The organism is Agrobacterium albertimagni AOL15, assembly GCF_000300855.1.
In the GTDB taxonomy this organism is placed as follows: Bacteria; Pseudomonadota; Alphaproteobacteria; order Rhizobiales; family Rhizobiaceae; genus Allorhizobium; species Allorhizobium albertimagni.
In genome coordinates this window covers 226071-323612 of the sequence record NZ_ALJF01000023.1, presented here as the reverse complement: position 1 = coordinate 323612, position 97542 = coordinate 226071, and the positions used below count along the sequence as shown (strand labels likewise).

General features: G+C 61.2%; 105 protein-coding genes, 3 tRNA genes and 1 pseudogene (1 of these 109 cut by a window edge). 67 read left to right on the top strand and 42 right to left on the bottom strand.

Annotated features, from left to right (window positions below; all coding sequences use genetic code 11):
• The 28 genes from QWE_RS23530 to rplQ form a co-directional block, all read left to right on the top strand.
• The coding region (locus tag QWE_RS23530) for an EF-Tu C-terminal domain-related protein (protein WP_006728689.1) at positions 1-378 on the top strand (378 nt) is incomplete at its 5' end.
• A gap of 377 nt (positions 379-755) precedes the next feature.
• Positions 756-1064: a 30S ribosomal protein S10 gene (rpsJ, locus tag QWE_RS23525; protein ID WP_006728688.1), complete on the top strand. Its 309-nt coding sequence runs from the start codon at positions 756-758 to the stop codon at positions 1062-1064.
• 173 nt (positions 1065-1237) lie between these two features.
• On the top strand, positions 1238-1876 hold the full coding sequence (rplC, locus tag QWE_RS23520) for a 50S ribosomal protein L3 (RefSeq protein ID WP_006728687.1): 639 nt from the start codon (positions 1238-1240) through the stop codon (positions 1874-1876).
• A gap of 13 nt (positions 1877-1889) precedes the next feature.
• Positions 1890-2510 (top strand): 50S ribosomal protein L4, encoded by a 621-nt coding sequence (gene rplD / locus QWE_RS23515; protein WP_006728686.1) that lies wholly within the window; start codon positions 1890-1892, stop codon positions 2508-2510.
• Positions 2507-2800, top strand: a complete 294-nt coding sequence (locus QWE_RS23510; protein ID WP_006728685.1) for a 50S ribosomal protein L23 — start codon at positions 2507-2509, stop codon at positions 2798-2800. The genes rplD and QWE_RS23510 overlap by 4 nt, the downstream gene beginning before the upstream one ends.
• A 17-nt stretch (positions 2801-2817) precedes the next feature.
• Positions 2818-3654, top strand: coding sequence for a 50S ribosomal protein L2 (gene rplB, locus QWE_RS23505; RefSeq protein ID WP_006728684.1), 837 nt, complete (start codon positions 2818-2820; stop codon positions 3652-3654).
• Between the two features lie 15 nt (positions 3655-3669).
• Positions 3670-3948 carry a 30S ribosomal protein S19 gene (rpsS, locus tag QWE_RS23500; RefSeq protein ID WP_006728683.1) on the top strand — a complete coding sequence of 93 codons (279 nt, stop codon included), beginning with the start codon at positions 3670-3672 and terminating at the stop codon, positions 3946-3948.
• Between the two features lie 2 nt (positions 3949-3950).
• Positions 3951-4340, top strand: a complete 390-nt coding sequence (gene rplV, locus QWE_RS23495; protein ID WP_006728682.1) for a 50S ribosomal protein L22 — start codon at positions 3951-3953, stop codon at positions 4338-4340.
• Positions 4340-5071: a 30S ribosomal protein S3 gene (rpsC, locus tag QWE_RS23490; protein WP_006728681.1), complete on the top strand. Its 732-nt coding sequence runs from the start codon at positions 4340-4342 to the stop codon at positions 5069-5071. Before rplV ends, rpsC begins: the two co-directional genes overlap by 1 nt.
• 39 nt (positions 5072-5110) lie before the next feature.
• The gene (gene rplP / locus QWE_RS23485) at positions 5111-5524 is read left to right on the top strand and encodes a 50S ribosomal protein L16 (RefSeq protein WP_006728680.1); all 414 of its coding nucleotides are present in this window, start codon (positions 5111-5113) and stop codon (positions 5522-5524) included.
• Positions 5525-5535: 11 nt separating this feature from the next.
• Positions 5536-5736, top strand: a complete 201-nt coding sequence (gene rpmC, locus QWE_RS23480; protein WP_006728679.1) for a 50S ribosomal protein L29 — start codon at positions 5536-5538, stop codon at positions 5734-5736.
• A gap of 12 nt (positions 5737-5748) precedes the next feature.
• Entirely contained in the window at positions 5749-5985 is a 237-nt protein-coding gene (gene rpsQ / locus QWE_RS23475) for a 30S ribosomal protein S17 (protein WP_006728678.1), read from the top strand.
• Between the two features lie 229 nt (positions 5986-6214).
• Positions 6215-6583 (top strand): 50S ribosomal protein L14, encoded by a 369-nt coding sequence (rplN, locus tag QWE_RS23470; protein ID WP_006728677.1) that lies wholly within the window; start codon positions 6215-6217, stop codon positions 6581-6583.
• 14 nt (positions 6584-6597) lie between these two features.
• Positions 6598-6906: a 50S ribosomal protein L24 gene (gene rplX / locus QWE_RS23465; protein WP_006728676.1), complete on the top strand. Its 309-nt coding sequence runs from the start codon at positions 6598-6600 to the stop codon at positions 6904-6906.
• Positions 6899-7456, top strand: a complete 558-nt coding sequence (rplE, locus tag QWE_RS23460) for a 50S ribosomal protein L5 (RefSeq protein ID WP_006728675.1) — start codon at positions 6899-6901, stop codon at positions 7454-7456. The genes rplX and rplE overlap by 8 nt, the downstream gene beginning before the upstream one ends.
• Positions 7457-7489: 33 nt before the next feature.
• A complete protein-coding gene (rpsN, locus tag QWE_RS23455; protein ID WP_006728674.1) occupies positions 7490-7795 on the top strand; it encodes a 30S ribosomal protein S14 in 306 nt (101 codons plus the stop codon).
• Between the two features lie 12 nt (positions 7796-7807).
• Positions 7808-8206, top strand: a complete 399-nt coding sequence (gene rpsH / locus QWE_RS23450; protein ID WP_006728673.1) for a 30S ribosomal protein S8 — start codon at positions 7808-7810, stop codon at positions 8204-8206.
• A gap of 43 nt (positions 8207-8249) precedes the next feature.
• Positions 8250-8783 (top strand): 50S ribosomal protein L6, encoded by a 534-nt coding sequence (rplF, locus tag QWE_RS23445; RefSeq protein WP_006728672.1) that lies wholly within the window; start codon positions 8250-8252, stop codon positions 8781-8783.
• Between the two features lie 12 nt (positions 8784-8795).
• Positions 8796-9158, top strand: coding sequence for a 50S ribosomal protein L18 (gene rplR / locus QWE_RS23440; protein WP_006728671.1), 363 nt, complete (start codon positions 8796-8798; stop codon positions 9156-9158).
• Between the two features lie 144 nt (positions 9159-9302).
• Complete coding sequence (rpsE, locus tag QWE_RS23435) at positions 9303-9872, top strand: 30S ribosomal protein S5 (protein ID WP_006728670.1); 570 nt, start codon at positions 9303-9305, stop codon at positions 9870-9872.
• A 14-nt stretch (positions 9873-9886) separates the two neighbouring features.
• A complete protein-coding gene (gene rpmD, locus QWE_RS23430) occupies positions 9887-10096 on the top strand; it encodes a 50S ribosomal protein L30 (RefSeq protein ID WP_006728669.1) in 210 nt (69 codons plus the stop codon).
• Positions 10097-10112: 16 nt separating this feature from the next.
• Positions 10113-10592: a 50S ribosomal protein L15 gene (gene rplO, locus QWE_RS23425; RefSeq protein ID WP_006728668.1), complete on the top strand. Its 480-nt coding sequence runs from the start codon at positions 10113-10115 to the stop codon at positions 10590-10592.
• 238 nt (positions 10593-10830) lie between these two features.
• Positions 10831-12171 carry a preprotein translocase subunit SecY gene (secY, locus tag QWE_RS23420; RefSeq protein WP_006728667.1) on the top strand — a complete coding sequence of 447 codons (1341 nt, stop codon included), beginning with the start codon at positions 10831-10833 and terminating at the stop codon, positions 12169-12171.
• Complete coding sequence (locus QWE_RS23415; RefSeq protein WP_006728666.1) at positions 12168-12818, top strand: adenylate kinase; 651 nt, start codon at positions 12168-12170, stop codon at positions 12816-12818. The genes secY and QWE_RS23415 overlap by 4 nt, the downstream gene beginning before the upstream one ends.
• 231 nt (positions 12819-13049) lie before the next feature.
• Complete coding sequence (rpsM, locus tag QWE_RS23410; RefSeq protein ID WP_006728664.1) at positions 13050-13418, top strand: 30S ribosomal protein S13; 369 nt, start codon at positions 13050-13052, stop codon at positions 13416-13418.
• Between the two features lie 129 nt (positions 13419-13547).
• Entirely contained in the window at positions 13548-13937 is a 390-nt protein-coding gene (gene rpsK / locus QWE_RS23405; RefSeq protein WP_006728663.1) for a 30S ribosomal protein S11, read from the top strand.
• A 97-nt stretch (positions 13938-14034) separates the two neighbouring features.
• Positions 14035-15045 carry a DNA-directed RNA polymerase subunit alpha gene (locus QWE_RS23400; protein WP_006728661.1) on the top strand — a complete coding sequence of 337 codons (1011 nt, stop codon included), beginning with the start codon at positions 14035-14037 and terminating at the stop codon, positions 15043-15045.
• A 115-nt stretch (positions 15046-15160) separates the two neighbouring features.
• The gene (gene rplQ, locus QWE_RS23395; RefSeq protein ID WP_006728660.1) at positions 15161-15583 is read left to right on the top strand and encodes a 50S ribosomal protein L17; all 423 of its coding nucleotides are present in this window, start codon (positions 15161-15163) and stop codon (positions 15581-15583) included.
• A gap of 82 nt (positions 15584-15665) precedes the next feature.
• Here rplQ and QWE_RS23390 read toward each other — a convergent pair whose 3' ends face one another.
• The 5 genes from QWE_RS23390 to QWE_RS23370 form a co-directional block, all read right to left on the bottom strand.
• On the bottom strand, positions 15666-16046 hold the full coding sequence (locus tag QWE_RS23390) for a hypothetical protein (RefSeq protein WP_040300893.1): 381 nt from the start codon (positions 16044-16046) through the stop codon (positions 15666-15668).
• Positions 16047-16121: 75 nt separating this feature from the next.
• A complete protein-coding gene (locus QWE_RS23385; RefSeq protein ID WP_006728658.1) occupies positions 16122-17435 on the bottom strand; it encodes an RNA polymerase sigma factor in 1314 nt (437 codons plus the stop codon).
• A 49-nt stretch (positions 17436-17484) separates the two neighbouring features.
• Positions 17485-17913 (bottom strand): VOC family protein, encoded by a 429-nt coding sequence (locus QWE_RS23380; protein WP_006728657.1) that lies wholly within the window; start codon positions 17911-17913, stop codon positions 17485-17487.
• A gap of 6 nt (positions 17914-17919) precedes the next feature.
• Positions 17920-18357 (bottom strand): YciI family protein, encoded by a 438-nt coding sequence (locus tag QWE_RS23375; protein WP_006728656.1) that lies wholly within the window; start codon positions 18355-18357, stop codon positions 17920-17922.
• Positions 18358-18469: 112 nt separating this feature from the next.
• A complete protein-coding gene (locus tag QWE_RS23370; protein ID WP_006728655.1) occupies positions 18470-19342 on the bottom strand; it encodes a DUF817 domain-containing protein in 873 nt (290 codons plus the stop codon).
• A 49-nt stretch (positions 19343-19391) separates the two neighbouring features.
• Between QWE_RS23370 and QWE_RS23365 the strand changes: the two genes are divergently transcribed.
• Positions 19392-19814: a ribosomal maturation YjgA family protein gene (locus tag QWE_RS23365; RefSeq protein WP_006728654.1), complete on the top strand. Its 423-nt coding sequence runs from the start codon at positions 19392-19394 to the stop codon at positions 19812-19814.
• Here the strand turns inward: QWE_RS23365 and msrQ are convergent.
• The 3 genes from msrQ to QWE_RS24530 all read right to left on the bottom strand — a co-directional run bounded on the left by msrQ (position 19811) and on the right by QWE_RS24530 (position 22169).
• Entirely contained in the window at positions 19811-20455 is a 645-nt protein-coding gene (gene msrQ / locus QWE_RS23360) for a protein-methionine-sulfoxide reductase heme-binding subunit MsrQ (protein WP_006728653.1), read from the bottom strand. The genes QWE_RS23365 and msrQ overlap by 4 nt on opposite strands.
• Positions 20455-21405, bottom strand: a complete 951-nt coding sequence (gene msrP / locus QWE_RS23355; RefSeq protein ID WP_006728652.1) for a protein-methionine-sulfoxide reductase catalytic subunit MsrP — start codon at positions 21403-21405, stop codon at positions 20455-20457. The genes msrQ and msrP overlap by 1 nt, the downstream gene beginning before the upstream one ends.
• 158 nt (positions 21406-21563) lie before the next feature.
• Entirely contained in the window at positions 21564-22169 is a 606-nt protein-coding gene (locus tag QWE_RS24530; protein ID WP_006728651.1) for a thermonuclease family protein, read from the bottom strand.
• Between the two features lie 229 nt (positions 22170-22398).
• Here QWE_RS24530 and ilvD point away from each other — a divergent pair, with 229 nt between their 5' ends.
• Positions 22399-24234: a dihydroxy-acid dehydratase gene (gene ilvD / locus QWE_RS23345; RefSeq protein ID WP_006728650.1), complete on the top strand. Its 1836-nt coding sequence runs from the start codon at positions 22399-22401 to the stop codon at positions 24232-24234.
• Between the two features lie 48 nt (positions 24235-24282).
• Here ilvD and QWE_RS23340 read toward each other — a convergent pair whose 3' ends face one another.
• Positions 24283-25248: a LysR family transcriptional regulator gene (locus QWE_RS23340; protein WP_006728649.1), complete on the bottom strand. Its 966-nt coding sequence runs from the start codon at positions 25246-25248 to the stop codon at positions 24283-24285.
• 75 nt (positions 25249-25323) lie between these two features.
• Here QWE_RS23340 and QWE_RS23335 point away from each other — a divergent pair, with 75 nt between their 5' ends.
• Positions 25324-25770, top strand: a complete 447-nt coding sequence (locus QWE_RS23335) for a DMT family transporter (protein ID WP_338058800.1) — start codon at positions 25324-25326, stop codon at positions 25768-25770.
• A complete protein-coding gene (locus QWE_RS23330) occupies positions 25767-26219 on the top strand; it encodes a DMT family transporter (protein WP_006728647.1) in 453 nt (150 codons plus the stop codon). Before QWE_RS23335 ends, QWE_RS23330 begins: the two co-directional genes overlap by 4 nt.
• A 60-nt stretch (positions 26220-26279) precedes the next feature.
• On the opposite strand, the gene QWE_RS23325 is transcribed toward QWE_RS23330, so the two are convergent.
• Together QWE_RS23325 and QWE_RS23320 are read right to left on the bottom strand one after the other, a co-directional pair.
• Positions 26280-27044 carry a class II aldolase/adducin family protein gene (locus tag QWE_RS23325; protein ID WP_006728646.1) on the bottom strand — a complete coding sequence of 255 codons (765 nt, stop codon included), beginning with the start codon at positions 27042-27044 and terminating at the stop codon, positions 26280-26282.
• A complete protein-coding gene (locus QWE_RS23320; protein ID WP_006728645.1) occupies positions 27041-28177 on the bottom strand; it encodes a TauD/TfdA family dioxygenase in 1137 nt (378 codons plus the stop codon). Before QWE_RS23320 ends, QWE_RS23325 begins: the two co-directional genes overlap by 4 nt.
• Positions 28178-28295: 118 nt before the next feature.
• Between QWE_RS23320 and QWE_RS23315 the strand changes: the two genes are divergently transcribed.
• Positions 28296-29204: a LysR substrate-binding domain-containing protein gene (locus QWE_RS23315; RefSeq protein ID WP_006728644.1), complete on the top strand. Its 909-nt coding sequence runs from the start codon at positions 28296-28298 to the stop codon at positions 29202-29204.
• 30 nt (positions 29205-29234) lie between these two features.
• On the opposite strand, the gene QWE_RS23310 is transcribed toward QWE_RS23315, so the two are convergent.
• On the bottom strand, positions 29235-30341 hold the full coding sequence (locus QWE_RS23310; RefSeq protein ID WP_100220972.1) for a cytochrome c3 family protein: 1107 nt from the start codon (positions 30339-30341) through the stop codon (positions 29235-29237).
• A 126-nt stretch (positions 30342-30467) separates the two neighbouring features.
• Between QWE_RS23310 and QWE_RS23305 the strand changes: the two genes are divergently transcribed.
• Positions 30468-31952: a ferredoxin reductase family protein gene (locus QWE_RS23305; RefSeq protein WP_006728642.1), complete on the top strand. Its 1485-nt coding sequence runs from the start codon at positions 30468-30470 to the stop codon at positions 31950-31952.
• A gap of 8 nt (positions 31953-31960) precedes the next feature.
• Here the strand turns inward: QWE_RS23305 and QWE_RS23300 are convergent, their stop codons facing one another.
• Positions 31961-32359, bottom strand: coding sequence for a lysozyme inhibitor LprI family protein (locus QWE_RS23300; RefSeq protein ID WP_006728641.1), 399 nt, complete (start codon positions 32357-32359; stop codon positions 31961-31963).
• A 143-nt stretch (positions 32360-32502) separates the two neighbouring features.
• On the opposite strand from QWE_RS23300, the gene QWE_RS23295 reads away from it, so the two are divergent.
• The 4 genes from QWE_RS23295 (at position 32503) to QWE_RS23280 (ending at position 37997) form a co-directional block, all read left to right on the top strand.
• Positions 32503-33588, top strand: a complete 1086-nt coding sequence (locus QWE_RS23295) for a serine hydrolase domain-containing protein (RefSeq protein ID WP_006728640.1) — start codon at positions 32503-32505, stop codon at positions 33586-33588.
• 106 nt (positions 33589-33694) lie between these two features.
• Complete coding sequence (locus tag QWE_RS23290; protein ID WP_006728639.1) at positions 33695-35101, top strand: DegQ family serine endoprotease; 1407 nt, start codon at positions 33695-33697, stop codon at positions 35099-35101.
• Positions 35098-36408, top strand: coding sequence for a replication-associated recombination protein A (locus tag QWE_RS23285; protein ID WP_006728638.1), 1311 nt, complete (start codon positions 35098-35100; stop codon positions 36406-36408). Before QWE_RS23290 ends, QWE_RS23285 begins: the two co-directional genes overlap by 4 nt.
• A gap of 83 nt (positions 36409-36491) precedes the next feature.
• Positions 36492-37997 carry a diguanylate cyclase domain-containing protein gene (locus tag QWE_RS23280; protein ID WP_006728637.1) on the top strand — a complete coding sequence of 502 codons (1506 nt, stop codon included), beginning with the start codon at positions 36492-36494 and terminating at the stop codon, positions 37995-37997.
• A 205-nt stretch (positions 37998-38202) separates the two neighbouring features.
• Here the strand turns inward: QWE_RS23280 and QWE_RS23275 are convergent, their stop codons facing one another.
• The 3 genes from QWE_RS23275 to QWE_RS23265 all read right to left on the bottom strand — a co-directional run bounded on the left by QWE_RS23275 (position 38203) and on the right by QWE_RS23265 (position 43829).
• On the bottom strand, positions 38203-38514 hold the full coding sequence (locus tag QWE_RS23275) for a DUF1883 domain-containing protein (RefSeq protein ID WP_006728636.1): 312 nt from the start codon (positions 38512-38514) through the stop codon (positions 38203-38205).
• Positions 38515-39103: 589 nt separating this feature from the next.
• The gene (locus QWE_RS25400; RefSeq protein ID WP_157790752.1) at positions 39104-39952 is read right to left on the bottom strand and encodes a hypothetical protein; all 849 of its coding nucleotides are present in this window, start codon (positions 39950-39952) and stop codon (positions 39104-39106) included.
• Positions 39953-40046: 94 nt separating this feature from the next.
• Positions 40047-43829, bottom strand: coding sequence for a vitamin B12-dependent ribonucleotide reductase (locus QWE_RS23265; RefSeq protein ID WP_006728634.1), 3783 nt, complete (start codon positions 43827-43829; stop codon positions 40047-40049).
• An 843-nt stretch (positions 43830-44672) separates the two neighbouring features.
• Here QWE_RS23265 and QWE_RS23255 point away from each other — a divergent pair.
• Positions 44673-46583, top strand: a complete 1911-nt coding sequence (locus QWE_RS23255; RefSeq protein WP_006728632.1) for a methyl-accepting chemotaxis protein — start codon at positions 44673-44675, stop codon at positions 46581-46583.
• Between the two features lie 164 nt (positions 46584-46747).
• The gene (locus tag QWE_RS23250; RefSeq protein ID WP_006728631.1) at positions 46748-47377 is read left to right on the top strand and encodes an NAD-dependent epimerase/dehydratase family protein; all 630 of its coding nucleotides are present in this window, start codon (positions 46748-46750) and stop codon (positions 47375-47377) included.
• A 35-nt stretch (positions 47378-47412) separates the two neighbouring features.
• Here QWE_RS23250 and QWE_RS23245 read toward each other — a convergent pair whose 3' ends face one another.
• Positions 47413-48240, bottom strand: coding sequence for a DUF1206 domain-containing protein (locus tag QWE_RS23245; protein WP_006728630.1), 828 nt, complete (start codon positions 48238-48240; stop codon positions 47413-47415).
• 145 nt (positions 48241-48385) lie between these two features.
• Here QWE_RS23245 and QWE_RS25395 point away from each other — a divergent pair, with 145 nt between their 5' ends.
• From QWE_RS25395 to QWE_RS23235, 3 genes are all read left to right on the top strand, one after another.
• Positions 48386-48556 (top strand): hypothetical protein, encoded by a 171-nt coding sequence (locus QWE_RS25395; protein WP_157790751.1) that lies wholly within the window; start codon positions 48386-48388, stop codon positions 48554-48556.
• A gap of 73 nt (positions 48557-48629) precedes the next feature.
• Entirely contained in the window at positions 48630-48992 is a 363-nt protein-coding gene (locus tag QWE_RS23240; protein WP_006728629.1) for an ArsR/SmtB family transcription factor, read from the top strand.
• Between the two features lie 2 nt (positions 48993-48994).
• Positions 48995-49528 carry an SRPBCC family protein gene (locus QWE_RS23235; protein WP_040300892.1) on the top strand — a complete coding sequence of 178 codons (534 nt, stop codon included), beginning with the start codon at positions 48995-48997 and terminating at the stop codon, positions 49526-49528.
• A gap of 81 nt (positions 49529-49609) precedes the next feature.
• Here the strand turns inward: QWE_RS23235 and QWE_RS23230 are convergent, their stop codons facing one another.
• The 5 genes from QWE_RS23230 to QWE_RS23210 all read right to left on the bottom strand — a co-directional run bounded on the left by QWE_RS23230 (position 49610) and on the right by QWE_RS23210 (position 54931).
• A complete protein-coding gene (locus tag QWE_RS23230; protein ID WP_006728627.1) occupies positions 49610-51307 on the bottom strand; it encodes a PQQ-dependent sugar dehydrogenase in 1698 nt (565 codons plus the stop codon).
• Positions 51304-51744 carry a DUF2231 domain-containing protein gene (locus QWE_RS23225; RefSeq protein ID WP_006728626.1) on the bottom strand — a complete coding sequence of 147 codons (441 nt, stop codon included), beginning with the start codon at positions 51742-51744 and terminating at the stop codon, positions 51304-51306. The genes QWE_RS23230 and QWE_RS23225 overlap by 4 nt, the downstream gene beginning before the upstream one ends.
• A gap of 715 nt (positions 51745-52459) precedes the next feature.
• Complete coding sequence (gene gpt, locus QWE_RS23220) at positions 52460-52957, bottom strand: xanthine phosphoribosyltransferase (protein WP_006728625.1); 498 nt, start codon at positions 52955-52957, stop codon at positions 52460-52462.
• Positions 52958-53180: 223 nt separating this feature from the next.
• On the bottom strand, positions 53181-54023 hold the full coding sequence (locus QWE_RS23215) for a universal stress protein (protein ID WP_006728624.1): 843 nt from the start codon (positions 54021-54023) through the stop codon (positions 53181-53183).
• A 122-nt stretch (positions 54024-54145) separates the two neighbouring features.
• Positions 54146-54931 carry a competence/damage-inducible protein A gene (locus QWE_RS23210; protein WP_006728623.1) on the bottom strand — a complete coding sequence of 262 codons (786 nt, stop codon included), beginning with the start codon at positions 54929-54931 and terminating at the stop codon, positions 54146-54148.
• Positions 54932-55117: 186 nt separating this feature from the next.
• Here QWE_RS23210 and wrbA point away from each other — a divergent pair, with 186 nt between their 5' ends.
• The 6 genes from wrbA to QWE_RS23180 all read left to right on the top strand — a co-directional run bounded on the left by wrbA (position 55118) and on the right by QWE_RS23180 (position 59287).
• On the top strand, positions 55118-55714 hold the full coding sequence (gene wrbA, locus QWE_RS23205; protein ID WP_006728622.1) for an NAD(P)H:quinone oxidoreductase: 597 nt from the start codon (positions 55118-55120) through the stop codon (positions 55712-55714).
• A 164-nt stretch (positions 55715-55878) separates the two neighbouring features.
• Positions 55879-56142 carry a PilZ domain-containing protein gene (locus QWE_RS23200; RefSeq protein WP_006728621.1) on the top strand — a complete coding sequence of 88 codons (264 nt, stop codon included), beginning with the start codon at positions 55879-55881 and terminating at the stop codon, positions 56140-56142.
• Positions 56143-56225: 83 nt separating this feature from the next.
• Positions 56226-56311: transfer RNA gene (locus tag QWE_RS23195), tRNA-Leu, on the top strand.
• Positions 56312-56505: 194 nt separating this feature from the next.
• Complete coding sequence (locus QWE_RS23190) at positions 56506-57540, top strand: ABC transporter substrate-binding protein (RefSeq protein ID WP_006728620.1); 1035 nt, start codon at positions 56506-56508, stop codon at positions 57538-57540.
• Positions 57541-57683: 143 nt separating this feature from the next.
• Entirely contained in the window at positions 57684-58472 is a 789-nt protein-coding gene (locus tag QWE_RS23185; protein ID WP_006728619.1) for an ABC transporter ATP-binding protein, read from the top strand.
• Positions 58469-59287, top strand: coding sequence for an ABC transporter permease (locus tag QWE_RS23180; RefSeq protein WP_006728618.1), 819 nt, complete (start codon positions 58469-58471; stop codon positions 59285-59287). Before QWE_RS23185 ends, QWE_RS23180 begins: the two co-directional genes overlap by 4 nt.
• Positions 59288-59317: 30 nt before the next feature.
• Here QWE_RS23180 and QWE_RS23175 read toward each other — a convergent pair whose 3' ends face one another.
• Together QWE_RS23175 and QWE_RS23170 are read right to left on the bottom strand one after the other, a co-directional pair.
• Positions 59318-59917 (bottom strand): hypothetical protein, encoded by a 600-nt coding sequence (locus QWE_RS23175; protein WP_006728617.1) that lies wholly within the window; start codon positions 59915-59917, stop codon positions 59318-59320.
• A 95-nt stretch (positions 59918-60012) separates the two neighbouring features.
• Entirely contained in the window at positions 60013-61467 is a 1455-nt protein-coding gene (locus QWE_RS23170) for a TrkH family potassium uptake protein (protein WP_006728616.1), read from the bottom strand.
• A gap of 132 nt (positions 61468-61599) precedes the next feature.
• On the opposite strand from QWE_RS23170, the gene ilvA reads away from it, so the two are divergent.
• Entirely contained in the window at positions 61600-62814 is a 1215-nt protein-coding gene (gene ilvA, locus QWE_RS23165; protein WP_420804579.1) for a threonine ammonia-lyase, read from the top strand.
• Here the strand turns inward: ilvA and QWE_RS23160 are convergent.
• A complete protein-coding gene (locus tag QWE_RS23160) occupies positions 62807-63796 on the bottom strand; it encodes an alpha/beta hydrolase (RefSeq protein ID WP_006728614.1) in 990 nt (329 codons plus the stop codon). The genes ilvA and QWE_RS23160 overlap by 8 nt on opposite strands.
• 112 nt (positions 63797-63908) lie before the next feature.
• Between QWE_RS23160 and QWE_RS23155 the strand changes: the two genes are divergently transcribed.
• Positions 63909-64229: an HlyU family transcriptional regulator gene (locus QWE_RS23155; RefSeq protein WP_006728613.1), complete on the top strand. Its 321-nt coding sequence runs from the start codon at positions 63909-63911 to the stop codon at positions 64227-64229.
• A 159-nt stretch (positions 64230-64388) separates the two neighbouring features.
• Positions 64389-67568, top strand: coding sequence for an ammonium transporter (amt, locus tag QWE_RS23150; protein ID WP_420804576.1), 3180 nt, complete (start codon positions 64389-64391; stop codon positions 67566-67568).
• A gap of 62 nt (positions 67569-67630) precedes the next feature.
• Here amt and QWE_RS23145 read toward each other — a convergent pair whose 3' ends face one another.
• Positions 67631-68242 (bottom strand): FMN-dependent NADH-azoreductase, encoded by a 612-nt coding sequence (locus QWE_RS23145; RefSeq protein ID WP_006728611.1) that lies wholly within the window; start codon positions 68240-68242, stop codon positions 67631-67633.
• 129 nt (positions 68243-68371) lie between these two features.
• Here QWE_RS23145 and QWE_RS23140 point away from each other — a divergent pair, with 129 nt between their 5' ends.
• Positions 68372-69313, top strand: a complete 942-nt coding sequence (locus tag QWE_RS23140; protein ID WP_006728610.1) for a LysR family transcriptional regulator — start codon at positions 68372-68374, stop codon at positions 69311-69313.
• 64 nt (positions 69314-69377) lie between these two features.
• On the opposite strand, the gene QWE_RS23135 is transcribed toward QWE_RS23140, so the two are convergent.
• The 4 genes from QWE_RS23135 to QWE_RS23120 form a co-directional block, all read right to left on the bottom strand.
• Positions 69378-71366, bottom strand: coding sequence for a bifunctional 2',3'-cyclic-nucleotide 2'-phosphodiesterase/3'-nucleotidase (locus QWE_RS23135; protein WP_006728609.1), 1989 nt, complete (start codon positions 71364-71366; stop codon positions 69378-69380).
• A gap of 104 nt (positions 71367-71470) precedes the next feature.
• A complete protein-coding gene (locus tag QWE_RS23130; RefSeq protein ID WP_006728608.1) occupies positions 71471-71809 on the bottom strand; it encodes a PilZ domain-containing protein in 339 nt (112 codons plus the stop codon).
• Between the two features lie 166 nt (positions 71810-71975).
• Positions 71976-72311 (bottom strand): PilZ domain-containing protein, encoded by a 336-nt coding sequence (locus QWE_RS23125; protein ID WP_006728607.1) that lies wholly within the window; start codon positions 72309-72311, stop codon positions 71976-71978.
• 95 nt (positions 72312-72406) lie between these two features.
• Entirely contained in the window at positions 72407-72868 is a 462-nt protein-coding gene (locus tag QWE_RS23120) for an Lrp/AsnC family transcriptional regulator (protein WP_006728606.1), read from the bottom strand.
• Positions 72869-73026: 158 nt separating this feature from the next.
• Between QWE_RS23120 and ald the strand changes: the two genes are divergently transcribed.
• Entirely contained in the window at positions 73027-74145 is a 1119-nt protein-coding gene (ald, locus tag QWE_RS23115) for an alanine dehydrogenase (RefSeq protein ID WP_006728605.1), read from the top strand.
• A gap of 109 nt (positions 74146-74254) precedes the next feature.
• Here the strand turns inward: ald and QWE_RS23110 are convergent, their stop codons facing one another.
• From QWE_RS23110 to QWE_RS23100, 3 genes are all read right to left on the bottom strand, one after another.
• On the bottom strand, positions 74255-75352 hold the full coding sequence (locus QWE_RS23110) for a catalase family protein (protein ID WP_006728604.1): 1098 nt from the start codon (positions 75350-75352) through the stop codon (positions 74255-74257).
• 126 nt (positions 75353-75478) lie between these two features.
• On the bottom strand, positions 75479-76030 hold the full coding sequence (locus QWE_RS23105; protein WP_006728603.1) for an OmpA family protein: 552 nt from the start codon (positions 76028-76030) through the stop codon (positions 75479-75481).
• Positions 76031-76105: 75 nt separating this feature from the next.
• A complete protein-coding gene (locus QWE_RS23100) occupies positions 76106-76600 on the bottom strand; it encodes a DUF1203 domain-containing protein (protein WP_040300914.1) in 495 nt (164 codons plus the stop codon).
• A 166-nt stretch (positions 76601-76766) separates the two neighbouring features.
• Here QWE_RS23100 and QWE_RS23095 point away from each other — a divergent pair, with 166 nt between their 5' ends.
• The gene (locus QWE_RS23095; protein ID WP_006728601.1) at positions 76767-77681 is read left to right on the top strand and encodes a DUF4344 domain-containing metallopeptidase; all 915 of its coding nucleotides are present in this window, start codon (positions 76767-76769) and stop codon (positions 77679-77681) included.
• 9 nt (positions 77682-77690) lie between these two features.
• On the opposite strand, the gene sseA is transcribed toward QWE_RS23095, so the two are convergent.
• The 7 genes from sseA to QWE_RS23060 all read right to left on the bottom strand — a co-directional run bounded on the left by sseA (position 77691) and on the right by QWE_RS23060 (position 83868).
• Positions 77691-79115, bottom strand: coding sequence for a 3-mercaptopyruvate sulfurtransferase (sseA, locus tag QWE_RS26000; RefSeq protein WP_006728600.1), 1425 nt, complete (start codon positions 79113-79115; stop codon positions 77691-77693).
• Between the two features lie 27 nt (positions 79116-79142).
• Complete coding sequence (locus tag QWE_RS23085; protein WP_006728599.1) at positions 79143-79874, bottom strand: alanyl-tRNA editing protein; 732 nt, start codon at positions 79872-79874, stop codon at positions 79143-79145.
• Positions 79875-79893: 19 nt separating this feature from the next.
• Entirely contained in the window at positions 79894-80931 is a 1038-nt protein-coding gene (locus tag QWE_RS23080) for a cysteine synthase A (RefSeq protein WP_006728598.1), read from the bottom strand.
• A gap of 257 nt (positions 80932-81188) precedes the next feature.
• Positions 81189-81593: a hypothetical protein gene (locus QWE_RS23075; RefSeq protein WP_006728597.1), complete on the bottom strand. Its 405-nt coding sequence runs from the start codon at positions 81591-81593 to the stop codon at positions 81189-81191.
• 235 nt (positions 81594-81828) lie between these two features.
• On the bottom strand, positions 81829-83274 hold the full coding sequence (locus tag QWE_RS23070; protein ID WP_040300913.1) for a cryptochrome/photolyase family protein: 1446 nt from the start codon (positions 83272-83274) through the stop codon (positions 81829-81831).
• A 105-nt stretch (positions 83275-83379) separates the two neighbouring features.
• Positions 83380-83607, bottom strand: a complete 228-nt coding sequence (locus tag QWE_RS23065) for a hypothetical protein (RefSeq protein WP_006728595.1) — start codon at positions 83605-83607, stop codon at positions 83380-83382.
• 186 nt (positions 83608-83793) lie between these two features.
• Positions 83794-83868 (bottom strand) — tRNA-Asn (locus QWE_RS23060).
• Positions 83869-84032: 164 nt separating this feature from the next.
• Here QWE_RS23060 and QWE_RS23055 point away from each other — a divergent pair.
• The 9 genes and pseudogenes from QWE_RS23055 (at position 84033) to exoR (ending at position 92673) form a co-directional block, all read left to right on the top strand.
• Complete coding sequence (locus QWE_RS23055) at positions 84033-84314, top strand: hypothetical protein (protein WP_006728594.1); 282 nt, start codon at positions 84033-84035, stop codon at positions 84312-84314.
• 154 nt (positions 84315-84468) lie between these two features.
• Positions 84469-84693 carry a hypothetical protein gene (locus QWE_RS23050; protein ID WP_157790750.1) on the top strand — a complete coding sequence of 75 codons (225 nt, stop codon included), beginning with the start codon at positions 84469-84471 and terminating at the stop codon, positions 84691-84693.
• A gap of 128 nt (positions 84694-84821) precedes the next feature.
• Positions 84822-84895: transfer RNA gene (locus tag QWE_RS23045), tRNA-Cys, on the top strand.
• Between the two features lie 211 nt (positions 84896-85106).
• Positions 85107-85775, top strand: coding sequence for a protein-L-isoaspartate O-methyltransferase family protein (locus QWE_RS23040; protein WP_040300912.1), 669 nt, complete (start codon positions 85107-85109; stop codon positions 85773-85775).
• A 196-nt stretch (positions 85776-85971) separates the two neighbouring features.
• Positions 85972-86940 (top strand): DUF2497 domain-containing protein, encoded by a 969-nt coding sequence (locus tag QWE_RS26080; RefSeq protein ID WP_040300891.1) that lies wholly within the window; start codon positions 85972-85974, stop codon positions 86938-86940.
• A gap of 114 nt (positions 86941-87054) precedes the next feature.
• Positions 87055-89985, top strand: a complete 2931-nt coding sequence (locus tag QWE_RS23030; protein WP_006728590.1) for a valine--tRNA ligase — start codon at positions 87055-87057, stop codon at positions 89983-89985.
• A gap of 434 nt (positions 89986-90419) precedes the next feature.
• Positions 90420-91335, top strand: a pseudogene (locus QWE_RS23025) (outer membrane protein transport protein).
• 232 nt (positions 91336-91567) lie between these two features.
• Positions 91568-91849, top strand: coding sequence for a hypothetical protein (locus QWE_RS25030; protein WP_085942958.1), 282 nt, complete (start codon positions 91568-91570; stop codon positions 91847-91849).
• 62 nt (positions 91850-91911) lie between these two features.
• Positions 91912-92673, top strand: coding sequence for an exopolysaccharide production regulator ExoR (gene exoR, locus QWE_RS23020; RefSeq protein WP_006728589.1), 762 nt, complete (start codon positions 91912-91914; stop codon positions 92671-92673).
• Between the two features lie 74 nt (positions 92674-92747).
• On the opposite strand, the gene xth is transcribed toward exoR, so the two are convergent.
• Together xth and erpA are read right to left on the bottom strand one after the other, a co-directional pair.
• Positions 92748-93533 (bottom strand): exodeoxyribonuclease III, encoded by a 786-nt coding sequence (xth, locus tag QWE_RS23015; protein WP_006728588.1) that lies wholly within the window; start codon positions 93531-93533, stop codon positions 92748-92750.
• Between the two features lie 5 nt (positions 93534-93538).
• Positions 93539-93871: an iron-sulfur cluster insertion protein ErpA gene (gene erpA, locus QWE_RS23010; protein WP_006728587.1), complete on the bottom strand. Its 333-nt coding sequence runs from the start codon at positions 93869-93871 to the stop codon at positions 93539-93541.
• A gap of 197 nt (positions 93872-94068) precedes the next feature.
• Between erpA and QWE_RS23005 the strand changes: the two genes are divergently transcribed.
• The 3 genes from QWE_RS23005 to QWE_RS22995 form a co-directional block, all read left to right on the top strand.
• The gene (locus QWE_RS23005; protein ID WP_006728586.1) at positions 94069-95286 is read left to right on the top strand and encodes a deoxyguanosinetriphosphate triphosphohydrolase; all 1218 of its coding nucleotides are present in this window, start codon (positions 94069-94071) and stop codon (positions 95284-95286) included.
• A 60-nt stretch (positions 95287-95346) separates the two neighbouring features.
• Positions 95347-97107: an arginine--tRNA ligase gene (argS, locus tag QWE_RS23000; protein ID WP_006728585.1), complete on the top strand. Its 1761-nt coding sequence runs from the start codon at positions 95347-95349 to the stop codon at positions 97105-97107.
• Positions 97108-97172: 65 nt separating this feature from the next.
• Positions 97173-97542, top strand: partial view of an SPOR domain-containing protein gene (locus tag QWE_RS22995; protein WP_006728584.1) — the 5' end (the start) only. Its footprint extends 2696 nt past the window's final position; only the first 370 of its 3066 coding nucleotides appear in the window; the start codon lies at positions 97173-97175; its stop codon lies beyond the right edge, outside the window.

Genomic DNA, 97542 nt, shown 5'->3' with positions numbered 1-97542 from the left:
CAGGCCGGCGACAACATCGGCGCACTTCTGCGTGGCGTGACCCGCGATGCGGTTGAGCGTGGCCAGATCCTGTGCAAGCCGGGCTCTGTCAAGCCGCACAAGAAGTTCATGGCAGAAGCCTACATCCTGACGAAGGAAGAAGGCGGCCGTCATACGCCGTTCTTCACCAACTATCGTCCGCAGTTCTACTTCCGCACCACGGACGTGACCGGCATCGTGTCGCTTCCGGAAGGCACGGAAATGGTTATGCCTGGTGATAACGTCACGGTTGAAGTCGAGCTGATCGTTCCGATCGCGATGGAAGAAAAGCTGCGCTTCGCAATCCGCGAAGGCGGCCGTACCGTCGGCGCCGGCATCGTCGCTTCGATCATCGAGTAATCGATTGAATTGGCGGCCCTGGGCCATTCGCCCGGGGCCGCTTTTCGTTTCCGTCTGTCGATTGGTGCAAGCCAGTCATGCAGACAGAGCGCATGTCGCCAATTCGTGCCGTCGGCCGGATTGACGAGAGGCCGTTTGCGGTGTATGTCGCCGGCCACGATCAGAATCGCACGGTGATTTGCACCGGCAGTTCTCAGCGCTGCAGATTTCAAGGCCTGGTGACGGGCTGAGTTCGGCAGGGCTCCTCATGAATGAAGAGAGTGACAGGCGCACCCCGCGGTGCGTCTGTGATTTTTGAAAATTAGGGGCCGGCCAGTCATGGTAATACACTGTCTCTGCGTATGCGGGACGCAAGAAAAGAAACAAGGACAAGTCGAATGAACGGCCAGAATATCCGCATCCGCCTCAAGGCGTTTGATCACCGGGTTCTCGATGCCTCTACGCGGGAGATCGTCTCGACCGCAAAGCGCACCGGTGCAAGCGTTCGCGGCCCGGTACCGCTCCCGACCCGCATTGAAAAATTTACCGTCAACCGTTCGCCTCACGTCGACAAGAAGAGCCGCGAACAGTTCGAAATGCGCACGCATAAGCGCCTCCTCGACATCGTAGACCCGACCCCGCAGACCGTGGACGCGCTGATGAAGCTCGACCTGGCTGCCGGCGTGGACGTCGAGATCAAGCTCTAAGAAGAAATTCCGGCGAGAGCCGTAATAACAAGGAAGGTACGTGGCAAGACCTGCCAACGACTTCTCGAAACGGGAAACCCGATGGTTCGGAAGGGCCTGAGTGGAATCCTTAAACAAAGAGGAAAGGCCTGGATCACTTTTTCCCGGCCGCGACTCTCAAGAGGAATGAACCAATGCGTTCAGGTGTGATTGCACAGAAAGTGGGAATGACCCGCGTCTATAACGACGCCGGCGAACATATCCCGGTAACAGTTCTGCGTCTGGATAACGTACAGGTCGTGGCTCAGCGCACGGCCGACAAGAACGGCTATGTCGCGCTTCAGCTCGGTGCCGGTACGTCGAAGGTCAAGAACACGTCGAAGGGCCTTCGTGGTCACTTCGCAGCAGCGAGCGTTGAGCCCAAGGCCAAGCTCGTTGAATTCCGCGTATCCGAAGACAACCTCATCGATGTCGGCGCTCAGCTGACCGCGAGCCATTTTGAAGCCGGCCAGCTGGTCGACGTCACGGGCACGACGATCGGTAAGGGTTTTGCCGGTGCCATGAAGCGTCACAACTTCGGTGGTCTTCGTGCGACCCACGGTGTTTCCGTTTCGCACCGCTCGCATGGTTCGACCGGTTCGAACCAGGATCCGGGCAAGGTCTGGAAGGGCAAGCGCATGGCTGGTCACATGGGCCAGACGCGCGTCACCACCCAGAACCTCGAAGTCGTTTCGACCGATGAAGATCGTGGTCTTATCCTTGTGAAGGGCGCTGTTCCCGGTTCCAAGGGTTCCTGGATCATCGTCCGCGACGCCGTCAAGTCGGCGAAGTAAGGGAGCCAAGAACATGGAATTCAACGTCAAGACCCTCGAGGGCAAGGACGCTGGCAAGGTTTCTCTGTCTGAAGAAATCTTCGGCCTTGAGCCCCGCGAAGACCTGATCGCTCGCATGATCCGCTACCAGCTCGCCAAGAAGCGCGCCGGCACGCACAAGATCAAGGGCCGTTCGGAAGTCTCCCGCACCGGCTCCAAGATGTACAAGCAGAAGGGCACCGGTCGTGCTCGTCACCATTCGGCCCGCGCTCCGCAGTTCCGCGGCGGTGGTAAGGCTCATGGTCCGGTTGTTCGCAGCCACGCCCATGATCTGCCGAAGAAGGTTCGTGCGCTCGCTCTGCGCCACGCTCTCTCTGCCAAGATGAAGTCGGAAGATGTGATCATCGTGGACAACCTGGTTGCGGCTGAAGCCAAGACCAAGCTGCTCGTCGGTAGCTTCGCCTCCCTCGGCCTCACCAACGCTCTCGTCATCGGCGGCGCCGAAATCGACAGCAACTTCAAGCTCGCCGCTTCGAACATCCCGAACATCGATGTTCTGCCGGTTCAGGGCATCAACGTTTATGACATCCTGCGCCGTGGCAAGCTCGTGCTGTCCAAGGCTGCTGTGGAAGCTCTGGAGGAGCGGTTCAAATGACGGATCTTCGCCACTACGACGTGATCGTATCTCCGTCGATCACGGAAAAGTCGACCATGGTGTCTGAGTTCAACCAGGTCGTCTTCAACGTCGCCAAGGGTGCAAGCAAGCCGGAAATCAAGGCTGCTGTCGAAGCCCTCTTCGGCGTCAAGGTCACCGCCGTCAATACGCTCGTCCGCAAGGGCAAGACCAAGCGTTTCCGCGGCTTCGCCGGCAAGCAGAAGGACGTCAAGAAAGCCGTCGTGACGCTCGCCGAAGGTCAGTCCATCGACGTGTCGACGGGCGTCTGAGGTAGGGAACAAGAACAATGGCATTGAAAAGCTACAATCCGACGACCCCCAGCCAGCGTCAGCTGGTCATCGTCGACCGCTCGGGCCTCTGGAAGGGCAAGCCGGTCAAGGCGCTGACGGAAGGTCTTTCGAAGAGCGGTGGCCGTAACAACTACGGTCGCATCACCGCTCGCTTCATCGGTGGTGGTCACAAGCGCACCTATCGTCTGGTTGACTTCAAGCGTCGCAAGTTCGACGTCGAAGGCACCGTCGAGCGTCTGGAATACGACCCGAACCGTTCGGCCTTTATCGCTCTCGTCACCTATACCGACGGCGAGCAGGCCTACATCCTTGCTCCGCAGCGCATTGCTGCCGGCGACAAGGTCATCGCATCGGAAAAGGCTGTCGACGTAAAGCCCGGCAACACCATGCCGCTGCAGTACATCCCGGTCGGTTCGATCGTCCACAACGTCGAGATGAAGCCTGGCAAGGGCGGTCAGATTGCACGTTCGGCTGGCACCTATGTCCAGCTCGTCGGCCGCGATGCCGGCATGGCAATCCTGCGCCTGAACTCGGGTGAGCAGCGTCTGGTCCCGGGCTCCTGCCTGGCCACCATCGGCGCCGTTTCCAACCCGGACCACGGCAACACCAACGACGGCAAGGCTGGTCGTACCCGTTGGCGCGGCAAGACCCCGCACAACCGCGGTGTCGTCATGAACCCGGTCGACCACCCGCACGGTGGTGGTGAAGGCCGCACATCCGGTGGTCGTCACCCGGTTTCCCCGTGGGGCAAGCCGACTAAGGGCAAGCGGACTCGCTCGAACAAGTCGACCGACAAGTTCATCATGCGTTCGCGCCACCTGAAGAAGAAGTAAGAGAGGTAGTCAGAAATGGCTCGTTCAGTATGGAAAGGCCCGTTCGTCGACGGCTATCTTCTCAAGAAGGCTGAGAAGGTTCGTGAGACTGGCCGCAGTGAAGTGATCAAGATGTGGAGCCGTCGCTCCACCATCCTGCCGCAGTTCGTCGGTCTTACCTTCGGCGTTTACAACGGCTCAAAGCATGTGCCCGTCTCTGTCAACGAAGACATGGTCGGCCACAAGTTTGGTGAATTCGCTCCCACCCGGACCTACTACGGTCACGGTGCGGACAAGAAGGCGAAGAGGAAGTAACGATGGGCAAGGCTAAAACCGAACGCCGGCTCAAGGACAACGAAGCGCAGGCAGTCGCCCGCACGATCCGCGTCAGCCCCCAGAAGCTCAACCTGGTTGCCGCGCTCATCCGCGGCAAGAAGGTCGAGCGCGCTCTCGCTGAGCTGGAATTCTCCCGCAAGCGTATCGCCGGAACCGTTCGCAAGACCCTCGAGTCTGCGATCGCCAACGCCGAGAACAACCATGACCTCGACGTCGACCAGCTGGTCGTCGCCGAAGCCTATGTTGGCAAGTCGATCACCATGAAGCGTTTCCACGCTCGTGGCCGCGGCCGCGCATCGCGCATCGAAAAGCCGTTCTCGCACCTCACCATCGTGGTGCGTGAAGTCGAAGCCAAAGGGGAGGCCGCATAATGGGTCAGAAAATCAATCCGATTGGCTTCCGCCTCGGGATCAATCGCACCTGGGATAGCCGTTGGTTCGCCGACAACGCCGAATACGGCAAGCTGCTCCACGAAGACCTGAAGATCCGCAAGTATCTGATGGACGAGCTGAAGCAGGCCGGCATCGCCAAGGTTGTCATCGAGCGTCCGCACAAGAAGTGCCGCGTCACGATCCACTCGGCTCGCCCGGGTCTGATCATCGGCAAGAAGGGTGCAGACATCGAGAAGCTTCGCAAGAAGATCTCGTCGATGACCAACTCGGAAACGCACCTCAACATCGTTGAAGTGCGCAAGCCGGAAATCGACGCAACGCTCGTTGCTCAGTCGATCACCCAGCAGCTCGAGCGTCGTATTGCATTCCGTCGCGCCATGAAGCGCGCCGTTCAGTCGGCCATGCGTCTCGGTGCCGAAGGCATCAAGATCACCTGCGCCGGCCGTCTCGGTGGCGCCGAAATCGCTCGTACCGAATGGTACCGCGAAGGTCGCGTTCCGCTCCACACCCTGCGTGCAGACATCGATTACGGTACGGCTGAAGCCGAAACCGCCTACGGCATCTGCGGCGTGAAGGTCTGGATCTTCAAGGGCGAAATCCTCGAGCACGATCCGATGGCATCGGAACGCCGTGCGATGGAGGGCGATGCCCAGGGTCCCGCAAGCCGTGAACGCGGTGATCGTGGCGACCGTCGCCGCGAGAACGCTTGATTGAACGCTGGCGAAAGATAAGCTCGGAGAAGTAAGAAAATGTTGCAGCCAAAGCGTACAAAGTACCGCAAGCAGTTCAAGGGCCGCATCAAGGGCGTCGCCAAGGGCGGTTTTGATCTGGCATTCGGTGAATTCGGCCTGAAGGCTCTGGAACCGAACCGCGTGAACGCTCGCGAAATTGAAGCAGCCCGTCGTGCGATCACCCGCTACATGAAGCGTGCTGGTCGCGTGTGGATCCGCGTATTCCCTGACGTTCCGGTCACGGCCAAGCCGACCGAAGTTCGTATGGGTAAGGGTAAGGGTTCGGTCGAATACTGGGCATGCAAGGTCAAGCCCGGCCGTATCATGTTCGAGATCGACGGCGTATCGGAAGAGATCGCGCGCGAGGCCCTTCGCCTCGGTTCCGCCAAGCTCTCTGTCACGACGCGCTTCGTACAGCGCATTGCAGAGTGAGGACCAAGTCGATGAAAGCCGTAGACGTACGCGCCATGAGCGCTGACCAGCTGAACGACGAGCTTGCAAAGCTGAAGAAGGAGCAGTTCAACCTGCGCTTCCAGAAGGCCACCGGCCAGCTCGAGAAGTCTTCCCGTATTCAGGAAGTCCGTCGTGACATCGCACGCGTGAAAACCATTGCCCGCCAGAAGGCGGCAGAAGCCAAGGCCTAAGGACCGAGAAATATGCCGAAACGCATTCTGCAGGGCGTAGTTGTCAGCGACAAGAACGACAAGACTGTCGTTGTTCGCGTTGAGCGTCGATTCGCCCACCCGCTGCTTCAGAAGACCGTTCGCCGGTCGAAGAAGTACAAGGCACATGACGAAGCCAACCAGTACAAGACCGGTGACGTCGTTTCCATCCAGGAATGTGCACCGATCTCCAAGGACAAGCGCTGGACGGTGATTGCCGCCCAGGCTTAATTTACGGACTTGCTGCGCAAGGGCTTGCACCTTGCGCAGAAATCTGTATGAAGCAGGCCACTGGCTGAGAACGCTCGGAATCGGGCGTTCTTTTGCTTTGAGCGCACGGAAGGTCCCGTATGGGAAACCACCCTGTATTTTCCTTCCCGCGCACACCAGAAATTTATCATAAGCCGGAATAGGGGGCCTTGGCCCAACCGTTCGGGTTACAACAAGAAGGCGACCTGACATGATTCAGATGCAGACTAACCTCGACGTGGCGGATAATTCCGGCGCACGTCGTGTCATGTGCATCAAGGTGCTGGGCGGCTCCAAGCGCAAGTATGCTTCCATCGGCGACATCATTGTCGTTTCGATCAAGGAAGCGATCCCGCGCGGCCGCGTGAAGAAGGGTGACGTGATGAAGGCGGTTGTGGTTCGCACTGCCAAGGACATCCGTCGCGCCGACGGCAGCGTCATTCGATTCGATAACAACGCAGCCGTTCTTATCGACAACAAGAAAGAGCCTATCGGCACCCGTATCTTCGGACCGGTTCCGCGCGAACTTCGCGCCAAGAACCACATGAAGATCATCTCGCTGGCTCCGGAAGTACTGTAAGGGAGCGACGAGCGATGCAAAAGATTCGTAAGGGCGACAAGGTCGTCGTACTCGCTGGCAAGGACAAGGGCCGTTCGGGCGAAGTCCTCCAGGTCATGCCGAAGGAAGACCGTGCGGTCGTCCGTGGCATCAACGTTGTCAAGCGCCACCAGCGCCAGACGCAGACCGCGGAAGCCGGCATCATCAGCAAGGAAGCTTCGATCCATCTGTCGAACATCGCGATCGTCGACAAGGACGGCAAGCCGACCCGCGTCGGTTTCCAGGTCGTCGACGGCAAGAAGGTTCGTGTGGCCAAGCGTTCGGGAGAAGTGATCGATGGCTGAGTCCAAGTACGAGCCGCGGCTCAAGGTTGAATACGTAAACCGCATCCGCAAGGCTATGCAGGAGCAGTTCTCCTTCGCCAACGAGATGCAGATCCCGAAGCTGGACAAGATCGTCATCAACATGGGCGTGGGTGAGGCAACTGCCGACTCCAAGAAGCCCAGTGTTGCTGCTGCTGACCTTGCTGCGATCGCCGGCCAGAAGCCGGTCATCACCAAGGCCCGCAACTCGATCGCTGGCTTTAAGGTTCGCGAGCACATGCCGATCGGCGCAAAGGTTACCCTGCGCGGCGCCCGCATGTATGAGTTCCTGGACCGCCTGGTCAACATCGCGCTTCCGCGCGTTCGCGACTTCCGCGGCCTGAACCCGAAGTCCTTTGACGGCCGTGGCAACTTCGCCATGGGCATCAAGGAGCACATTGTGTTCCCGGAGATCAACTACGATAAGGTTGATCAGATGTGGGGCATGGACATCATCGTTTGCACGACGGCGACCAACGACGACGAAGCTCGGGCTCTTCTGAAAGAGTTCAACTTCCCGTTCCGTCAGTAACCGTAACGACGAGCGTAGAAGAGGAACTTCAATATGGCGAAGACAAGCGCAGTTGAAAAGAACAAGCGCCGCCGCAAGACCGTCGCCAGCCAGGCTGCAAAGCGTGCAGGGCTGAAGGCGATCATCATGAACCAGTCTCTTTCGATTGAAGAGCGGTTCAAGGCCACCCTGAAGCTGGCAGAACTGCCGCGCGATGGCTCCAAGACCCGTATTCGCAACCGTTGCGAAGTCACCGGTCGTCCGCGTGCATTCTACCGCAAGCTTGGAATGTCGCGTATCGCGCTTCGTGAGCTTGGCAACACCGGCAAGGTGCCGGGCGTTGTAAAGTCGAGCTGGTAAGGAGACGCCAATATGACGATGACTGATCCGTTGGGCGATATGCTCACCCGTATCCGGAATGGTGCCGCTCGCCGCAAGAGCTCCGTCACCACCCCGGCCTCCAAGCTCCGTGCCCGCGTTCTCGACGTTCTGCAGGCCGAAGGCTACATCCGTGGCTACAGCCAGGTCGATTACGACAATGGCAAGTCCGAGATCACGATCGAACTGAAGTACTACGAAGGTTCTTCGGTCATTCGCGAAATCGGTCGCGTATCCAAGCCGGGCCGCCGAGTTTATGTCTCGGTTAAGTCCATCCCGCAGGTCGCGAACGGCCTCGGCATCACCATCCTTTCGACTCCGAAGGGTGTGATGGCCGATCACCAGGCTCGCGAACAGAACGTTGGTGGTGAGGTACTCTGCTCCGTCTTCTAAGACGGGCAGGGGATCTCCATAGCGAACAGACAGGATAAAAACTATGTCTCGTATCGGTAAGAAGCCCGTTCCGGTTCCGGCTGGTGTGACCGCCTCTGTCGAAGGCCAGAAGGTCTCCGTCAAGGGCCCGAAGGGTGAACTTTTCTTCGTCGCAAATGACGAAATCTCCGTGAAGCTCGAAGACAACGCCGTTGTCGTTCAGCCGAACAACGACTCCAAGGATGCTCGTTCGAAGTGGGGCATGTCCCGCACGATGATCGAAAACATCCTGAAGGGTGTTAAGGACGGTTACGAGCGCAAGCTCGAAATCAACGGCGTTGGTTACCGCGCGTCGCTGCAGGGCAAGAACCTGCAGCTGGCACTCGGCTTCAGCCATGATGTCGTCTATGAGCCGCCGGTTGGCATCTCGATTGCTGTTCCGAAGCCGACCGAAATCATCGTGTCCGGCATCAACAAGCAGCAGGTCGGCCAGGTTGCCGCCGAGATCCGCGAATATCGCGGTCCGGAGCCCTACAAGGGCAAGGGCGTCAAGTATGCCGAAGAGCGGATCGTCCGCAAAGAAGGCAAGAAGAAGTAAGGATCGCGCGAAATGGCAAGCAGAAAAGAAGCACTTGTTCGCCGTGCGAACCGCGTACGGCGTCAGATCAAGGCGGTGGCAAATGGCCGTCCGCGTCTGTCGGTACATCGCTCTTCGAAGAACATCTACGCTCAGATCATCGACGACGTCGCTGGCAAGACCCTCGCGGCTGCTTCGACTCTCGATGGTGGCCTGAAGGGCGAGCTCAAGACCGGCGCCGACATTGCAGCAGCAACTGCCGTTGGCAAACTGGTCGCCGAGCGTGCCGTCAAGGCTGGCGTCAAGGAAGTCGTCTTCGATCGTGGCGCCTTCATCTATCATGGCCGCATCAAGGCTCTCGCCGAAGCGGCTCGTGAAGGTGGTCTGACCTTCTAATCAAAGAATTTCCACCCGGACTTGCGTCCGGGTGGATTTCCGGCTTTAAGCCGGTCACACCGGATTCCACCTTGACCCGACAGGGCAGGGTGGAACTTTGCGTAATCTGCCGATTGCACCCGGAAAAGAAAAAGGAAAAGGACAATGGCACAAGAAAAGCGTGGTTCGCGGGATGACCGTCAGAACCGTGAAGAGCGCGATAGCGAGTTCGTCGACAAGCTGGTCGCGATCAACCGCGTCGCCAAGGTCGTCAAGGGCGGCCGTCGTTTCGGCTTCGCAGCCCTCGTCGTCGTCGGCGACCAGAAGGGCCGTGTAGGCTTCGGTCATGGCAAGGCACGTGAAGTGCCGGAAGCCATCCGCAAGGCCACCGAAGCTGCCAAGCGCGATCTGATCTTCGTTCCCCTGCGTGACGGCCGTACGCTGCATCACGACGTCAATGGCCGCCACGGCGCCGGCAAGGTTCTGCTGCGCTCCGCCAAGGCTGGTACCGGCATCATCGCCGGTGGTCCGATGCGCGCCGTTTTCGAAACGCTCGGCATGTCGGACGTCGTCGCCAAGTCGACCGGTTCCTCGAACCCCTACAACATGGTTCGCGCAACGTTCGACGCCCTGAAGGCTCAGGTGCATCCGAAGGATGTGGCAGCTCAGCGTGGCCTCAAGTACGCTACGCTCCAGGCTCGCCGCGCTGCCTCCGGCAACGCAGCTGAAGAATAAGAGGAGTCTGATCCATGGCCAAGGCTACGAAGAAGACTGAAGCAAAGACGATCACGGTCGAGCAGATCGGTTCGCCTATTCGCCGTCCGGCTGTCCAGCGCGCAACGCTGGTTGGTCTGGGCCTCAACAAGATGCACCGGGTCCGCACCCTGGAAGATACGCCTTCCGTTCGTGGCATGATCCGTGCTGTCCAGCATCTCGTTCGCGTCGTCGACGAGAAGTGAGACGGGGGAAGTCATCATGAAACTGAATGAAATTAAAGACAACGAAGGCGCCTCCAAGGAACGTATCCGCGTAGGTCGCGGTATCGGTTCCGGCAAGGGCAAGACCGGTGGTCGCGGCGTAAAGGGTCAGAAGGCTCGTTCCGGCGTTGCCATCAACGGCTTCGAAGGCGGTCAGATGCCCATCTACCGTCGCCTGCCGAAGCGTGGCTTCAACAACATCTTCGCATCGGAATACGTCACCGTTTCGCTCGGCCGTATCCAGACCGCGATCGATGGTGGCAAGCTCGACGCCAAGGCAACGGTTGACGCCGCTTCGCTCAAGGCAGCCGGCGTGATCCGTCGCGCCAAGGACGGCGTTCGCGTTCTGTCCGACGGCGAACTGAAGGCAAAGGTCACGATCGAAGTCGCCGGCGCCTCCAAGGCTGCTGTCGAGAAGATCGAAAAGGCCGGTGGTTCCATCAAGCTGCTCGAAGCAGCCAAGGAAGCCGCTGAATAAGTGACAGACAATCGCCCGGGGTGCTTCACACCGGGCGATTTTGCTCCCATATGTGAGCCTCACGATCCCAGGACGGAATGGACGACGTTTCGTCTTCCGGGTCATCTGGAAAACAAGGGTGTGAGGCATGCGGTTGTTCGCAACTTCTCCCGCGCCCTGTTTTCTGAAAAACAGTTTGAACGAATAGCCTCCGGTTTCGACGGATTACCGTCTCCGGTTTAGGTTTGCGGAGAATTCTATGGCTTCTGCAGCGGAACAACTGGCCTCGAACCTCAACTTCTCGACTTTCGCCAAGGCGGAAGATCTGAAGAAGCGTCTGTGGTTCACCCTGGCCGCATTGCTGGTTTATCGCCTCGGCACGCATATTCCGCTGCCCGGCCTCAACCCGGAGGCTTATGCCGCGGCCTTCCAGGGCCAGTCCGGTGGTATCCTCGGTCTTTTCAACATGTTTGCCGGTGGCGCTGTCGAGCGCATGGCGATCTTCGCGCTGGGCATCATGCCCTACATCTCCGCGTCGATCATCGTGCAGCTGATGACGTCGGTCGTGCCGACCCTCGAGCAGCTCAAGAAAGAGGGCGAGCAGGGCCGCAAGATCATCAACCAGTACACCCGCTACGGCACCGTGCTTCTCGGCACGCTTCAGGCCTACGGCATCGCCGTCGGCCTCGAATCGGGCCAGGGAATCGTCGCCGATCCGGGCTGGTTCTTCCGCATTTCGACCGTTCTGACGCTGCTCGGCGGCACCATGTTCCTGATGTGGCTCGGTGAGCAGATCACTTCGCGCGGCATCGGCAACGGTATCTCGCTGATCATCTTCGCCGGTATCGCCGCGGGCCTTCCGACCGCCGTCGCCCATACGCTGGAGCTCGGCCGCACAGGCGCGCTGTCCACCCTGATGATTCTCACCGTCATCGTCGTGGCGATTGCCGTCATTGCGCTGATCGTCTTCGTCGAGCGTGCCCAGCGCCGGCTTCTGATCCAGTATCCGAAGCGCCAGGTCGGCAATCGCATGTTCCAGGGTGACACCTCGCACCTGCCGCTGAAGCTGAACACCGCAGGCGTCATCCCGGCGATCTTCGCCTCGTCGCTCCTGCTCCTGCCGGCCACAGCCGCTGGCTTTGCAGGCAACAGCCAGCTCCCGGGCTGGGCGACCACGGTCATCGCAGCCCTGCAGCACGGCCATCCTGTCTATATGTTGCTCTACGGCGCGCTGATTGCCTTCTTCGCCTTCTTCTACACGGCCATCGTCTTCAATCCGAAGGATACGGCCGACAACCTGAAGAAGCACGGCGGCTTCATCCCCGGCATCCGCCCGGGTGAGCGCACTGCCGAGTACATCGACTACGTGCTGACCCGTGTCACGGTCGTCGGCGCTGCTTACCTCGTTTTCGTCTGCGTCCTGCCCGAAATCCTCATCGCACGCACCGGGATCCCATTAGCCCTTGGTGGTACTTCGCTTTTGATTGTTGTCAGCGTGACCCTTGATACTGTAGCACAGGTTCAGGGACATCTGATCGCCCAGCAATATGAGGGCCTGATCAAGAAGTCGAAGTTGCGTGGAGGAAAGAGGGGACGATGAGACTGATTCTGTTAGGACCGCCGGGCGCGGGGAAAGGAACCCAAGCCCAGCGGATCGTGGAGAAGCACGGTATTCCGCAGCTCTCCACCGGTGACATGCTCCGTGCCGCGGTATCCGCGGGCACGGAGGTCGGCAAGCGCGCCAAGGCCGTCATGGATGCTGGCAAGCTCGTCTCCGACGATATCGTCATCGCCATCGTCTCCGAGCGCATCGATGCGCCCGACTGTGCCAATGGCTTCATTCTCGATGGCTTTCCCCGGACGCTCGTTCAGGCGGATGCCACCGAGGCGATGCTCAAGGGCAAGAACCTCGATCTGTCGGCGGTCGTCGAGATCCGTGTCGACGACGAGATCCTCGCAGATCGAATCGCTGGCCGTTACACCTGTGCCAACTGTGGCGCCGGTTATCACGACGACAACCTGAAGCCGAAGGTGGAAGGCGTCTGCGACAAGTGTGGTTCGACCCATTTCAAGCGTCGTCCTGACGACAACCGTGATACGGTCCGCACTCGCTTGCAGGCCTATTACAAGGAAACATCGCCGCTGATCGGCTATTACCACGCCAAGGGTAAGCTGCATTCGGTCGACGGCATGGGTGAGATCGATGCCGTCACTGGCGAGATCGAGGCCATCCTGGCCAAGCTCTGACAGCGGTCAGTCTTAAGAATCTTCGCGGGGCCGGTTGCTTTTAGCCACCGATTCCGCTAAAGACCGCGCCAACTCGCGACATGACTGCGATCGGCGCGTTCTTCCAAAACGCTGGGAGACCGGGTTCGATCGTTTTGGTTTGTCGAGAACCCGAATTGTAATTGCGGCCCCTATGGGTCGTGTAACGAGACACCACTTGCCGGATGGCAACTGGAAGCAAGGAGAATAGGCGTGGCACGTATCGCTGGCGTCAACATCCCGACTGCGAAGCGCGTTGTTATCGCGCTGACCTACATTCACGGGATTGGACCGAAGTTCGCATCGGAAATCATGGAAAAGGTCGGTCTTCCGGCTGAAAAGCGCGTTCACCAGCTGACCGACGCTGAAGTCCTCCAGATCCGCGAAACCATCGACCGCGATTACCAGGTCGAAGGTGACCTGCGTCGCGACACCGCGATGAACATCAAGCGTCTGATGGACCTCGGCTGCTACCGTGGCCTGCGCCATCGTCGTGGTCTGCCGGTTCGCGGTCAGCGCACGCACACCAACGCCCGCACCCGCAAGGGTCCGGCGAAGGCGATCGCTGGTAAGAAGAAGTAATTTTTTCGAGGCAGTTGGCGATAGGCAGTGGGCAGTAGGGATACTACTGGCTACTGCCTAAATCCTATTGCCTCGATTGGTGTAGCCGCTGGCATTACGGCGGTGTTTAGATCAACTGAAAGGAAGACCATGGCCAAGGAAGCCACACGCGTCCGCCGTCGCGAACGCAAGAATATCTCGTCGGGCGTTGCTCACGTCAACTCGACCTTCAACAACACGATGATCACCATCACCGACGCACAGGGCAACGCAATTGCCTGGTCGTCTGCTGGTGCCAAGGGCTTCAAGGGTTCGCGTAAGTCGACCCCGTTCGCTGCTCAGATCGCTGCTGAAGACTGCGCCAAGAAGGCTCAGGAACACGGCATGAAGACGCTGGAAGTTGAAGTTTGCGGTCCGGGCTCCGGTCGTGAATCCGCTCTGCGCGCCCTCCAGGCTGCCGGCTTCATGATCACGTCCATCCGCGACGTGACCCCGATCCCGCACAATGGCTGCCGTCCGCGCAAGAAGCGTCGCGTCTAATCATTCTTCGTTTTGCCGGGCAGGCGGTTCGCCTTCCCGGTGCTTCTCATATTCGGCCGTCACGATTGAATGGTGATGGCGAACGGAAGGTAAAATCATGATTCAGAAGAATTGGCAGGAACTGATCAAGCCGAACAAGGTGGAATTTTCCTCCTCCGGCCGCACCAAGGCGACCCTCGTCGCCGAGCCGCTTGAGCGTGGCTTCGGCCTGACGCTCGGCAACGCTCTGCGTCGCGTTCTCCTGTCGTCGCTTCGTGGTGCAGCTGTCACGGCTGTCCAGATCGACGGCGTTCTGCACGAGTTCTCGTCTATCCCGGGCGTTCGCGAAGATGTCACCGACATCGTCCTGAACATCAAGGAAATCGCCATCAAGATGGACGGCGACGATGCCAAGCGCATGGTTGTCCGCAAGCAGGGTCCGGGCGTTGTAACCGCCGGTGACATCCAGACGGTCGGCGATATCGAGATCCTGAACCCCAACCACGTGATCTGCACCCTCGACGAGGGCGCCGAAATCCGCATGGAGTTCACGGTCAACAACGGCAAGGGCTATGTTCCTGCCGAGCGCAACCGCGCGGAAGATGCACCGATCGGTCTTATCCCGGTCGACAGCCTCTACTCGCCGGTCAAGAAGGTGTCCTACAAGGTGGAAAACACCCGCGAAGGACAGGTTCTCGACTATGACAAGCTGCTGATGACCATCGAAACCGATGGTTCGGTCACCGGTGAAGATGCAGTCGCTTTCGCGGCCCGCATTCTCCAGGACCAGCTCGGCGTCTTCGTCAACTTCGACGAGCCGCAGAAGGAAGCCGAAGAAGAAGCCGTCACCGAGCTTGCCTTCAACCCGGCGCTGCTCAAGAAGGTCGACGAGCTGGAGCTTTCGGTCCGCTCGGCAAACTGCCTGAAGAACGACAACATCGTTTACATCGGCGATCTGATCCAGAAGACCGAGGCAGAGATGCTGCGCACGCCGAACTTCGGCCGCAAGTCGCTGAACGAAATCAAGGAAGTTCTCGCTTCCATGGGCCTGCACCTCGGCATGGAAGTGCCGGCATGGCCGCCCGAGAACATCGAAGATCTCGCCAAGCGCTACGAAGACCAGTACTGAAAAAGATAAAGGCAGGGCCGTCTCTGCCTTTTCCAGTCAAACTGCGGGTGAATGCCCGTATGTGTCAGGAAACGGCAGCCTCTGAGACAGAGCCTGCACTCAAAGGAGAATAGCAATGCGCCACCAGAAAGCCGGCCGCAAGCTGAACCGTACCGCCAGCCACCGTAAGGCGATGTTCGCCAACATGGCTGCTTCGCTCATCACCCATGAGCAGATCGTCACGACGCTCCCGAAGGCGAAGGAAATTCGCCCGATCGTCGAGAAGCTGGTTACCCTCGGCAAGCGCGGCGACCTGCACGCTCGTCGTCAGGCCATCTCGCAGATCAAGGACGTTGATGCCGTCAAGAAGCTCTTCGACGCCATCGCAACGCGTTACGCCACCCGCAACGGCGGCTACCTGCGTATCATGAAGGCCGGTTTCCGCCAGGGCGACAACGCCGCCATGGCTGTCATCGAATTCGTCGAGCGCGACGTTGATGCCAAGGGCGCAGCCGACAAGGCCCGCGTCGCCGCTGAAGCCGAAGCTGAAGCAGCGTAAGTTACTTCCCGCAAGGGAAGTATCAAAAAGCCGGGTGAGTGATCACCCGGCTTTTTTGCGTTGAGGTGACATGCCGTCCCATCTACCAGACCTGACGCACGCCCGGGTTTCCGTCGATGTCAGTGTCCACGCGCACAAGGCCCCCATCCAATCCTGGAAGGTGCAGGCCGCAAGCGGACGGGTAGAAGGCTGAGGACGTATAGACGAAGCTCACCGTTCCATTGCTGACATCGATGTTTCTGAGCCGGTAATCACTGTTTGTCAGCAAACCATGGACCTTCACGAGCGATCCGCCGTGCTTTCCGGCATGGGCGATCACAGCCTCCTTGCTCGCGGTCTCGCTGCGGGCCTCGGCGCAACTCATCTTGTCTGCGCTTGTCGAACCGATCGAAAAGGCGAGAAGGCCATAGGCGAAGACACAGTTGAGCAGGATGGAAAGAGCCAGAACGGCATTCTTGAACATCGAGCTTCCACCTTCTGTTTCAGATCCGGCAATCATTGCGCGACTTTTTGCGCTCTAGCCAGTCGCCTGTTGATCTTACCGGTTGGTCCTCGGATCATTCGAAAGCTCCGCGCGCTGCAGGAGAAAGGCCCGCTCCACCGCATTGTCGCTGAGACCCGCCGCCTTCTCAAATTCCACGCGCGCCTCCGGCATCCGTCCCAGCCGCATCAGAAAATCGCCCCTCGCGGCATAGAGCGCCACGTAACCCGCCAGCGATGGCTCCGCCTCGATCTCCGCCAGTAGCGCAAGCCCCGTCTCGGGCCCGAACGCCATCGCATGCGCCACCGCCCGGTTCAGCGCCACGACAGGCGAGGGGACCCCTTCCAGCAACCGGTCATAAAGCGCAGCACTCAGCGCCCAGTCCGTATCCTCAAATCGCGACGCCCGCGCATGCACGGCTGCGAGCGCCGCCTGCAGCGCATAGATCCCGTCTTCGCCTCCAAGTCGCTTCACCGTTGCCAGCCCCCCGAGCCCGCGCTGGATCAGCAATCGGTCCCACAGCCGCCGGTTCTGTGTCTCGAGTGTCTGCGCGCTGCCATCGGGCGCCACCCTTGCCTTGAAGCGCGAGGCCTGCAGCTCCATGAGGGCCAGCAACCCATGCGCTTCCGGCTCCTCCGGTACCAGCCCCACCAGAATGCGCCCCAGTCGCATGGCCTCGTCACAAAGCTGCGCCCGGATCAGGTCTTCGCCGCGGCTCGCCGCATAGCCCTCGTTGAAAATCAGATAGATGACCTCCAGCACCGAGGCGAGGCGGGCATCGCGTTCCTTGGCAATCGGCACCTCGAAACCGACGTCACCCTCCCGCAGCACCTTCTTCGCCCGCACGATGCGCTGCGCGACTGTCGTTTCCTGCGTGAGAAAGGCCCGGGCGATCTCCTCCGTCGTCAGTCCGGCGATGACCTTCAGCGTCAGCGCCGTGCGCTGGTCACGGGAGAGAAGGGGATGGCAGGCGGTGAAGATCAGCGACAGCCGCTCGTCACCGATCGCGTCGTCGAGGGTCGCCTCGACGACCTCGAAATCATCCACATGCGCGGTTTCGATGTCGTGCGCAAGCGTGGCCTCGTGGCGTGCCATCATCCGGCGACGGCGCCAGAGGTCGACAGCCCGCCGCTTGGCCGTCGTCATCAGCCACGCACCCGGATTGGGCGGTGTGCCGGTTCGCGGCCAGGTCGCTAGCGCCGAAACGAGTGCCTCCTGCGCCAGATCTTCGGCAAGGGTGAGATCTCCGACATGTCTTGCGAGCCCGGCAATCAGCCGGACCCGCTCCATCCGATAGATGCTCTCGATGTCCGAGGCCGCAAGTGTCTGGCTCTTGGCAGCGCCTGCAGCCGGCTGTCCGTCTCGTCTCATGATCACGAGTATGGACTGACTGCTCGACCGGTCAACGGCGGACATGCGCTCAGGCGTCGACACCAGTTGTGTCGCCACCGGCAGCCGCCGGGTCCATCCAGAAGATCTCCCAGACGTGACCGTCCGGATCTTCCACCGAGCGGCTCCACATGAAGCCGTGATCCTGCGGCGGGTTCGGATCGGCGCGTCCTCCGGCAGCGCTGGCTGCCCCGACAACCCGGTTGACATCCGCATGCGCCTCTACGGTCAATGCCAGAAGCGTCTGGCTCGTCGCCTTCGCATCGGCAATCGGCCGGGACGTGAACGTCCGGTAGAAGTCATGCGTCAGGATCATCACCCCGATCGTGTCGCAGAGCATCATGCAGGCAGCATTCTCGTTGGAGAATTGCGGGTTCTTCGTCACCCCCAGCGCCTCGTAGAATCGGGTCGAGACAGCAAGGTCCGTCACCGGCAGGTTGATGAAAATCATCTTGCTCATGATGGCTCAGCCCTTCGACTTCTGCTGAGCCGCAAGTCCTTCGGCCGCGCGGTCGTGGCTCGCCTGTCCTTCCGGTGATGCGATCTCGGCGAAATCCTCCATCTCATAGAAGGGCCGGATCTCGATTTCGCTCGGTGTCATCATCGGGTTCGGGCAGCGTTTGACCCAGGCGACCGCCTCGTCCATGTCCTTCACCTCCCAGATCCAGTAGCCGGCCACCAGCTCCCTTGTCTCGGCAAAGGGCCCGTCGATCACGCGCCGATCGGGTCCGTCGAAGGCCACCCGCTTGCCCATTTTCGATGGCTTGAGCCCGTCGCCCGAGAGCATGATGCCCGCCTGCACCAGTTCCTCGTTGAACTTGCCCATGTCCTCGAACAGCTTCGCCGGCGGCATGATGCCTTCTTCGCTGTCTTCCGTCGCCTTCACCATCACCATGACACGCATGTCTCATCTCCTCTCGTTGTCAGGACCTCTCTTGCGATCCTGCTCCCCCAACGAATGAGCTAAACCCATTTCGACACGGCATGCGAAAAAAATCTTTCGCAATCGGTCTCGGTCACTTCGGAATGTGGATCGTTGCCCGGATATGCTTCAGCGAGGCGACAATGGTGAAGGTCATCATCACCAGCAGCGTCCAGGAACTCCACTTGCCCAGATGCACCGTCGACCAGGCGCCCAGCTGGTTCGGATAGTGCCAGATCGCAAAGAAGGTCGAGATGTTCTCCGCAACCCAGATGAAGAAGCCGATCAGGATGAAAGCAAGCAGCATCGGCATCTGCCGGTCGCGGTCGAAGGGCCGGTAGATGACGGTGGTGCGCGCATAGAGCCCGATCGCAAGCGCTGCCAGATACCAGCGATAGTCGCCGATGTAATGGTGCGTGAAGAAGTTGAGATAAATCGCGACAGCCACCCCGATCGCCATCCAGTAGGGCGGGTGATGGCGGATCCTGACATCCAGCAATCGCCAGGCCTGGATGATGTAGCTGCCGACGGCGGCATACATGAAGCCGGAGAACAAGGGCACGCCGAGCAGCTTCGTGTAGGCAAAGTCCTGATAGGTCCAGGATGGGTTGGCACCCGCCGTCTTGAAGGCCTCCAGTGCAAAGCCGACCACGTGGAAGAGGCAGATCGCCTTCAGCTCGTCCATCGTCTCGAGCTTGGTCCAGACCATCCAGATCTGGATGGCGAGCGCGATGATCAGCAGCACGTCGTAGCGCGGAATACCGAAGAGGCCGGCGCGTGGGACTGCAAAGATCGAGATGAAGAACAGGCCGGCAAACAGGCAGGCGCGCGCCTCCTTGATTCCGAACATGACGAATTCGACGACGAATCGCCTGAAGCCGGTGAGCTGCGGATGCGGAGCATTGTCGATCAGTCGCCGGTCCAGCGCACTCAGCAGATCCCTGCGTCCCTCTGCCACCAGTGTCATTTGCCAGCCCCGCTGTTGCATTCCGTTGCAACCTCAGTACTAACCGCTCATGGACGAAATCAAGGCAACGATGTCACAACGCCTGCGCCGACTGGGGATAGCCCTTGCCATCATCGCGTGTGGCGTGGCTTTGAGGCTCGGCGGCTATGAAATCGGCCTGCCGTATTTCCTGGTGAAATACGGTGGTTCGACACTCTGGGGCGGCATGGTCTTTTTCCTCTTCGCCGCGCTTTTGCCCCGCCAGCCCCTCGGTCGCCTTGCGCTCTTGTCCATCATCGCGGCAGCCCTCATCGAATTCACCCGTCTCTATCACACGCCCTGGCTTGATGAATTCCGCCTGACATTGGCAGGCGCTCTCCTGCTCGGGCGCATCTTCTCCTGGTGGAATATTGTTGCCTATGGCCTTGGCATCGCCCTGTCAGCCTTCTTCGAAGCGCGTCATCTCACGCGCTCTAAAGTGTCACCAGACTAGCGGGTCGCGCCGGCCATGCGCTTTGCCCGCCGCCGCTCCATGATCTTCGGCCGCACCAGGCGGTAGCCGAGCAGGATGACGGTGACCAAGATGTAGAAGGCGGCTTCAGGATCGATCACCTTCAGCGACAGTGCGTAATGCAGGATCGCCACGAGCAGAATCGGATAGGTCAGCTTGTGCAGTCTGTTCCATCGCGGACCAAGCCTACGGATCGACCACTGGTTGGAGGTCAGCGCGAGCGGGATCAGCATCAAGAGCCCTGCCATGCCGAGCATGATGTAGGGACGCTTCAGGATGTCGCCGGCAATCGACGACAGGATCAGGCCCCGATCCAGCGTCAGGTACACGGTGAAATGCGCGAGCACGTAATAGAATGCCAATAGCCCAAGCGCGCGCCGATAGGCGATGAGATTGATCCCGAACAGGTCCCGCAATGGCGTGATTGCAAGTCCGAGGCAGAGGAAGCGGAAGGCCCAGAGCCCCAACAGGTGCTCGAAGGCGCGCACGGGATCGGCGCCAAGGCCGCCGAAGATCCCGAGATAGAAGGCATAGAGCCCCGGCATCAGCCCGATGGCATAAAGCGCCCAGATCGACGCCGGCTTGTAGCGGGCGGGCAGGGCAGGGAGCGCAAGCGTGGCCATCAGTAGAACTTCGTCAGGTCCATGCCGTCATAGAGACTTGCGACCTCGTCGGCATAACCGTTGAACGGCAGCGTATCGATCCGAGCGCCACCGAACAGACCATCTGCTTCGCCGATCCGCCGCTCTGTGGCCTGGCTCCAGCGTGGGTGATCCACCGCCGGATTGACGTTGGCGTAGAAGCCATATTCGGACGGCTGCAGCAGGTTCCAGGTCGACGCCGGCTCCTCTTCGGTGAGCGTGATCTTGACGATCGACTTGATGCCCTTGAAGCCATACTTCCACGGCACGACGAGCCGGATCGGCGCGCCGTTCTGGTTCGGCAGGGTCTCGCCATAGAGGCCGGTCGCCAGGATCGCTAGGGGATGGCGTGCTTCGTCCAACCGCAGGCCCTCGCGATAGGGCCATTCCAGCGCCTGGAAGATGCCGGCCTGTCCCTGCATCTCCTCGGGGCGGACAAGCGTTTCGAACGCCACGTATTTCGCCGAACCCAGTGGCTCGACCCGGTCGAGCAGTGCCGAGATCGGGAAGCCGATCCACGGGATCACCATCGACCAGGCTTCCACGCAGCGCATCCGATAGACGCGCTCTTCCATCGGGATTTCGCTCATGATCGTTTCGATGTCGATCACCTGCGGCTTGGCGACCAGTCCGCCCACTTCGATCGTCCAGGGCCGCGTCGTCAGTGAGCCCGCATTGCGCGACGGATCCTCCTTGCCCGTGCCGAACTCATAGAAATTGTTGTAGGTCGTCACATCCTCTTTCGAGGTCAGCTTCTCGTCGAGCGTGTAGATGCCCGGCTTGGCGGCAAGCGGTGTAGCGAGTGCCGGCGCTGCAAGCCCGGCCGCGGCAATCCCGCCGGCCGCCACGCCCATGAACTGCCGTCGCTTGAGATACAGCGACTTCGGGGTGATCTCGGAACTTGCAATCTTCGGCGGATGGTAGACCGGCATGGCAGACCTCTTAAGGCTCTCTCTGTCTCTCTAAGATAGAAGACGGGAGCATAGAGACCAGAGTTTCATCGTCTGGAAAAGAAGTCCGACAGGAACAATTTCGTGTAGGTCCGCGTCGGCCGGCGCGTGTAAGGATTCGCGTCGTTCGCCGACATGCGTCAGCCACACCAGTTCTGTTTGTGCCCTTCCCAGCGATGCGCAATGCCGCGTGCAATCAGATCGTCGCCGACGGAGCGCCCATCCTGCAGGACCACGCGAAGCTTGCGGCCATATTGGTCCACGTCGCGTCGCTCCCTCCGTTCCATGACAAGGCCGCCGCCATTCAGCGTGTCGAGCAGTGCAACCTGTGCCTCGAGCCCTAGTGCGCGTTCCCGCTCGCAGGCCGGCCGCCCGATCTCCGGCGTGTTGATGTCCGAGATCCGGTACTTCACCGCCCGGTACCAGAAGGTATCGCCATCGACGACGCAATTGATCCGCTGCGCCCCGGCACAGGTCACGAAGCGCCCCTCGAGCGGCTCCGGGCGCGGAGCGACCGCGCCGGTGATGGCGTAGTCGATCAGCTTGTTCGATGCCGGGACGACAAGGTAGGAATAGGGAAGTTTTTCGAAATGAATGACGGCGAGCACCGCAAGACACGCCATCATCAGGATGCGCCGCATCCGGTAGAGTGCTTTGAACGGGTTCCAGCGCGGCGCAGGCTCGGGATTGAGCTTCTGGCGGGCATCTTTCAGCAGAATCACGCGGGCAGGTTTCCGGGTCATCATGACTCCCCTTTCCGCGGTAAACTCTAGTAAACACATCTTGCCGCAGGCTTAACCCGATCACTCAAATGCGAATGAATTCGCCCTCGCCGTGAGCCCGAGGCGTACCGATTTGCCCTTGGATGCTAGTGACAGGGCAGGGGAGTTGGCTTAGACCAGTTCCAAAATGGCCGCCTTGCCTTGGCGCCGAGGGTGCAGGCATGGCGGCGAACAAGCCATCGAGGTGACACCCATGCCCGTCTATCGTTCGAGAACCACCACCCACGGCCGCAACATGGCCGGTGCCCGCGGCCTCTGGCGCGCGACCGGCATGAAGGACGGCGATTTCGGCAAGCCGATCATCGCGGTCGTCAACTCCTTTACCCAGTTCGTGCCAGGCCACGTCCACCTGAAGGACCTCGGCCAGCTCGTCGCGCGTGAAATCGAAGCCGCCGGCGGCGTCGCGAAGGAATTCAACACGATCGCCGTCGATGACGGTATCGCCATGGGCCATGACGGCATGCTCTATTCGCTGCCGTCGCGCGAGATCATCTCCGACTCGGTCGAATACATGGTCAACGCCCACTGCGCCGATGCCATGGTCTGCATCTCCAACTGCGACAAGATCACGCCCGGAATGCTGTCGGCTGCCATGCGCCTCAACATCCCCTCGGTCTTTGTGTCCGGTGGGCCGATGGAAGCCGGCAAGGCGATCCTCCAAGGCCGCAAGGTGGCGCTTGACCTCGTCGACGCCATGGTTGCTGCAGCCGACGACAAGATCTCCGACGCCGATGTCGATGAGATCGAAAAGGCCGCCTGTCCGACTTGCGGCTCCTGCTCCGGCATGTTCACCGCCAATTCGATGAACTGCCTGACCGAAGCGCTTGGCCTGTCGCTGCCCGGCAACGGCTCGACGCTCGCAACCCATGCCGACCGCAAGCGCCTCTTCGTCGAAGCCGGCCACCTGATCGTCGACATCACCCGCCGCTACTACGAGCAGGACGACGAAAGCGTCCTGCCGCGCAACATCGCCTCCAAGCAGGCTTTCGAGAACGCCATGGCGCTCGATATCGCCATGGGCGGCTCGACCAACACGGTCCTTCACATTCTGGCCGCTGCCCATGAAGGTGGCATCGACTTCACCATGGACGATATCGATCGCCTGTCGCGCAAGGTGCCGTGCCTGTCGAAGGTCGCGCCCGCCAAGCAGGATGTGCACATGGAAGACGTCCACCGTGCTGGCGGCATCATGCGTATCCTCGGCGAACTTGACCGCGGCGGCCTGATCAATCGCGATTGCCCGACCGTGCATGCCGAAACGCTCGGCCACGCCATCGATCGCTGGGACATCACCCGCACCAATTCGGAAACGGTCCGCGAATTCTTCAAGGCCGCTCCCGGCGGCGTTCGCACCACCCAGGCCTTCTCGCAGGCTTCGCGTTGGGACGATCTCGACACCGACGGCGAAAAGGGCGTCATCCGCTCGGTCGAACATCCCTTCTCCAAGGATGGCGGTCTGGCCGTCCTCAAGGGCAACATCGCGCTCGACGGCTGCATCGTGAAGACCGCCGGCGTCGATGAAAGCATCCTGAAGTTTAAGGGCCCGGCCCGCGTCTTCGAAAGCCAGGACGCAGCCGTCAAGGCGATCCTGTCGAACCACATCGTTGCCGGCGACGTCGTCGTCATCCGGTACGAAGGCCCGAAGGGCGGCCCCGGCATGCAGGAAATGCTCTATCCAACGAGCTACCTGAAGTCGAAAGGCCTCGGCAAGGCTTGCGCGCTGGTCACCGACGGCCGCTTCTCCGGCGGCACCTCCGGCCTCTCGATCGGCCACGCCTCGCCGGAAGCAGCCCAGGGCGGCGCTATCGGTCTCGTCCGCGAAGGCGACCTGATCGACATCGATATTCCGAACCGCACGATCAATCTCGTCGTCGATCCGGCAGAGCTTGAGCGCCGCCGCGCCGAACAGGATGCCAAGGGCTGGTTCCCGGAAGAAAAGCGCAAGCGCAATGTCACGACGGCGCTGAAGGCCTACGCCGCCTTTGCCTCGTCCGCCGACAAGGGTGCCGTGCGCCAGCTGCCGGAATAAGCCACTCGATATCCGATTTGGAACCGCTGCCCTCGGGCGGCGGTTTTTTTATGGGGTGAGGGATGCTTTGGCCGGACCGACCTGCACTCCTCCGTCCCAGTATGGCGGGGTACCGATCCGCTCGAACAGATAGTCGCGGAACGACAGGAGCTTGAAGGAGCGCAGGCGGTTCTCCGCATGGATCACGTGGATGTCGTGCACCACTGTGTCGACCGCAGCCACATGATCCTGCATCACCGCCTCCAGACGACCGGCTCGCAGATTGTCATGCAGCAACCAGGTCGGGAACAGCACCAGTCCTTGATGCTGCAACGCTGCCTCAACGAGGCTCTCGGCGTTGTTGCTCGTGAGGTTTCCATGAACCTCATGATTGCGAAAATCCGATGTACTGTCGCGGAAGTGCCATCGCTCCCGTCCGCTCACCCCTTTGTAGAGCAGGCAGTTATGTCGCTCCAGCTCCTCCGGGGAGCCGGGCCTCCCGCGGGAATCGAGATAGGTCGGAGACCCACAGGCGACATAGCGCTGTGCCGCGAGTTTGCGGGCGGTCAGGCTCGAATCCTTGAGCACGCCGATACGCAGCGTCACGTCCATGCCCTCGGCCACGGGATCGACGACCGCATCGGTTAGCGTCAACTCCACCTCGACCTGCGGAAATCGGGCCTGATAGCCGGCGAGCAAGGGAGCGATATGGCGCCGGCCGAAAGCGACCGGTGCGTTGATGCGCAAGAGGCCACGCGGTTCGCTGGCAGCCCCGGCCACCCGGTCGGTTGCAATATCGAGTGCCGCAAGCGCATCGCGAACTTCGCTCAGATAGGCGACGCCTGTGTCCGTCAAAGTCACGGCGCGCGTATGGCGATAGAGCAATTTCTGCCCGAGCGCCTGCTCGAGTCCCTGGATGTGCCGTGATACCGAAGACGGCGGCAGGCCCCGTCGTTTGGCGGTCGCAGTGAAGTTGCCGGTCGCCGCAACCTCGACGAAAAGACGGAGCGCCAGCAAGGTTATTTCATTGCTCATAGGGCAATTATCTTTTGAGATTTGGCATCGTTGTTGTCCGTGATGCAATAACCTAGATCGGCACTCTTGAACAGCATGGGGTGCCGGATGGGCCAAATAGCAATTTTACTCTTGGTGGTGGTGTCGGGAATGGGGCTGTCCGTCGAAGCGGGGCTGCTCGGTCCACTCGGCGAGGACGTCGGCCACATGGCCGCCACGCTGTCGATCTTTCTGGTCGGCGCGCTGCTTTTGTCTGTCGCGCTGGTCTTTGCACCCAGACGCAGTCTGTCGAATCTCATGGCCCAACCCCGCTGGCTGCTGACCGGTGGCATACTTGGACCCGTCTACGTCATCGTCCTCACTCTCGCCACCCCGGTCATCGGCGTCGGTATCACCATGGTCGGCATCCTCTGCGGTCAGGTGGCGGCCAGCCTGGTGATCGATCATTTCGGGTTGTTCGGCACTCCGCGCCGACAGATGGACCGCTACCGCCTGTCCGCACTCGCCCTCATTCTAGTCACACTCGGGATCCTCCCTACATGACCTTCTTGCTGTTCGTAGTTCTCGCTCTGGGAGGTGGTGTCGCCCTCGCGACCCAGTCGTCGATCAACGGTCGCCTCGGCGATGCTGCGGGAGTCCTGGAAACCGCCTGGCTGACTTTCGTTCTCGGCGCCGCGATCTCGTTCCTGTTGTATTTCTTCTTCGAACCACCCCATGCGATGACGCTTTTCACCGCGCCGAAATGGCAACTGATCGGCGCGCTCTTCGGTGTCGTCTATATTCTCGTCAGCGTGTTTGCCGTGCCCCGAGTCGGAATAGCCGCCGCCACGGTTGCGGTCATCACTGGGCAGTTGTCGATGAGCCTGCTGATTGATCATTTCGGCTGGTTGAACAATGCCGAGATCCCGCTCAGCCCCGCGCGGTATCTGTCGATCGCTCTTCTGGCCGGTTCGATGGCACTGATCTATCTCGGCAACCGCCGAAAGGCCTGACGATATTGATCAGTGGCGAAAAGGAAAGCTTCTTCCGTTGAGCCGGGTGCCGGAAAGCCGTCAATCCCGCCAGGACGGATCTTCCTTGTCGAGGCAGGATTTCAAATACGCGAAATGCTTCTCTGCCATACCCCGGTACGGAATCCATCCGTCCGACGTGCCCTGAGCGATCTCGTCCGACAGAACCGCGAGCGGCTGTCCGGTCGAGAGCGCCAGCACCATGGTCTGCGCCGCCTTTTCAAAGAAATACAGGTCCTCGAACGCATCCGCCACGGTCTCGCCGGCGACCGAGACGCCGTGATTGCCCATCACCAGCACCGCCTTGCCGCGGATCATCTCTGCCAGCCGTTCGCCTTCTTCCACCGCATCCGCGATCCCGCCGAAGTCGAGGTCGTAGCCGATCCGGCCGAAGAAGCGCGCCGTGTTGTTGTCGAGCGGCAGAAGCGTCGGATCCTTCAGGCAGGAGAGTGCCACCGCGTAGGGCGAGTGGCAATGCAGGATGACCCGCGCTTCCGGCAGCATCCGGTGCAGCGTGCCATGCACGGTCCAGGCCGAAGGGTCGGGCGCATTCTCGCCTTTCATCACGTCGGGGTCGTCAGCATCGAGCAACAGCAGATCGCTCGCCTTGATCGTTGCAAAATGCTGCCAGCGCGGATTGAGCAGGAACTTGCGTCCATTGGCGGAGACGGCAGCACTGAAATGATTGCCGACCGACTCGCTCCAGCCGAAGCGGTGGCAAAGCCGGAAGGCGGCAGCGAGATCCTGACGCAGCGTGGTGAGTGCTGCCTCATCGAGCATGTCGTTCATGGACGGGGAGATATTCATGCCTTGAACCGTCCTTCCGTCGTCAGCGCCCGATAGGTCGAGCGCATCTCCTCGCGATCGGCATAACAGCCGCGCAGATAGCGGTCGCCGCTGGTTGCCGAATAGGCCATGCGGCCATGCACGATGCGGTGATTGTCGAACACCATGCATTCGCCCGCCTTCATCAGAAAGCGCATCATGAAGCGGTCGTCCTGCAGCATTTTGCCGAACCGGCAGAAGGCCGGGTAGTAGTCGTCGAGCACGGTCTGCGGCAGGTCGAACAGGTCGGCCATGTGCTGGCTGATGGTCAGGCCTGAGACCTCGCCATGTTTGTCGAGCTCGATCACCCGCTGCCGCGAACGCATGTCGTAAGTGTCGTGTTCGCAATAGAAGGGAATGTCGATCTCCGACAGAAGCTTGAACCCCTCCGGGTCGATCTCTCTATAAGCATTAGCCACGGCCACCCCGTCCGAATAGATGCTCATGCCGCCCTCGACGGTATTCGCCCGGCAATGCAGGAACTGGATGCCCGGTGCATGTTCCTCGGCCGGCGTGTCGGTATGCAGCTCCAGCGCCTTCGCCGTATACGCGGTGTTGGTCGGGTTGATATGCGTCTTCACGTCGAAATAGTCGCCGAAGAAGGTCGGCCGCACATGGCCCATCAGCTTGACCGTCTCGGTCAGCCCCTGATCGCTGTCGGGCATGTCGGTGACAATCGTCAGCCCCTCGACGATCATCGCCTTGATCCACTCCGCCACCTTGGCCGGATCGCGCATCAACTCCGGCTGCGAGAAACGCGGAATGTCAGGATAATGGTCGCTGAACCAGGCCTTGCGCGGCATGTCGGCCGGATCCGGCCGATGTTTGCCCTCGGTATAGAGCTCAAGCAGCGCCAGCGGAAAACGCGACACGTGATTCTCGCCCGCCCAGCGGATGACGAGCGCATCCCCCTCCAACTCGGCACTGTCAGCGCGCGGGGCCGTGGAGAGATGAAAAATGTCGAAGCTCCGCTCGCGCGTTTTGCTGTCGAAGGAGCTGGGGCAATTGTCACGCAGCCAGTAGTAATTGAAATAGGCCTGTTTTCCCTCCGAAAGCGGCAGATGCAGGCCCTTGTCGGCGAGAGTCACGGCCCCGGTGGCAACATGCATGTTCATCGCGGGATTTCCTTAAGTCTGGCTCAAGAGAGAGCGGATCGGATTTGATGATCATCATCCGACTTCCCAGGGGAAAACAGAGCGATTATGCTTATGCTGAGTTAAGCTGGAGGTTAAGTTGAGCCGTCTGCCGCCCTTGCGCCTTCTGACCACATTCGAGGCCGTCGCCCGCCTCGGCTCGATGCGCGAGGCGGCAAGCGCCTTGAACGTTACTCAGCCTGCCGTAACCCAAGCCCTGAAGGCGCTCGAAGATCATGTCGGCGCCGTCCTGATCGATCGCACGACGCGGCCCGCGCGCCTCACCGAACCCGGCCAGCAACTCGCCCGCGCCACCAGGGACGGCCTTGACCTGATCGCCGCCACGATCGAGGAAATCCGGAGCAGCACCGGTCTGGTCGACCAGCGCCTGACCGTTGCCTGCACCATGGGTTTTGCCACCCACTGGTTGATGCCGCGCCTCAGCGATTTCTATGCCCGAAATCCCGGGCTCTTCGTCAATGTCCAGGTGCCGCCCACCGACCTGCCGCAAATCTGGCCCGGCACCGATCTTGTTCTGCGCTACGGTCGCGGCACCTGGACCGATGGTGAGACGCTACGCCTTTTCTCGGAGGTCGTCTGTCCCGTCGGCCACCCGGCCCTCGTTGAAAACTTGCTGGCAAAAGGCGCCGGGCTGGAGACCGCACCGCTCATTCATGTCCGCACCGTCGAGGCGCGACACTGGGAAGGTTGGAGCGACTATTTCGCAGGGCGCGGTCTGCCAAAGCCGCGCGGCCAGTCCCATGTCTTCGATAACTATGTTCAGGCGGTGCAGGCGGCGCTAGACAGCCGCGGCCTGATGCTCGGCTGGCGATCGATCACCGAAAAGCTCGTCGCCGATGGCAGCCTCGAGCCCTGGCCCGATGCCGCGCTTGATCTCGGTACCGCCTATTTTGCGACCGTCGCGCCGGCCGCTGCAAAACGCCCGGCGGTCAGGGCTTTTGTGGCCTGGCTGGGAGAGAAGACGGAGGCGGAGAGTTTAGACCGCTGATCCGACCTCAGCGGGCTGCCCCTCTCGCCGTCACGGCCGAGAGAACCGCGCCATGTCGATCTCCACGGCCGATGACAGGCTTTCGAGGCTGTCATACAGCAATTGCAGGAGATAGGCCGGATTGTGGACATAACCCGCCGGGTCCTTCGCCACGACCTGGTAATTGTAGGCTGCTTTCAACAGGCGAGGGGTCCAGGCCTTGTAGGCATTGTCGCGTATCGCTTCCTCGTCGCCGATGACCCCGTCTCCATTCATATCCCCGAAAAAATACGGATGCCGGTCCTTGTGATAGCCGATCGGCGCGCCGAGCACGGCCTCCCCATAGATCTTGATCGCGTCGTAAAGCCGTTCATGCAGGGTGCCGATCTCGCCATGCACGCCTTCCCGGATGTCGCCGTCCCCATCGAAGTCGGCATGCCGCATGCGGATGTCGCGGATGGACTCCACGCCCCGGTGACAGCTTGCACAGCCGTCTTCCGCCACCTTCGTCGTGTGCGGATCGTGACAGGCGACACAGCTGTTGGCGCTTGGAACATGCTGGAAGCGCCCTGCATAGGTCTTGCCGGGATAGTGATAGCCGCTTGCCGTATCCGCGCCATGCATGGTCGCGGCGGCCACGGCATAGTGGATGTTGATGAAGGAAAGCTCGCCCGACACCTCGTCTTCGCCGAGTGTCCCGACGGCCTTGGTGACGGCCGCACCCGACTGCCGACCCTGATGGCAGACGGTGCAGGTCGCGGAGCTTCCCAGTCCGCCAACCTCTGCGCCGGATGGAAAGCGCACCGAATCCAGTGCATGCGCCGCCTCCGTATGACAGGAGGCGCAGCCGATCGGCGCATTGATCACGCCCGGCTGTTCGATGCTGCCGGCAGCACTGCCGTCTGCACCGAGAAAATCGCGGAAGCCCGTCTCGGAGTGGCAGGTCGCGCAAGCCTTCGGCACCTCGCCCTCCTTGTTCCAGTAAGTGAACGAGGGAGAATGGTAATTGGCGTGAGGCGAAGTCAGCCACGATTCGACCAGCTTGCTGATCGGACTGTCGTCGCTCGCCTGCACCGATGGTGCGGCGACCAGCACGGCGGTCCATGCCAGCAGGATGGTGAAAAGGGTGAAAAGGCGGCTTGGTCGTCGCGGCGTCATGGGATCCTCCTCGGTCTTATGCGTCGTGGCGATGGGATCATGATGAACGGCAAAGCGACATTGCGATATGACCGAGATCAATTCCGGACCGCGTTCTTCTGCTAGAAAGGCATTCAGGAGGACCTCATGACCGACACCGTGACGCCCGGCATGCCTGCCATGTCGCAACGCTCCACCCGCCGCTTGCCCCGTCTGCCCGCCAGCCTTCTGGCGGCCCTCTATCTCGGGCTATGCACGCTGCCGCTCGCTCTCTCCCTGATGACCGATGCTTCCCCGCACGATCCGCTGGAGCGACTGGCCGCCGGTCTCGGCATGGTCGGACTGGCCGGCATGGCCGTGCAATTCGTGACGTCAGGCCGCTTCGAAGTGGTCTCGGGCCGGCTCGGCATCGACAAGATCATGGCCTTTCACAAGCTGGCCGCCTGGTGGATCCTATTGGCCATCGTGCTTCACCCCCTGGCCTATGTCGCCCCGACCTGGCTCGAGGATCCCAACCTCGGCGCGGAGCGTCTGGTCGCCTACCTGACCCGGCCACATTATCGCTCCGGCGTGATTGCCTGGGCAGCCCTCGCCCTCCTGGTCCTGTCGTCGGCCTTTCGCAATCGTCTGCCCTGGCGCTACGAAGTCTGGCGAGGAACGCATCTCTTTCTCGGCACAGTGGCAACCGCTGGCGGGCTGCACCATGCCATATCTACCGGCCGATTTGCGGCGAGGGGCGCACTGGAGATCTACTGGTTGCTGATCGCCGCCACGATTATTGCAGTACTGGCGATCCTCTATGGCTATCGCTGGCTCAATCTCCATCGCAGGCCATGGCGGCTCCGGTCCGTCACGCGTCGGGCCGATCGTCTTTGGGAACTCGACATCCAGCCCGCCGAAGATACACCGCCGCTCGATTATCATGCCGGCCAGTTCGTCTGGATGACGGAAGGCGGCAGGCGCTTCCCGCTGTTCGATCACCCGTTTTCGATCGCCGACAGCCCGACCCGTCCGGGCTTGAGCCTGATCATCAAGGAGGTCGGTGATTTCACCCGTGGCATCGGCAATCTGCAGCCCGGCACGCCGATCGGCATCGACGGCCCCTATGGTGAATTCGCCCTGGAGGCTCATCCGGGCGAGGCGGTGCTCCTCGTCGCCGGCGGTGTCGGCATTGCGCCGATCATCGGCATGCTGCGCGACCTCATCGCACGGCGCGACAAGCGACCCATTCGGCTCGCCTACGCGGTGGGAAAGCCGAGCAATTTCGCCTGTCTGGAGGAAATAGCCGCAGCACACGCTGCGCTGGATCTGAAGGTCCTGCTGATCAGCGAGGATTCCCCACCTGGCTTCGAGTGCGCGGTCGGCCGGCTCGACCACGCCCGGCTAAAGGATCTTCTTGATGGGATCGAGCCACGCAGCTGTGTTGCCTTGATGTGTGGCCCAGGCGGCATGGTTTCGGCCGTCTCCGATACCTTGCTCGATCTCGGCCTTTCCATGAAGAACGTGGTCTATGAGCGGTTCGACTACGCCGGAGGGGCATCCTCGCGCCAGGACCGCCGTCGTAGCCTCGCCTTTGGCGGGGTCGCAGCCCTGCTGGCTGCGGCCTTGTTGCTCTATTACTTCGTCAGTTAGAGAATGTCCTAATTGACTTGCTCGGTGGGCGGCATGCCCTCAATGAGGCTCAGCACTTCGCCAACCCCGTTGCGCAGCTCTGCCATGCGGCTGGCATAGGCGGCGGCCAGGCAATCGAAATTGGCCTCGCAGGCGCGACGCTTTTCGAGCCATTCGATTTGCGAGGTTTCCAGCGCGCCGCGGCTGCCCATCGGCAAGACTTCGCGCAGCAGATCGAACGTCGTCACCATACGAACATCCATGTCGTTGAGGTCGATGTTCTGGCAGATTGCGGCCTCGTCGGGCGCAAGGTCAGGCGTACGGCAATCGAAACTGGCGGCCTGCAGCTGTTGGGGAAGGGCGATCACCATCGGGCTGGCGAAAGCGAAGGCGGCGAGGGTCGATGCGATAAGGCGGGTTCGAGACATGGTCGGTCTCCTTTCCTGATGACGGGGCAACGGTTGCCGAGGTCAGAACGTTCCGCCCGCGGTTTTCTGCGGATCCGTCACGATCCGGTGAGATCTTGGTCCTCCGGGCTTTTCTAACGCGCGATGCTCACTACCTTGTCCCCATGCACAGACGAACATTCCTTTCCATCCTCGGCGCCTCCGGTGCCGTCTCCGTCCTCTCGGGCCGTCAGGCGCTGGCACAAGCCGGCACGCCGGAAGCAGCATCCCCAGTTGAGCCGACCCCGGCCCCGGCAGCCCCGATGGATCTCGACGTATTGCGTCCACGCATCGCCAACCTGCTGGAGGAGGCGCGTCGGCTCGAAACGCTGGAAACGGTGATCGTGACGAGGAATGGTGAGACGCTGGGCGAACGCGCCTATGGCAACAACTCCCTGACGGGCTCGACGAACATCAAGTCGGCGTCGAAATGCGTCGTCTCCGCGCTGGTCGGGATCGCCATCGACAAGGGCCTGCTGGAAGGCGTCGACCAGCGGATCGAAACGGTCCTGCGCTCGGAATTTCCCGCCAATCCCGATCCCCGCCTGTCGCAGATCACCATTGGCCACCTGCTTTCGATGCGCGCAGGTCTCGAGCGCATGTCCGGCGCGAACTACGGCCGCTGGGTCTCGAGCCGCAACTGGACCCGTTTCGCGCTTGCTGCCGATTTCGTCGGAGAACCCGGTGGCGGCATGCTCTATTCGACCGCTTCAACACATCTGCTCTCCGTCATCCTTACCAAGGTCTCCGGCAAGCCGACGCTCGCTTTGGCCCGCGAATGGCTTGAGCCACTCGACGGTTTCCGCATCGGCTCCTGGGATCGCGACCCCCAGGGCTACTATCTCGGCGGCAACCAGATGGCCATGACGCCGCGCTCGCTCCATGCCTTTGGAGAGCTCTATCGACGGGGTGGTGTCACCGAGGATGGTACGCGGCTCATCTCGGAAGACTGGATCCGCGAAAGCTGGATACGCCGCACCAACTCCGTCTTCAACGGCGATGGCTACGGCTATGCCTGGTTCCTGAAGCAACTCGGTGGCGAGCAGGTGAATTACGCCTGGGGCTACGGCGGCCAGATGCTCTACATCGCTCCCTACCTCGGCGTGACCGTCACCATGACCTCGAATGAAAGCGCTCCATCGGCCCGCACCGGCTACCGTGACGCGCTTCACGGCCTGATGACAGGCATCGTCGAAACCGTCAGCACTTGAGGCCGACGCGCGTTATCCCCATCTGCGATAAGACTTCCTTGGTTCTGCCTATTTGACGGCGCACGAACCGGGTCTAGAACGTCCATATCGCATGAAGGATCTTCGCATGCCGCGTTTCGACTGCCTCAAACCTCTTGCTGTCATCATCGCCCTGATCGCGCCGGTCACCACGCCGGCGCTTGCCCAGGACAAGGCGGTGCCGAAAAGCCAGGTCGAAATGCAGCTCTCCTTCGCGCCGCTGGTCAAGCAGGCGAGGGGCGCCGTCGTCAATGTCTATGCCGAGCGCCTCGTGCAGACCCGCTCCAGCCTGTTTGCCGGCGACCCCTTCTTCGAGCAGTTCTTCGGTCAGCGCATGCCGAACCGCACGGAAAAGCAGTCTTCGCTCGGCTCCGGCGTCATCGTCGAGGCAGACGGCGTCGTCGTCACCAACAACCACGTCATCGATGGCGCCGATGACATCAAGGTCGCGCTTGCCGATGGCCGGGAGTTTCCGGTCAAGGTCGTGCTGAAGGACGACCGGCTTGATCTCGCGGTTCTGAAATTCGAGACAAACGAAGTCATGCCGACGCTTCCGATCGGCAATTCCGATGCGACCGAGGTCGGCGATCTCGTGCTCGCCATCGGCAACCCATTCGGCGTCGGCCAGACCGTGACCTCGGGCATCGTCTCGGCGCTTGCCAGAAACCAGGTAACGGAAGGTGATTTCGGTTTCTTCATCCAGACCGATGCCGCGATCAATCCCGGTAATTCGGGCGGTGCCCTCGTCAATATGAACGGCGAGTTGATCGGCATCAACACGGCAATCTTCTCGCGCGGTGGCGGCTCGAACGGCGTCGGCTTCGCCATCCCCGCCAATCTTGTGCGCGTCTTCCTTGATGCCGCCGACCGTGGTGACGCATCCTTTGAGCGTCCTTACGTTGGCGCGAGCTTCGAGCCGGTGACCTCTGATGTCGCCGAGGCGCTCGGATTGAAGACCGTGCGCGGCGCGCTCGTCGTGCGTGTCGTCGAGGGTGGTCCGGCCGAAAAGGCGGGCCTCAAGCCGGGGCAGGTGGTAACCGCCGTCAATGGCGTCTCCGTCGAACATCCCGATGCCCTCGGCTATAGGCTGACGACCACAGGTCTCGGAGAAACTGCCGAGCTCAGCGTGCAGCAGGACGGGCGCGAAGAGACGATCGAACTGGCACTTGCCGCCGCTCCGGAAACGCGTCCGCGCGACATTCAGCTCATCGAGGGACGCAGCCCCTTCGCCGGCATCCGTGCTGGCAATCTTTCGCCACGTCTCGCTTACGAGTTGAAGATGGCCTCGGAGGTGACCGGCGTCGTCGTCACCGAAGTCGTTCGCGGTTCGCCGGCTGCCCGCCTCGGCTTTGCCCCGCGCGACATCGTCGTCTCCGTCAATGGTGAGACGATCCGCTCCGTCGATGATCTGGCGACGATCGCCGATAGCAATCCGGGCTTCTGGCGCGTCGAGATCGAGCGAGACGGCCAGCGCATACGGCAGATCTTCCGATGAGTGATCTTTTCGCGCCGCAGATCTCGAAGGAAATGGCCGAGCGTCGTCCGCTCGCCGATCGTCTGCGGCCGAAGAACCTGGGCGAGGTGACCGGTCAGGAACACCTGACGGGCGAGGATGGTGTGCTTGCCCGCATGATCGCCTCCGGCTCGCTCGGCTCGATGATCTTCTGGGGTCCGCCGGGCACGGGCAAGACCACCGTCGCCCGGCTCCTGTCGGGCGAGGCGGGGCTTGCCTTCGAGCAGATCTCGGCGATCTTTTCCGGCGTTGCCGACCTGAAGAAGGTCTTCGAGAGCGCCCGCCTGCGCCGGATGGAAGGCCGCCAGACGCTGCTTTTCGTCGATGAGATCCACCGCTTCAACCGCGCCCAGCAGGACAGTTTTCTGCCCGTTATGGAAGATGGCACCGTCATCCTCGTCGGCGCGACGACCGAAAACCCGAGCTTCGAACTGAATGCCGCTCTTCTGTCCCGCGCCCGGGTCCTCACCTTCAAGAGCCATGATGCCGAGAGCATCGAGACGCTTCTGAAGCGTGCCGAGGAAACCGAAGCCAAGCCGCTGCCGCTCGACGCCGATGCCCGTCAGGCCCTGATCCGCATGGCCGATGGTGACGGCCGGGCGTCGCTGACCTTAGCCGAGGAAGTTTGGCGCGCCGCCCGGCCGGACGAGGTCTTCGACACCGAGGGCCTTGGCCGGATCGTCCAGCGCCGCGCGCCGGTTTACGACAAGGGCCAGGACGGCCATTACAATCTGATCTCGGCTCTCCACAAGGCCGTCCGCGGCTCCGATCCGGATGCGGCGCTCTACTATCTCTGCCGCATGTTCGATGCCGGCGAAGATCCGCTTTATCTTGGCCGCCGACTGGTGCGCATGGCCGTCGAGGACATCGGTCTGGCCGATCCGCAGGCGCTGGTCGTCTGCAATGCCGCCAAGGATGCCTATGATTATCTGGGCTCCCCGGAAGGCGAACTGGCGCTGGCCCAGGCTTGCGTCTACCTCGCGACCGCCCCCAAATCGAACGGCGTCTATGTCGCCTACAAGGCGGCCATGCGCGCCGCCAAGGAGCACGGCTCGCTTCTGCCGCCCAAGCATATCCTCAACGCCCCGACCAAGCTGATGAAGGCTGAAGGCTACAACGAAGGCTATCTCTACGACCATGATCAGCCGGATGCCTTTTCCGGCCAGGACTATTTCCCGGAGAAGATGGGCCGCAAGACCTTCTACGATCCGCCGGAACGCGGCTTCGAGCGCGAGATCAAGAAGCGCCTCGACTGGTGGGCGAAGCTTCGCCGCGAGCGCGGCGGCTGATCCCGACTTGCCTATCGTCATTTCAGCTTAAGCTGCCTTTAAGCGCTGTGCCCTAGACTTGCCGGTCGAACAGGGGATTGCGCATGGCGAAAGAGATGGATGGATGGCAGATGCCGGGCATGGCCGGCGCGCCGCGCCTTGGCCTGCCGGCCATGGTCAAGCTGTTTTCCATCGTGCTGATCACGCTTTCGGCCTTGTCGCTGCTGTTGATCGGCTATATCGCCTCGCGCAAGGCCGACGATATCGCCGCCGAAAAGCAGGTCCTGCTGCTGGAGAATGTGCTGCGCGACCGCCAGAGCCTGCTGGCCCGTGACCAGCTCGGTCTGGCCCGCTGGGATCGCTCGGTCCAATACATCACCCTCAAGTTCCGCGCCTCCTACGTCATCGAGGAATTCGTTTCCTCGCTCTGGTACGACTTTGGCCATGAGCGCAGCTTCCTGATCGGCCCCGGCGGGCGCGTTCTGATGTCGGCCTGGCAGGACAAGGTGGATCTGACCGCCCGCGACCTGAAGCCCGGCGATGACCTGAAGGCAATTGCCGATCTCGCGCTGACCCGCCACCATGCCCATCGCACCACGATCAAGGGCGGTTTTGGCCAGCAGTCGGTGCCGGCATCGCAGGTCCATGCCATCGCGGCCTTCGGCTTTGCCGAAGTGGACGGCGAGGTGATGCTGGCCACCGCCATGGCGATCGTTCCCGATGACGGGGAGGTGGCGCTGCCGGAAGGCGATCCGGTCATCCTGGTCTCCGCCCGTCCGATCGATGCCGATCTAGTGGCCGATCTCAATTCCCAACTCGAATATGAAAACCTGCAATTCCGTCGCAACGGGGACGGCATGCTGGTGGTGAAGAGCGCCGACGGTCAGACGCTCGGCAGCTTCGACTTCGGGCTGTTCAAGCCGGGTGCCGATATCTGGACCATCACCGTTCCCGCCGTCGTTCTGCTCTGCGGCCTCATGCTGGCCGCAAGCTTCGTGCTCGGCCGCTATATCGGCCGGCTGTCGGAGCGCCTGGAGGAGAGCGAAAAGCGCAACCGCGAACTCGCCCATCGGGATGCGCTTTCGGGCCTTGCCAACCGCCTCTGCTTCGACAACGCCCTGAACGAGGCCGCCGAGCGGCTGGCCCACGCGCCCTTCGCAGTGATCGCCTGCGATCTCGATCGCTTCAAGGCCGTCAACGACCTCCATGGACATGGCGCCGGAGATGAGGTCATTCGCGTGGTGGCCGAGCGGCTTCGGGAAACGGTTGGCGAAAACGGTATGGTCGGCCGCGTCGGTGGCGACGAATTCGTCATCCTCGTCCACGCTTTCCGCGACCGGCCGCGCCTGTCGATGCTCGCCCAGTCGATCATTGCCTCGGTCTCCCGGCCGATCACGCTCTCGAGCGGACCGGAGGTCGATATCGGCATCAGCCTCGGTCTTGCAACTGCGCCCGAAAACGGGTCCGCCGCACGGCCGATCATGGCCATGGCCGACCGGGCGCTTTACGCCTCCAAGGATGGCGGACGGGGACGCGCCTTCTTCGCCGAGGATTTGGCGCCGGAGGAAGGGGCGGGGACAGACACAGCAACGCGAGTCGACGCCGCCTGATCATCCCTGCGTGAGCCGCCAAGGGCTCTGTCGCTTTCAAGGGAGGAGGCGGGCTCCTGCCCTCGACTTCAAGAACCGCCCGGCTTGTCTTGCTGGCAGGTGATGAAGATGGCCTCGCCAGCATGGCCATCCCGCTTTCAGTGTGAGAACGAGCGTCTGCATGGGAACGGGAGGCGATTGCCGGAGGAGGCCGTGCGGAGCCTCTTTACGAGGCTCTCTGCTTCGGCTGCACGGCAGGAGCGGCGATCATCTTGACCTTGGATTCGGCAAGCCCGTGATGGCCTTCCATGTCGACGATCAGATGCCAGTGGCCGCTTTCCGGAATGGCGATCTTCAGCGGCGACTTCTTCGCCACGCCACCGAGAAACTTGTAATCGAGCGTTTCCTTGAAACGCTGGAAATTCGTCGGCGTCATCAGCCGCACATTGTTTACGGCCGACAGCGTCACCTCGATGATCGTGCCGGCACGCTGTTCCTTCAGGTCGTAATGGGTGAAGCGGAAAGTCGGTTTGGACATTTCGCTTAGGTCTCCGTCCGTCTTTTAAGCTATCGTAATGTATCGCAAGGCCGTTAAGGAAGCGTTGGGCGCAGTGGCTTCCGGCACCGCCCAGCCGGACTTTTTTGGGATGCGGTGTTCATCGGAATGTAAGAAGAGAAGGGCTTACTTTCTCCCCACCAAGGGGGAGATGGGGTCCGCGCAGCGTCTCGACGCCCTCATGCTGAGGTGCCCTCGCAAAGCGAGGGCCTCGAAGCATCCTGCTCCGGGTGGCCGTGTGCTTCTGCTATCGCTTCGCTTCCACCTCAGCATGAGGAGTGGCGGGTGGCCTCGCCCTTCGAGGCCGGGCAAGCCCGGCACCTCAGGGTGAGGGGGCATCTTCAGTCTGTCGAAAACCCCAGGTTTCGCCGCCGGTCGGTCGCAGCACTTGCTGCGGCTAAACATCTGAAACCGCAATAGAGGGGTCCGTCAGGCTTTTGCCCACGGAACCGTGCCCCTCACCAGAAAAATCTGAAGTTTAGGCGGCTTACGCGGACCTCAAGCCTTCGATTTTCCGTCCTCCCCCGCAAGGGGGGAGGTTGGGGCTGGTTATTCGTCTAGATGACAACCGTCAGTTCCTTTGCGATATCATTCCCATGCTGTCGCCACGCAAAATTGCCTCCCAATCTGATGGAACTGCCGGCCATGCATCGTCGCTCTCTTTGCGGAAAAGATCGAAGGGAATCTCAACGTATTCATCGTCAGTAGCTGTGAGATAGGGGTTGAGCGATGTCATCCCCTTAAATTTCGGTGTGTCCCCTACGGCGAAGCCCAACGGCGCAAGCTTGAGCACGTGCGCATATCCTCCGTAGTGGTCCTTCATGTTTGTCCAGGCGAAATCTCGTACTATGACGTGTTTATCACCAATGTACGGCCATGCAAAAAAGTATAGACGGGCTTTTGTGATGTGGAGTTCGTTTAGTCGCAGTTTTTTCGCAACGTTATCCAGAGCTGCATCTGGCGATTTGTCGTTAGCTGTCGATAAATGAAATATGATTGCGCGGTATAATCTGTTTAGTTTTGTCTTTATTATAAGGGTAGGCGGGAGCCTTAGCGGAGAATTTAATACGCCCTCGATTGTCTGGTAGAATTCGAGAACGGACTTGTCTTCAAGGGAACCAATTGAGTTGTTGCAGTCGCTGCAAGTGGTGAAAAATTCAATTCCGTTCGGAAAACGCCTTCGTGTGAAATTGTTCTGATGGCCCCCTAGGAATGTGGTGTAGCTATGAGCAAACCATGGGCCCGAGTTTCCAACCGCTCTAGGTAGAACGTGGCTGCTCGTAAGCAGGCTACGTTTCCCGCAAAGGCGACACTGTCCCACCTTTCCTCGAACAGGCTCTATCGCGGGATCCGCGATTTTCTTCGTCCGCTCGAACCCTATCAGTTCTGATCTCACACTTCGGCCTTGTGGGATTGTCATTCCAATCTCTTGGATTTTTGATCTCTTTTTGTTCCGCCTTGCGCTTCGGCCCGAGGTTTCCCCCGGGCCGAAATCTCGGTCAAATGTCAACCAATCAGCTGCACCCGCTCGTCGCGCCACACGTGTCGCACTTCTCGCAAGTGCCGTTGCGCACCATCGTGAAGTTCTGGCATTCCGAGCACATGTTGCCCGTATAGCCCTGCGCAATCGAGCGCATGCGGCGGGATGCCTCGAGCTTCTTGGCTTCGGCCTTGGCGGCGGCGGCGTCTTCGGCGCTGGCGTCGGAGAACAGGCTTTCGGCTGCGATCTCCTCGGCCAGTTCCACCGACCGCTCCTCGTAGTCGCGCTTGAAGGACACGACTTCAGAGGTGGCAACCGCCGTCGTCACTTCCAGCTTGCGGGCAGTGGCGCCCGAAGAAGAGAAGGCGGTGACGGTGGCCGAGGCCTTGGCGGGAGCGGCGGTTGCTGCACCCTTGGGCTCTGCACCTGCTGCAGCCGGCATGTGGCTCGAGACGAGCGTCGGCTTGTAACCGCGGGTCAGACCCTTGGAGACGACGTCCGCCTTGCCTTCCTTGACGCCACGGCCGAGTGCGGTCGTGGAGAAGTCGGAGGTGTCGACATGAGCGAGATCGTTGCGGCCGAGATAGGAGATCGCCAGTTCCCGGAAGACGTAGTCGAGGATCGACGTCGCATTCTTGATCGCGTCGTTGCCGGTGACCATGCCGGCCGGCTCGAACTTGGTGAAGGTGAAGGCGTCGACATATTCCTCGAGCGGCACGCCATATTGCAGGCCGAGCGAGACGGAGATGGCGAAGTTGTTGATGAAGGCGCGCAGGGCCGAGCCTTCCTTGTTCATGTCAAGGAAGATTTCGCCGAGACGGCCGTCGTCATATTCGCCGGTGCGCAGGAAGATGGTGTGACCACCGATCTTGGCCTTCTGGGTGTAACCCTTGCGGCGGGTCGGCAGCTTTTCCTGTTCGCGCACAACGCGGTCGACGATGCGCTCGACGATGCGTTCCGTGATGGTGACCGCCTGGGCCGCCATCGGCTGCTGCAGCAGGTCGTCGACGCCGTCCTCGTCATCCTCGTCCTCGATCAGCGAGGCGTTGAGCGGTTGGGAGAGCTTCGAGCCATCGCGGTAAAGCGCGTTGGCCTTGAGCGCCAGCTTCCAGGACAGCATGTAGGCGGCGCCGCAATCTTCGACGGTCGCTTCATTCGGCATGTTGATCGTCTTGGAGATCGCACCCGAGATAAACGGCTGGGCCGCTGCCATCATGCGGATGTGGGATTCGACCGACAGATAACGCTTGCCGATCTTGCCGCAGGGATTGGCGCAATCGAAGACCGGAAGATGTTCGGCCTTCAGGAAAGGCGCGCCTTCGAGCGTCATCGCACCGCAAACGTGAATGTTGGCGGCCTCGATGTCCTTCTTCGAGAAGCCCATGTGGTCGAGCAGGTTGAAGCTCATGTCGGCCAGTTGCTCGTCGGAAACCCTCAGGGTTTCTTTCAGGAAGTCGGCGCCAAGCGTCCACTGGTTGAAGACGAACTTGATGTCGAAGGCGGCCTTCAGCGCGCCGTTGACGGCTTCGATCTTCTCGTCGGTGAAGCCCTTGGCACGCAGCGTCGAGGGGTTGATGCCCGGCGCCTGGTTCAGATTGCCATGGCCGACGGCATAGGCGTCGATCTCGGCGATCTGGCTTTCCGAATAGCCGAGCGAGCGCAGCGCTTCCGGAACGGCGGCGTTGATGATCTTGAAGTAGCCGCCACCGGCGAGCTTCTTGAATTTGACGAGCGCGAAGTCGGGCTCGATGCCGGTCGTGTCGCAGTCCATGACGAGACCGATCGTGCCAGTCGGCGCGATGACCGAGACCTGGGCATTGCGGTAGCCATGCTTTTCGCCGAGCTCGAGCGCCTTGTCCCAGGCAGCGGTTGCATGGGCGACGAGGGCCGGATCCGTGCATTCGGCATGGACCAGCGGGACCGGATTGACGGAGAGGCCTTCATAGCCGTCCGACAGACCATGGGCGGCGCGGCGATGGTTGCGGATGACGCGCAGCATGTTGTCGCGGTTCGGCGCAAAGCCCGGGAAGGGACCGAGTTCCGAAGCGATTTCGGCTGACGTCGCATAGGAGACGCCGGTCATGATGGCGGTCAGCGCACCGGCGATGGCGCGGCCTTCGGCCGAGTCATAGGGAATGCCGGACGACATCAGCAGGCCGCCGATATTGGCGTAGCCGAGGCCGAGCGTGCGGTATTCATAGGAGCGTTCGGCGATCTGGCGCGACGGGAACTGTGCCATCATCACCGAAACTTCGAGAACGACGGTCCACAGACGAACGGCATGTTCGTAATCGGCGATGTCGATCTTCTTGGTCTTCTGATCCTTGAAGCGGAGCAGGTTCAGCGAAGCCAGGTTGCAGGCCGTGTCGTCGAGGAACATGTATTCCGAGCACGGGTTCGACGCGCGGATCGGACCGGCGGCCGGTGAGGTGTGCCAGTCGTTCATCGTCGTGTTGAAGTGCAGGCCCGGGTCAGCCGATGCCCAGGCGGCATAGGAGATCTTGTCCCAGAGGTCGCGGGCCTTCAGCGTCTTCATGACCTTGCCGTCCTTGCGGGCGGTCAGGTTCCAGTCGCCGTCATTCTCGACAGCGCGCAAAAAATCGTCCTTCAGCGAGACGGAGTTGTTCGAGTTCTGGCCGGAGACCGTGAGATAGGCTTCCGAATCCCAGTCGGTGTCATAGGTCTTGAAGTCGAGATCCTTGTAGCCCTGCTGGGCGAACTGGATGACGCGCTTGATGTAGTTTTCCGGAACCTGGTCCTTCTTCGCGGCCTTGATTTCGCGCTTGAGGGCAGGGTTCTCGTTCGGGTCGAAGCAGGCGCCGTTGTCAGCCTCGCAGTTGACGCAGGCCTTCATGATCGCCTTCAGATGCTTGGCGACGATCTTCGAGCCGGTGACGAGGGCGGCAACCTTCTGCTCTTCCTTCACCTTCCAGTCGATATAGGCTTCGATATCAGGATGGTCGATGTCGACGACGACCATCTTGGCCGCACGACGGGTGGTGCCACCAGACTTGATGGCGCCTGCTGCACGGTCACCGATCTTCAGGAAGGACATGAGACCGGACGAGCGGCCGCCGCCCGAAAGCTTTTCGCCTTCGCCGCGCAGATAGGAGAAGTTGGAGCCTGTGCCGGAGCCATACTTGAAGAGACGCGCTTCGCGGACCCAGAGGTCCATGATGCCACCTTCGTTGACCAGATCGTCTTCGACGGACTGGATGAAGCAGGCATGCGGCTGCGGATGCTCATAGGCCGACTTCGACTTGACGAGCTTGCCGGTGAAGGGGTCGACATAGAAATGGCCCTGGCCGGGACCGTCGATGCCATAGGCCCAGTGCAGGCCGGTGTTGAACCACTGCGGGCTATTCGGCGCCACGCGCTGGGTGGCGAGCATGTAGGCGAGCTCGTCCTTGAAGGCGGCCGCGTCTTCTTCAGACGTGAAGTACTTGCCCTTCCAGCCCCAATAGGTCCAGGTGCCGGCCAGGCGATCGAAGACCTGGCGTGCATCGGTTTCCGAGCCGTAGCGCTCGTTCTCGGGCAGGGCAGCGAGTGCCTTTTCGTCGGCGACGGAGCGCCACAGGAAGGAGGGAACGTCGTTTTCCTCAACCTTCTTCAGGATCTTCGGCACGCCAGCCTTGCGGAAATACTTCTGGGCGAGAATGTCGGCCGCCACCTGGCTGAACTGGGCGGGGACGTCGATGTCGGCAAGACGAAATACGATTGAGCCGTCGGGATTCTTGATTTCGCTGATGGCCTTGCGGAACTCGATCTCCGCGTAAGCGGACTGTCCCGGTTTGGTGAAGCGACGTTCAATGCGCATCTGCCTGTGTCCCTCGATCTAGGGCGCCGGAAATCGGCGCGAGAAATTTCGTTCGGTCGCACGGTGGGCCGCGCAGCCGGTCACTGGTTCGTCCGTCAGGTGATTCATCCGGAGATGAGTGCACCCTCTATCTTGTGGTGATGGTGGCTGCAAATACCAAATATAGTTTTACCACACAATTGCCGCCAGACCCAGACCCCCTGTCCGGCGGTCAAAAATCGCACAAATTTCCTATCGCGGAAGGCGTCGTCAGAACGCCGTTCCACTTGCAAGAAAGCCGCTACAATGTTTGATGAAACCCGGCCTCGTTCATGCCCGGTCCAGTCGCCGCCGCAACAGGGTCCATTAACATCGTCCCGACTGATTCCGTCAAGGGGTGGTCTGTGAAGGAAATGTTAACGCTATATGTTGTGGTGTTACATTGTGGATAACGGGCAAAAGAGCGAAGTCACGGGAATGAAAGGGCTTTCTCGGCCGATGTGACGCAAGCCGCCACGGATGTCTCTCCGTCAACCAGATGTCACAGGGTAAATTTCGTCCCGAAATGACCCGTCTGAGCGATCGGCGCCCCGGATTTGAGGGCTTTCGCGAAAGGCCGCGCCTGTTGCTCAAAAACCTGGGGATGACCCGCGCCAAGAATCAGTGCCTTGACATGCGAAATCGGCGACCGTCTCGCGCCCACCGGCACCCACCTAAAAATCATATGCGTCTTTCCTGTATTTCGTAGCAACGAAATCGCAACATGTCCCGCGTATTGAGGGAGGCATACGTATGGAATGAGTTCCATGCCCGGCCGGTCGTGGCCGCCTGCCAGGACGGCGGGTTCGCACGGAGTGAGATTCCATGAGTATTGCCAATCTTTCCATTCTGAAGAAGGTCAGCCTCGTCGTCGTGCTGATGGGCGTGGCGGCTGCCGCCATCGCGGCCGTGGGCGCAAGCGGCCTGTCCTCGCTCGGCTCCGCCCTCAAGGATACCGGCGCCCGCGAGGAAGTCGCCCGCGAGGCCATGGACCTGCGCGTCGACATCATCGCCATTTCGCGCATGACCTACCAGCTGGCGCTGGCGCCTGAGAAGGCGGCCGACTTCGCGGCTGAAACCGACAAGCGCGCGGCTGAAATGCTGGAGCGCCTGCCGAAGATCGCGACCACCGCGAGCCCGGCCGAAGCCCAGATCCTCGACCGCACCAAGCAGGCTCTCGACGCCTATTTCAACCAGATCCGCGAAATGGTGGCTGTCGCCGCCACGCCCGCCGGCCAGGATCTCGCTGTCATGAAGGCCGAGCTCGCCAAGGCGCTCGAGGCGCAGAAGACGGTCACTGCAGTGGTCAAGGAATACTCGACCTCGTCGGCCGAGAGCCTGAAGGGTTCGCGTGAGAACGCGCTGGCCGCCTCCGGCTTCACCATGCTGGTCCAGGTCGTGACCGCTGCCGTCTGCATTCTCGCAGGCGTCGCGATCAGCTTCCTTCTCGCCCGCCGCGGCATCGTCAACCCGATCCGCAGCCTGACCGCGATCATGTCCGAAATGGCTTCCGGCAAGCTCGGCAGCAGCATTCCGGGCACCGAGCGCAAGGACGAGATCGGCGAAATGGCCCGCGCTCTCGAAGTCTTCCGCACGAACGAAGAGCAGATGCGTGCGATGGAAGCCCAGGAAGCTGCACTCACCGCCCAGAGCAAGGACCTGCAGAGCTCGATCAGCGGCATTGTTGCTGCTGCTGCTGCCGGCGACTTCTCCAAGCGCATCGGCAAGACCTATGACGATGCCGACCTGCAGCGTTTCGCCGGCTCGGTCAACGAACTGGTCGAAAACGTCGATCGCGGCATCACGGAAGTCCGCCGCGTGATCGCAGCGCTTGCCGATGCCGACCTGACGCATGACATGCAGGGCCAGTTCCAGGGCGCCTTTGCCGAACTCCAGGGCAACGTCAACCAGACCATGGCCGTGCTGCGCCAGACCATGCAGAACATCCTGAATGCCGCTGGCACCATCACCGGCAATTCCGGCGAACTGTCGTCGGCCGCCAACCAACTCGCCCGCCGCACCGAGCAGCAGGCCGCTTCGCTGGAAGAGACCGCCGCAGCGCTTGAGGAAATCACAACCACGGTCAAGACCTCGACCCAGCGCGCCAAGGAAGCCTCGCATATGGTCGAAGAGACCAGAGGCAGCGCCGGCAAGTCGGGCGACATCGTCCGCAATGCGATCGACGCCATGGGCCGCATCGAGCAGTCCTCGCAGAAGATCAGCCAGATCATCTCCGTGATCGACGAAATCGCCTTCCAGACTAACCTCCTGGCGCTGAATGCCGGCGTCGAGGCAGCCCGTGCCGGTGAAGCCGGCCGTGGTTTCGCCGTTGTAGCCCAGGAAGTCCGCGAACTGGCCCAGCGCTCTGCCAATGCCGCGAAGGAGATCAAGACCCTGATCAACACCTCGGCCGAGGAAGTGAAGGGCGGCGTGTCGCTCGTTCTGTCCACCGGCGAGGCGCTGAAAGAGATCGAATCGCTGGTCAACCGCGTCAACGACCACGTCGTGACGATCGCCCGTGCCGCCGAAGAACAGTCGGCAGCGCTCGGCGAGATCAACACCTCGGTCAATCACATGGATCAGATGACCCAGCAGAACGCCGCCATGGTCGAAGAGACGACGGCCGCTAGCCAGGTTCTCGCCGGCGAAGCCCGCCAGCTGCAGGCGCAGCTTGCCCGCTTCAAGCTGGAAGGTGGCGCATCGGCCGGCTCGGCAGGCTATCGCACGGCCGCCTGAGGAAGTTCGGAGAATCGCTAATTAGTGAAGAAGGGAAGCGCCGCAGCAATGCGGCGCTTCTTTCGTTTGTGTGATGGAACGGGCAGTCGCGGCCCACATTGAGACCTGCATTGCGCCGTGGCACTGACTGTTACGCGAGATATCAGACGGAAGGAGACGGGATCATGCATCTGTTATTGTTGGGCGCCACCGGACTTGTCGGCAGCCATGTCCTTGATCTGGCGCTCGCCGACCCACGCGTGTCTACTGTGACCGCCCCGACCCGACGGCCGCTGCCGGAGCGATCAGGTCTTTCGGCACCGATCGTCGATTTCGACAATCTGCCGCAGGACCCGTCGATCTGGTCCGCCGATGCCGTGATCTGTACTCTCGGGACGACGCTGAAAACGGCTGGATCACGCGACCGTTTCTACCAGGTCGATCACGACTATCCGCTGGAGATTGCAAGGTTGGCAAAGGCCCATGGCGCGCGAACCTTCGTTCTCAACTCGGCGAAGGGGGCGGATGCGAACGCGTTCTTCTTCTACAGCCGTGTGAAGGGAGAGACGGAGCGTGATATCCTCGCGCTCGGCTTCGAGCGAACGGTGCTGGTCCGTCCCGGGCTCATCGATGGGCTGCGGCAGGAGCCGCGGCCGATGGAGGAGTGGGCGGGCAGGGTGCTTTCAATGCTGAAGCCGATCCTGCCGTCGTCGCTGAAGGCGAACCCGCCGGAAGCCATCGCCCGCGCCATGCTCAATGCCGCCGTGTCGGCGGCACCTGGGGTGACCATCGTGCCATCGCAGGATCTGCTGTAGTGGCAGGTGGCCGCATCGACAGTCGTCCTCATGCGTCAGTTCGCACGGCCGATAGGTAGCTGACGGCGCAGGTCGCCGGCCTCGGGCGCATTGATGCGCCGGTAACGCGCCTCGACGAAATTATAGAGACCGAAAGCGCCGAGACCGAGCGCGACGATGCCATAGACCACACTGCCGAAGGGGAGCTGGCGGACCCAGGCCAGTGCCTCTGCGGTGCCGCCAGCCTGTTCTGGGTTGACCGTGAAGGCCGCATAGACAAAGAAGCCGCCGACGATCGCAAAGACGACGCCGCGGGCGACGAGGCCGTAGATGGAGATCAGCACAGCCGGCGAATTGCTGTTGGCATCGAGGTCCAGATATTTACCGAAGCCGCGACGCAGGCCCTTGATCGACGTCACCACGCCACCGGCGACGAAGCCGAGACCGGTCAGTCCGGCGAGATAGCGCCCGAATGGCTGTGACATGATCCAGGCGGCAAGCCCCGCTTCGCCTCCCGACCCGCTGTTCGACCCGTAGGCGAGTGCGAGCGTCAGAGCGGTCATGGCGAGACCGGCATAGGTGATCGCGCTGCCGAACATCGCACCTCGGATGACGTAGCCCTTGGCGTTTTCGTCGTGCCCATCGGCATTGGCCAATGCCTGAGCAAGCCGCCAGACTACGAAACCGGCGAGCCCCAGACCGATCAGCCCGATCCAGATCCGCCCGAATGGCTGCTGCAGGATGGTTTCGAGAGCCGATTCCGTATCCGCCTCACCGCCGGCGATGCCTGAAAACAGAGCGAGCCCCGCAATCATCAGGAAAACGATACCCCGCGCGCCATAACCGGCCCGTGCCATCAGATGAAATTTCGACTGCGTGTTCATGGTAAGCCTCTCCTTCTGTGTCGATGAAACGGAGGAGGGCGGGGAGGGTTCCCTTCGACGGTCGCAGGAGGGGTTCCGGGCGCGGCATCGGAACCGAAGACATGGCGGCGGGTTACCTCGTGAGGTAACGACACGGGAGGATCCGATGGCGATGGAGCCGGGACAAGACGAGAGGCGCACCGAGGTGCGACGCTCAACCGAATATTCCGCGCAGTCCGACAGTGGCGCAAAGCCGGGATTTGCGCTCTCGGCCTGGTCGCTCATCATCGGCGGCGGCTTTATCCTGCTGGTTCTCGGTGGACTGCTGCTCTTCTAGCCGTCTTGTACTGATCGTTTATTATTAAACCATACGGTTGACAATCGGCAGGTGATTGTGGATATTCAACCGTATGGTTGATATTTCGCACAATCCTTTGGACATGATCTTTCACGCGCTGGGCGACGAGACGCGTCGGCGCATGCTGGCGGCCCTTTCGCAAGGGGAAAGGAGCGTCGGAGAACTGGCCGAGCCTTTCTCCATGTCGCTTGCCGCCGCCTCCAAACACATTAAGGTCCTCGAAGCCGCCGGCCTCATCCGCCGTGAGATCCGAGGCCGTACTCATCTCTGCCGACTGGATCCGGGACCGCTTGCCGGTGCCCACCAGTGGCTGAGCGCCTACGAGCACTTCTGGACCGGCCGGCTGGATGTCCTCGAACGGCTCCTTCACGCGGAGGATGCCGCATTTCCCCGACAGAAACCTGATGGAGAATGACGATGACGGAAAGACTGGACGTAAACCCCTATGGTCGAGTGACCGAGCCCGCAACGCTGGTGATCGAACGCCTGTTGCCCGGACCGGCTTCGCGGATCTGGTCATACCTGACCGATGGCGAGATGCGGCGCAAATGGCTCGCCGCAGGCAGCATGGAGGAGAAGGCGGGGTCGACCTTCGAACTGGTGTGGCGCAACGATGAACTGACGGACCCGCCAGGCGCTCGGCCGGAAGGCTTCAGCGAGGAAATGCGCATGACAAGCCGGGTCCTCGAAGTGCAGAGGAACAAGCGGCTCGTGTTCACCTGGGGCGAGACCGGAGAGGTCGCCTTCGATCTGAAGGCGGAGGGAGACGAGGTCCTGCTGACGATCACCCATCGGCGCATTTCCGATCGTGCCAACCTGCTCATGGTCGGTGCGGGCTGGCACATGCATCTCGATATTCTCAGCGCCCATCTGGACGGCCGGCGGGCGGAGCCCTTCTGGGACGGCTGGCTCAAACTCAAGGACGAATACGATCGCCGCCTGCCGGCCTGATCGCGGAAGCTTTGTGAGGAAATCGAAAGCCCTCCGCCTGTCTGGCGGAGGGCTTCTCATTTCAGAGCCCGAAAGGGTGGATCAGGGCTGCGCAGGAGCCGGCGTTGCAGGCGTCGCGTCCTGAACAGCACCTTCCGGTCCCGTCGCCGGGACATCCGTCTGGGGCGGTGTCGGAGGCGCAAGCGTGCCATCGCCGGTATTGGCCGGCGCATCCGGGGTCGGTGCGACTGCCGGATCTTCGGCGGGCGGCGGCGTGGCGGCGTCCGGGGAAGGGGCAGGGGCCGCGGGCGTAGGCGTTTCCGTTGCGGGCGTGCTCTCGGTCGGTGCGGTTGCCGGCGCTGCGCCTTCGACGGCTTCAGCAGCACCGGCCTGTTCCTCAGCGACCGGCGAGCCCGGCGGCATTTCATCCGTGCCGAGCGGTTCGGAAAGGGCGGTCGCATTCTGGGCCGCGACGCGCCAGACCGTATTGCCGGCATCGTCGGCAACCAAGAGGGCGCCCGTGCCGTCGAAGCCGAGGCCGACGGGGCGGCCGCGGGCTTCTTCGTCGGGATTGAGGAAGCCGGTCACCACGTCGCGGGCTTCACCCGACGGCATGCCGTTTTCGAAGGGCACGTAGAGCACCTTGTAGCCATTGAACTGGTCGCGGTTCCAGCTGCCGCGATTGCCGACAAAGGCGCCGTTCGCATACTCTTCGGGCATCGCCATGCCCATGGAGAAGGCGAGACCCAAAGCGGCCACATGGCTCGACAGCGCATAATCCGGCTTGATCGCCTGCTCGACCATGTCAGGCCGTGGCGGGTGCAGGCGCGGATCGACATGCTGGCCGAAATAGCTCCACGGCCAGCCGTAGAAGCCGCGGTCCTGCACCGAGGTCATGTAGTCGGGCACGAGATTGGGGCCGAGCTCGTCGCGTTCGTTGACGACGGTCCAGAGCGCGCCGCTCTCGGGGTTGAAGGTGAGGCCATTGGGGTTGCGCAGGCCAGACGCATAGACGCGCGAGGCACCGGTTTCGCGGTCGATCTGCCAGATGGCGGCGCGGCCCTTTTCGGCCTCCAGACCGCGTTCGCCGGCATTCGAGTTCGAGCCGACCGAGGCGTAGAGGAAGCGGCCGTCGGGGCTGAGCGCCAGGTCCTTGGTCCAGTGATGGTTGATCGGGCCGCCCGGCAGCGGCGTCAGGACGCGCGGCGGGGTGGTGATCTCGTTCTGCCCAAGCTGGTAGTCATAGGCGAGTACCGCGTCGGCTGCCGCGACATAGAGGGTATCGTCGGCAAAGGCGAGACCGAAGGGGGAGTTGAGATCGGTCAGCAGATCATGGCGCTCGTCCACGGTGCCGTCACGGTCCGTGTCGCGAAGCAGCGTGATGAGATTGGTCGGCTTGTCGTCACCACCACTGCCGGCCGCAAAGGCCATGATGAAATCGCGGATGACGTCCTTCGGCCGCTCCACCGGTTTGCCGGGTGGCGCCTTGCTTTGCACCACGAGCACGTCGCCGTTCGGCAGCGTGTGCACGGTGCGCGGATTGGCAAGGTCGTGGGCGTAAGCGGTGATGGTGAAGCCTTCCAGCACGTCGGGGGTCTCGTTTTCACGCCAGCCAACGACTTCTGCGACCTTGAGGTCAGGCAGGAGTGACTGGCTCGGTTCCGGCAGGACTGGGTCGGGACCGATCTGGCTGGTGATGTCGAAATTGCCGTTGTCGTCGCTGCAGCCGGCAAGGGCCAGCACCAGAACGGCGGTCGAGGCGAGGGCGGCGTGACGGAGCGTCAGGGTAGAGCGGGTCATGGCGTTCTCCAGGCGTCGGCGCTGCGCTGTTCGGCGGTGAGGTAGACACAGGCGATCATCGCGATGACCGTGATCAGGGAAGCGGCAAGGCCATAGGGCACGATCGCCGTCCAGCCGTCGCCGGCATGAATAAAGCTGTTGATGATAGCGAGCACCAGAACCACGAGATAGGCAATGACCGCGGGCCAGCCGGGGCGCAGGGCGCGGGTGGCGGGCCTTGCGAGATCGATGAGGCCTGCAATGATCGACAGGGCGCCGAAGATCAGACCGAAGAACAAGAGCCAGTCGGAAAAGTTGCTCCACATCAGATTGGACGTCCGCCAGTAGAGGATGTCGGTGATCAGCGTCAGCGTGAAGCAGACGAAGGGGAAGGGGACGAACAGCGCCGAAGCCGGATAGGCGTTCGAAGCCGTCGGCGGCGAGTGGAGGGTGGCCATCAATTGCTCTCTACCGTTGGGAGTGGAACACGAGAGCCATACGGGCGAGCGGCCGAATTGTTCCGTCTTGCAGCCAAAGACGGACTGTTATGCGCGTCGACAACGAATGAAAAGTTCAATTCGTGGGAAACGGGTCCGGTCTGAGTGCTGACTCCGTCCACGAGTCCGCTGGATCTTTTGCTGTCGGTCGGTCTGTAGAAAGAAATGTCGTAAAAGAGCCCCGCCGGGAGAACGACGGGGCTCGAATTTCAGCGTTGCGGTGGATCTTTCGTCAAGTTGTCAAAGAGACTGCCAAAGGCAATATCAGTACAATTCCGACCACTAAGACGGCTAACGCTCCTCTCGCGACGATTTCACTTTTGGATATACGCAGCTCGTGTTTGTCGTTCAATATTTTCTCCTTTGCTTCGAATCGTCCTTAGGAGGACAGAATTACTCAAGCACATTGTGAAATTGACGTAAGCGGCGTTTCCGAAACCCACATTGATTCACAGGCAGGAGCGACATCTATTCTTATTTCAAGCTATTAATTCTAATATTACGTGACTGTGATGATTGGCGAATCGGGTAGCGGATGCCTTGGAGGGCAAGAGATTATGTAGGATGTCTCAGCCATAGTGTTGGCTACGAAGCCTCTGGGCACTTCGGTATCCACTCGCACAAAAAACCCGCCGGCGGGTGACAGGCGGGTTCGGTAATTGCGGCAGGGCTTGGATCAGCCCTTGGAGCCCTTGGCGATCGGCTCCTGATAGGTGAAGCCCATGTCCCAGGGGAAATAGATCCAGGTGTCCTGGGAGACTTCGGTAACGAAGGTGTCGATGGTCGGCACGCCCTTCGGCTTGGCATAGACGCAGGCGAAGTGCGCCTTCGGCATCATCTGGCGGACTTCGAGCGCCGTCTTGCCGGTGTCGGTCAGGTCGTCGACCACCAGCACGCCTTCGCCGCCATTGACCATGAGTTCGGCAGTGATCCCCTTCAACAGGTTCATTTCGCCCTGGTTGACATAATCATGGTAGGAGGCGACGCAGACCGTCTCGATCAGGCGGATGTTGAGCTCGCGCGAGATGATCGCCGCCGGGACGAGACCGCCGCGGGTGATGCAAACGATGGCGCGGAATTCCTGGCCGAGGCCGGCAAGGCGCCAGGCGAGTGCGCGCGCATCGCGGTGGAACTGATCCCAGGAAACGGGGAAGGCTTTATCGGGAAGAGACATGCACGGGGCTCCGCTTGCTGGATGATATCGTCCGCGCCGGATTGCGGCGCCGTCGACCGGATCCTTAGGCGGGCCGCGATGTGCGCGGTCCTGAAACGCGTTTCGCGCGGCAGTGACCGCGCGAAGCTCGTCCCCCGAAAGGGTTCCAGTCTTTGGCCGTTGCTATTAGCGGGAATCCGAAGCCTCTGGCAAGGCCCGTATTCCCGCCCGATCACTCGAGTGATCAGCGCGACAGCAGCGTCAGCGCCGTCATCGAATCAAGCAGCGTGCGGGTAACGCCGCCGAAGAGCATTTCCCACCAGCGCTTGTTGCCATAGGCACCCATGACCAGGAGATCGATGGAGCTGTCCGACAGCCGGTTCTCGATGGCGATCGCTGGGGCGAGACCGGTCTTTTCCGACGCAGTGACGGTTACCTTGATCCCGTGGCGGGCAAGCGAAGCGGCGATCTCGGCACCAGCCATGGAGCCGGTCTGGGTGGAGCTGTCGGAGGCGTCGACGGTGAAGATCTCGACCTCTTCGGCTACCATCAGGAAGGGCAGGGCATCGAAGGTAGCGCGGGCCGCCTCGCGCGAGCCGTTCCAGGCAACGAGCACCCGGCGGATCGGTTTCGGCGCCTTTAGGATATGCGGGATGAGCAGCACTGGCCGTCCGCTTTCGAACAGGAAGCTTTCGAGTTCGGAGCGGGTCTCGGACAGCATGCCCGCTTCACCCTGGGCGGCGATGACGAGATCGGCGCTGCGCGCGCTGTCGATCAGGGCGGCGGAGTTGAAGCCGGAGGATGTGACGAAGCTTCGCCATTCATGGGAAAAGCCTTCGCGCCTGCCGATGTCGCGGAAGATGCGCTCCACGCTTTCCGTCTCCTGATGCGCCATGTCCTGCAGCGCCTGGACGGTCGCGGGGTCCGGGATTTCCATCGGCGCGACCAGCGGCACCATGGCCACGGCCTCCGCATGGGCGCCGATCACATGTGATTGAAACTGGTTGGCAATGGCGACGGCAAAATCCGTCACCTGTTGCGTGGTTTTCGGTGTGTCCAATATGGCAAGAAGTGTGCGGTAACCCATGGTCGTCTCCTCTTGCGGCCCTTATCCAGTGTCCGCATGAGATAACTATGTGTTTCATTCGAGGGTTCCGCCTTGACCTCGGTCAAGTCGGGAGCCGGCTTGAGGCGCGAAGGATCGCGCGCTCAGGCGACCTCGCCGGTGCCGAGATCGCGGGTGGCGGCTGCATCCTTCTCGTTTCGGATCGCCTCGATCATTGCCTCGACATCGGCCGCTGCCGCATCGACAACCGCCTGATCGCGCGCCCGGACGATCAGCTCGGTCGAGAAGCGCCGGCCGTCGAAATGCGGATAGGAGCCGATCGAGGTTTCCGGATGGGCCTTCTGGATCGCGCCGAGTGCCGTGCCGATATCGCCTTCACCGAAGGGGCAGGCGATCGAGCGCGACAGCACCCGCTGGCCGGCCGGAAGTGTCTCGATCACATGCGCCATCATCGCCTGGAAGACCTGCGGCACACCGGCCATGACATGCACATTGCCGATAATGAAGCCGGGCGCGGTCGAGACCGGGTTCGGGATATGGCGGCTGCCTTCCGGCATGCGCGCCATGCGCTGGCGGGCCTCGGTGAATTCGAGACCTCGGCCGGCATACATGTCGCCGAGCAGCTTCATGGCGTCGGGATCGTGAAGGCAGGGCACACCGAAGGCTTTCGACACCGAATCCGCTGTGATGTCGTCATGGGTCGGGCCGATGCCGCCTGACGTGAAGACGTAGGTGTACTTCGAACGCAGCGCGTTGAGGGCATCCACGATTGCGTCCTCTTCGTCGGCGACGATACGCACTTCCTTCAGATCGATGCCGGCAACGGTGAGGAGATCGGCGAGATGTCCGATATTCTTGTCCTTGGTGCGGCCGGACAGGAGTTCGTCGCCGATGGCGAGCATCGCGGCGGTCTGGATCGTGGAGGTCATGGATTGGGTCCTTGGGATGGGCAGGCTGGGAGACACGTTACCGTTTTGTGTCCGCGAAGAGAAGTAAAGGCACTCATTGATTGAACACTGCGTTCCTGCAGCCGCGACTGGTCGCCACCGTGGAATGCGCTACATCTCGCTCATCCAACAGCGCGGCGGGGCCGCAGTTTCAAAGGGAGATACGACATGGCCAAGGTTCTGGTTCTCTACTATTCCGCTTACGGTCACATCGAAACGATGGCCTATGCCGTTGCCGAAGGCGCAAAGTCGGCCGGTGCCGACGTCACCGTCAAGCGCGTTCCGGAACTCGTGCCGGAAGATGTCGCCAAGGCTTCCTACTACAAGATGGACCAGCAGGCCCCGATCGCCGACCCTTCCGAGCTCGACCAGTATGACGCCATCATCGTCGGCGCCGGCACCCGTTACGGCACGGTCGCCTCGCAGATGCGCAATTTCTGGGATCAGACCGGTGGCCTCTGGGCCCAGGGCAAGCTGACCGGCAAGCTCGGCTCGATGTTCACCTCGACTGCGACCCAGCATGGCGGCCAGGAAACCACCATCATGGGCTTCATCCCGACCTTCCTGCATCACGGCATGGTCTATGCCGGTCTGCCCTATGCCTTCCAGGGCCAGATGGGTGTGAGCGAAGTCATGGGCAACTCACCCTACGGCGCCTCCACGATCACGGCCGGCGACGGTTCGCGCCAGCCCTCCGAGATCGAACTCGAAGGTGCCCGCTATCAGGGCGCCCATGTGGCGAAGCTCGCTGCAAAGCTGGCCTGAGCATAGAATTGACTGTTGTCAAAAGGCGGGGCGCAAGCTCCGCCTTTCTTCGTTTCTGCGACAGCTGTGCTGCCCGATCGTTAAAATGTGACCGCTGGATTGAAGCCTTTGTTGAGCGCTTCGGCGCATTCTTGCGGTTGTAAGGCCTGAAAGGATGCATGCCCATGGAACAGCCAGATCGTCGTCGTCAGCCCCGCCTTCGGGCGCTCAAAGCCGGCCGCGCCATTCTCCCCGGCGGCCATTCCACCTTCGACTGCATGATTCGCAATCTCTCGCCGCTCGGCGCCAAGGTGAGCTTCGAATCGACCGCCGACATTCCCCCTCAATTCCGCTTGCGTCTCGAGGACGGCACGACCCATGACTGCGCGGTTAAATGGCGCAGCCCCCGCGAGATCGGCGTCGAATTCCTGGATGCGCTGGCGAGCTGAGTGATCGATGACACGGGGCGGGCCACAGCATTGGCCCGCCACCCTTGACGAGTCCGCCGATCTGATCGAAACAGGGCCCGCACGCGGACGTGGCGAAACTGGTAGACGCAAGAGACTTAAAATCTCTCGGCCTTAGGTCATGCGGGTTCGATCCCCGCCGTCCGCACCATCCTCATTGCTATTCATTTGTTAGCGCTGGCCCGATCGCATCGATGGGGACGATTGAACGCGTGTGTCTCTTTGGGCTCAATGCGCCAAATTTGTGCAGATCGATTTTTGACGAAAGTTTGAGCATTTTCCGCTTTGCGGGTTCCGCGTTTCCTGCTTTGATGCGCCCATCAAAAACAAGGGGAGCTCAAATCCATGATCACAAGACGTCTCTTTTCGGCCGCCGTTCTCGCAGCCGGGCTGATGGTCGGCGTGACGCTGCCGGTCGGTCAGGCGCATGCCGAGACGGCCATCAAGTTCACGCTCGACTGGAAGTTCGAGGGTCCGGCCGCCGGCTTCCTGCTGGCGCTGGACAAGGGGTATTTCGCAGCGGAAGGCCTGGATGTGACGATCGATTCGGGCAATGGCTCGGTCGAGGCGATCCCGCGCGTCGCGACCGGCGCCTATCAGATGGGCTTCGGCGACATCAATTCGGTGATCAAGTTCCTCGATGAGGATCCGAGCCAGAAGGTCAAGGCCGTGATGATGGTCTATGACAAGCCGGTCTTCTCGGTCGTCGGCCGCAAGTCGCTCGGCGTCACCGAAGATCCGAAATCGCTCGAAGGCAAGAAGCTCGGCGCGCCGCCGCCGGATGGCGCCTTTGCCCAGTGGCCGGCCTTCAAGCAGGCCGCCGGTATCGACGACAGCGGCATCACCATCGAATCGATCGGCTTTCCCGTGCGCGAGCCGATGCTTGCCAAGGGTGACGTCGACGCCGTCTTCGGTTTTGCCTTCTCCGTGATCCTGAACCTGAAGGCGCAAGGGATTGCTGACGACGACATCGCCACCATCCTGATGGCCGACAATGGGCTCAATCTCTATGGCAACAGCGTGCTGGTGAACTCCGACTTCGCCACCGAGAACCCTGAGGCTGTGAAAGGCTTCCTGAAGGCGCTCGCCAAGGGCTTTGCCGATGCCGTTGCCAATCCGGAAGAGGGTGTCGCCGCCGTACTCAAGCGCAACGAGACGCTGAACGCCGACATCGAGAAGGAACGTCTCGAAATGGCCAATGCCATGAACATCAAGACGCCCTATGTCGTCGAAAACGGTATGGGCAGCGTCGACATGGCGCGGCTCTCCGCCTCGATCGAGACGCTGAAGGTGTCCATGGGCCTGAAGGGCAATGTCGCGGCCGAGCAGGTCTTCGACGGCAGTTTCCTGCCGGCCAAGGAAGAGCGGATGCTGCCTTGATGGTCTCACCCTCCCTTTGAGGGGGAGGGTCGAACCGCAGGTTCGGGGTGGGGTGACCTTTCGCGAGATCACCCCACCCGCTGCTTCGCAGCGACCTCCCCCTCAAGGGGAGGTTGGGTAATGCAACATTGACCGGAGCCCCGATGTCCCACCTCGTTTCCATCGACAATGTCGACATGCGCTATGGCGGCGCGGACGGTACGCTGGCCGTGTCCGGCCTCACCATGCGCGTCGACAAGGGCGAATTCTCCGCCGTGGTCGGCCCGTCCGGCTGTGGTAAGTCCACCCTGATGAAGCTCGTGACCGGGCTGCACATCCCGCAATCCGGTGTCGTCATCGTCGCCGGCCAGCAGGTGACCAAGCCGGTGTCGATCGTCGGCATGGCCTTCCAGAACCCGACCATGCTGCCCTGGCGCACGACGCTCGAAAACATTCTCCTGCCGCTCGAGATCGTCGAGCGGCATCGCCATCGCCTTCGAGCCAACAAGAAGGAATATGTCGAAAAGGCCGAAAACCTCCTCGAGATCGTCGGCTTGAAGGGTGTCGGCTCGAAATTCCCCTGGCAGCTCTCCGGCGGCATGCAGCAGCGCGCTAATCTCTGCCGGGCGCTCATCCACGAACCGGAACTGCTGATGCTCGACGAGCCCTTCGGCGCGCTCGACGCCTTCACCCGCGAGGAGCTCTGGTGCGTCATCCGCGATCTGCATGCAGCCCAGGGCGTGACCATCGTGCTCGTCACCCATGACCTGCGCGAGGCGGTCTTCCTTGCCGACCGGATCTTCGTGATGAGTGCCAGACCCGGCAAGGTGGTCAAGGAGCATACTGTGCCCTTCGCGCGGCCGAGGGATCTGGAACTGATGTACCAGACCGAATTCAACGACATGGTGCATGTGCTGCACGGCGAAATCGCAAAGGCGAGGGTGGCGGCATGACGATGACGATCGAGACAGCGCCGACCCGGCCGGTGGTCAAGCCCGTGATGCAGCGCATCAACTGGGTGCGGGCGGCACCCTTCCTCTACACGCTGGCGCTCTTCGCCATCTGGGAACTGACGGTCCTTGCACTCGCCATGCCACCGACCATCCTGCCGGCACCATCACGCGTCTTCGAGGCGGTGGTGCAATACTGGTCGCCGATCTGGAAGAACTCGCTGCAGACCCTCTACACGACGACGCTCGGCTTCCTGATCGCGGTCGTGGCGGGCCTGGGGCTCGGGCTGTTCATCGGCTGGTCTAAGTCCATCTATGCCGGGCTCTACCCCCTGATGATCGGCTTCAACGCCATCCCCAAGGTGGCGCTCGTGCCGATTCTTGTCATCTGGTTCGGCATCGGCACCGTGCCGGCTGTGTTGACCGCCTTCCTGATCTCCTTCTTCCCGATCGTCGTCAATGTTGCGACGGGCCTTGCCACCATTGAGCCCGAGACCGAGGACGTGCTGCGGGCGCTGGGCGCCAGGAAGCTCGACATCATGCTGAAGGTCGGCATTCCCCGGTCGATGCCCTATTTCTTCGGCTCGCTGAAGATAGCGATCACGCTCGCCTTCGTTGGCTCTGTTGTCTCGGAGACGGTGGCCTCGAATTACGGCCTCGGCAACATGATGAGCTCGGCCCAAAGCCAGTTCAACGTGCCCTTGGTCTTTGCCGGGCTCCTGGCGCTCGCGGTCGAGGGCATCGCCATGTATGCACTGATGGCCTGGCTCGAAAAGCGCATGACCGGCTGGGCGCACCGCTCGACCATGGCGAATTGATCTGACACGCTGAACGCCCGATGTGGGCGTTCAGCTCTTGCCCTTGAGCGTGAAGGGCAGTTCGAAAGGCGTCGAGCGTTCGGCGATCACGTCGTTCACGGTATAGCGTAGCACATAGGCACCGGGCTTGGCGCCATCCACGTCGAGCGTCAGATGGGTGTAGATCTCGATCGCATCCGAATGGCCGGTGAAGGTGAAATTGCCGAATTCCTTTTGCAGCGCCAGCGTCTTGCCCTTGTCGTCGGTGAGTTCAAGGTCGACCGTGAAGCGGGATTCCCGCTGGTTGTCGGGCGCCGGGCGCCATTTGAGCCCGGCCACCTCGACATAGGTGATGAGCTTCTCGCCGGTGGCGAAAACCGGCTCTGATTTCTCAGAATAAGCCCTGTAGGCCTTCGGGACTTCCGTGATGAAGACGGCGCGGGGGACCGTCAGCGGCAAGCTCTGGCTGAAAGCTGCAAGCCCTGAGCGCATCGCCTCGAAGGCACCCTTTGCATCGTTCTGTGCCGCGAGTTTCTCTGCCTCGATCGCCGCGTCGAGAAGCGGGCCGGCCTTGACCGGTGCCGCAAAAAGAAGTGCGCCGACGATGGTGACGGCAAGGTCGCGGGCAGGGGCTTGGTATTTCAGAAACACGTGATTCTCCGGCTTTGATTCAGCCGGAGTGTGGGAAGAACAAAGCCCGGGCGTCAAGCGCGGAGCGGTTCTCTGCGATCACGAAGGCCTGATGCTCAAGACCGCCAGAAGATCGGTACCAGCAGAACCATGACGGTCAGCACTTCGAGACGGCCGAGCAGCATGGCAAGCGACAGGATGTAGAGTTCGGGATCGTGCATCGTGGCGAAGTTGCCGGCCGGGCCGATCAGCGAACCGATGCCGGGGCCGACATTCGAGAGCGCCGTGATGACGGCAGATGAGGCGGTGGCAAAATCGTAGCCGGCAAGCGCCATGGCAAGGCTGCCGATCACCCAGATGAAGATATAGGCGCTGAAGAACAGGAATACCGCGCGCTGCGTGTCGGCATCGACGATCTGGTTTCCGTAGCGGACGGAATAGACGGCATTCGGATAGATGAGCCGCTTCAGCCCCGTGACGATGATGTTGAATATGATGACGAAACGATAGGCCTTGATGCCGCCGGCCGTCGAGCCGGAGCAGCCGCCCATGAAGGTGGCGAAGAAGGCGGCCGCGACCGCGAACGGCCCCCACATGGTATAGTCCTCGCTGGCATAGCCTGTCGTCGACAGGATCGATGCGAAATTGAAGAAGGAATGCGAGAGTGCCAGCGGCAGGTCCACGCCGTTGCGCAGATGGTTGTAGAGCGCAGCAGAGACGGCGAAGGCCGAGAGATAGCCGAGGAAGACGAGGATCTGCGGATCGCGCAGCGCGTCGAGGCGCCCCTTGATGAAGAAGACGATCAGGATCGAGAAGGGCAGGCTGCAGACCGTCATGAAGAAGGTCGCGATCCAGCGCAGTGCATAGCTGTCGAAATAGCCGAAAGAGGCGTCGTGGGTGGAGAAGCCACCGGTGGCGATCGTCGTCAGGGCGTGGTTGAGCGCATCGAAATGGCTCATGCCGAAGACATCATAGGCGATCATGCAAATCAGGGTAATCGCGACATAGATGGCGACGAAGGCGCTGGTAAAGGTGGCGATGCGTGCGAACGGCTTGTCCGCGATATCGGAGGATTCCATCTTGAAGAAGGAGACGCCGCCCACGCGGAGGAATGGCAGCACGAACAGGCCGAGCGCGACGATCCCGATGCCGCCCAGCCATTGCAGCAGCGAGCGCCAGACGAGGAGACCGGGCGCCATGTCGTCCAGTCCGGAAAGAACGGTCGAGCCTGTCGTGGTAATGGCTGAAACCGATTCGAACAGGGCCTGGGCAAAAGTGAGGTCGAGCTGAGAGAAATAGATCGGGATCGCACCGACCAGCGAAAAGGTGGCCCAGAGCACGTTGACGAGCAGAAAGCCCATGCGCTTGGAGAAGGCCGGCGGCGGCCCGCGCGTTGCCATGGCTGCCGTGACCGACAGACCGCCAACCATGGCTGCAGACACCGTAAAGACAGACCAATGGGGATCGCCATAATAGAGGTCCACCATGGCCGGGATCAGCATGGCGGTGGCCAGATAGAGCCCGCACAGGGCTGCGATATAGACGACGGAGCGGAGCAGATTGGTATTCAAGGAATGACTTCCGTCTGTTGCAACGCAAAGAGGCTTTGTCTCTGCCCGATGTCTATGCCATAGCGGGGCTCTGTCCAAAATTCAACGGAGGCTGACGTGACCCCCGATCAGGTCGACCAAGCGCTTGAAGCCATGCGCGGGCTTTTCCCCGAGACGCCGCTGCAACTGAACGAGCATTTGAGCGCCCGTTACGGCGCCAATGTCTATCTGAAGCGCGAGGACCTGACGCCTGTTCGCTCCTACAAGATCCGGGGCGCCTTCAACTTTTTCCGCAAGATCGTCGCCGACAGCCCCTCCGGCACCACCTTTGTCTGCGCCTCCGCTGGCAATCATGCCCAGGGATTCGCCTATGTCTGCCGCCATTTCGGCGTGCAGGGCGTGGTCTTCATGCCGGTGACGACGCCGCAGCAGAAGATCGACAAGACCCGCATCTTCGGCGGCGAATTCATCACCATTCGCCTGATCGGCGATATCTTCGATCAGTGCTATCAGGCGGCACGCGAACATGTCGAAGCGATCGGCGGCTATATGGTGCCGCCCTTCGACCATCCCGATATCATCGAGGGCCAGGCGACGGTAGCGGCTGAAGTGATGCAGCAGCTGCCGGAAGGCGTGACGCCTGATCTCGTCATCATGCCGGTCGGCGGCGGCGGGCTCTCGTCGGGCATGACCGGCTATATGGCCGGCAAGGTTTCGCCCGAGGCGATGATCTTCTGCGAACCCCAGGGCGCACCGAGCCTGAAGAAGAGCCTTGAAGCCGGCAAGGTCGTCACGCTGCCCAAGGTCGACAATTTCGTCGATGGGGCAGCCGTCGCCCGGATCGGCGACCATAATTTCGGAGCGCTGAAGGCCTTCCGCCCTGACCAGGTGCTGATCGTACCGGAAAACGCGATCTGCGTGACCATGACCGACATGCTGAATGTCGAGGGCGTGGTGCTGGAACCAGCAGGGGCGCTGGCACTGGCGGCCCTGGATCTTCTGCCGCGAGTCGCCTTGAGCGGTCGAACGATCGTCGCCGTCGTCTCCGGCGGCAATTTCGATTTCGAGCGTCTGCCGGACGTCAAGGAACGCGCCATGCGTTACGCCGGCTTGAAGAAATACTTCATCCTGCGCCTGCCGCAGCGTCCAGGTGCGCTGCGTGACTTCCTCAATCTGCTCGGGCCCGAAGACGATATTGCCCGCTTCGAGTACCTCAAGAAGTCGGCGCGCAACTTCGGCTCGATTCTGATCGGCATCGAGACGGGCAAGCGCGAGAACTTCGCAGAGCTCTTCGACCGTTTCGATCAGGCAGGTCTCGGCTTCGAGGACATCACCGAAAACGAGATCCTCGCCAACCTCATCATCTGATACCTTGGCCAGCGAGCCAGTCCAGGATGATCTTCGCGATCGGCTCCGTGGTCTCGGGCGAATAGGTGTCGCCGGCGATCACATGGTTGTTGGCGTCGCCGGTCGGGCCTGGATCGATGAGTACATGATCGGCGCCCCAACGCGCCGCAATCGCCGCCGTCTTATCCGGCCGGACAACCTTGTCCTCGGCCGACTGGAGGAAGAGGGCGGGCACGCGGATCTCCTCTACGGGTGTGTGGTTGGCCAGCCGGACCGATTGCGCCATGGGAATGAGCGCGGTTACTGGATAATTCGTCGTCCAGTTGTGCGCGTTGAGCGGGCTGATCGGTTCGAAGCCCGTGCGCTCGCCGATGATCAGCCGGGCGAGAGAGCCCCCGAACGGACCGGTCAGCAGGAAGCTGCCGGAAGCCTGCACGCCATAATTGGGTGAGAGGAACACCGAAGCTGCGACTTTGTCGGCAAGCGACGGGCGGCCGAGCGCCCAGGTGACGAGCGAGGCACCGGTGGACGTCGAGATGATGACGACGCGGTCGCCCAGACGTTTGCCGATGGCGAGTGCTTCGCCGACATCTGCCGCCCAGTCATCGATCGTCGCGAGGCCCAAGGCGTCGGGATCGTCGAGACCGTGACCGGTAAGACGGGTGAGAAAGAGATTGGCGCCGAGTGCTTGTGCCACGAGGTCGGGCAGGGGGCGGACTTCCGCCGGCGAGGCGGAAAAGCCGTGCACATAGATCACTGAGACCGGCGTCTTCTCTTTCCGGGCGGGATCCGCCCAGACGATCTGCTTGGCAAGCCCTTCGCGGATGCGGCCAGCTTCACTCTCGCTGTCGGCGATCAGGACATCAAGCGAATCGAGCGGCGTTTCTGCGCCGATCTTGGCCTCGCGTTCTAAGGCGAGCACCGGTGGTCTCAGATAGAGAGAGACGATAGCCGCGATGCTGATCAGAACGAGTGCAAGCAACAGGCCCATGACGATCCGCATCCCTCTGTCTCCGGTAGCCTTCCCGACCGAAGCGGACTGTATCACGCCATGATGACTCGGGAAGAAAACTGCCTGCTCTTCCTCGCCGGGCCTTGCTGTGCTAGGTCAGGCCATGTCTATCCTGTCCAGCATCCTCTCTATTTTCACCGGCGGTTCTTCTTCCGAAACTGCCGCCAAGCCAATGGCAGAGCCGCAGACCTACAAGGACTGCGTCATCCACGCCGAGCCCATGCGTGAAGGCAGTCAGTATCGTCTGGCCGGTCGCATCGAAAAGACCGTGGACGGTCGGGTGCTCGAGCGGAAATTCATCCGCGCCGATGTCTTCACCTCGCTCGATGATGCCCTCGACTGCACCTTCCGCAAGGCGCAGCAGATCGTCGATCAGAATGGTCCGGCGCTTTTCGGGGACGGCGAGGAAACCCGCATCGTCTGATGATGCACTTCAATATCGCGAAGAAATGTTTCTTCGCGATCACCGAATGTTAATGATGCACCGCAACACTGAACCCTGAAATATTGTCCGGGTTTTCCAGTGATCATTGCGTTTCGCTCCATTTCATCCCTTGCTTTTCACGGCTTGGCAGCGAGCCTCGTGTTGGGCTTTCCCCTCCCGGTTCATGCGGCAGAGGCTGTCACTGCCCAGACCGCCAAGGCCTCTGCGGATCTCGCCTGGTTGATGGCCGCCGCCGGCATGGTGATGATGATGCAGGTGGGATTCCTGCTTCTTGAAGCTGGCATGGTGCGCTCGAAGAATTCCATCAATGTCGCTCAGAAGAACCTCCTGGATTTTGTCTTCGGCGTTGTCGGCTTTGCAGTCGTCGGTTTCATGCTCGCTTTCGGTCGCTCCGGCTTCCTGCCGGTCGGGCTCGATCCTGACTATTTCCTGCTGCAGGGCCTCGACAGCTGGCTGGCCGGGTTCTTCGTCTTCCAGGTGATGTTCTGCGGCACGGCGGCGACCATCGTCTCCGGTGCCGTCGCCGAGCGCATGACCCTCTCGGCCTATGTGCTCGGGTCGATCATTCTGTCGACGCTGATCTATCCGATTTTCGTGCACTGGGTCTGGGGAACGGCGATCGGGCCGAATTCAGGAGCCTTTCTCGCCAATCTTGGCTTCGTCGATTTCGCCGGCTCCACGGTGGTGCATGCCACGGGCGGCTGGGTAGCCCTTGCTGCCTGCCTGGTGATCGGCGCGAGACGCGGACGTTTCGATGCCGAGGGACGCCCGGTACGGCTTGCCGGTAACAATCCGGTTCTGGCGACCACCGGTGGCCTCATCCTGTTTTTCGGCTGGATCGGCTTCAATGGCGGCTCCACCCTGGCGGCCAATGCGGATGTGGCGCCGATCATTCTGAATACCGTGCTGGCTGGCGGCATGGGCACCTGCGTCGGCTATGTGATCGGTGCGAGGCAGGATGGTGTAGTGCTGCCGGAAAAGGCGCTGTGTGGCATGCTGGGGGCGCTGGTCGCCGTCACCGCGGGCTGCCATCTCCTCGAGCCGGGGGGCGCTCTTCTCACGGGCGCGCTTGGGGCCATCGTTGCCATTGTCGGCAACCATTATGTCGAGGAAAAGCTGAAGGTCGACGATGCCGTCGGCGCCGTCGGCGTCCACGCTTTTGCGGGTGTCGCGGGAACCCTCGCGCTTGCACTTCTGGCGCCGGTCGATCGCCTGCCGCTCGGCGGACGATTCGATCAGTTCTACATCCAGCTTTTTGGTTCCGCGCTGAACTTCTACTGGGCCTTCGGCCTCGGCTATGCCTTCTTCTGGACGCTGGACAAGCTCGTGCCCGTTCGCGTCACGGCTGAGGCTGAAGACATCGGCCTGAATGTTGCCGAACATGGGACGCGGCTTGGCGTCGGCCATGTCGAGGACGCCCTGTCGAAGCTTGTATCCGGCAAGGCCGATCTTGGCGACCGGTTGCCGGTCGATCAGGGCGACGAGGCCGAGAAGCTGACCCGGCTGTTTAACCACCTGATGGACAATATCCAGCACCAGGAACGCAATCGCAGCGCTCTTGAAGCCCAGGTCCGGGATCAGGAAGAGGCGGAACGGGTGACGGCGCTCGCCAACGCTACCTTTGAAGCGATCGTCATGCACGAAGGCGGGGTGATCATCGACGGCAATGAGCAGTTCGAGGTGCTGACGGGTAGAAAAATCGCGGATCTCATCGGCACGTCGATCCACGATCTTGTTGATCAGCCCGGGCGGCGCATGCTGATCGAGGATCCCAATCCGGCGCCCGACGTGTCGCGAGAGTTCCAGATCGTTCGAGCCGACGGGTCAACCATCCCGATCGAGGCTCGGGGGCGCAACATCGAATATCGCGGCCGGCATATTCGGATCAGCTGCCTCGTCGATCTTCGTGAGCGCAAGGCCGTCGAGAGCCGCATGCGCCATCTCGCCCAGCACGATCCGCTGACGGGCCTTGCGAACCGTGCGCTGTTTACCGACACGCTCGCTGCCCATGTCGAGCAGGCAAATGACGGATGGGGCTGCGGGGTTCTTCTGGTCGATCTCGACCACTTCAAGGACGTCAACGATCTCTACGGGCACCCGGCCGGCGACGAGGTGATCAAAGAGACGGCGCGTCGCCTGACTGCGGCACTCGGCCCCGCCGACATGGCGGCTCGCTTGGGCGGTGACGAGTTCGCGGTCATCCTCGGCAATTGCCATTTCGAGGCTCAATGCGAAGATTTCGGCCGCCGCCTGGTTGAGGCCTTCCGGCAACCCTTCGACACCGGCCAGGGCGAACGCATCAAATGCGGTGTCAGCATCGGTGGCGCGCTCTGCCCCGAACATGCGGGTGAGCTCGACGAACTGATCGGTCGTGCCGACATCGCCCTCTATCATGCCAAGAAATCCGGCCGGAACACCTTCAGATCCTACCGCAAGGGCATGGACGAACTGATCGAGAAGCGACGCGCACTCGAAGCCGATATCGAGCGAGGACAGGAGCGCGGCGAATTCGAGCTCTATCTCCAGCCTCGGGTCTCGGCATCGGATGCGGCCATCGTCGGATACGAGGCGCTGGTGCGCTGGAAACATCCGGAGCGGGGCATGGTGCAGCCGGGTGATTTCATCCCGGTCGCCGAGGTCTCCGGCAAGATCATCGAGCTCGGGGAATGGGTGCTGATCGAGGCCTGCCGTCTGGCAACCGGTTTCCCGCAGCATCTGCATATCAGCGTCAACGTCTCGCCGGTGCAGTTCCGCCATCCGCAGTTTCTGGAGCGGATCGAAGCTATCCTCGGCGAATCGGGTGTTTCGCCGCATCAGCTGGAGCTTGAGATCACGGAGAGCGTGCTGATCGACGACGATCAACGGGCACGCCTCATTCTCGGCCATCTGAAGAAGTTGGGCTTGAGGATTGCGCTTGATGATTTTGGCACCGGCTATTCGTCGCTCAGCTATCTGAGCCGCTACCCCTTCGATGTGATCAAGATCGACCGCAGCTTCGTGTCAGCCCTCGGAACCGAGGAGACGGCGGACGCCATCGTCCGCACGATCATCGATCTCGGCAGCGGGCTCGGCATGCGGGTCGTGGCGGAAGGTGTGGAGACGGTGGACCAGGCGCGTTATCTGAGCGTGGCGGGCTGTGACGAGCTCCAGGGCTATCTGCTGGGCCGGCCGCAGCCGGTCGACAGTATCGCATACGAGGTCAGCGCGGAGATAGTCTCGGAACTGACCAGCGTCGCGCGGCTTCAAGCGCACCGCGACAAGCGGCTGTCCCAGGCGGGGAACGAGACAGCGCTCGCCTTGGCTGCAAACGGCAACTGAAGGTCCTTGCCGTTTGCTGAATGAGGGCGGCAGCGCGGCTGCCGCATTGGAGCCTTAACGGATCAGGCGGCGCGCGCCAGTTCCTCGACCTTTGCCTTGGCAGAAGCCACGGCCTTTTCGGCGGCTTCCGGACCGTATGCCACGCCTTCGACATAGACAGTCTCGACCAGCTCGATGCCAAGGAAGCCGAGCACCGTCTTGAGATACGGTTCGGCATGGTTCATCGGGGCGCCTGGGCCGGATGAGTAGATGCCGCCGGCGGCGAGCACCAGATAGGCCTTCTTGCCCTTGGCGAGACCGACCGGGCCGTTTTCCGTGTAGCTGAAGGTCAGGCCGGCGCGAGCGATGTGGTCGATCCAGCTCTTCAGTGACGAGTAGATGTTGAAGTTGATGAGGCCGGTGCCGATGACGATCGTGTCGGCGGCCATCAGTTCCGCGACGAGCGCGTCGGACGTGGCGACGGATGCGGCCTCTTCGGCGGTACGTGCATCAGCCGGCTTGCGGATCGCGGTGGTGAAGGCGCCGTCAACGTGGTCGAGCTGGGTTTCGACAAGGTCACGACGGACCAGCGTGCCGGTCTCGCCGGCGAACTTCTCGGCGAGCTCGGTGGCGATCGCGTTCGAGAGGGATTCCGAGCCGCGCGGGCTGGAGGTGACGAGAAGGATGGAAGACATGTGCAATTCCTCGAATGGTGGTGGGCCCTTGGGAGCAGGCCTGCCATGCATCTATGTCCGAGCACGCATCAATAAAACTGTGATAATCTAGATTGGTCATATCGAATAACTGGATGGATGCCCGATCGAATGGATGCAAATCCCACTCTCGACCAGTTGCAGGTCTTTCTCACCGTGGCTGACACCGGAAGTTTTTCGGCGGCCGCCCGGCAGCTCAATCGCGCGCAATCGGTGGTGAGCTATACGATCGGCAATCTGGAAAGCCAGCTTGGCGTCACGCTGTTCGAGCGGACAGGCACGCGGCAGCCCAGGCTGACGGAAGAGGGCAGGGCCATGCTGACCGATGCCCGCCGGATCGTCGGCGATCTGCAGGTGATGCGGGCCAAGGTGCGCAGCATGCATCAGGGACTGGAGGCGGAACTTTCGGTGGCGATCAGCGTGCTCGTCCCGACCGGCGCCATGCTGGCGGTGCTCCGCGAATTTCAGCAGCAGTTTCCATCCGTTTCGCTGCGACTGGAAGTCGGCGAACTCGGACGGCTAGTCGAACTGGTAATGAGCGGCAAGGCGACCATCGGCATTGGCGGTGCGCCGACCCGGCAGGACGACACGCTGATCGTCGATCGGATTGGCCACAATTTTCTTCTGCCCGCGGCAGCGGCCGATCATCCGCTCGCTAAGCGCAAGGCCACGCTGTCGCTGCAGGACGTGCGCGAGGAGACCCAAATCGTCGTCAGCGACGCTTCGGATCTGACGTCGGGGCGTGATTTCAACGTGCTTTCCTTCAAGACCTGGCGGGTGAGCGACATGGCAACGAAACATCAGCTGATCCGTGGCGGTCTCGGCTGGGGCGGGCTTCCGGCCTCGATCATCCGCGAAGACATGGCAAGCGGCCGGATAGTGCATCTCGATCTGCCGGCCTATGAGCAGGGCTCCTACAATCTCTACGCCATCAGGCGGACCGACAATCCGCCTGGGCCTGCCGGCACTTGGCTGATCCGGGCGTTTGAAGAACAGCTGTCGAATTGCCCCATGGATTTGGCATCTCCGCCAGCGCTTGCCACAGAAGTTTAAGGAATCGATTCAACATCTTGAATCGATTCCTTTCTTTTTGAGCGATTGCGCCCTCTGCCGTGGCTCAGAGCGTCAGGCGGAACTTCGCAAATCCTTCCGCCGCTTCACCGGCATCCTCGATCTGGCCGCCCTTGAAGTCGGCGAGGAAATCGCGCGCCTTCGGGCCGGTCTCGAAGACGACGGTGGTCTCACCGATCGGTGCGAAGGACCAGTTGCCGTCGGCCGACGGATTGATCGTGCCTTGTTCGACGATGTAGCGGACGATGATGTCGCGGTTGGTATCCGGGCCGACGAAGATCACCTTGTCGGAGGCGATTTCGGGGAACTTGCCGCCGCCACCGGCGCGGTAATTGTTCGTCGCGACCGCGAAGGTCTGGCCGGGATCGATCGGTTTGCCGTCGAACTGCAGGTTGACGATGCGGCTTGCTTCCGGATGCAAGACCACGCCGTCCTTGTCGTAGCGGGCGGGCTGGGTGAGGTCGATCTGATAGGTCACGCCATCGATGACGTCGTAATTGTAGGACGGGAAATCCGGATTGATCAGGGCCGCATCCTTTGCGCCCTTCTCGATCTGGTTGAAGATGCCGGCCGACATTTCCAGCCAGTTCTTCACCTGCTCGCCGGTGATCGCCACGGCCTGAATGGTGTTTGGATAGAGATAGAGGTCGGCGACGTTCTTGATCGCGATATCGCCTGCGGGGACGTCGGTGAAATAATCGGCGCCGCCGCGACCACCGGCCTTGAATGGGGCCGCCGCCGACAGCACCGGCAGACCCTTGTGCGGACCGTCTTTGAGCATCTCCTTGATGTACCAGGACTGGGCAATCGAGACGATCTGGATCGACGGATCGTCGGCGACCAGCGCAAAATAGGAATAGAGCGGCGCGGACGTCTTGCCGACCGGTGTTCGCACATAGTCGAGCGTCGCCTGATGCTCTGTCGCGACCGAGGCGATGACCTCCGGCTTATCCTGGACGTCGGCCACGACCTTGCGGTTGTCGTCGCGGTGGTAGATCGGCCGTGCCTCGCAGGTGAAGTCTACGATCTTCCAGCTCGAGCCGTCCTTTTCGAGAAGCAGGTCGATCAGGCCCATATGCGAGCCCCAGAAGCCGGCCATGACGGCGGGCTTGCCAAGCAATGTGCCTTTCACGGCATCCGCACCCGGCACGTTTTCGAAATCCTTCGGTCCGGGGAAGACGAGGTGCTGGTGGCCGGTGAAGATCGCATCGATGCCCTCGACACCGGCAAGATAAAGCGAGGCATTTTCCATGCCTTCGCTCTCGCCATGGCCGTCGATCCCGGAATGCGAGAGCGCAATCACGATGTCGGCGCCATCCTCCTTCATCTGCGGCACCCAGGCGCGGGCCGCCTGCAGGATGTCGCGGGTCATCGCCTTGCCTTCGAGGTTCTTCGCATCCCAAAGCATGATCTGCGGCGGCACGAAGCCGATGAAGCCGACCTTGATCGGGCTGGTTGCCCCCGATCCGTCGCGGATCTGCTTTTCGATGATGTGGTAGGGCTTGAAGTAGAGCGGGTCCTGCTTCGGATCGGAAGCGAGTTGCCCCTTGGCCAGGTTGGCACAGACGAAGGGAAACTGCGCACCCGCCAGCGTGTTGAACATGAAGTCGAGGCCGTAGTTGAACTCGTGATTGCCGAGCGTGCCGCAATCATAACCGAGCACGTTCATCGCCTTGATGACGGGATGCACGTCGCCAGGCTTCATGCCCTTCTGATAGGCCATGTAATCGCCCATCGGATTGCCCTGCAGGAAGTCGCCATTGTCGATCAGCATCGAATTGCCGGCTTCGGCGCGGATCGAATCGATCAGGCTTGCTGTGCGCGAAAGGCCCATCGTGTCGTTCGGCTTGTCGGCATAATAGTCGTAAGGCAGCACGTTGACGTGGATGTCGGTGGTTTCCATCAGCCTGAGATGCGCCTGGTTGCCATTGGCACGCGCCGCAAAGGGATGAAGCGTGACGAGAGCCGCCGATGCGGCAATACCGCTCAAGAAGGAGCGGCGGGAGATCGGATGGAGATCGAGCAAAGACGGCATGAGGGCCTCACGAAGAACAGGTTCTGAAAGCGACGCAGGTTAGGTCGCTTTCAAGAGGCTTGCACCTCTAAAATGACAGGGATGAGACGTTGCCCTCTCTTGGCTCAGATCGGAACGAGGTTACGGGGATCCCGATGGAAGTGGCGGAAATAGGCGTTGACCTGCGCAACCGCATTGGTGGTCTGCTCGAATTCGAGCCCCATCTTGCCGGCGCGGTACCAGCGGACGGTGCATTCGATATGGCCGAGTTCGGCGCAGCTGACGGTCACGGTTGCCCCGCGTTTGGCTTCGATCCAGCCCTCAAGATGCAGGGCCATGCCGGTTCGGGAAATGTCGAGAATACGGACGTTGAGCTTCTGGCCGATGAATTCCAGCGTGCCCCTGATGTGACAGCGGATACGGTAGCTTCGGCGGCCGTCCGGATTGAGTTTGGCAGCAAGCATAAAATTGCGCTCCGTCAAAGTGATTGAAAGAAACGCAGGAAACCTCGGCCAGGCGCCTTAACGGCATCTGGCCAAGGTCATTAGAATGCGAGCGACCTCCTCAGGAGATTTTGGGTGTTTTGCCGGTTATGCGGGGTGTTTACCGTTAACTTTGCGTCCGAAGGGCTCAGCCGCGCAGGACCGGCCGCACTTCCTGATGGTAGTTGCGGAAATAGGCCGCGACCTTGGCAATCGAATTGCTGTTCGGGCGGAACATGATGCCGATACGGCCGCCATAGTTCCAGCGGACAACACCTTCGAGATGCCCGATATCCTCGTTTTCGATGGTCACCTGACTGCCGGCGGCGGCGGTCAATTTGGTGGCGAGTTCGAGCGCGAGGCCAGTGCGTGAGATGTTGATCACGCGCGCATCTGCCTGCTGCTGAAAATAATGGATCTTGCTGTCGAGCCGGCAACGGCTGCGGGGTGATTTGCGAACATCCATACCGAGATTATTGCTCATGATGCCGTCCTGAATACAAAAAGGAATGGCATGACCTTACGCAGCATCCGTAAGAACGGCCTAAAACAAATCATTAGGATTTTCAGGATTCTCGATCAAAGACCTACATTGGGACGTTCGATAATTTCGCGAAGCGCAAAGCTCGAATTGATCTTCACCACATGCGGAAGCGCCGAGAGCCAGTCGCGGTGGATGCGCTCGTAGTCTTCGAGATCCTTGGCCGCGACCCTGAGAATATAGTCGTATTCGCCCGACATCAGATAACAGACAAGCACGTTCGGACAGCGCTTCACGGCGGCCTCGAACTCGGTGAGGGTCTTGGCGAACTGGCCGGACAGCGAGATGTGCACGATCACCATCATCTTGTAGTCGATCGCCTTGTGCGACAGGCGCGCATGGTAGCCGCTGATCACGCCCGATTTTTCCAGCATGTCATGGCGTCGCGAGCAGGCTGAGGGCGACAGGCCCACCGTTTCGGCGAGCTCCGCATTGGTCATCCGGCCATTCTCTTGAAGCGCCTTTAGAATGGCACGATCAATGGCATCCAGTTCCGCCATTCGTAGATTTCTCCGTTTTGCAGTCGTCTGACGCAAGAAGCTGCGAATTGTCTGATGTCCCAGGCTTCACTTTGCAAGGACATTTTGCGCGGAGAGTGTTTGAATTTCGGTATCTGAAACAAAGCAGCGCAGGCTGCGAATAAAAGAGAGGAACGCTTATGCGTGTCGGTTGCCCGAAGGAAATCAAAAACCATGAATACCGTGTGGGTCTGACCCCCGGTGCCGTCAGAGAATATGTGGCACATGGCCATGACGTCCTGATCGAAACGGGCGCAGGTGCCGGCATCGGCGCAGACGACCATGCCTATATCGCCGCTGGCGCGAGGATCGCAGCCTCGGCAAAGGACGTCTTCGAAAAGTCCGACATGATCGTCAAGGTCAAGGAGCCGCAGCCCTCCGAATGGGTGCAGCTGCGTGAAGGCCAGATCCTTTATACCTATCTCCACCTCGCGCCGGATCCGGACCAGACCAAGGGCCTGCTTGAGTCGGGCGTCACAGCCATTGCCTATGAAACCGTGACCGACGAGCGCGGCGGCCTGCCGCTGTTGGCCCCGATGTCGGAAGTCGCCGGACGCCTGGCAATCCAGGCGGGTGCGACGGCCCTGCAGAAGGCCCATGGCGGCCGCGGCATCCTGCTCGGCGGTGTGCCGGGCGTCTTGCCGGCCAAGGTCACCGTTATCGGTGGCGGCGTTGTCGGCCTGCATGCGGCCAAGATGGCCGTCGGTCTCGGCGCCGACGTCACAATCCTCGATCGCTCGCTGCCGCGTCTACGCCAGCTTGACGACATCTTCGGCGGTCGCGTCCACACCGTCTACTCCACCATCGATGCCCTTGAGCAGGAAACCTTCTCCGCTGATCTCGTCATCGGCGCAGTCCTGATCCCCGGTGCGGCTGCCCCGAAGCTGGTTACCCGCGAGATGCTGTCCGGCATGAAGAAGGGCGCTGTCATCGTTGACGTTGCCATCGACCAGGGCGGCTGCTTCGAGACGTCCCATGCCACGACCCATTCCGACCCGACCTACGAGGTCGATGGCATCGTGCATTATTGCGTCGCCAACATGCCGGGTGCTGTTCCGATCACCTCGGCCCATGCGCTCAACAATGCGACGCTGGTTCATGGCCTCGCGCTCGCCGATCGCGGTCTGCGGGCGATTGCCGAGGATCGCCACCTACGCAACGGTCTCAATGTTCACAAGGGCCGGATCACCAACAAGCCGGTCGCAGAAGCGCTCGGTTACCCGGCGCATGCACCGGAAGTCGTGCTTAACGTTGCGTAAGGCTGCACTCTCCGGTCGCCTCACGTTGCGTCAGGTCCGCGAATGTAACGCGTAAAGCGGCCGATCCGGGCCGGCCTTCCCATCGGCCGGCCCGTTTTTTATTCAGTGATCAAGGCAGTTCGGGCCGGCTCTTCGGCTCATGCATCGGACAGCCGATCAAGGCGCTGCGTTTGGCGGCTGCGACGGGATAGACCTCCCGGCGGGCACGCATGACATTGCCGAGAGGCCGATGCTGCTCGATGCCGCGCCACGGACGGAAGGTCAGCCCGTCATCGACGGCGCGCGAGCGACCTTCCGACCAGCCCGTCTGCGGCGCAACGCTGATGGTCGCGATTTCCAGATAGGGGCTGTCTTCTTCGGGCCAGACGACGGAGGCATCCTCGATCGGCTGGGTCTCGAGATTGCGACAGAGCTGCGCGCGCAGGGTCCATTCTCCGCCATCGCGTGCCATGACCTCGGCGACCGCTTCGCGCAAAACATCGGGACCTTCGGATAGATCGATCCTGTCGTCAGTGAGGCGTTTGAAGCTCTCGGACCGCGGCACGATGTCGAGCTTTGCCACGTAGTCGCCGAAGCGCAAGGGAACCTGGGTGTAGCAGTGCTCGCCGAGCGGATGGGTCTCGGGATAACCGCCCATCGCTTTCAGCGCCCCGGCATCCGCCCCCATGGCCTCCAGTCCCCGGACGATCGGCCTCAGGATCCAGCTGAGCGCGCTCTTGGCCCATTCGACCCTGTCCGTGGTGCGGGCGATCAGTTTGAGGTTCTTGGCAAAACCGGCGGCATCCGGTGCGGCAAAGGCCGGCGCCGAAGCAAACAGGAAGTCCTGCGTCACATCGCCTTCACTGCCCGGCAACCGCGTACCCTCGACATCGAAGAGCTTGATCGCAAAGCCGCGCGGAAGCGAAACGCTGTCGCGCAGCGGGTCGCCGGGAATGGTCGATATGCGGATGATAGCAGGATAGGTCCGCCCTGGTTCGGCGAAAATCCCCTGGCGCAGTTCGGCCGAAAGATCCGGATGGACGGTGACGGTGGCTTCGAGCAGGGCATGGCTCTTGGCATGCACGCTGCGTTGCGCATGCCCGAGATCTTCATGCGTCTTGCCGATGATGTTGAGCATGCTGTCCTTGATCTCTTCGATCGCCTCCTTTTCGTCGGCGGAAGGGGTTTCAAGATCGGCATGGTAGCGGATGGGGGATTGATGCGGCATCGAGTGCTCCGTGGGGATGTGTTCCGGGGGAGGGAACGCGGGCCGCAGCCGCGTGTTCCTCGTGCCGGAAGCATCTGTCCCTCGACGGGAGGGCCAGAGCGCTGGCCCTCACTGACGCGCACAAGATCAGCGGATGAAGTCGTCAATACGGCGCAGCGTGACGCGTCGGTTACGCCATTCCGACCGCTCAGTCGGGATCAGCAGGTAATCTTCGCCATAGCCAACGGTTTCGAGCACGCGCGAGGGAATGCCGAATTCGCGGACCAGAACCATTTTGAGCGAGGCAGCCCGGCACTCGGACAGGACCTGATTGGAATTAGCAGACCCGACCGCATCCGTATGGCCCTCGATCAGGAAGCGAACCGCGCGCCGGCGACGCAGCAGCTGTTCCATGGCGCGGGCGATCTGCTGCACCTTTCGATATTCCGAACGCGGAATATCCGCTGAGCCTGTGGCGAAGTTGATCGCCTGGATATCGATCGAGGGGGCTTGGCGCCGAAGCTCCGGCCGCCGCTTGAACTCGTCGATGGTGACCCGGTTCCGCGGGGCGATCTGCCGCTGCGGAGCGGCATCCAGCCGCCGCATGATCATGTCTTCCGTGGGGGCCTCCTGTGCGAAGCCGACGACCGGCGACGCAATAGCGCCCCCTAAAAGTGTCAGAAACAGACGTCGCTGCATGTCATGTCCTCCGTTCTGCAGTGTGCTTTAAGTTGGGATGCCATGACGCGAATGAACTTCGCCTGAAGCCAACGCTTAGCTCCCGTTCATCCTCTCGTGGTCTTCGCTCCGCTCAATCCGGCACTGGTAACAATTGTTGCGCGCCGATCGCACATGGACATAGGCGATGGCGGGGTTGGCAAGCAATGCGCGAGCCCGCGCGATTATGGCCTCAGTCGGAACCACTCCACCGCTGCCGTAGACGATCCGGTCGTCCGTGCCATAGCCGCGCACGATGTAGTCGGGGCTTCCCAGCATCGGCGGCAGGACGTCGCTTGCTTCATATCGCGGGCAGGCGTCGGCATGCAGGAAGATCGGTCCGGTCTCGGCATAGGGCTGGAGCGTCGGAAAAGGGCGATAGGCGAGCGTCAGATAGGCCTCGCCTTCGGCAATGTCGCCGAGGCAATGACGGCAGGGATAACCGCCGGGGGAGATACGACGCTCGGGCGTGAGCCCGTAGGCGTCGGGGGCTCCCTGACGATAGGCTGCAGCCTGTTGCGAAGACATGGCGAGAAAGCGGAGATCGGACATCATGGAAGCCTCATGTCGACGGTTGAGATAGTCCACCTTCTGTCACTGAGGCATCTGCGGCCACCCGATCCCTGCGTGCGTCCGTGCGGTCAGAAATGGTGCTTCTCTCTCGCTTAACCTCTGCTGTAGATAATCGGCGAGCTATCAGGGGTTCGGGGTCTCTCACATGCTGTCAATCAAGTCTGTCGCCGCGGTCACGCTGGCATCCGTTGCCGCATGGCTGTTCCAGCCATCCACAAGTGTTCGGGCCGAGGAGCTGACGGCCGAACAGGTCGAGGAAGGCCAGCGTTTCGTCGTCAACAACGCCATCTTCATCCTCTTCCACGAGGCCGGCCACATGCTGGTCTCCGAGCTCAACCTGCCGGTTCTCGGCCGCGAGGAGGATGCCGTCGATGCACTTTCCTCCGTGCTGCTGCTCGGTGCCGAGGACGAGGACCTCAATACGACCATGCAGGATGCGGCCGATGGCTGGTTCCTGCTCGACGAAGCGAATGAGGACGGCCCCCAGGAAGACGACTTCATGGGCACCCATGGCCTCAACCGGCAGCGTGCCTATGCGATCGTCTGCATGATGACCGGCGCCAATGCCGAGTTCTTCAAGGAGTTTGCCGACTCGCTCGAATTTCCGGAAGAGCGCCGCCAGGAATGCGTTTTCGAATATCAAAGGGCCCGTGACAGCTGGATGAGCCTGCTCGCCGCCAACATGAAGGACGGCGCGAAAACGAAATTCGAGGTCACCTATGAGCCGGCCGGAAACGAGGACCTGCAGGGTTTCGCCGATCTCTTGAAGTCCGCAAGCGTGCTGGAGACGATCGCGACCGTCTTCGGCGAGGGGTATGACCTCAAGGACGGCATCAAACTGACCGGCAAGACCTGCGGCACGGAAAACGCCTTCTGGTATGCCGGTGACCGCGAGATCACCTACTGCTACGAGATGGCCGCCTTCCACGCCGGTTTGATCGCCAACTGGTTCGAGAACCAGGCCGCTGGCGAAGAGGATCCGGATGGGGAGGACGGAGCTGACGAGGCTTCCGAGGAAGAAACGGAAGCCACCAGCGTCAAGTTGAAGAAGAAGGAATAGACGACGGCATCAGCCGTCGCGCTTGATCAGGGCGAGCAGTTCCTGATCGGTGAGCGGATCGACCAGAGCGTCATAGGTGCCGACAGGCGAGAAGCCGAACTGCTGGTAGAGCTGCAGCGCGCGCGGATGGTCGAGCGAGTTGGTGGTGACGGTGACCGTCTTCGGATTGCTCGCCCAGGCCGCGTAAAGACACTGCAGCAGGAACCACTTGCCGATGCCAAGCCCGAGCGCATGTTCGAAGAGGCCAAAATAGGAGAGCTCGACGAGATCGCCGTTTTCCTGCGACAGCTCGTAGAAGCCGGCCGGTGCGCCATTTACATAAAGAACCGAGATCGACACCTTCGGTGCGTGGATGATTGCCTTCAGCTGCTCGTCGGGCAGACGCAGGCGCTCGTACCAGTGCCAGCGGGCACCCACCTGGCGGTGCAGGAAGCGATAGAAGGACAGCGGGATTTCATGCGTGCGCATGATGGCCGTCTGGATATTGACGGGCACCGGCAAGCTGGATTTCGGCGGCGCCGTCATTTCGAGCCGGGTGACATGGGCAGTCAGCGGCCCTGATGTCTTCGATTCGAGCGGCGAAGCATCCCCCGTCACGACAGGCGTATCGCTCTTCGAGCCCCATTCCGACCAGGAGCCGTCATAGAGCGAATTGTCGGTATGCCCGAGGCTTTCGAGCGCCAGTGTCACGACGGCTGCCGTCACACCGGATCCGCAAGACGTCACCACCGGATTGTTGAGATCCACGCCGGCATTGGTGAAGATCGAGCGCAGGGTCGCCAGATCCTTCAGGTGGCCGTTTTCCGAGAGCGATGATGCAGGCACGCTGCGGGCACCCGGAATATGGCCGGAACGCATGCCTTCGCGCGGTTCCGGCTCCTCGCCGGTGAAGCGACCGGCGGGGCGGGCGTCGGCAATCTGCTTGTCGCCCTCGTCGGCAATCGCCGACATCTGGTCGAACGAGGTGATCCTTGAACGGTCGAACTGCGCCTCGAAGGTAACAGGTGCTGGTTCCGGCAGGTCGGTCTCGAGCTTCCGGCCTTCGGCCTTCCAGCCGTCGATACCGCCATCGAGCACGTAGACGCGGCGCGCGCCCATGACGCGGAACATCCACCAGACGCGGGGCGCCGAAAAGAAGCCGGGGCCGTCATAGACGACGATCGTGTCCTCGGCCGAAATGCCGAGCTGGCCGACTGCCTGGGCGAAGAAGGAGGGCGAGGGCAGGGAATGGGGAAGTCCGGTCGTGGTATCGGCAATCACGTCCTGGTCGAAGAAGACCGCACCCGGAATATGACCGGAGGCATATTCGACGGCCCCGTTGCGGCCTTGGGCTGGAAGATACCAGGAGGCATCGACAAGTTGGAATCCGGGTGCCCCGAGGTTCTTTTCGACCCAGTCCGCCGACACGACGAAACGGCTTTTCTCACCGGACATGCACTTCTCCCGTAGTTTCCTTAGGGCTCAGGCGTCCGGGGCTCCAAAGCGAATGCGGAACCGGCGGTTCTCCTTGCCCTTCTTTTCGATCTTGGCGATATGAATCGCGCCGACCTCCTGAGTCTCGGAAACATGTGTGCCCCCGCAGGGCTGGCTGTCAACGGCGGAGTTCTCGCCAATACAGACAAGGCTGACGCGGCCGAGGCCGACGGGCGGCCGCACATTCTTCGACTTGACGATGCCGGGATTGGCCGCGAGCTCGTCGTCGGTGATCCACTGGAGATAAACGGGGTGATTTTCGCCGACGAGCTTCATCAGGTCTGCCGTCACCTGGTCCTTGTCGATTGTCTCCGACATGTCGAAATCGACGCGACTTTCCTCCTCGCCGACGGCAGCCCCCGTGATCGGATAGGGGCAGACGACGGAGAGAAGGTGGCAGGCGGTGTGCATACGCATCAGCCTGTAGCGGCGCTGCCAATCGACATGCAAAACGAGCTTTTCGCCAATGGAGGGCAGGGGCTCACCGTCGAGAGGGCGATGCAGGATGATATCCTTGGTGGGGCCGTGGCGGGTCTCGGCAAGCTGAATGCGGCTGCCATCTTCTCGCTCGAGGAAGCCGGTATCGCCCGGTTGGCCGCCTGAGGCCGCATAGAAACAGGTCTGGTCGAGCTCGACCGCGCCGTCTTCATGCACTGAAGTCACCACCGCCTCCGCCGTCGAGAGATAGAAATCGTCGCGGTAGAGGGCGATGGTGGTCATGGCAGTGCTTTCAATGATGTCAGACGGTCTCGAACGGCAGGTCGAAGGCGACGCGCTTTTCGAGCCAGGTCGGGACGGGCAGGTTTTTCGAGCGCAGGAAGTCCGGGTTGAACAGCTTCGACTGGTAGCGATTGCCGTAGTCGCAGAGGATCGTCACGATCGTGTGGCCGGGGCCCAGTTCCTTCGCGAGACGAATGGCGCCAGCAATGTTGATGCCCGAGGAGCCGCCGAGGCAGAGGCCCTCGTTTTCGACGAGGTCGAAGACGATGTCGAGCGCTTCGGAATCGGGAATTTGATAGGCGAAATCGGGCTTGAAGCCTTCGAGGTTGGCGGTGATGCGGCCCTGGCCGATTCCCTCGGTGATCGAGGAGCCCGAGGACTTGAGCTCACCGTGCCGGTAATATTCATAGAGTGCCGCACCCTCCGGATCGGCAAGACCGATCTTCACGGATGGCTTCATGTTGCGAAGGCCGATACCGGTGCCGGCAAGCGTGCCGCCCGAGCCGACGGCGCAAATGAAGCCGTCGACGGCGCCACCGGTCTCATCGAAGATTTCCTTCGCCGTCGTTGCAATATGGGCGTCGCGGTTGACGGTATTGTCGAACTGGTTCGCCCAGATCGCTCCGTTCGGCTCGGACTTCGCAAGCTCCGCAGCAAGCCGGCCGGAGATCTTCACATAGTTGTTCGGGTTCTTGTACGGGACTGCAGGGACTTCAACGAGTTCGGCGCCAAGCAGTCTCAGCGCGTCCTTCTTCTCCTGGCTCTGGGTCTCCGGGATGACGATCACGGTGCGATAACCCAGCGCCTTGGCAACCAGGGTCAGCCCGATGCCGGTATTGCCGGCCGTGCCTTCGACGATCACGCCGCCGGGGCGAAGCAGTCCGCGCCGCTCGGCGTCGCGGATGATGAAGAGGGCGGCCCGATCCTTCACCGACTGGCCGGGATTGAGGAATTCGGCCTTGCCGAGAATGGTGCAGCCGGTCGCCTGCGAGGCGCCCTTCAGCCGGATGAGGGGCGTATTGCCGATCGCCTCGAGAACGGAGGGGTGAAATGCCATGATGCCTGCCTTTTTTGTCTGACGCGGACACTAGAACCAAATGCGCGGGGAAGAAAACCGGGACGCCGCGCAAATTTGTCCTTCTGGGCAAGATTCTGCGGGGCGGCGGTCAGCGCGAAACGTGAACCGGTCTTTTCCGCCTGAGGACAGGCAAAGGCAAGGAATGGCTTTTCGCGTGGCGGCAAAGGGAGGGAAAATGCGTTCGGGGGCCGACACTGCGTCACGGTCAGGCCGGCTCCCGGTGGTCGAGGTCCGATCTATTCGGCAGAGCACCAGCGGTACTGATCGGTCATTTCGAGATTCTCATTCTCGCGCTTCAACACGAATTCCCGATTGTTCAGCATCTCCAGGCGGCTCTTATAGTCGGTGACCGTTGTCGGCAGAATGCTCCAGGAACGGTGGTAATAGGAGCAGCTCTCGTCGAACTGATAGACGTTTCCGGATTGGGTCACGTTGCTCAGCGTGCAGCTGGTCTTGGCGCTCTTCACGCCCTTTCCGTCATAGATGAACAGCATCGAACCCTTCGGATCGCTGCATTCATGCTGGGACTGGACGTAACGTCCATGATCGATCGGCAGCAGGTCGTTTGCGACGACGGGCATGGCAAAGGAGGTTGCCAGCGACGCGAGGGCGAGGGGCGGGATCAGATTGGGGAAATGCATGCTTCTCAGTCTCTTGTACTCGTAAAGGTCGATTGGAACGCCTGGACGCTCCATCGCAGTTTGGTAGTGGGTTCGCCATAAGTCAGGCGATATCAACCGGTTGCCGGTTGCACCGGATTGTGGTGATTTCTTGGACGGCCCCGCCAAAGCTGTTGACGACAGCCGCCGGTTGTTGCTCCGGCCGGCCGGGTCAGGTCCGTCTCCGCCAATCGCAATGGAGCGCGGGAAAGAGGGTTTACTCCGTCTTCAACCCCTGGAACGCGGCCATCGCCGCATCCCTTGCCTTGCCGTGATCGACAATGGGTTGCGGATAGGTCTTGCCAAGGCTGACGCCGGCCTCCTTCAGAACCGCGAAGGGCGCGTCGAAGGGCTTGTGGATGAACTTGTCCGGCATGGCCTTCAGCTCCGGCACGAAGCGTCGGACATAAGCGCCCTCGGGATCGAATTTCTCGCCCTGACTGATCGGATTGAAGATGCGGAAGAAGGGGGCGGCGTCCGCGCCGGAACCGGCAACCCATTGCCAGCTTGCAGCATTCGACGCCGGGTCGGCATCGACGAGCGTGTCGCGGAACCAGCGCTCGCCTTCCCGCCAGTCGATCAGGAGATCCTTGATCAGGAAGGAAGCAACGATCATGCGCACACGATTGTGCATGAAGCCCGTCTGCCAGAGCTGGCGCATGCCGGCATCGATGATCGGATAGCCGGTCTGGCCTTTCCGCCACTTTTCGAGCAGGTCCGGCGCGTGACGCCAGGGGAAGGCATCGAACTTGGTGTTCCAGTTCTTGGTCGCGAGATCGGGAAAATGAAAGAGCAGGTGATAGGAGAAATCGCGCCAGACAAGCTCCTTGCGGAAGTGGATGTAGTCCTCGCTCGAATAGGAGTCCGACAGTCCTCGCGTCGCATGCCAGACGGAGGCGGGCGAAATCTCGCCGAGCGCGAGGTGCGGCGATAGCATCGAAACATGCGCTTCGCCGGGAAAGTCGCGGCGGGTGCGATAGCCCTTGAGGCCGGATGCGATGAAATCGGCGAGGCGCTTCCTGGCACCGTCTTCGCCGGGCTGCCATTCGCTTTCAAAGCCTTTCGCCCAGTTCGGCTTGGTCGGCAACAGATCCCAGTCCGAAAGTTTCTCACTCTTCGGCCAATGCTCTGGGGCGGGCAGGGCCTTGGGGGCCGGGATTGGCTCTGGCGGTTCGCCGGATCCGTCCAGTGCCTTCCAGAAAGGCGTATAGACACGGAAATGCCCGCCGGCCCCGGTCTTCAGCTTCGTCGGTTCGTGCAGGATCTGGCCGGCAAAGGTGCGCACCTCGATGCCATCAGCGATCAGTTTCGCCTTCAAGGCCTTGTCGACTGAGATGCCTGAGGGATCGTAACGGCGATTCCAGAAGACGGCCGAAGCGCCAGTCTCGGTGATGAGATCCGAGAGCGCGGCGTCCGCGGCGCCGCTGCGTAGCACGAGACTGGCGCCGAGCGCGTCGAGTGACGCCGACAAGGCTTCGAGCGAATGATGCAGCCACCAGGCTTGCGCCGCACCAAGCGGTCCGGTGCCGGCGTGCTCCGGCTCCCTTATATAAAGAGGGACTATGCGAAACCCCTCGTCCACCGCTGTTGCAAGCGCGGCGTGGTCGGAGATCCGGAGATCCTTGCGGAACCAGAGGATGAGCGTCTTGGCGGATTGCGGCATGCGTTGTTCTTCTTCGTTGGCTTTCAAAGCCATACGAAGGGTCACCGCGACAAGATCACGCTGTCGTCACAAATCTGGGTTTTGGGCCGCGACGGAAAGCGGCGCTCAGGCGGCGGAGCGCGCGGGGGCGACCCGTCGGGCCTGTTCGGCCCGCAGCATGGCCATGATTTCCTGGGCATTTTCGCGGACATAGAGGCGATGCAGCTTTTCGGCGACCGGGGCGGTGGTCAGCAGGCACGTGTAGCCTTCTCGCTCATACCAGCGGAAGTCCACCACATTGTCCATGTTGACATAGAAGGGAAAGCCGTCCCCATCGTGAAGCTCGAGCCACATCGGCCGTCCTCCTTGCATTCTTATTCGTATGAGAAGGGAAATAGCAGCCAAAGGTGAAGAGGGGGTTTCGGAACCATTGCCGGAACGACCACCCAAGATCTTGTAGGTCTAAGGTCTGGCAAACAGCTGAGATGCCCGGAATCAAAAAGCCCGCTGCCTTTGTGAGGCGCGGGCTTCGGAATGAGATGGCTCCCCGGGCCGGATTCGAACCGGCGACCTGTCGATTAACAGTCGAATGCTCTACCGCTGAGCTACCAGGGAACAGCCGCTTGGCGCGGTGTGAGCGGGGTAATACTGATGCTCGCTCCGTTTGCCAAGCGGTTTTTCAAAAAAAATGTCATCGTCTTGTTTTTATTTGTGGGCTCACCATCTGGAGGGCGGTGGGAAAGGGGCCCAAAACCGCCGAAACGCAGGGAGTCTCGTGAATGCCAGAACGTCGGTATCGGCTCGACCAGCAGCGAGGTCGCCTTGTGCTCGGCAAGCTCGAAATCCCCGTTCCCCGTTCGAGGGCCGGTCGAATCGTGACGGGAACGGCGCTAGTGGGCGGTGGCTTTCTGGGCTTCCTGCCGATCCTCGGCTTCTGGATGCTGCCGCTTGGCCTGATCGTTCTCTCTCATGACCTACCGGCCGTACGCCGCCGTCGGCGACGCATGACCGTCTGGTGGAGCCGCCGCAAGGACACGCCGCGCCCCGGGCGCGAGGACTGAGGCACGCGAAGGAGCACATGTCATAGTGAAATGACCTGATAGTTCCAACCCGATACGCTGGGCGGACTCAAACGGGATACCGAACACGGCAGTTGTCGTCTGGTTCCCGGAAAGGTCAAACGACATGAGCATATTCATTCAGGCGGAGAGTTCCTTGATTCTGACGCCGAGAGATTTTCACATTATTGATCACGCGATGCGGGCGGTCGAGCCGGCTAAGCCCGCTTACTCCGATGACGGCCACCGCGAAGCAGTGGGCAAGGCCGTGATCCGGCTTTATACATCCGGCATGACGGATCCCGGACGATTGGCAGAAGCCGCGAGCACCATGGCCGCAACGCGCCTGCTCGATCGTCGTCGCTGGCGGGCGGACTGCTGACGAAATCGGGCGGGGAAGGGCGCCTCCGGGCATCCACAGGGGCGCCGCGAGATTTGATGAATTTCCCCTTGCGCTCACTCTCGATCCGTTCTAAATGCCGCCCACCACACGCACTTTTCTACTCGGATGGCCTCGTGGCGGAGTGGTGACGCAGAGGACTGCAAATCCTTGTACCCCGGTTCAATTCCGGGCGAGGCCTCCATCCGAACTCTCCCCATAGATACAATAGACAGTATACTGTCGGCATCGGCTATGTCGTCTTCGCGCGTTCTGCAAGAGCGACTGCGTCGCTTGGCGGCCGCGATATTCTCGTGTGCGAGGGGAAGACCGGCTTGAAAGCGCCTCGCCCTGCAATTAAAGACACGGGTGGAATGAGCCGCTATGGCCGGTCGACACGGGGCGCGAATGAAATGATGGATTACGCAGCAGCACGCACCAAGATGGTGGACAACCAGATCAGGACGACGGACGTCACGTCCCATTCCGTGCTGACCGCCTTCCTCACGGTGCCGCGTGAAGCCTTCGTTGCAGCCGAGCTGAAGCCGCTCGCCTATATCGATGAGGACATGCAGGTGGCACCGGCCGCCAATGGCAATCCGGCGCGTTACATCATGGAGCCGTCGCCGCTCGCCAAGCTCCTGCAGCTGGCCGCCATCACCAAGGATGACCTGGTGCTTGAGATCGGCTGTGGCGCCGGTTATGCGGCAGCGCTCCTGTCGCTGCTTGCCGGTTCCGTGGTCGCGACCGAGAGTGACGAGGCGCTCGTGGCCAAGTCGACGGAAACGCTCTCCGAACTCGGTTATGACAATATCGCCGTCGTCTCCGCCAAGCTGGAAGACGGTTATGCCGCAGAAGCCCCTTATGACGTGATTTTCGTCAATGGTGCTGTCGAGGAGCTGTCGGAAAGCCTGCTGGCACAGCTGCGCGAGGGTGGTCGTCTCGTGGCCGTCGTCGGTTACGGCAATGCGGCCCGCGCCCGCCTCTATGTGAGGAACGGTGGCATCACCTCCTATACCGAATATTTCAACGCCGCCGTGAAGCCGCTTCCGGGCTTCCGCAAGGCCGCCGAATTCGTCTTCTGAGGCGCAAGGTTTTCACGACAGTATCCAAGGCCCGCCACGTGCGGGCCTTTTCGTTGTTGCGCAACAAAGCTGTGCATCACGGCAATTCATTCTGCGCACGTGATTTTTTTCGGCAAGCGCGTATCCTAGGGTGAGCGCGAATCGGCACGAGGACAGATGTCCCGGCCGAGAATTTCTGAGGACAACGGGGATTAGTATGGCTCAGCCTAGCGTAGCGCGTGAACCGTCCATGGAAGAGATCCTGGCATCCATCCGCCGGATCATCGAAAGCAATGATCCCGTGAACGGTGGAAGCCTGACGCAGGACGCAGCATCCCTGTCCGACGACCAGGGCGAGAGCGACGAGGACATGGGCTATGACGGCGGCGAATTCGTCGCTGCCAACGATGCCGGTTCTGCCTTTCCCCTGTTTCCGCAGCGCGACATGGAGCGCGCCGAAGCCGAGCCGCGTCGTGAGCCTGTCCTCGAGCAGGTTTCGGAAGCGCCCAAGAGCGTGTCGCTCGCCGATCTCGCCGCCCGTGTGCGGTCCGCATCCGAGCGCACGGAACGCCCAAACCCGCCGCAGCTGTCCAACACGACCGCGCATGTGACGGTCTCGCAGCCGCGTCGCGACAGCGAGTTTTCGGCTGAGGATGCGCAGAACAGGGCTCCGGCGCCGATGATGGCGACGCGTCTATCCGAGATGCGTGACCAGCAGTTGCGCCCCACGATCGCCGCCGAACCGGTCCAGGCACCAGTGCCGCGTGCCGAACAGGAAGCCGAGCGCCCCGCAGAACCGTCGCCGATCGCGCGCATGGCCCATGTTGAGGTTCGCGCTGAACGCAGGGAGCCGACCTTCCTGGAGCCCGCCATGGAACAGGAGGAGCCATCGTTCGAGGTGGACATTCAGGCGGCCTCCGACGCCACCGATATGCAGCAGAAGGCAGAAAATGAGGGACGGGATCTGACCGCCCTTGTTTCCGCCGCAACCGTTGAGCAGGTTTCGCGTTCCTTCTCCGAACTCGCCGCCGCCTTTGATGGCAGCGAGCGTCGCTCGCTCGACGAGGTCGCAGAAGAAATGCTGCGCCCGATGCTGAAGGACTGGCTCGACGACAATCTGCCGACGCTGGTGGAGCGCCTCGTGCGCGAAGAAATCGAACGCGTCGCCCGCGGCCCGCGACGCTGATCGAACTCCCTTTGGGGATCATGGGCCGCTCGCAAGAGCGGCCTTTTTTATTGACTCGCCATGGGCTGTCCTATTTACAACCCAACATCCAGAACTCGAAAATCCGGTCGGAAAATGCTCGAAAAGACCTATGATTCAGCCGCCGTCGAACCGAAAATCGCGAAAGCATGGGAAGACGCCGATGCGTTTCGTGCTGGCGCCAACGCGAAGCCCGGCGAGGACACCTTCACCATCGTGATCCCGCCGCCGAACGTCACCGGCTCGCTTCACATGGGTCATGCGCTGAACAACACGCTGCAGGACATCATGGTCCGCTTCGAGCGCATGCGCGGCAAGGATGTGCTGTGGCAGCCGGGCATGGACCATGCCGGCATTGCGACCCAGATGGTTGTCGAGCGCAAACTTGCCGAAAACGGCCAGAACCTTTCGCGCCGCGACATGGGCCGCGAAGCCTTCATCGAGAAAGTCTGGGAGTGGAAGGAAGAATCAGGCGGCCTGATCTTCAATCAGCTGAAGCGCCTCGGCGCCTCCTGTGACTGGTCGCGCGAGCGCTTCACCATGGACGAGGGCCTGTCGGCAGCCGTTCTCGAAGTCTTCGTTACGCTCTACAAGGAAGGCCTGATCTATCGCGGCAAGCGACTGGTCAACTGGGATCCGAAGTTCGAAACCGCGATTTCCGATCTCGAGGTCGAGAACAAGGAAGTTGAAGGCCATATGTGGCACTTCAAATATCCGCTCGCCGGTGGTGAGACCTACACCTATGTCGAGAAGGATGAAGACGGCAACGTTACCTTCCAGGAGGAGCGCAACTACATCTCGATCGCGACGACGCGGCCTGAAACCATGCTCGGCGATGGCGCGGTTGCTGTTCATCCGTCGGATGAGCGTTACGCCGCAATCGTTGGAAAGCTTTGCGAGATCCCGGTCGGGCCGAAGGCGCATCGCCGCCTGATCCCGATCATCACGGACGAATATCCGGATCCGAAGTTCGGCTCCGGCGCCGTCAAGATCACCGGCGCCCACGACTTCAACGACTATCAGGTCGCGCGCCGCAACAAGATCCCGCTCTATCGACTGATGGACACGCAGGCGAAGATGCGCGACGACGGCGAGGACTATGCCGTTTACGCAGCACGCGCGCTGGAGATCGCCAAGACCGGCCATCTGCCGAACGAGGCTGAGGTCGACGATATCAATCTGGTGCCGGACGAGTATCGCGGCCTCGACCGCTACGAGGCCCGCAAGCGCATCGTCGATGCGATCAATGCGGAAGGCCTCGCGGTCACCGTCAAGGATGCCGAAGGCAACGACGTGCCCTTCGTCGAGAATAAGAAGATCATGCAGCCCTTCGGCGATCGCTCCGGCGTCGTCATCGAGCCGATGCTGACCGACCAGTGGTTTGCCGATGCCAAGACGCTGGCCGAGCCGGCGATTGCTTCGGTTCGCGAGGGCCGGACCAACTTCGTTCCGAAGAACTGGGAAAAGACCTACTTCGAGTGGATGGAAAACATCGAGCCCTGGTGCATTTCGCGCCAGCTCTGGTGGGGCCATCAAATCCCGGCCTGGTATGGCCCTGACGGTCAGGTCTTCGTCGAGAAGACCGAGGAAGAGGCGCTGCATACGGCGATCCAGCACTACATCGCCCATGAAGGCCCGTGGAAGGCCTGGGTCGAGGAGAAGCTCGAAAACTTCCAGCCCGGCGAGATTCTGACACGCGACGAGGATGTGCTCGATACCTGGTTCTCGTCTGCGCTCTGGCCCTTCTCGACGCTGGGCTGGCCGGAGGAAACGCCGGAGCTGGCGAAATATTACCAGACCGACGTGCTGGTCACCGGCTTCGACATCATCTTCTTCTGGGTTGCCCGCATGATGATGATGGGCCTGCATTTCATGAAGGACGAGGACGGCAATCCGGTTGAGCCCTTCCACACGGTCTATGTCCATGCGCTGGTTCGCGACAAGGCCGGCCAGAAGATGTCGAAGTCGAAGGGCAACGTCATCGACCCGCTGGAACTGATCGACGAATATGGTGCGGACGCGCTGCGCTTTACGCTCGCGATCATGGCAGCCCAGGGGCGCGACGTGAAGCTGGATCCTGCCCGCATCGCCGGCTACCGCAACTTCGGCACCAAGCTTTGGAACGCCACGCGTTTCGCCGAGATGAACGGCGTGAAGGCCGATCCGGCATTCCTGTCGGAGACGACGTCGCTCGCCATCAACCGCTGGATCCTGACGGAGCTTGCCCGCACGGAAGCCGAGGTGACCGAGGCCATTGAGGCCTATCGCTTCAATGATGCCGCGGGCAGCCTCTACCGCTTCGTCTGGAACCAGTTCTGCGACTGGTATCTGGAACTCTTGAAGCCGGTCTTCATGGGCGAGGACGAACAGGCGAAGAAGGAAGCGCAGGCTTGTGCGGCTTATGTGCTCGAGCAGACCTACAAGCTGCTGCATCCCTTCATGCCCTTCATCACCGAAGAGCTTTGGGCCCATACCGCAGCCGAGGGCGTCGCTCGCGACACCTTGCTCTGCCACGCCGACTGGCCCACGCCGGAGTTTTCGGACGATAACGCGGCTGCCGACATCAACTGGCTGATCGACGTGGTCACCGGCATTCGCTCGGCTCGTTCGGAGATGAACGTACCGCCGGGCGCGACGGCTCCGCTCGTCGTCGTCGGCGCCAATGGCGTCACGAAGGATCGCCTGATCCGCCACGATGCGGCCATCAAGCGGCTCGCCCGCGTCGAGGCGATCAGCGTGGCTGATGTCGCGCCGAAGGGCGCTGCCCAGATCATCGTCGGCGAGGCGACCGCCTGCCTGCCGCTGGGTGCCCTGATCGATCTCTCGGCCGAGAAGGCCCGTATCGAAAAGGCGATCGCCAAGGTCGACCAGGAACTGGGCCGCATCGCCGGCAAGCTTGGCAACGAGAAGTTCGTCGCCAATGCCAATCCGGAGGTGGTCGCAGCGGAACGCGAGCGCCAGCAGGAGCTAGAAGTGCAGAAGGCGAGCCTTTTGACCGCGCTTTCGAGAGTTATCGAGGCAGGTTGATCTGTCCACATCTCAGGAATGAAATTCTAAAGGCCGGATTTCGCATCCGGCCTTTTCTTTTTGCGCCGCACCACGGTCAGACAATTGCTTTGCTATCTTCCATATCGATTCTGACCGTTATCTTGTTGCTAATGCTCGATTTGCCTGCAGCCGCGAGGCGAAATGCATAAATTTCGCCCAAATCGATGATCGGCAAAACTGTGGCGTGCGCGCAACGCACGATGCCATCCGTAAAATCGTTTTCTTAAAAACAGGAGTTTTTGGTGGTGTCTGAGAATATTTGACCATGGCTGCGGCATTTTGACGTGCGCGTAAGGAACGTTACGTAAAAATTTCTGCAAGGGAACATTCCTGTGATGCCGATCACCGGATTGCCATCCGGTCGCACATGTTTAGTATGCCAAATCACAGTTTTGCCTGAATTGGGGAGAGATATGGCGAACCATTTGATGAAGACAACGGCCCTGGGCCTGATCGCAGCATGCGCATTCGTGGGAGGCGCGCAGGCAGGCGGTCTTGAGCGTGGCGGTTACAACATCGACCTTCTGTTCGATCCGGGCCAGTATGTGTTCGAAAGCGGCGTGACCTATGTTGCGCCTGACAGAACTCTGAAAAACGTAAGAGACACAGACACATCGAACCCAGCGGGCACCAGCCCGAACGGCGGCGGCAACCTGAACGATCGCTCAAATTCGGTCGGTGAGACCGAGAGCTATTTTGTTCCTCGAGTTGGTTTCAAGGCGAACCTTACCGAGGGTGTTGACTGCATGGCGGACTATTCCCAGCCATGGGGAGCTCACACCAAGCCTGGTACCAATTGGGCCGGCGCAAACCATAACGTCGAGACGAAGGTTAACAGCCATAACTACTCGCTGACATGCTCCTACAAATTCGACGTGGGTCCGGGTCAGATGCGGATTATCGGCGGCGGCTTCTATCAAGAGGTCGATGGGTTTAAAGAGCGAGTTGTCATCGACCCTCGGGTACTTGGTGCTTTAGGTTTGACTGGAAGAACGGGTATCGGTCGCCTCGATCTCGAAGGCGATGGCTATGGCTGGCGCATCGGAGCAGCCTATGAGATCCCTGAATACGCTCTCCGGGCCAGCCTCGTCTACAACAGCCAGGTCAAACTGGATGACATCACGGGCACGCTGGATCTTCGGCACCGGTGTTTCCTACACGCCGACAGAGAATGTTGAGTTCCGCCTCGCGGGTGCCGTAAGCCTGCTGACGTCGGGTAGTTCGGGCCAGATCACCACTGGTGGTGAAACCTATGGCCAGGACGTCTCCTATGACTTCGGTACCGACCTCGCAGCCGCAGTCTCGACCTCGCTCAAAGTTCGCTTCTGATCTCTGCGCAATCAAATCGATCGAAGCCCGGCTTGTCCGGGCTTCTTTCGTTTGTGGGCCGGGCTGCGGTTTTTCAGCTTTCCGGAATGTGATGATTCTGCAACATCGCGTCTATCGTTCCCGCCGGACCGCGCAACGGGCAAATTTGTCCATTTCCCGCCACAAACAAAGAGCACCGGTGTTTCAAGAAACGGCGGGGGCTGTTTCAGGTGGGTGGTGTTAAGAGTTTCACATGAGCCTCTGGGGCGAAAAATCGGTGCTGATAGCAATGACTTCGGTCGCTTTTGGGGAGCGGTCAGACTGTCTCGAAGGGAAATTGGATGGGGCGCGATCGATCGCCCCGGTCTTGCCGGAAATCGGGTCTAGTCTCTTTCCCATGCAGACGAAAACACAAAAGAGCGGTGACGGAAGCTCTGATCGGGCAACCAGTCATGAACCGTCTATTCATCGGTTGGATGTATTCTTCAAATCGGGCGCAGGTGAACTCGCCGCACAAGCGGGGCGAGGCTTCTGATGTCCATGATGACTTGGAAATTGTGCGGACCCATGCGTCTCGGTGACTGGAAGACTTCGGCAATGCTTCTGACGGCAGCTCTTCTGCTGTCCTCGAGCCCGTCCGCCCGCGCGTTCGACATCAATACCGGCGTGAGCAAGGAATCCGGTCCCTTTGATCTCTTCAAGTTCGGCTTCAATGCCTACAAGAAGGGCCAGAAGGAAGAGGCCGTCGAGGCCTATCGTTACGCAGCGGAAAAGGGTCATACCGGCTCGCGCTGGGCGCTCGCCAACATGTATGCGGCCGGCGACGGCGTCGTCGAAAACGACTTCGAAGCCTTCAAGATCTATGCGGAGATCGCCAATCAGGGTGTCGAGCCGGGTTCGGCGGATACTGGGTTTTTCGTCAATGCGCTTCTCTCGCTCGCCCGCTATTACCGGCAGGGCATCCCGAACAGTCCCGTCAAGGCGGACCTCGCCCAGGCCCGGCAGATCTATTTCCAGGTGGCATCAACCTTCGGTGTGCCGGAAGCGCAGTTCCAACTGGCGCGCATGATCCTTGCCGGCGAAGGCGGCAGGGTGAATGTCCAACAGGCCAAGAAGTGGCTGAACCTGGCGCGCAAGAGCGGCCATGCCGGTGCCATGTCGATCTTCGGCAATGTGCTTTTCGAAGAGGGGCAGACGGTACGTGGACTGGCCTTCCTGACGGCGGCCCTGGAACGGTGCAATCCCAAGGATTGTCCCTGGATGCAGGATCTGCAGGAGCGGGCTTTCTCGCTGGCCAATGAAGAGGATCGCCGCGTGGCGGTCGCTCTCGCGCCCGAAGTTTTCGAGCAGGCCGACTGAACTGTTTAAGCCAAACATGGATATGAAAATGGGCGCCTCGGCGCCCATTAGTCTGTCTGCGATCCGCAGCCGCCTCAGAAGGCGAAATGCCCGACGACCGGTACGTGGTCGGACGGCTTTTCCCAGGCGCGCACATGTTTTTCGATCGCTGTCGAACGCAGTCGGTCGGATGCCTCGGGCGAGAGCATCAGGTGGTCGATGCGGATACCATTATTCTTCTGCCAGGCACCTGCCTGATAGTCCCAGAAGGAAAATAGCGGCGTCTCGTCATTCGTTGCACGCACGGCATCGACGAAGCCGAGATTTTCCAGGCGCCGAAAGGCGGCCCGTGTCTGAGGCAGGAAGAGTGCATCCGTGACCCACTGGCTCGGGTCCTTGGCGTCATGAGGTTCGGGAATGACATTGTAGTCGCCGGCAAGGATCAGCGGCTCTTCAAGCGCCATGCGATCGCGCGCAAAGGCCTCAAGGCGTGCCATCCACGCGAGCTTGTAGGGATATTTGACCGGGTCGTCGGACGGATTGCCGTTCGGCAGGTAGAGCGAGACGACGCGCACGACACCGCCCTCGACGGAAAACACGCCTTCGATGAAGCGCGCCTGCTCGTCTGTCTCGTCACCGGGCAGGCCGCGGTTCACTTCGTCGGGCTTGATCTTCGAAAGCAGCGCAACGCCGTTGAAGCCCTTCTGGCCGTGGGTCTCGACGTGATAGCCGAGCGCCTCGATTTCAGCTCGCGGAAAGCCTTCATCGACCGACTTGATCTCCTGGAGGCAGGCGATGTCCGGATCGCTATCCTTCAGCCACTGGCACAGGTTCTCGATACGCGCCTTGACGCCGTTGATGTTCCAGGTGGCTATTTTCATCATGCTCATACGGAAAAGCTGGTGCCGCAGCCGCAGCTCGCCACCGCATTGGGGTTCTTGATCTGGAAGGACTGGCCGAGCAGATTGTCGACGAAGTCGATTTCGGAGCCAGCCATATAGATGATCGACATCGGGTCGATCAGCACGGTGGCGCCGTCACGGCTTATTATGATGTCGTCGCCCGCGGGTTGGCCATCCAGGTCGAACTTGTAGGAAAAGCCTGAACAGCCGCCGCCCTCGACGGAGACGCGAAGCGCCGACTTCTCGGCATCAGCGGCAACGATCGCGGCGATTCGCCTCGCAGCGGCTTCGGAAAGGGTAACGGTTTCGGTGCTCATTCTGCCTCCTGCCGGGTTCAAGGCCCGGTGAAAACGGTTCAATTCGGCGCAAATCACCACATTGTCACGCAATTGCGCGACTTTTGATCCGGCGAGGCGGCCCGAAGACCCTTCGGAACTCGCATCGCCTTGCGGCTTTGTCCGCTATAGGTATGAAGGCACAAGAGTTGCGTCAATGGGGAGCAAGCGGCACGCGCATGACGATCGATCAAGCAGCATTGGGTTTCGGGACCGGAGAACGGGCGATCTATGCGACCAATCCCTGGGCGAGCCGCGGCCGTCTCTTCGAGGAAGGCGGCAGTCTCACCCGCTCCGAGTTCCAGCGCGACCGTGACCGCATCGTCCACACCACCGCCTTTCGCCGCTTGAAGCACAAGACCCAGGTCTTCATAGGCCCCGATGGTGACCACTATCGCACGCGTCTTACGCATACGATCGAGGTGGCCCAGATCGCCCGTGCTCTCGCCCGCGCCCTGAAGCTCGACGAGGACCTGGCGGAAGGCGTGGCGCTTGTTCACGACTTCGGCCACACGCCCTTCGGTCACACGGGCGAAGATGCGCTGCACGAGGTGCTGAAGCCCTATGGCGGCTTCGATCACAATGCCCAGTCGCTGCGCATCGTCACCAAGCTGGAACGTCGCTACGCCGACTTCGACGGCCTGAACCTGACATGGGAAGCGCTCGAAGGCCTAGTAAAGCACAACGGACCGCTGCTGACAAAGGACGGGCAGGGCACCCGCGGCCCGGTTCCGCAGCCGATCCTCGATTATTGCGAGATCCATGATCTGGAGCTGGCGAGCTTTGCCGGCCTGGAAGCGCAGGTCGCGGCAATCGCCGACGACATCGCCTATAACACCCATGACATCGATGATGGTCTGCGCTCGGGTTACCTGACCTTCGAGATGCTGGAAGACGTGCCCTTCCTTGCCGGCCTGATGAAGGAGGTGCGCGACCGCTATCCGCATCTCGATCCCGACCGCTTCACCCATGAGATCATGCGCCGGCAGATCACCCGCATGGTGGAAGACGTGATCGGCGTGGCGCAGGATAGGCTGAAGCAGGTCGAACCGCAGAGTGTCGAGGAGGTGAGGGCGGCCCCCATGACCATCGCCACCTTCTCCGATCGAATGGCCGAGACCGACAAGGCGATCAAGAAACTGCTCTTCAGTCGCATCTACCGCCATCCCGACATCATGCGCATCCGTGCCGCCGCCGCCGAGATCGTCACAGACCTCTTCACCGCCTATATGAACGACCCGAAGCTGATGAAGAGCCACTTCTGGGTCAACCATATCTCGGGCCTCAATGATGGTCAGAAGGCCCGCCATGTCGGCGACTATCTGGCCGGTATGACCGACACCTATGCGGTGCGAACGCATCGCGAGCTGTTTGACCGGACTCCCGAATTGCGATAGGCAGCCGACGAAATTCTTCAGGAAACGCCGGGGCTGAGCTCCGGCGCGCAGGGACACGCCATGAACCTTTTCGCCGATTTCGAAATCCGGATCAAAGCAGCGCTCGACGAGATCGAGGCGGTGCGCGAGAAGCGCGACAGCCTCGACTTCAACCGCATCGTCGTCGAGCCGCCGCGTGATCCGAGCCATGGCGATGCCGCAACCAATGCCGCCATGGTGCTTGCCAAGGGCATGGGCATGAACCCGCGCGCGCTCGCCGATCTGATCGGTGAGAAGCTGAAGCAGGATCCCGATATTGCCGAAGTCGGCGTCGCCGGTCCGGGTTTCATCAATATCCGTCTTTCGGTGCCTTATTGGCAGCGTCTGCTGGCGACCATGATCCGTCAGGGGACGGATTTCGGCCGCTCCACGGTCGGCGCCGGCCATAAAGTCAATGTCGAATATGTTTCGGCCAATCCGACCGGCCCGATGCATGTCGGTCACTGCCGTGGCGCCGTCGTCGGCGATACACTCGCCAATCTGCTCGGTTTTGCCGGCTACGAGGTGACCAAGGAGTATTACATCAACGATGCCGGCGCGCAGATCGATGTGCTCGCGCGCTCGGCGTTCCTGCGCTACCGCGAGGCGCTCGGTGAGGATATCGGCGAGATCCCGGCCGGTCTCTATCCGGGCGACTATCTGGTGCCGGTCGGCAAGGCGCTTGCCGATGAGTACGGCACAAAGCTTTACGGCATGCCGGAAGAGGACATGCTGGCCATCGTCAAGGAAAAGGCAATCGATGCGATGATGGTGATGATCCGCGATGATCTCGCCACGCTCAACGTGCATCACGACATCTTCTTCTCCGAGCGCACATTGCATGCCAATGGCGCCGCCAAGATCCGCACCGCCATCAACGACCTGACCTTCAAGGGCCATGTCTATCGCGGCACGCTGCCGCCGCCGAAGGGCCAGCTGCCTGAGGATTGGGAAGACCGCGAGCAGACGCTGTTCCGCTCCACCGAAGTCGGTGACGATATCGACCGTCCGCTGATGAAGTCGGATGGCTCCTACACCTATTTTGCTGCCGACGTCGCCTACTTCAAGGACAAGTTCGATCGCGGCTTCTCCGAGATGATCTATGTGCTCGGCGCCGACCATGGCGGCTATGTGAAGCGGCTAGAAGCCGTCAACCGCGCCGTCTCTGAAGGCAAGTCGAAGCTGACGGTGCTGCTCTGCCAGCTGGTCAAGCTCTATCGCGACGGAGAGCCGGTGAAGATGTCGAAGCGCTCGGGCGACTTCGTGACGCTGCGCGAAGTGGTCGAGGAAGTCGGCCGTGATTCGGTGCGCTTCATGATGCTCTATCGGAAGAGTTCCGAGCCGCTCGATTTCGACTTTGCCAAGGTGACCGAGCAATCGAAGGACAATCCGGTCTTCTACGTGCAGTATGCCCATGCCCGGTGCATGTCGATTCTGCGCCAGGCGAAGGAGGCTTTCCCGGACCTCGACATCGAGCAGCTCGATCTGGCCAGTGCCGTAATGGGACAGATAGAAGATCCGACGGAGCTCGCATTGATTGGCAAGCTTGCCGAATATCCCCGGATCATCGAGGCAGCAGCACTGTCGCAGGAGCCGCATCGACTTGCATTTTACCTGCATGATCTGGCAAGCTCGCTCCATACTCACTGGAACAAGGGCAAGGATTCGCCCGAATTACGCTTTGTTAACGATAAACATAGAGAATTAACCATCGCCAGGCTTGGGCTGGTGCATGCTGTCGCCTCCGTGTTGAAGTCGGGACTGGCCATTACTGGCACCGAAGCTCCGGTAGAAATGCGATAGTATCGTCACCAATTCCCCACATTGCGCTGGCAGGCGTTGAGTCGCGTGAGTGAGTGGAACAGGTAATGGTACAGAAGCAGGCTGCAAACAGCATTCGATCGCAGGGCGACGGTTTCGCGGATGATGATCCGTTGGCTGAACTCGCCCGCATCGTCGGGTTCGATCAGCCGCTGAAGCGTGAGCCGGTTGTCTCGCTTCCGCAGGTGCCGGACATGGGGTCGGCCGAATTCAATCTCGAAGACGAATTGATGCGCGAGTTCGAGGGCTATGAAGCCTCGCCTGCGCCGTCTGTCTATGCTCCGCCGCTGTCTGCTCCCGAGCCGGTGGTCGCACGCCCGGCGCCAGCCCTTGTCGAGAGCGTCCCTGCGACCCACTATCGCGAGGAGCCCCGGTTCGAGCCGGAGCCTACGGTTTCCTATTCTGCGCCGCAGGCCG

Excerpts from the sequence above, each read along its gene's own strand:
- rpsJ (WP_006728688.1), top strand. The coding sequence starts at position 756 with ATGAACGGCCAGAATATCCGCATCCGCCTCAAGGCGTTTGATCACCGG.
- rplC (WP_006728687.1), top strand. The coding sequence starts at position 1,238 with ATGCGTTCAGGTGTGATTGCACAGAAAGTGGGAATGACCCGCGTCTAT.
- rplD (WP_006728686.1), top strand. The coding sequence starts at position 1,890 with ATGGAATTCAACGTCAAGACCCTCGAGGGCAAGGACGCTGGCAAGGTT.
- QWE_RS23510 (WP_006728685.1), top strand. The coding sequence starts at position 2,507 with ATGACGGATCTTCGCCACTACGACGTGATCGTATCTCCGTCGATCACG.
- rplB (WP_006728684.1), top strand. The coding sequence starts at position 2,818 with ATGGCATTGAAAAGCTACAATCCGACGACCCCCAGCCAGCGTCAGCTG.
- rpsS (WP_006728683.1), top strand. The coding sequence starts at position 3,670 with ATGGCTCGTTCAGTATGGAAAGGCCCGTTCGTCGACGGCTATCTTCTC.
- rplV (WP_006728682.1), top strand. The coding sequence starts at position 3,951 with ATGGGCAAGGCTAAAACCGAACGCCGGCTCAAGGACAACGAAGCGCAG.
- rpsC (WP_006728681.1), top strand. The coding sequence starts at position 4,340 with ATGGGTCAGAAAATCAATCCGATTGGCTTCCGCCTCGGGATCAATCGC.
- rplP (WP_006728680.1), top strand. The coding sequence starts at position 5,111 with ATGTTGCAGCCAAAGCGTACAAAGTACCGCAAGCAGTTCAAGGGCCGC.
- rpmC (WP_006728679.1), top strand. The coding sequence starts at position 5,536 with ATGAAAGCCGTAGACGTACGCGCCATGAGCGCTGACCAGCTGAACGAC.
- rpsQ (WP_006728678.1), top strand. The coding sequence starts at position 5,749 with ATGCCGAAACGCATTCTGCAGGGCGTAGTTGTCAGCGACAAGAACGAC.
- rplN (WP_006728677.1), top strand. The coding sequence starts at position 6,215 with ATGATTCAGATGCAGACTAACCTCGACGTGGCGGATAATTCCGGCGCA.
- rplX (WP_006728676.1), top strand. The coding sequence starts at position 6,598 with ATGCAAAAGATTCGTAAGGGCGACAAGGTCGTCGTACTCGCTGGCAAG.
- rplE (WP_006728675.1), top strand. The coding sequence starts at position 6,899 with ATGGCTGAGTCCAAGTACGAGCCGCGGCTCAAGGTTGAATACGTAAAC.
- rpsN (WP_006728674.1), top strand. The coding sequence starts at position 7,490 with ATGGCGAAGACAAGCGCAGTTGAAAAGAACAAGCGCCGCCGCAAGACC.
- rpsH (WP_006728673.1), top strand. The coding sequence starts at position 7,808 with ATGACGATGACTGATCCGTTGGGCGATATGCTCACCCGTATCCGGAAT.
- rplF (WP_006728672.1), top strand. The coding sequence starts at position 8,250 with ATGTCTCGTATCGGTAAGAAGCCCGTTCCGGTTCCGGCTGGTGTGACC.
- rplR (WP_006728671.1), top strand. The coding sequence starts at position 8,796 with ATGGCAAGCAGAAAAGAAGCACTTGTTCGCCGTGCGAACCGCGTACGG.
- rpsE (WP_006728670.1), top strand. The coding sequence starts at position 9,303 with ATGGCACAAGAAAAGCGTGGTTCGCGGGATGACCGTCAGAACCGTGAA.
- rpmD (WP_006728669.1), top strand. The coding sequence starts at position 9,887 with ATGGCCAAGGCTACGAAGAAGACTGAAGCAAAGACGATCACGGTCGAG.
- rplO (WP_006728668.1), top strand. The coding sequence starts at position 10,113 with ATGAAACTGAATGAAATTAAAGACAACGAAGGCGCCTCCAAGGAACGT.
- secY (WP_006728667.1), top strand. The coding sequence starts at position 10,831 with ATGGCTTCTGCAGCGGAACAACTGGCCTCGAACCTCAACTTCTCGACT.
- QWE_RS23415 (WP_006728666.1), top strand. The coding sequence starts at position 12,168 with ATGAGACTGATTCTGTTAGGACCGCCGGGCGCGGGGAAAGGAACCCAA.
- rpsK (WP_006728663.1), top strand. The coding sequence starts at position 13,548 with ATGGCCAAGGAAGCCACACGCGTCCGCCGTCGCGAACGCAAGAATATC.
- QWE_RS23400 (WP_006728661.1), top strand. The coding sequence starts at position 14,035 with ATGATTCAGAAGAATTGGCAGGAACTGATCAAGCCGAACAAGGTGGAA.
- rplQ (WP_006728660.1), top strand. The coding sequence starts at position 15,161 with ATGCGCCACCAGAAAGCCGGCCGCAAGCTGAACCGTACCGCCAGCCAC.
- QWE_RS23390 (WP_040300893.1), bottom strand. The coding sequence starts at position 16,046 with ATGTTCAAGAATGCCGTTCTGGCTCTTTCCATCCTGCTCAACTGTGTC.
- QWE_RS23385 (WP_006728658.1), bottom strand. The coding sequence starts at position 17,435 with ATGAGACGAGACGGACAGCCGGCTGCAGGCGCTGCCAAGAGCCAGACA.
- QWE_RS23380 (WP_006728657.1), bottom strand. The coding sequence starts at position 17,913 with ATGAGCAAGATGATTTTCATCAACCTGCCGGTGACGGACCTTGCTGTC.
- QWE_RS23375 (WP_006728656.1), bottom strand. The coding sequence starts at position 18,357 with ATGCGTGTCATGGTGATGGTGAAGGCGACGGAAGACAGCGAAGAAGGC.
- QWE_RS23370 (WP_006728655.1), bottom strand. The coding sequence starts at position 19,342 with ATGACACTGGTGGCAGAGGGACGCAGGGATCTGCTGAGTGCGCTGGAC.
- QWE_RS23365 (WP_006728654.1), top strand. The coding sequence starts at position 19,392 with ATGGACGAAATCAAGGCAACGATGTCACAACGCCTGCGCCGACTGGGG.
- msrQ (WP_006728653.1), bottom strand. The coding sequence starts at position 20,455 with ATGGCCACGCTTGCGCTCCCTGCCCTGCCCGCCCGCTACAAGCCGGCG.
- msrP (WP_006728652.1), bottom strand. The coding sequence starts at position 21,405 with ATGCCGGTCTACCATCCGCCGAAGATTGCAAGTTCCGAGATCACCCCG.
- QWE_RS24530 (WP_006728651.1), bottom strand. The coding sequence starts at position 22,169 with ATGATGACCCGGAAACCTGCCCGCGTGATTCTGCTGAAAGATGCCCGC.
- ilvD (WP_006728650.1), top strand. The coding sequence starts at position 22,399 with ATGCCCGTCTATCGTTCGAGAACCACCACCCACGGCCGCAACATGGCC.
- QWE_RS23340 (WP_006728649.1), bottom strand. The coding sequence starts at position 25,248 with ATGAGCAATGAAATAACCTTGCTGGCGCTCCGTCTTTTCGTCGAGGTT.
- QWE_RS23335 (WP_338058800.1), top strand. The coding sequence starts at position 25,324 with ATGGGGTGCCGGATGGGCCAAATAGCAATTTTACTCTTGGTGGTGGTG.
- QWE_RS23330 (WP_006728647.1), top strand. The coding sequence starts at position 25,767 with ATGACCTTCTTGCTGTTCGTAGTTCTCGCTCTGGGAGGTGGTGTCGCC.
- QWE_RS23325 (WP_006728646.1), bottom strand. The coding sequence starts at position 27,044 with ATGAATATCTCCCCGTCCATGAACGACATGCTCGATGAGGCAGCACTC.
- QWE_RS23320 (WP_006728645.1), bottom strand. The coding sequence starts at position 28,177 with ATGAACATGCATGTTGCCACCGGGGCCGTGACTCTCGCCGACAAGGGC.
- QWE_RS23310 (WP_100220972.1), bottom strand. The coding sequence starts at position 30,341 with ATGACGCCGCGACGACCAAGCCGCCTTTTCACCCTTTTCACCATCCTG.
- QWE_RS23305 (WP_006728642.1), top strand. The coding sequence starts at position 30,468 with ATGACCGACACCGTGACGCCCGGCATGCCTGCCATGTCGCAACGCTCC.
- QWE_RS23300 (WP_006728641.1), bottom strand. The coding sequence starts at position 32,359 with ATGTCTCGAACCCGCCTTATCGCATCGACCCTCGCCGCCTTCGCTTTC.
- QWE_RS23295 (WP_006728640.1), top strand. The coding sequence starts at position 32,503 with ATGCACAGACGAACATTCCTTTCCATCCTCGGCGCCTCCGGTGCCGTC.
- QWE_RS23290 (WP_006728639.1), top strand. The coding sequence starts at position 33,695 with ATGCCGCGTTTCGACTGCCTCAAACCTCTTGCTGTCATCATCGCCCTG.
- QWE_RS23285 (WP_006728638.1), top strand. The coding sequence starts at position 35,098 with ATGAGTGATCTTTTCGCGCCGCAGATCTCGAAGGAAATGGCCGAGCGT.
- QWE_RS23280 (WP_006728637.1), top strand. The coding sequence starts at position 36,492 with ATGGCGAAAGAGATGGATGGATGGCAGATGCCGGGCATGGCCGGCGCG.
- QWE_RS23275 (WP_006728636.1), bottom strand. The coding sequence starts at position 38,514 with ATGTCCAAACCGACTTTCCGCTTCACCCATTACGACCTGAAGGAACAG.
- QWE_RS25400 (WP_157790752.1), bottom strand. The coding sequence starts at position 39,952 with ATGACAATCCCACAAGGCCGAAGTGTGAGATCAGAACTGATAGGGTTC.
- QWE_RS23265 (WP_006728634.1), bottom strand. The coding sequence starts at position 43,829 with ATGCGCATTGAACGTCGCTTCACCAAACCGGGACAGTCCGCTTACGCG.
- QWE_RS23255 (WP_006728632.1), top strand. The coding sequence starts at position 44,673 with ATGAGTATTGCCAATCTTTCCATTCTGAAGAAGGTCAGCCTCGTCGTC.
- QWE_RS23250 (WP_006728631.1), top strand. The coding sequence starts at position 46,748 with ATGCATCTGTTATTGTTGGGCGCCACCGGACTTGTCGGCAGCCATGTC.
- QWE_RS23245 (WP_006728630.1), bottom strand. The coding sequence starts at position 48,240 with ATGAACACGCAGTCGAAATTTCATCTGATGGCACGGGCCGGTTATGGC.
- QWE_RS25395 (WP_157790751.1), top strand. The coding sequence starts at position 48,386 with ATGGCGATGGAGCCGGGACAAGACGAGAGGCGCACCGAGGTGCGACGC.
- QWE_RS23240 (WP_006728629.1), top strand. The coding sequence starts at position 48,630 with ATGGTTGATATTTCGCACAATCCTTTGGACATGATCTTTCACGCGCTG.
- QWE_RS23235 (WP_040300892.1), top strand. The coding sequence starts at position 48,995 with ATGACGGAAAGACTGGACGTAAACCCCTATGGTCGAGTGACCGAGCCC.
- QWE_RS23230 (WP_006728627.1), bottom strand. The coding sequence starts at position 51,307 with ATGACCCGCTCTACCCTGACGCTCCGTCACGCCGCCCTCGCCTCGACC.
- QWE_RS23225 (WP_006728626.1), bottom strand. The coding sequence starts at position 51,744 with ATGGCCACCCTCCACTCGCCGCCGACGGCTTCGAACGCCTATCCGGCT.
- gpt (WP_006728625.1), bottom strand. The coding sequence starts at position 52,957 with ATGTCTCTTCCCGATAAAGCCTTCCCCGTTTCCTGGGATCAGTTCCAC.
- QWE_RS23215 (WP_006728624.1), bottom strand. The coding sequence starts at position 54,023 with ATGGGTTACCGCACACTTCTTGCCATATTGGACACACCGAAAACCACG.
- QWE_RS23210 (WP_006728623.1), bottom strand. The coding sequence starts at position 54,931 with ATGACCTCCACGATCCAGACCGCCGCGATGCTCGCCATCGGCGACGAA.
- wrbA (WP_006728622.1), top strand. The coding sequence starts at position 55,118 with ATGGCCAAGGTTCTGGTTCTCTACTATTCCGCTTACGGTCACATCGAA.
- QWE_RS23200 (WP_006728621.1), top strand. The coding sequence starts at position 55,879 with ATGGAACAGCCAGATCGTCGTCGTCAGCCCCGCCTTCGGGCGCTCAAA.
- QWE_RS23190 (WP_006728620.1), top strand. The coding sequence starts at position 56,506 with ATGATCACAAGACGTCTCTTTTCGGCCGCCGTTCTCGCAGCCGGGCTG.
- QWE_RS23185 (WP_006728619.1), top strand. The coding sequence starts at position 57,684 with ATGTCCCACCTCGTTTCCATCGACAATGTCGACATGCGCTATGGCGGC.
- QWE_RS23180 (WP_006728618.1), top strand. The coding sequence starts at position 58,469 with ATGACGATGACGATCGAGACAGCGCCGACCCGGCCGGTGGTCAAGCCC.
- ilvA (WP_420804579.1), top strand. The coding sequence starts at position 61,600 with ATGCGCGGGCTTTTCCCCGAGACGCCGCTGCAACTGAACGAGCATTTG.
- QWE_RS23160 (WP_006728614.1), bottom strand. The coding sequence starts at position 63,796 with ATGCGGATCGTCATGGGCCTGTTGCTTGCACTCGTTCTGATCAGCATC.
- QWE_RS23155 (WP_006728613.1), top strand. The coding sequence starts at position 63,909 with ATGTCTATCCTGTCCAGCATCCTCTCTATTTTCACCGGCGGTTCTTCT.
- QWE_RS23145 (WP_006728611.1), bottom strand. The coding sequence starts at position 68,242 with ATGTCTTCCATCCTTCTCGTCACCTCCAGCCCGCGCGGCTCGGAATCC.
- QWE_RS23140 (WP_006728610.1), top strand. The coding sequence starts at position 68,372 with ATGGATGCAAATCCCACTCTCGACCAGTTGCAGGTCTTTCTCACCGTG.
- QWE_RS23135 (WP_006728609.1), bottom strand. The coding sequence starts at position 71,366 with ATGCCGTCTTTGCTCGATCTCCATCCGATCTCCCGCCGCTCCTTCTTG.
- QWE_RS23130 (WP_006728608.1), bottom strand. The coding sequence starts at position 71,809 with ATGCTTGCTGCCAAACTCAATCCGGACGGCCGCCGAAGCTACCGTATC.
- QWE_RS23125 (WP_006728607.1), bottom strand. The coding sequence starts at position 72,311 with ATGAGCAATAATCTCGGTATGGATGTTCGCAAATCACCCCGCAGCCGT.
- QWE_RS23120 (WP_006728606.1), bottom strand. The coding sequence starts at position 72,868 with ATGGCGGAACTGGATGCCATTGATCGTGCCATTCTAAAGGCGCTTCAA.
- ald (WP_006728605.1), top strand. The coding sequence starts at position 73,027 with ATGCGTGTCGGTTGCCCGAAGGAAATCAAAAACCATGAATACCGTGTG.
- QWE_RS23110 (WP_006728604.1), bottom strand. The coding sequence starts at position 75,352 with ATGCCGCATCAATCCCCCATCCGCTACCATGCCGATCTTGAAACCCCT.
- QWE_RS23105 (WP_006728603.1), bottom strand. The coding sequence starts at position 76,030 with ATGCAGCGACGTCTGTTTCTGACACTTTTAGGGGGCGCTATTGCGTCG.
- QWE_RS23100 (WP_040300914.1), bottom strand. The coding sequence starts at position 76,600 with ATGTCCGATCTCCGCTTTCTCGCCATGTCTTCGCAACAGGCTGCAGCC.
- QWE_RS23095 (WP_006728601.1), top strand. The coding sequence starts at position 76,767 with ATGCTGTCAATCAAGTCTGTCGCCGCGGTCACGCTGGCATCCGTTGCC.
- sseA (WP_006728600.1), bottom strand. The coding sequence starts at position 79,115 with ATGTCCGGTGAGAAAAGCCGTTTCGTCGTGTCGGCGGACTGGGTCGAA.
- QWE_RS23085 (WP_006728599.1), bottom strand. The coding sequence starts at position 79,874 with ATGACCACCATCGCCCTCTACCGCGACGATTTCTATCTCTCGACGGCG.
- QWE_RS23080 (WP_006728598.1), bottom strand. The coding sequence starts at position 80,931 with ATGGCATTTCACCCCTCCGTTCTCGAGGCGATCGGCAATACGCCCCTC.
- QWE_RS23075 (WP_006728597.1), bottom strand. The coding sequence starts at position 81,593 with ATGCATTTCCCCAATCTGATCCCGCCCCTCGCCCTCGCGTCGCTGGCA.
- QWE_RS23070 (WP_040300913.1), bottom strand. The coding sequence starts at position 83,274 with ATGCCGCAATCCGCCAAGACGCTCATCCTCTGGTTCCGCAAGGATCTC.
- QWE_RS23065 (WP_006728595.1), bottom strand. The coding sequence starts at position 83,607 with ATGTGGCTCGAGCTTCACGATGGGGACGGCTTTCCCTTCTATGTCAAC.
- QWE_RS23055 (WP_006728594.1), top strand. The coding sequence starts at position 84,033 with ATGCCAGAACGTCGGTATCGGCTCGACCAGCAGCGAGGTCGCCTTGTG.
- QWE_RS23040 (WP_040300912.1), top strand. The coding sequence starts at position 85,107 with ATGGATTACGCAGCAGCACGCACCAAGATGGTGGACAACCAGATCAGG.
- QWE_RS26080 (WP_040300891.1), top strand. The coding sequence starts at position 85,972 with ATGGCTCAGCCTAGCGTAGCGCGTGAACCGTCCATGGAAGAGATCCTG.
- QWE_RS23030 (WP_006728590.1), top strand. The coding sequence starts at position 87,055 with ATGCTCGAAAAGACCTATGATTCAGCCGCCGTCGAACCGAAAATCGCG.
- QWE_RS25030 (WP_085942958.1), top strand. The coding sequence starts at position 91,568 with ATGAGCCTCTGGGGCGAAAAATCGGTGCTGATAGCAATGACTTCGGTC.
- exoR (WP_006728589.1), top strand. The coding sequence starts at position 91,912 with ATGCTTCTGACGGCAGCTCTTCTGCTGTCCTCGAGCCCGTCCGCCCGC.
- xth (WP_006728588.1), bottom strand. The coding sequence starts at position 93,533 with ATGAAAATAGCCACCTGGAACATCAACGGCGTCAAGGCGCGTATCGAG.
- erpA (WP_006728587.1), bottom strand. The coding sequence starts at position 93,871 with ATGAGCACCGAAACCGTTACCCTTTCCGAAGCCGCTGCGAGGCGAATC.
- QWE_RS23005 (WP_006728586.1), top strand. The coding sequence starts at position 94,069 with ATGACGATCGATCAAGCAGCATTGGGTTTCGGGACCGGAGAACGGGCG.
- argS (WP_006728585.1), top strand. The coding sequence starts at position 95,347 with ATGAACCTTTTCGCCGATTTCGAAATCCGGATCAAAGCAGCGCTCGAC.